This window comes from Pseudoalteromonas rubra, from assembly GCF_004212645.1.
Lineage (GTDB): Bacteria > Pseudomonadota > Gammaproteobacteria > Enterobacterales > Alteromonadaceae > Pseudoalteromonas > Pseudoalteromonas rubra_G.
This window is the reverse complement of record NZ_PPUZ01000003.1, coordinates 1-97,547: the sequence shown is the minus strand read 5'-3', so window position 1 is coordinate 97,547 and position 97,547 is coordinate 1. Positions and strand designations below refer to the sequence as shown.

The 97,547-nt window shown below is 50.2% G+C and carries 92 protein-coding genes and 1 other RNA gene; 57 read left to right on the top strand and 36 right to left on the bottom strand.

Annotation, left to right across the window (positions count from 1 at the left end):
• The first annotated feature begins 246 nt into the window (after positions 1-246).
• Positions 247-861 carry a trimeric intracellular cation channel family protein gene (locus C3B51_RS01790; protein ID WP_125778567.1) on the top strand — a complete coding sequence of 205 codons (615 nt, stop codon included), beginning with the start codon at positions 247-249 and terminating at the stop codon, positions 859-861.
• 14 nt (positions 862-875) lie between these two features.
• Positions 876-2,393: a YifB family Mg chelatase-like AAA ATPase gene (locus tag C3B51_RS01785; protein ID WP_130243956.1), complete on the top strand. Its 1,518-nt coding sequence runs from the start codon at positions 876-878 to the stop codon at positions 2,391-2,393.
• A gap of 57 nt (positions 2,394-2,450) precedes the next feature.
• Here C3B51_RS01785 and C3B51_RS01780 read toward each other — a convergent pair whose 3' ends face one another.
• The 3 genes from C3B51_RS01780 to C3B51_RS01770 all read right to left on the bottom strand — a co-directional run bounded on the left by C3B51_RS01780 (position 2,451) and on the right by C3B51_RS01770 (position 7,117).
• Entirely contained in the window at positions 2,451-3,155 is a 705-nt protein-coding gene (locus tag C3B51_RS01780) for a response regulator transcription factor (protein ID WP_125716882.1), read from the bottom strand.
• A gap of 210 nt (positions 3,156-3,365) precedes the next feature.
• The gene (locus C3B51_RS01775; protein ID WP_130243955.1) at positions 3,366-5,819 is read right to left on the bottom strand and encodes an alpha/beta hydrolase family protein; all 2,454 of its coding nucleotides are present in this window, start codon (positions 5,817-5,819) and stop codon (positions 3,366-3,368) included.
• A gap of 89 nt (positions 5,820-5,908) precedes the next feature.
• Positions 5,909-7,117: an EAL domain-containing response regulator gene (locus C3B51_RS01770; RefSeq protein WP_130243954.1), complete on the bottom strand. Its 1,209-nt coding sequence runs from the start codon at positions 7,115-7,117 to the stop codon at positions 5,909-5,911.
• Between the two features lie 173 nt (positions 7,118-7,290).
• On the opposite strand from C3B51_RS01770, the gene C3B51_RS01765 reads away from it, so the two are divergent.
• The gene (locus C3B51_RS01765; RefSeq protein ID WP_130243953.1) at positions 7,291-8,304 is read left to right on the top strand and encodes a site-2 protease family protein; all 1,014 of its coding nucleotides are present in this window, start codon (positions 7,291-7,293) and stop codon (positions 8,302-8,304) included.
• A 39-nt stretch (positions 8,305-8,343) separates the two neighbouring features.
• On the opposite strand, the gene C3B51_RS01760 is transcribed toward C3B51_RS01765, so the two are convergent.
• Positions 8,344-9,657, bottom strand: a complete 1,314-nt coding sequence (locus C3B51_RS01760) for a short-chain fatty acid transporter (protein ID WP_130243952.1) — start codon at positions 9,655-9,657, stop codon at positions 8,344-8,346.
• 237 nt (positions 9,658-9,894) lie between these two features.
• Between C3B51_RS01760 and C3B51_RS01755 the strand changes: the two genes are divergently transcribed.
• Positions 9,895-10,119, top strand: coding sequence for a hypothetical protein (locus tag C3B51_RS01755; protein WP_125716877.1), 225 nt, complete (start codon positions 9,895-9,897; stop codon positions 10,117-10,119).
• On the opposite strand, the gene C3B51_RS01750 is transcribed toward C3B51_RS01755, so the two are convergent.
• Complete coding sequence (locus tag C3B51_RS01750) at positions 10,111-11,016, bottom strand: AEC family transporter (protein WP_130243951.1); 906 nt, start codon at positions 11,014-11,016, stop codon at positions 10,111-10,113. The two genes, C3B51_RS01755 and C3B51_RS01750, sit on opposite strands and share 9 nt — an antisense overlap.
• Before the next feature lie 134 nt (positions 11,017-11,150).
• On the opposite strand from C3B51_RS01750, the gene C3B51_RS01745 reads away from it, so the two are divergent.
• Complete coding sequence (locus C3B51_RS01745) at positions 11,151-11,525, top strand: YacL family protein (RefSeq protein WP_130243950.1); 375 nt, start codon at positions 11,151-11,153, stop codon at positions 11,523-11,525.
• Here the strand turns inward: C3B51_RS01745 and C3B51_RS01740 are convergent.
• Positions 11,522-12,238, bottom strand: a complete 717-nt coding sequence (locus tag C3B51_RS01740) for a 2OG-Fe(II) oxygenase (RefSeq protein WP_125716874.1) — start codon at positions 12,236-12,238, stop codon at positions 11,522-11,524. The genes C3B51_RS01745 and C3B51_RS01740 overlap by 4 nt on opposite strands.
• Positions 12,239-12,267: 29 nt before the next feature.
• Here C3B51_RS01740 and C3B51_RS01735 point away from each other — a divergent pair, with 29 nt between their 5' ends.
• Positions 12,268-12,657: an acyl-CoA thioesterase gene (locus tag C3B51_RS01735; protein ID WP_046005297.1), complete on the top strand. Its 390-nt coding sequence runs from the start codon at positions 12,268-12,270 to the stop codon at positions 12,655-12,657.
• Between the two features lie 10 nt (positions 12,658-12,667).
• Here the strand turns inward: C3B51_RS01735 and C3B51_RS01730 are convergent, their stop codons facing one another.
• The gene (locus tag C3B51_RS01730; RefSeq protein ID WP_130243949.1) at positions 12,668-13,738 is read right to left on the bottom strand and encodes a hypothetical protein; all 1,071 of its coding nucleotides are present in this window, start codon (positions 13,736-13,738) and stop codon (positions 12,668-12,670) included.
• 67 nt (positions 13,739-13,805) lie between these two features.
• Complete coding sequence (gene uvrA / locus C3B51_RS01725; RefSeq protein WP_130243948.1) at positions 13,806-16,625, bottom strand: excinuclease ABC subunit UvrA; 2,820 nt, start codon at positions 16,623-16,625, stop codon at positions 13,806-13,808.
• A 124-nt stretch (positions 16,626-16,749) separates the two neighbouring features.
• On the opposite strand from uvrA, the gene C3B51_RS01720 reads away from it, so the two are divergent.
• The 3 genes from C3B51_RS01720 to ssb all read left to right on the top strand — a co-directional run bounded on the left by C3B51_RS01720 (position 16,750) and on the right by ssb (position 19,687).
• Positions 16,750-17,502: a substrate-binding periplasmic protein gene (locus tag C3B51_RS01720; protein ID WP_130243947.1), complete on the top strand. Its 753-nt coding sequence runs from the start codon at positions 16,750-16,752 to the stop codon at positions 17,500-17,502.
• 97 nt (positions 17,503-17,599) lie between these two features.
• On the top strand, positions 17,600-18,967 hold the full coding sequence (locus C3B51_RS01715) for an MFS transporter (protein ID WP_125716870.1): 1,368 nt from the start codon (positions 17,600-17,602) through the stop codon (positions 18,965-18,967).
• Positions 18,968-18,994: 27 nt separating this feature from the next.
• Positions 18,995-19,687, top strand: a complete 693-nt coding sequence (ssb, locus tag C3B51_RS01710) for a single-stranded DNA-binding protein (protein WP_125716869.1) — start codon at positions 18,995-18,997, stop codon at positions 19,685-19,687.
• Positions 19,688-20,363: 676 nt separating this feature from the next.
• Here ssb and C3B51_RS01705 read toward each other — a convergent pair.
• Positions 20,364-22,532, bottom strand: a complete 2,169-nt coding sequence (locus C3B51_RS01705; protein ID WP_130243946.1) for a winged helix family transcriptional regulator — start codon at positions 22,530-22,532, stop codon at positions 20,364-20,366.
• A 258-nt stretch (positions 22,533-22,790) separates the two neighbouring features.
• Here C3B51_RS01705 and C3B51_RS01700 point away from each other — a divergent pair, with 258 nt between their 5' ends.
• The 14 genes from C3B51_RS01700 (at position 22,791) to C3B51_RS01635 (ending at position 39,664) form a co-directional block, all read left to right on the top strand.
• Complete coding sequence (locus C3B51_RS01700; RefSeq protein WP_130243945.1) at positions 22,791-23,861, top strand: DUF1611 domain-containing protein; 1,071 nt, start codon at positions 22,791-22,793, stop codon at positions 23,859-23,861.
• A 53-nt stretch (positions 23,862-23,914) separates the two neighbouring features.
• Positions 23,915-25,264, top strand: a complete 1,350-nt coding sequence (aroA, locus tag C3B51_RS01695; protein WP_130243944.1) for a 3-phosphoshikimate 1-carboxyvinyltransferase — start codon at positions 23,915-23,917, stop codon at positions 25,262-25,264.
• 11 nt (positions 25,265-25,275) lie between these two features.
• Positions 25,276-26,064 carry an SDR family oxidoreductase gene (locus C3B51_RS01690; protein WP_130243943.1) on the top strand — a complete coding sequence of 263 codons (789 nt, stop codon included), beginning with the start codon at positions 25,276-25,278 and terminating at the stop codon, positions 26,062-26,064.
• 18 nt (positions 26,065-26,082) lie between these two features.
• Positions 26,083-26,943 carry a phytanoyl-CoA dioxygenase family protein gene (locus C3B51_RS01685; protein WP_130243942.1) on the top strand — a complete coding sequence of 287 codons (861 nt, stop codon included), beginning with the start codon at positions 26,083-26,085 and terminating at the stop codon, positions 26,941-26,943.
• Between the two features lie 14 nt (positions 26,944-26,957).
• Positions 26,958-28,070, top strand: a complete 1,113-nt coding sequence (gene hisC / locus C3B51_RS01680; RefSeq protein ID WP_130243941.1) for a histidinol-phosphate transaminase — start codon at positions 26,958-26,960, stop codon at positions 28,068-28,070.
• On the top strand, positions 28,067-29,317 hold the full coding sequence (locus C3B51_RS01675; protein WP_130243940.1) for an ATP-grasp domain-containing protein: 1,251 nt from the start codon (positions 28,067-28,069) through the stop codon (positions 29,315-29,317). Before hisC ends, C3B51_RS01675 begins: the two co-directional genes overlap by 4 nt.
• 3 nt (positions 29,318-29,320) lie before the next feature.
• The gene (locus C3B51_RS01670; protein WP_206076586.1) at positions 29,321-30,631 is read left to right on the top strand and encodes an ATP-grasp domain-containing protein; all 1,311 of its coding nucleotides are present in this window, start codon (positions 29,321-29,323) and stop codon (positions 30,629-30,631) included.
• Positions 30,632-30,687: 56 nt separating this feature from the next.
• Complete coding sequence (locus C3B51_RS01665; protein ID WP_125716861.1) at positions 30,688-31,431, top strand: iron-containing redox enzyme family protein; 744 nt, start codon at positions 30,688-30,690, stop codon at positions 31,429-31,431.
• A gap of 52 nt (positions 31,432-31,483) precedes the next feature.
• Positions 31,484-31,765, top strand: a complete 282-nt coding sequence (locus C3B51_RS01660; RefSeq protein WP_125716860.1) for a 2Fe-2S iron-sulfur cluster-binding protein — start codon at positions 31,484-31,486, stop codon at positions 31,763-31,765.
• A 10-nt stretch (positions 31,766-31,775) separates the two neighbouring features.
• Positions 31,776-34,853: an efflux RND transporter permease subunit gene (locus C3B51_RS01655; protein ID WP_130243939.1), complete on the top strand. Its 3,078-nt coding sequence runs from the start codon at positions 31,776-31,778 to the stop codon at positions 34,851-34,853.
• Positions 34,846-35,889: an efflux RND transporter periplasmic adaptor subunit gene (locus tag C3B51_RS01650; RefSeq protein ID WP_130243938.1), complete on the top strand. Its 1,044-nt coding sequence runs from the start codon at positions 34,846-34,848 to the stop codon at positions 35,887-35,889. Before C3B51_RS01655 ends, C3B51_RS01650 begins: the two co-directional genes overlap by 8 nt.
• A gap of 37 nt (positions 35,890-35,926) precedes the next feature.
• Positions 35,927-36,643 carry an alpha/beta fold hydrolase gene (locus tag C3B51_RS01645; RefSeq protein WP_130243937.1) on the top strand — a complete coding sequence of 239 codons (717 nt, stop codon included), beginning with the start codon at positions 35,927-35,929 and terminating at the stop codon, positions 36,641-36,643.
• Between the two features lie 11 nt (positions 36,644-36,654).
• Positions 36,655-37,872 (top strand): MFS transporter, encoded by a 1,218-nt coding sequence (locus C3B51_RS01640; protein ID WP_165389097.1) that lies wholly within the window; start codon positions 36,655-36,657, stop codon positions 37,870-37,872.
• A gap of 148 nt (positions 37,873-38,020) precedes the next feature.
• Entirely contained in the window at positions 38,021-39,664 is a 1,644-nt protein-coding gene (locus tag C3B51_RS01635) for an EAL domain-containing protein (protein WP_130243935.1), read from the top strand.
• Between the two features lie 22 nt (positions 39,665-39,686).
• On the opposite strand, the gene C3B51_RS01630 is transcribed toward C3B51_RS01635, so the two are convergent.
• Positions 39,687-40,589, bottom strand: coding sequence for a 1-aminocyclopropane-1-carboxylate deaminase/D-cysteine desulfhydrase (locus C3B51_RS01630; RefSeq protein WP_125716850.1), 903 nt, complete (start codon positions 40,587-40,589; stop codon positions 39,687-39,689).
• 211 nt (positions 40,590-40,800) lie between these two features.
• On the opposite strand from C3B51_RS01630, the gene C3B51_RS01625 reads away from it, so the two are divergent.
• From C3B51_RS01625 to tldD, 9 genes are all read left to right on the top strand, one after another.
• Positions 40,801-42,825 (top strand): SUMF1/EgtB/PvdO family nonheme iron enzyme, encoded by a 2,025-nt coding sequence (locus C3B51_RS01625; protein ID WP_125778595.1) that lies wholly within the window; start codon positions 40,801-40,803, stop codon positions 42,823-42,825.
• A 139-nt stretch (positions 42,826-42,964) separates the two neighbouring features.
• Positions 42,965-44,008, top strand: coding sequence for a rod shape-determining protein (locus C3B51_RS01620; protein WP_046005304.1), 1,044 nt, complete (start codon positions 42,965-42,967; stop codon positions 44,006-44,008).
• A complete protein-coding gene (gene mreC, locus C3B51_RS01615; RefSeq protein ID WP_046005305.1) occupies positions 44,008-44,847 on the top strand; it encodes a rod shape-determining protein MreC in 840 nt (279 codons plus the stop codon). Before C3B51_RS01620 ends, mreC begins: the two co-directional genes overlap by 1 nt.
• Entirely contained in the window at positions 44,844-45,320 is a 477-nt protein-coding gene (gene mreD / locus C3B51_RS01610) for a rod shape-determining protein MreD (protein ID WP_125716848.1), read from the top strand. The genes mreC and mreD overlap by 4 nt, the downstream gene beginning before the upstream one ends.
• Complete coding sequence (locus tag C3B51_RS01605) at positions 45,320-45,898, top strand: Maf family protein (RefSeq protein WP_125716847.1); 579 nt, start codon at positions 45,320-45,322, stop codon at positions 45,896-45,898. The genes mreD and C3B51_RS01605 overlap by 1 nt, the downstream gene beginning before the upstream one ends.
• Positions 45,891-47,363: a ribonuclease G gene (gene rng / locus C3B51_RS01600; RefSeq protein WP_046005308.1), complete on the top strand. Its 1,473-nt coding sequence runs from the start codon at positions 45,891-45,893 to the stop codon at positions 47,361-47,363. Before C3B51_RS01605 ends, rng begins: the two co-directional genes overlap by 8 nt.
• A 46-nt stretch (positions 47,364-47,409) precedes the next feature.
• Entirely contained in the window at positions 47,410-51,384 is a 3,975-nt protein-coding gene (locus C3B51_RS01595) for a YhdP family protein (RefSeq protein ID WP_165389096.1), read from the top strand.
• Entirely contained in the window at positions 51,381-52,205 is an 825-nt protein-coding gene (locus tag C3B51_RS01590) for a carbon-nitrogen hydrolase family protein (RefSeq protein WP_130243933.1), read from the top strand. Before C3B51_RS01595 ends, C3B51_RS01590 begins: the two co-directional genes overlap by 4 nt.
• The gene (gene tldD / locus C3B51_RS01585; RefSeq protein WP_130243932.1) at positions 52,198-53,652 is read left to right on the top strand and encodes a metalloprotease TldD; all 1,455 of its coding nucleotides are present in this window, start codon (positions 52,198-52,200) and stop codon (positions 53,650-53,652) included. The genes C3B51_RS01590 and tldD overlap by 8 nt, the downstream gene beginning before the upstream one ends.
• A gap of 76 nt (positions 53,653-53,728) precedes the next feature.
• Here tldD and yjgA read toward each other — a convergent pair whose 3' ends face one another.
• Positions 53,729-54,250 carry a ribosome biogenesis factor YjgA gene (gene yjgA, locus C3B51_RS01580; RefSeq protein WP_125716843.1) on the bottom strand — a complete coding sequence of 174 codons (522 nt, stop codon included), beginning with the start codon at positions 54,248-54,250 and terminating at the stop codon, positions 53,729-53,731.
• Between the two features lie 183 nt (positions 54,251-54,433).
• Between yjgA and pmbA the strand changes: the two genes are divergently transcribed.
• A complete protein-coding gene (gene pmbA / locus C3B51_RS01575; protein ID WP_130243931.1) occupies positions 54,434-55,780 on the top strand; it encodes a metalloprotease PmbA in 1,347 nt (448 codons plus the stop codon).
• Positions 55,781-55,805: 25 nt separating this feature from the next.
• On the opposite strand, the gene mgtE is transcribed toward pmbA, so the two are convergent.
• The 12 genes from mgtE to C3B51_RS01515 all read right to left on the bottom strand — a co-directional run bounded on the left by mgtE (position 55,806) and on the right by C3B51_RS01515 (position 65,093).
• Positions 55,806-57,164, bottom strand: coding sequence for a magnesium transporter (gene mgtE / locus C3B51_RS01570; RefSeq protein ID WP_046005313.1), 1,359 nt, complete (start codon positions 57,162-57,164; stop codon positions 55,806-55,808).
• 177 nt (positions 57,165-57,341) lie between these two features.
• The gene (locus C3B51_RS01565) at positions 57,342-57,620 is read right to left on the bottom strand and encodes an HPr family phosphocarrier protein (protein ID WP_125716841.1); all 279 of its coding nucleotides are present in this window, start codon (positions 57,618-57,620) and stop codon (positions 57,342-57,344) included.
• Entirely contained in the window at positions 57,617-58,462 is an 846-nt protein-coding gene (gene rapZ, locus C3B51_RS01560) for an RNase adapter RapZ (RefSeq protein ID WP_125716840.1), read from the bottom strand. The genes C3B51_RS01565 and rapZ overlap by 4 nt, the downstream gene beginning before the upstream one ends.
• Before the next feature lie 12 nt (positions 58,463-58,474).
• A complete protein-coding gene (locus C3B51_RS01555; RefSeq protein WP_125716839.1) occupies positions 58,475-58,930 on the bottom strand; it encodes a PTS sugar transporter subunit IIA in 456 nt (151 codons plus the stop codon).
• A gap of 2 nt (positions 58,931-58,932) precedes the next feature.
• Positions 58,933-59,220, bottom strand: coding sequence for a ribosome hibernation promoting factor (gene hpf / locus C3B51_RS01550; RefSeq protein ID WP_010386630.1), 288 nt, complete (start codon positions 59,218-59,220; stop codon positions 58,933-58,935).
• A 25-nt stretch (positions 59,221-59,245) separates the two neighbouring features.
• On the bottom strand, positions 59,246-60,754 hold the full coding sequence (locus tag C3B51_RS01545) for an RNA polymerase factor sigma-54 (protein WP_130243930.1): 1,509 nt from the start codon (positions 60,752-60,754) through the stop codon (positions 59,246-59,248).
• Between the two features lie 44 nt (positions 60,755-60,798).
• Entirely contained in the window at positions 60,799-61,524 is a 726-nt protein-coding gene (lptB, locus tag C3B51_RS01540) for an LPS export ABC transporter ATP-binding protein (protein ID WP_046005318.1), read from the bottom strand.
• Positions 61,521-62,060 carry a lipopolysaccharide transport periplasmic protein LptA gene (lptA, locus tag C3B51_RS01535; protein ID WP_130243929.1) on the bottom strand — a complete coding sequence of 180 codons (540 nt, stop codon included), beginning with the start codon at positions 62,058-62,060 and terminating at the stop codon, positions 61,521-61,523. Before lptA ends, lptB begins: the two co-directional genes overlap by 4 nt.
• Complete coding sequence (gene lptC / locus C3B51_RS01530; protein ID WP_125778603.1) at positions 62,050-62,604, bottom strand: LPS export ABC transporter periplasmic protein LptC; 555 nt, start codon at positions 62,602-62,604, stop codon at positions 62,050-62,052. The genes lptA and lptC overlap by 11 nt, the downstream gene beginning before the upstream one ends.
• The gene (gene kdsC / locus C3B51_RS01525) at positions 62,601-63,152 is read right to left on the bottom strand and encodes a 3-deoxy-manno-octulosonate-8-phosphatase KdsC (RefSeq protein ID WP_125716835.1); all 552 of its coding nucleotides are present in this window, start codon (positions 63,150-63,152) and stop codon (positions 62,601-62,603) included. The genes lptC and kdsC overlap by 4 nt, the downstream gene beginning before the upstream one ends.
• A complete protein-coding gene (locus C3B51_RS01520) occupies positions 63,153-64,124 on the bottom strand; it encodes a KpsF/GutQ family sugar-phosphate isomerase (RefSeq protein ID WP_130243928.1) in 972 nt (323 codons plus the stop codon). It lies immediately after the preceding gene.
• A gap of 9 nt (positions 64,125-64,133) precedes the next feature.
• Positions 64,134-65,093 (bottom strand): calcium/sodium antiporter, encoded by a 960-nt coding sequence (locus C3B51_RS01515; RefSeq protein ID WP_125716833.1) that lies wholly within the window; start codon positions 65,091-65,093, stop codon positions 64,134-64,136.
• A gap of 229 nt (positions 65,094-65,322) precedes the next feature.
• On the opposite strand from C3B51_RS01515, the gene C3B51_RS01510 reads away from it, so the two are divergent.
• From C3B51_RS01510 to murA, 7 genes are read left to right on the top strand one after another with little or no spacing between them, the layout of a single operon-like run.
• Positions 65,323-66,129: an ATP-binding cassette domain-containing protein gene (locus tag C3B51_RS01510; protein WP_125716832.1), complete on the top strand. Its 807-nt coding sequence runs from the start codon at positions 65,323-65,325 to the stop codon at positions 66,127-66,129.
• On the top strand, positions 66,126-66,905 hold the full coding sequence (gene mlaE / locus C3B51_RS01505; protein WP_046005325.1) for a lipid asymmetry maintenance ABC transporter permease subunit MlaE: 780 nt from the start codon (positions 66,126-66,128) through the stop codon (positions 66,903-66,905). The genes C3B51_RS01510 and mlaE overlap by 4 nt, the downstream gene beginning before the upstream one ends.
• Before the next feature lie 14 nt (positions 66,906-66,919).
• Positions 66,920-67,465 carry an outer membrane lipid asymmetry maintenance protein MlaD gene (gene mlaD / locus C3B51_RS01500; RefSeq protein ID WP_125716831.1) on the top strand — a complete coding sequence of 182 codons (546 nt, stop codon included), beginning with the start codon at positions 66,920-66,922 and terminating at the stop codon, positions 67,463-67,465.
• Between the two features lie 5 nt (positions 67,466-67,470).
• Positions 67,471-68,154: an MlaC/ttg2D family ABC transporter substrate-binding protein gene (locus C3B51_RS01495; protein ID WP_206074687.1), complete on the top strand. Its 684-nt coding sequence runs from the start codon at positions 67,471-67,473 to the stop codon at positions 68,152-68,154.
• Entirely contained in the window at positions 68,147-68,440 is a 294-nt protein-coding gene (locus tag C3B51_RS01490) for an STAS domain-containing protein (protein ID WP_125716830.1), read from the top strand. Before C3B51_RS01495 ends, C3B51_RS01490 begins: the two co-directional genes overlap by 8 nt.
• 5 nt (positions 68,441-68,445) lie before the next feature.
• Positions 68,446-68,703: a BolA family protein gene (locus C3B51_RS01485; protein WP_046005329.1), complete on the top strand. Its 258-nt coding sequence runs from the start codon at positions 68,446-68,448 to the stop codon at positions 68,701-68,703.
• A gap of 12 nt (positions 68,704-68,715) precedes the next feature.
• Positions 68,716-69,981 carry a UDP-N-acetylglucosamine 1-carboxyvinyltransferase gene (gene murA, locus C3B51_RS01480; protein ID WP_125716829.1) on the top strand — a complete coding sequence of 422 codons (1,266 nt, stop codon included), beginning with the start codon at positions 68,716-68,718 and terminating at the stop codon, positions 69,979-69,981.
• A gap of 66 nt (positions 69,982-70,047) precedes the next feature.
• Here murA and C3B51_RS01475 read toward each other — a convergent pair whose 3' ends face one another.
• The 3 genes from C3B51_RS01475 to C3B51_RS01465 all read right to left on the bottom strand — a co-directional run bounded on the left by C3B51_RS01475 (position 70,048) and on the right by C3B51_RS01465 (position 73,207).
• Positions 70,048-71,130 carry a trypsin-like peptidase domain-containing protein gene (locus tag C3B51_RS01475; RefSeq protein ID WP_125716828.1) on the bottom strand — a complete coding sequence of 361 codons (1,083 nt, stop codon included), beginning with the start codon at positions 71,128-71,130 and terminating at the stop codon, positions 70,048-70,050.
• Between the two features lie 160 nt (positions 71,131-71,290).
• Positions 71,291-72,643, bottom strand: a complete 1,353-nt coding sequence (locus tag C3B51_RS01470) for a DegQ family serine endoprotease (protein WP_125716827.1) — start codon at positions 72,641-72,643, stop codon at positions 71,291-71,293.
• A gap of 111 nt (positions 72,644-72,754) precedes the next feature.
• Positions 72,755-73,207 (bottom strand): YhcB family protein, encoded by a 453-nt coding sequence (locus C3B51_RS01465; RefSeq protein ID WP_125716826.1) that lies wholly within the window; start codon positions 73,205-73,207, stop codon positions 72,755-72,757.
• A gap of 144 nt (positions 73,208-73,351) precedes the next feature.
• Between C3B51_RS01465 and zapE the strand changes: the two genes are divergently transcribed.
• The 8 genes from zapE (at position 73,352) to C3B51_RS01425 (ending at position 79,887) form a co-directional block, all read left to right on the top strand.
• The gene (gene zapE, locus C3B51_RS01460; RefSeq protein ID WP_125716906.1) at positions 73,352-74,446 is read left to right on the top strand and encodes a cell division protein ZapE; all 1,095 of its coding nucleotides are present in this window, start codon (positions 73,352-73,354) and stop codon (positions 74,444-74,446) included.
• A gap of 292 nt (positions 74,447-74,738) precedes the next feature.
• A complete protein-coding gene (gene rplM, locus C3B51_RS01455; protein ID WP_010386604.1) occupies positions 74,739-75,167 on the top strand; it encodes a 50S ribosomal protein L13 in 429 nt (142 codons plus the stop codon).
• Between the two features lie 12 nt (positions 75,168-75,179).
• Positions 75,180-75,569 carry a 30S ribosomal protein S9 gene (rpsI, locus tag C3B51_RS01450; protein WP_046005335.1) on the top strand — a complete coding sequence of 130 codons (390 nt, stop codon included), beginning with the start codon at positions 75,180-75,182 and terminating at the stop codon, positions 75,567-75,569.
• 504 nt (positions 75,570-76,073) lie between these two features.
• Positions 76,074-76,664, top strand: a complete 591-nt coding sequence (petA, locus tag C3B51_RS01445; protein WP_125716825.1) for a ubiquinol-cytochrome c reductase iron-sulfur subunit — start codon at positions 76,074-76,076, stop codon at positions 76,662-76,664.
• Entirely contained in the window at positions 76,664-77,956 is a 1,293-nt protein-coding gene (locus C3B51_RS01440) for a cytochrome b (RefSeq protein ID WP_046005337.1), read from the top strand. The genes petA and C3B51_RS01440 overlap by 1 nt, the downstream gene beginning before the upstream one ends.
• Positions 77,953-78,690 (top strand): cytochrome c1, encoded by a 738-nt coding sequence (locus C3B51_RS01435; protein WP_130243927.1) that lies wholly within the window; start codon positions 77,953-77,955, stop codon positions 78,688-78,690. The genes C3B51_RS01440 and C3B51_RS01435 overlap by 4 nt, the downstream gene beginning before the upstream one ends.
• Before the next feature lie 127 nt (positions 78,691-78,817).
• The gene (gene sspA, locus C3B51_RS01430; RefSeq protein ID WP_046005339.1) at positions 78,818-79,444 is read left to right on the top strand and encodes a stringent starvation protein SspA; all 627 of its coding nucleotides are present in this window, start codon (positions 78,818-78,820) and stop codon (positions 79,442-79,444) included.
• On the top strand, positions 79,444-79,887 hold the full coding sequence (locus tag C3B51_RS01425) for a ClpXP protease specificity-enhancing factor (RefSeq protein WP_130243926.1): 444 nt from the start codon (positions 79,444-79,446) through the stop codon (positions 79,885-79,887). Before sspA ends, C3B51_RS01425 begins: the two co-directional genes overlap by 1 nt.
• 63 nt (positions 79,888-79,950) lie before the next feature.
• On the opposite strand, the gene dolP is transcribed toward C3B51_RS01425, so the two are convergent.
• The 4 genes from dolP to C3B51_RS01405 are packed head-to-tail and all read right to left on the bottom strand — an operon-like array spanning position 79,951 to position 83,368.
• The gene (dolP, locus tag C3B51_RS01420; protein ID WP_046005341.1) at positions 79,951-80,517 is read right to left on the bottom strand and encodes a division/outer membrane stress-associated lipid-binding lipoprotein; all 567 of its coding nucleotides are present in this window, start codon (positions 80,515-80,517) and stop codon (positions 79,951-79,953) included.
• 3 nt (positions 80,518-80,520) lie between these two features.
• Positions 80,521-81,105, bottom strand: coding sequence for an SIS domain-containing protein (locus C3B51_RS01415; protein ID WP_046005342.1), 585 nt, complete (start codon positions 81,103-81,105; stop codon positions 80,521-80,523).
• A 1-nt stretch (position 81,106) separates the two neighbouring features.
• Positions 81,107-81,472, bottom strand: a complete 366-nt coding sequence (locus C3B51_RS01410) for a YraN family protein (RefSeq protein ID WP_130243925.1) — start codon at positions 81,470-81,472, stop codon at positions 81,107-81,109.
• Positions 81,473-81,475: 3 nt separating this feature from the next.
• A complete protein-coding gene (locus C3B51_RS01405; protein ID WP_130243924.1) occupies positions 81,476-83,368 on the bottom strand; it encodes a penicillin-binding protein activator in 1,893 nt (630 codons plus the stop codon).
• A gap of 63 nt (positions 83,369-83,431) precedes the next feature.
• Between C3B51_RS01405 and rsmI the strand changes: the two genes are divergently transcribed.
• Together rsmI and rnpB are read left to right on the top strand one after the other, a co-directional pair.
• Complete coding sequence (rsmI, locus tag C3B51_RS01400; protein WP_130243923.1) at positions 83,432-84,295, top strand: 16S rRNA (cytidine(1402)-2'-O)-methyltransferase; 864 nt, start codon at positions 83,432-83,434, stop codon at positions 84,293-84,295.
• A gap of 59 nt (positions 84,296-84,354) precedes the next feature.
• An RNA gene (gene rnpB / locus C3B51_RS01395) (RNase P RNA component class A) lies at positions 84,355-84,725 on the top strand.
• Positions 84,726-84,820: 95 nt separating this feature from the next.
• Here the strand turns inward: rnpB and C3B51_RS01390 are convergent.
• A complete protein-coding gene (locus C3B51_RS01390) occupies positions 84,821-86,935 on the bottom strand; it encodes a winged helix-turn-helix domain-containing protein (RefSeq protein ID WP_130243922.1) in 2,115 nt (704 codons plus the stop codon).
• Between the two features lie 192 nt (positions 86,936-87,127).
• Positions 87,128-88,150: a dTDP-glucose 4,6-dehydratase gene (locus tag C3B51_RS01385; RefSeq protein WP_130243921.1), complete on the bottom strand. Its 1,023-nt coding sequence runs from the start codon at positions 88,148-88,150 to the stop codon at positions 87,128-87,130.
• 184 nt (positions 88,151-88,334) lie between these two features.
• Between C3B51_RS01385 and C3B51_RS23490 the strand changes: the two genes are divergently transcribed.
• The gene (locus C3B51_RS23490; RefSeq protein WP_164519187.1) at positions 88,335-88,778 is read left to right on the top strand and encodes a hypothetical protein; all 444 of its coding nucleotides are present in this window, start codon (positions 88,335-88,337) and stop codon (positions 88,776-88,778) included.
• Between the two features lie 43 nt (positions 88,779-88,821).
• On the opposite strand, the gene C3B51_RS01380 is transcribed toward C3B51_RS23490, so the two are convergent.
• Positions 88,822-91,626: a PqqD family peptide modification chaperone gene (locus tag C3B51_RS01380; protein WP_130243920.1), complete on the bottom strand. Its 2,805-nt coding sequence runs from the start codon at positions 91,624-91,626 to the stop codon at positions 88,822-88,824.
• Positions 91,627-91,635: 9 nt separating this feature from the next.
• Complete coding sequence (locus C3B51_RS01375; RefSeq protein WP_130243919.1) at positions 91,636-92,574, bottom strand: GlcNAc-transferase family protein; 939 nt, start codon at positions 92,572-92,574, stop codon at positions 91,636-91,638.
• Positions 92,575-92,870: 296 nt separating this feature from the next.
• On the opposite strand from C3B51_RS01375, the gene C3B51_RS01370 reads away from it, so the two are divergent.
• From C3B51_RS01370 to C3B51_RS01350, 5 genes are all read left to right on the top strand, one after another.
• A complete protein-coding gene (locus tag C3B51_RS01370; protein ID WP_130243918.1) occupies positions 92,871-93,761 on the top strand; it encodes a PD40 domain-containing protein in 891 nt (296 codons plus the stop codon).
• A gap of 154 nt (positions 93,762-93,915) precedes the next feature.
• A complete protein-coding gene (locus tag C3B51_RS01365) occupies positions 93,916-94,425 on the top strand; it encodes a hypothetical protein (protein ID WP_130243917.1) in 510 nt (169 codons plus the stop codon).
• Positions 94,418-94,642 carry a helix-turn-helix transcriptional regulator gene (locus C3B51_RS01360; protein ID WP_125716813.1) on the top strand — a complete coding sequence of 75 codons (225 nt, stop codon included), beginning with the start codon at positions 94,418-94,420 and terminating at the stop codon, positions 94,640-94,642. Before C3B51_RS01365 ends, C3B51_RS01360 begins: the two co-directional genes overlap by 8 nt.
• A 115-nt stretch (positions 94,643-94,757) precedes the next feature.
• Positions 94,758-95,210, top strand: coding sequence for a hypothetical protein (locus tag C3B51_RS01355; RefSeq protein WP_130243916.1), 453 nt, complete (start codon positions 94,758-94,760; stop codon positions 95,208-95,210).
• Positions 95,211-95,344: 134 nt separating this feature from the next.
• On the top strand, positions 95,345-96,211 hold the full coding sequence (locus C3B51_RS01350) for a PD40 domain-containing protein (RefSeq protein WP_130243915.1): 867 nt from the start codon (positions 95,345-95,347) through the stop codon (positions 96,209-96,211).
• A gap of 41 nt (positions 96,212-96,252) precedes the next feature.
• On the opposite strand, the gene C3B51_RS01345 is transcribed toward C3B51_RS01350, so the two are convergent.
• Positions 96,253-96,585 carry a putative quinol monooxygenase gene (locus C3B51_RS01345; RefSeq protein WP_130243914.1) on the bottom strand — a complete coding sequence of 111 codons (333 nt, stop codon included), beginning with the start codon at positions 96,583-96,585 and terminating at the stop codon, positions 96,253-96,255.
• Positions 96,575-96,796, bottom strand: a complete 222-nt coding sequence (locus tag C3B51_RS01340; RefSeq protein ID WP_125716809.1) for a DUF2798 domain-containing protein — start codon at positions 96,794-96,796, stop codon at positions 96,575-96,577. The genes C3B51_RS01345 and C3B51_RS01340 overlap by 11 nt, the downstream gene beginning before the upstream one ends.
• An 86-nt stretch (positions 96,797-96,882) precedes the next feature.
• Between C3B51_RS01340 and C3B51_RS01335 the strand changes: the two genes are divergently transcribed.
• Positions 96,883-97,547, top strand: a 665-nt coding sequence (locus tag C3B51_RS01335) for a LysR family transcriptional regulator (RefSeq protein ID WP_130243913.1), incomplete at its 3' end; no start/stop codon positions are given.

Below are 97,547 nucleotides of genomic sequence, written 5' to 3'. Positions count from 1 at the left end.
TAAAGTACTTCCATGTAGTATCTCCCCTTCGCGCATCCATGCGCTCACTTCCTCGAACTGCGAAGCGTTGCTTCGGTTTCTCGTCACCCTGCGTTCATTGCGCTGCGAAGCGGTGCTTCGGTCGCAATTCACCCTTGGGCAAAGTAAATGTACTCGCGTTGCTCGCTGTCATTGTACTTTGCACTACTATTTTATTAGCCGAAACTGAGCTAGTATCCAAACATCTAATGAAATAACGCTAAAACAATGTCTGAACTTTATCACTGGTTTGATTTATTGGGTGTCATGGTATTTGCTATATCGGGCACTTTGATTGCGTATAGTAAGCATATGGATGGCTTTGGTGTCGTGGTGCTCGCAACAGTTACAGGTATCGGAGGAGGGACCATACGAGATGTGATCCTAGATGTGCCCGTTTTCTGGCTACATGATTCAAGTTACTTCATTGCCATTTTCTCTGCCGTTGCGGTCAGTATCTGGACACTCAACAGACAAAAGCAGATCCCTACTCAATACCTGCAAATAGCGGACGCATTCGGGCTGGCGTTCTTTGCCGTAATGGGGGTTCAGAAAGCCTTGAATATTGGTATGCCCGACACGACGGCTGTGATCATGGGCGTTTTGACGGGCTGTTTTGGTGGCGTGATCAGAGACGTACTGGCGAGAGAAATACCGCTCTTGCTCAAGGGAGAACTGTACGCCATTACCTGTATTTTGGGTGGGATCGTTTATACTCAGTTAATCGACTTTAATTTAGCAACGGAAGTCGTCATGTTGCTGGCAATGGCCACTACTTTGCTTGCCCGACTGGCGGCTATGCGCTGGCATATTGTATTGCATGTTTTTAATTATAAAGACTAACCAAAGGGCAAGGAATGTCATTAGCAAGAATACTCACACGTGCCCAGGTTGGCATTAAATCTCCCGTCGTAACGGTAGAAGTGCACCTGAGCAATGGGCTACCAAGCTTCAACATCGTGGGCTTGCCTGAAACATCAGTGAAAGAATCTAAGGAACGAGTGCGCTCCGCGCTGCACAATTCCCGTTTTGTATTTCCCGAGCAACGCATCACGGTGAACCTTGCCCCGGCAGATCTGCCAAAGCAGGGTGGGCGTTATGACCTGGCAATTGCCGTTGGTATTTTGGTGGCGTCGGGTCAGCTTAATGAGCAGGCAACACAAGGGTGTGAATTTTATGGCGAACTTGCGCTCAATGGCGAGATCAGGGGAGTGACTGCGATTATTCCGGTGGTCATGGCCGCTAAAAATGAGCAGCATAAATGCTATATTCCCGAACAAAACGCAGGTATGGCCCAGCTGGTTGAGTACCAGCAATGCATTGCAGCAAATACGCTGCATGCCTTGTGGTTAGACTTGAGTGGGCAGGCATCATTACCTTTGATTGATTGCGTTAGCGTTAAGCCGCCAGATATATCCAACACCCCGTTCATGGATATGAGTGATGTAAAAGGTCAGCCAATGGCTAAGCGGGCACTCGAAATTGCGGCGGCCGGTGGTCATAATATTTTGTTTCTGGGCCCTCCCGGTACAGGCAAGTCCATGCTGGCGCAGCGAATGCCGGGGATTATGCCTAAGATGAGCATGGAGCAGGCGCTGCAGACTGCTGCTGTGTACTCGTTGACGGGTAAGCAGCTGGGTCTCGATACCTGGCGTAGCAGGCCATTTAGGGCGCCTCATCATACCTGCTCAGCCGTTGCATTGGTGGGGGGCTCATCCAATCCTAGGCCTGGTGAGATTTCCCTTGCACATAACGGCGTGCTGTTTTTAGATGAATTACCCGAATACGAACGCAAGGTTTTAGACTCACTGAGAGAACCGATGGAGACGGGCCTGGTGACTATTTCTCGCGCCGCGCAGCAGGTTGATTTTCCTGCTTGCTTTCAGCTTATTGCTGCACTGAACCCGAGTCCCACTGGCTGTCATACAGATAAACGGGCCTCGCCCGATCAGGTACTGAGATATTTAAGTAAAATATCAGGGCCTTTTGTCGACAGGATTGATCTACAAATCGAATTACCGAGGTTAAGTACGCAAGAATTACAATCCTCCAGACAGCAAGTGACCAGTGAAGAGATCCGCAGCCGCGTTGAAGCTGCTTTTGAGGTTGCTTTAACACGTCAAGGTAAGGCGAATGCCAGGTTAACCACCCGAGAAATAGAGACCTATTGTGTGCTTACGCCACAAGTCGCGCAATTGCTTGCCAGAGCAACGGAGAAACTCAACCTGTCGCCGCGTTCTTATCATCGAATTATTAAAGTCGCCAGAACAATTGCTGATTTGGCTCATCGCCAGGATATCACGGTGCCAGATCTGAAAGAAGCGTTGAGCTATCGGGCATTTGAGCGCCTATTGGGTCAGCTGACTTATAGCTAATACCAATGTGCTTTTTCAAATTGGATAGATATTAAGTGAAATTGGTATAATGCCTGGTCAGGTCGATAGCATGTAGCCTTTGCCGCGGACAGTAACGATGCGTTTTTGCTCTTTTTCGTCCCCAAGCTTTTTACGCAGTCTGCCTATCAACACGTCAACGGTCCTGTCACTGGGACTCCAGTCTGGTTGGCCGATCTCTTCCGAAATTTTCGCCCGAGAGGTCGCTTTACCTGCGTTCGCAATCAGGCAGATAAGTACTTTGTGTTCGGCTTCTGTGAGCCTGGCTTCGTCGCCATGCGGGTTTATGAGTGTGCGGTTGTCCGGATGCAGTTTAAAGTCTGCATATTCGATAAACTCTTCGGATTCATCTTCGCCCTTAGTACCGGCTATGCGCTTATACAGGGCCCGCATACGTAATTCCAGTTCAAGCAAGTCTACGGGTTTACAGACATAGTCGTCGGCACCTTGCGCCAGGCCTGCAATCCGATCTGCTTGGGTATCTCGGCTGGAGAGCATGATCACACCAATATCGGTGAGTGTATTGAGTTCTTTGGCCAGATTGAGACCATCTGTTGCGGGTAACACAACATCCACGATAGCCATATCGAAGGGAGTACCCTCATTCATCTTATTATGAACGAGCTGCAATGCTTGTGCACCGGTGTTATCCAGCGTGAGCTGAAATTCAGTATCAGCAAAATGGTTTGCGATCCTTTTTGCCAGTAAGTCGTCATCTTCCACCAGAAGCACGTTAATGTTCATAGCACCGTAACTTTATCAATAAATCACTTATATATTAGCACTGAGAAAACTGGGCTGAGAAGGGTAAGTTGATTATTTTCAAATAAAAAACAATGCAAATAAAACTTTAGTATGAGACTGTTGAATGAATAAAAATCTGGTTATTTTGAAATATCATACAGTTGAATGGCCTTTTAAAAAAAAGGCAGCACCTAAGTGCTGCCTGCGATCTTATTTGCCGTACAGGTGTTGCCACCACTGTGGTTGATCTTTTAAGTGCTTATCAAAGTAAGCGAGCATAGTATCCCACCACTGGAAGCGTCGATCACGGGCAAATATTTGATGATCTGCACCCTTGATTTCAATCAGTTCAACGTCCTTACCCAGCAATTTCAGCGCCGTATACATGGTATGGCTTTCCCCAACCGGGACATTGACATCGGCATCGCCATGCAACAGTAGCAGTGGGGTGGTGACCTTATCGGCATGGAATACCGGGCTATGTTGCGAATAGAGCTTAGGATTATTCCAGGGGAAGCTGTGCTTTGAGGCTTCACCTGAATATAGGTAGCCCCACCACCCCTGTCCCCAGTATGAGGTGATATTAGAGATACCAGCGTGAGAAATAGACGCACTGAACAGGTCTGTTTTAGTCGTCAGTAGCATGGTCATAAAGCCCCCATAGGATGCCCCCAGGTTACCAAGGCGATCTTTGTCAACAAATGGGTATTCAGTCAGAAATGCTTTGGTCCCTTTGATGATGTCATCGGCTGTTTGCTCGCCCCAGGCATTCACATGCTGAGCTGAAAAATCTTGCCCAAATCCGGTTGCACCTGTGGGTTGCAACACATAAACAACATAGCCATTTGCGGCCCACAAGTTAAACGGATAACGTCCCGTGAATGCTCTTGAAACCGGTGAGGTGCCACCGTAATAGTAGATCAATGCCGGATACTGTTTAGATTTATCCAGGTTGTGAGGCAGATATACGCGGCCCTTAATTTCAGTGCCTTGATTATTGGTAAAGTTAAACTCCTCGAGCTTCGCAATCTCACTGTTGGCATAAGCAAGCGGCGCTGAATCCCACACGGTGCGAGCGCGGTTTTTACTGATATTGACCTGCTTGAGTTGCTGTGGTGCAGAGGCTTGGGTGCCTGCCACTAACAGTTTAGGTTTACGGTTATCGGCAATGCTGAAGTGCTCAACCACATCCAGACCCGCGCTCAAACGCGTGTAACGATCTTTACTCACATCATAGAGATACAGCGGCTGGCGGTCTTCCTCTTTCACTTTGGCAATCACATCTCCGTTACTGAGCACGTCGATACTGCCAATAGCAGGGTTAAATTGCTTGCTCAGTGCTTTAGCGTTTGCGCCTTGGCTATCTAACCAATATAACTGACCGTCATAGTTGTTTGATAACTGGTCTTTGTCAACGGCTCTGCCAAGGCCATTGTTAAACTCTGGCCCTGCCAGTACATATACGCCCTGAGCGCCATATTTTGCTTCGTTGAAGGTGCGATACTGGCCAATGACGGTGTGTGAGCCCTGTGTCAGGTTAAACTCAACCAGCTCTGTAAGCATGTGAGGCGGCGCGGCATAATCTTGCACAGAGCGGCTGGTCAGAATGCGGTTGCTTTTGGCATCATGGTCTTCGAGTGTGTGGCTTTGCTTACCTTCGGTAAGTGCCTGGATCAGGCCGGTTTTGATATCCAGCAGGTAGATTTGTGTGTTGGTCCGTGCGTATGACCAGCGATCTTCAAGGCCCTGGTAGTGTTTCACCAAAGACTTGTCTGCTGAGGGGGATTTAGACCAGCTGAATATCAGGCTGGTATCATTAAAGTAGGCAAAGTCGCTTGCACCTGCCAAATCTTCGGCGATAACCCGAGACTTAAGGTTATCAAGATCCAGTGTTTTGAGTTGGCCGTCTTGACTATAGACCAGCTGTGCCCCGTCCTCGCGCCAGGCCAACGAGCCGGCGTTAACACCATCAAGGGTGAAAATAACCTTGTCATCCTCATTGTAAAGCGTGGTGTTGGTCAGCGCCTGATTACCTCGGTTTGGCTGGTAGTGTTTTTGCGTGACGACATAGTGTTCAGCATCAGGAGAGTAAGAAACCGCACTGATCACCGGCGCATCAAATAACTGCTTGGCAGATAAAGCGCGGGTAGACTTGCCAGTAAATAGTAGGTGGTCATGAGCTGTTTTACCATTAAACGCCACTGAGACTTTTTTCCAGTCGGCTACTTGCTCAGCAACAATGATGATCTGGTGATCGCCCGTAGGTAAATTCAGTGTTGAGGTCATTTTGTCAGAATGGCGTTCACCATTGACGAAAATATGCGCCTTTTCTATGCCATCCAGTACCAGTTCACCCTGCACGAAACGGCTGACCGAGAACTCCATTTTCAGTGCCTGCAGTCCGCCCATGGTTAGTGCGTTTAGCTGCGACAGGGGTTGCCATTTGGCATCAACACCCAGCATAGACACGGTTTTTTCTGAACCGGATAAACTTGGGATCAGATTGGCAATAATGGTTTGTTGATGTGCCGTATTATTGGGTTTAATTGTACTGGCCTGGCCCAGTGGGCCAATAAACTGGATATCTTGCTTGTCTATTGGAGCGGCACTGAGTGAGGTGCTCAGGGCAGACAACAGCAGCAAAGCAGCCGATCTTAACTTCATAGTTTGCGCCTATTGTGGGTAAATTAGACGTATACTATAACATAGACTTTGTGCTTCTCACTTAAGCGTGAGACTAACGCCGGAGCCCCTTATGGGTTTGAATTGATCATTCTCTGCCATGAATGGATCCAGCGAATAAACTCGGGCAGGGCTTTGGGCCGGCTGATCAGGTAACCCTGCATCAGCAAGCTGTACTTGTATTTCTCCAGATATTGTAATTCTTCGATGCGCTCAATGCCTTCGGCGACAATATCCATTTGCTGGTTTTGCGCAATATCAATCAGGCTATCGACCAGCACCTGAGAAAAGCGATCAGACTCTATATAAGTGATCAGGGAGCGATCCAGTTTGATCTCGGTAAAGGGCAGGTTTTTCAGTTGCTGTAGGTTAGTAAAGCCGGTACCAAAGTCATCCAGCGATAAATCGAACCCCCGTAATCTTAGCCTGTTGATGGTTTCCAGTTGCAAGCTGCTGACAATCGGCTGGTTTTCGGTGATCTCTATGATCACTTCTTTGGGCTCCAGGCGGTTGAGTTCGAGGATCAGTGCAAGCTTGTCGGGACAGCCGCTGTCATTGAGTTGCACAGGCGACAGGTTAAACGCGAGTTTAAACGGGTAGTTAAGCTCAGCCCTGAGTTTTTGAAACTCTTTTGTGGCTTTCTCAAACAGCTGGAAGGTCACCAGGTTGATCAAGTCCAGATCCTGGGCCACCCCGATAAATCGATGTGGTAACAGGGTTTCGCCATGCTGATGAGAAACGATTCGGGCAAGCACCTCAACACTTTTGATCTTTTTACTGCCGCGATGCACCTTGGGCTGATAGAAAGGGGTGATCTCACTGTTACTGATGGCATACAGCAATTGATCTTCCGTGACACAGGGCTCTTCTGTGTCGTCGTTACCAATAAAGCTGTCAAGTTTTTTCAGCAGTCGGTCGACATCATTCAGTTGCACCGGCTTGGCGATGTTGCCGATTAAATGGGTGTTATGTTGCCTTGCAAGGTTAGCGGCCAGGTCCATGACTCTGGCTTCCATCTCGGAAATAATAATGATCCCGCCGGGGTAACGCAGCTCTCCCAGCTTGCGGATCAGCTCCATGCCATCCATGTCTGGCATATTGAGATCGGTAAAAACCGCATCATATTGCAAAGGGGTTTGCCTTACCAGCTCCAGTGCCTGAGGCGCACTGGCAACGGTGGTAACGTAGTCAACTTCCAGCTCTGCCAGTATGGCCTTCATCACCACCAGAATGGCTTGGGAGTCGTCAACCACGAGAATGTGTTTAGCCTGATGCTGCATAACGCTATCCTTAGTATGGAACCTATTTTCAAGTTTAGTACATGGAATGTAGAACGCACATGACAGTGAGGTGGCAGGGCAAAATAATCACCTTAGACACGAATTGCAGGCTAGGTACTTGCTGAGAAAAAGTGCGTATAATGGGCACACTGTATAGTTAACGACGAGTCAGTATGACCCGCATTGAATTTCCTTTAGCAGGCCATCAGGTGTCTGTGTTAGTGAACCGCCAGGAGATCCTTCAGGTTTATCAGGACCAGCAGCGGCTGGCACATGAGCCCATAGAGGCACAACAGGTTGCAGTGACGGTCGCCGGGCAACAGCTCCGGCTGGACCCCAGTCGGCTTCCCGAAGGGCTATTAGCCCTCGCCGTAAACGAAGAACCCTGGCAATGGCTCGAAGTGCCGGCTGCGCACAATGATAACAAGGGCAGCTGGTTTGGGCTTGCCGCTTTGGGCTTTAAGTTACTGAAAAGTGCCAATGTGGTTAAAGCGGCACTGGCTGGCGCGTCACTGGCCGGGTATGCCTGGCTGTTTTCCTGGCAGTTTGCCGTCATGCTGCTGGCATGTCTGGTGATCCATGAATATGGCCATATCCGGGCAATGCGCTACTTCGGATTAAAAACCAAAGGGATTTATCTTATTCCATTTGTTGGTGGCTTAGCAGTGAGTGAAGACAAACTCACAACGCGCTGGCAGAATGTCATTATTTCCCTGATGGGACCGGCTTTTGGCTTGCTGGCCTCTGTGGCGGCGGTGGTCTTGTATTATGCCACCGGACTGGAGATATTCGCAGGCGTGGCAGTGCTAAGCGCCTTGCTCAACCTGTTTAATATGCTGCCGATTTTACCTCTGGATGGGGGTCATGTACTTAAGAGCATCAGCTTTTCCATGCGCTCCTGGGTTGGCTTGCTGATTTGTCTGGCGGGGATCCTGCTGGGTGTGCTGATCAGTTATACCTTTGGTCTGATGTTACTGGTGTTTTTCCTGGTAATAGGCACGATAGATATTTTACTGGAGTGGCGTGGCCGTCATCAGGCGCACCTGATCCCGCTGGACCGCTATGGACAGATTGTCTCAACGGCACTTTATGTTGGTGTTTGCGCGGGTTTAATTGCCGTTATGTGGCATTTCGCAGACGCTGATAGCGTATTGCTGAGCTTACCCATCAAGGTGTTATCAAACTAGCCTTCGGCCGGTCAGCACACTGACCGGCACGTTTAAGGTCTAAGCCAGAGTCAGCAAAAGTGCAATCACAACGCCGCTGACGAGCAACTGAAGCAGGCAAAACCCCATGATGTCTTTCGCTTTTAAACCAGCAATCGCCAGCACTGGCAGTGCCCAGAAGGGTTGAATAAGATTGGTCCAGGCGTCTCCCCAGGCCACAGCCATCGCAACACGCGCAATGTCGGCGCCCAGCTCTTGGGCCGCCGGGATCACAATCGGTGCTTGCACAGCCCATTGCCCGCCGCCAGAGGGGACAAAAATATTGACCAGACCGGCGCTGAGAAAGCTCCATAATGGCAAGGTGGTGCTGCTACTTATCTCAACAAAGCCGCTGGAGATCTGCTGCGCCAGTCCGGTTTTGACCATCACGGCCATGATCCCAGCATAAAAGGGAAACTGGATAGCAATACCAGCCCCTCCTTTGATCGCCTCCTGGAGGCTATGCAAGACGTTGGCAGGCGTGCGGTGTAACAGAATAGCCAAAAACAGAAACAGCGCGATGACGCTATTGAGATTAAGTGTACCGTTGGCTGCCACAAAATAATAAAGCAGATAGCCACATCCGAGCAGGCCCACGGCGATACCAAGCAAAGCACTGTGCTCAAGTCGTTCTGCCGGGGTTAGTACCGCAGGACGACAGTGCGGCTCAGCGTGCGCCAGTTTGGCCGGATCAACCACGACCTGCGACTCGGTAGGTGGCAGCATAAAGCGGTTGAGCAGCGGCATGATCACCAGCAGCGCGCCCAAAATAAGCAGGTTAAAAGGGGCAAACAAGGTCTGACTGGTGCTCAGAACGCCTATCTGAGCTTCAGCAAAATGTCCCGCGGTGGCTATAGTCAGGGGGACTGACCCGGCCAAGCCACCATGCCAGACAATAAAACCCGAATACGCACTGGCAACCAGGAGGCGGTAATCCACCGCAATCTGGCGAGCGAGGGCTTTGGCAAATAAAGCGCCCACCACCAGGCCAAATCCCCAGTTCAACCAGCTGGCCAGCATTGCAACCAGGGTGACCAGTATGATCGCCTGAGCGGGAGTGCGCGCCAGGGTTGCCAGTTTATTCAGCGCCATAATACAGGGGCGTGTACTGGCTAACATATAGCCACAGACTAAGATTAATAGCATCTGCATGGCAAATTGCAGCAGGTTCCAGAACCCGTGTCCCCAAATGGTGATAGCCTCGAGTGGTGAGGTCGGTGTAAATACGCTGGCGAGCGCGAGTACCAGCAGGGTCAGCAGACAGACAAACACATAAGGGTCGGGTAAATAGCGCTCGACCAGTCGACTGAGTGGCTGTGTGATACGGTTTAGCATGACAAGTTCCCATTGAATGCGCGCGACAATCAGCTTCCTGCTTAGTGACTTAATTCACTAAAAGTTAGTCAATTAAGCTATGTTAACCGCTGAGAGAGCCGCGTGTTTTTTATATTTTATTGATTTTTAAGTGTTTATAATTTTGGCACAAAACATGTAACAGATAAATCATACGATTGAATTGACTGCGCGTCACTAGCTATATGCGCAGTAGCAAATTAACTAAGAGAGGTCTTTATGGCAGGACAGGGTTCAGGGGGCAATGTAATTGCCGCGATATGTAATGTCTTTTTTCCGGGCTTAGGCCAATTAGTGCAGGGACGTTTACTTGCCGCACTTATCTTTGCGGTCATCTGTGTTGGCGGATATGCACTTTGGTGGTTGGTAGTGCCTGGGGTGCTGGCGGCGCTCGTGCACTTGTGGTCTATCATTGATGCGGCCAAATATCGCTCATCAGATTGATAGAATAGCCAGCCACAGGCTCAGCGAGACGACACTCAGCAGTGTGGATAATACTACGCTGCCCGCGCTGATAGCCTGTTGCACGCCTAGCTGGCGTGCGACCAGATAAGCATTAACCCCCAATGGCGCTGCACTCATCAGGGTGACGACCTGGCGTTGCAGCGGCTCAAGCGCGAGCAGGGTTGCTGTCAGGTAAACACATAAAGGCAGGATCAGTAGTTTGACGATGCTGAGCATCAGTGCCGGATACCACACCGGCCGAAATCCGTACTGAACCAGACTGGCACCCAATACAAACAGCGCCCCCGCAATCGCGGGCTGGGCAAACCACTCCATACCCGATAACAATAGTGCCGGCAGGCTCAGAGACATCAGATTGGCAATGAGTCCGAGGCTGATGCTGAGTACAACCGGGTTCAGAAACAGTGGTTTGAGCCATTCAACTCCGCCATTTGCTCTTCGGGCTAGTATAAAGGTCAGTGAAAACAACACGGCACTGTGTAGCGGAATGATCATAAACACCATGGCCGCAGCTTGCTCGCCGAGCGCGGCCAGAATGACTGGCAGACCCACCACCACGGTATTTGAGTAAGTGCTATTCAGTGCGCTCAGCGCCGCATCGCTCATGGTGAGATTAAAGCGAGCCCGCAGTAAGACGAGTACCAGCAGGTACAGCACCACTACCGGCAGATAAAAGGCCAGCAGCAGAGAGGCTGATGCTACTTGCGACAGATCGGCACGAAACATACTTAAAAAAAGCAGTACGGGAATGGCGAGATTAAAAATGTAGATCCGGATCCCGTCCAGCTGTGCGCCAGAGATAAAACGGATCCGCGCAGCCACAAAGCCACAGGTGACGACGAAAATCAGTGGAAACAGAATATCAATGAAAGTCACGGCTTACTCGTTGGTTAAGACGGGGGCTCTGGCAATGCACTGGACTATTATACGGGTTTATCTCTACTTAACAATGCAGCGGCGTGTGGTTCAGGTATACTTACAGGGTTGTATTAAATGAGCTTGAAGTGACTATGGAGTATCAGTTTATTCGCGATCCTATCAGCGGATTTCGCGTCAAAATGTCAGCTGAACATGAGCTGGTGGGGCGTTGGTTGAACGATGAACTTGAGCATGCGGCATTGCCGGGATTACTGGCACGGCTGAAGGAGATCAAAGCAACCCGGGATGAGTTTTGTCTGGAAGGACGCGAGGTGCGCCTGATTGTGTCACACCAGGAAGCCCTGTTTGAAGCCCACGACTTATACCATGAGCAAGCGGATGCGCTGTCGGCTTACAGCGATGATGCGCTTGCCCTGGAAGAGCATGGCCTGAGCGCAGGTTGCGGCTTCGAGGATTTCGAAGCCCTGTTGCTCGACTGGCAAGATTTTATTCGCCGTCGTCGTTAGCTGGTGGCTTGCTGAGGCGGGGCACCATACAATTGCTCTGCCCGATTGAATAACACCCAGGATGTGAGGATATACTTGTCATTAGAGCGAGGCATGTTGCCCCGATGCGTGTGTGTAAAGTAGGCCGGTGCAATAACCATAGAGCCTTGTTTTGGCTTGATACGTTTATCCTGATAATGAAACTCAGTTTCCCCGCCTTCCTCGACATCGTTGAGATAAAACATAAACAACAGTACCCGGTGCAGTGCTTCGTTGTGCTGCAATTGCGGGTAAACTTCACTGTGCCAGTACGGGTATCCGCCTTCATTGGTTGGATAGCGCTGCGCCTGAATAGAGCCTAAACGGAACAATTGCTGAGTTAAAATCGGTAACTGAGGTTTACCCACTTCTTCAAAGTTATCAACGGTTAAGTTAACGGGCTTACCGGTTTTGGGGTGATAGACACTCAGTCCGAAGGCCCCAATCATCATAAAAAAGTGCTCTTCAATATAATCGAACAGGTATTTTGACGTGGTTTGTTGAATGTGTGTTAATTGCTGCGCATAATCCGGGTATTGATTTAAATACAAATCCTGACTGACTTTCTTACTGAGGTCGATACCACCTGAGGTGGTCCCCTGAGCCAGGTGAGGGCTGTTATCAAAGGTCTGAATAAACTGCTGGCAAAACTCAGGACTCAGTGCATTTTCATAAATGCGAATAAAATCAGTCATGTTGATATCCAAAATTGGTTAGAATTATTATGTTGTCAGAAACTCTTATGCCGCGTTTCAGTGAAACGGATGTCCTCGGACACATCAACAATACCGCACTCCCAGTGTGGTTTGAAGCGGCGCGCACGCCTATTTTCAAAATTTTTACACCGGATCTTAATCCACATCAATGGAAGCTGATTGTGGCCAAAGTGGAGGTGACCTTTAAAGGTGAGCTGTTTTATGGGCAAGCGGTTGAAGTGAAAACCGCCATTGAAAAAATTGGTAACAGCTCCTTTGTGATCTTACAGCAGGCCTGGCAGCACGGTGAATGCTGCGCTGAAGGCCGTACTGTGATGGTGCGATATGACTTTGCGGGTAAAGCCGCACAGCCACTGAGTGACGAGGAAAAAGCGGCACTCGCACAGTATGCATTATAACGTTGGCGCTTTACTTGGTACGAAACTGATGTCCAATAGCCGCCGAAATACAGGGTTTAACAACAAACTCGTAGCGGGTCGGCTCGCCATCAATCTTAGTGATCTCTAACAGTTCGTAGTCATTTAACTCGATGATCCGGGTACCCGGCGTTATTTCACAACGCGAGCGACTGTCCGATTCATACTCATAGATGAAATAAGTGAGTACGTTTTGCAGGTGTCGCTCGTAGTTGTCGGCATTTTTTTCAAATGTGGATAGCTGCACCTTAATTTCATCAAGCTCAGCTTGTTTTTCTGCCAGTTTTGCTTGTGTCACATCATCAAGCCCTGAACCTGCAATGGCGTCAACATTCGCGCGCGCGATGACATTCTGAGATTCTTCTGGTACCGCAACATTGACCTTAATTGACTGACCGGTGAAGCCTTCGAAGATATGCTGTAAAAAGCTATTCACGCCTCGTGACATACCGGTTGAGGATATAAACACCGCCATTTGATAGAGCAAAAACAAGCCGAAGAAAAAGCGCACCAAGCCCGTGGTGACAGGGTACTGGTAATCCGGGCTGTGCCACCATTTGTGCAAGCCAAAGGGCCTTAACAGCATCAGTACAAACAAATAAACAGGCTGGATGAGCTGCAGCACTATCAGTAACAAAATGCTGGTAGTGACAAACCAGGTCGGCACGGACAGCAACATGCTAAAGTTATGGGAATAGGGCAGGTGATCGGCATTAACCCCGGTGATGTCATTGACCATGCCAGCCGCCTGGGCCAGCGCATAGTTGGCAATAAATGCATAAAACAATAGGATCACGGCCTTGCCGGGTAGGCTTTCCCAGAGATGAATAAACCTGGGCCAGAATTCCCGGGTCATGGCTATCAGTGCCAGCAGCGATGCGCCCAGATAGAGCGGACTGTCTTCAGGTGCCTCATTAAAAATGCCAAGCACGCAGAGTATGGTCGCCGAGCAATAACAGCGCTGTGCGACATTGAGTACCTGCCAAAATGCCAGCCATTTTTTTTGCACCACGACGAGGGGAGCTAATGCGCTTTGCATCGCCCCGGGTATTGTCAGTTTCATTATTATTATTCCGTTCCCTGACTTTTTACAGAGTGGGGGGAGTGGCTCCCCCTTTTTGCTTGCTCCGTTATAGCATAGGCTTGAGGTATCGGCCAGTGTGAGACGCTGCACAGTCAGCAACCTCTTCCGGCGTGCCTGCTATCAGGATCTGGCCTCCGCCAGCGCCGCCTTCCGGACCCAGATCGACTATCCAGTCAGCGGTTTTGATGACATCCAGGTTATGCTCTATGACCACCACCGTATTGCCATGGTCACGCAAGCGGTGCAGCACTACAAGAAGCTGCTGAATATCATGGAAGTGCAGACCTGTGGTGGGCTCATCCAGAATGTACAGGGTTTTTCCTGTGTCTCGTTTGGATAGCTCGCGGGCAAGTTTGACCCGTTGCGCCTCACCCCCTGACAAGGTTGTCGCTGCCTGGCCCAGTCGAATGTACGACAGGCCCACGTCCATCAGGGTTTGGAGTTTGCGTTTAATGGCCGGGATCTTATCAAAGAACTCGCGGGCATCTTCTACGGTCATTTCCAATACTTCGTGGATGTTTTTGCCTTTGTACAGGACTTCTAAGGTTTCCCGGTTATAGCGCTTACCGGTACACACATCACAGGGCACATAGACATCAGGCAGGAAGTGCATTTCGACCTTGATCACTCCGTCGCCCTGACAGGCTTCACAGCGACCGCCTTTGACATTGAAACTAAAGCGACCAACTTTATAACCCCGCGAACGGGCTTCCTGAGTACCAGCGAACAATTCCCGGATCGCCGTAAAGATCCCGGTATAGGTAGCCGGATTTGAGCGCGGCGTGCGACCGATCGGGCTTTGATCTATGTCGATCACTTTGTCGAAGTGCTCCAGGCCTTCAATGGATTGATAAGGGGAAGGCTCAGCAACGGTTGCCCCGTTCAGCTCTCGGTGTGCCAGCTTGAACAGGGTGTCGTTGATCAGGGTTGACTTACCAGAGCCAGACACGCCGGTGACACAGGTCATCAGGCCAAACGGGATCTTCAGGTTGACATTTTTAAGGTTGTTTCCGCTTGCGCCATGTAAAGCCAGCCAGTGTTCACCCGGCTGATGGCGTTGTGCTGGGATGGCAATGGCTTGTTTGCCACTGAGGTACTGACCGGTCAGTGACTCCGAGTTAGCCATAATATCTTCGCGGCTGCCTTCAGCGACCACATAACCACCATGCACGCCGGCACCCGGGCCAATATCAATAATGTGGTCCGCGGCGCGGATGGCATCTTCATCATGTTCAACCACAATCACGGTATTACCGAGATCGCGCAGATGCGTTAAGGTGCTGAGCAGGCGATCATTGTCTCTTTGATGCAGACCAATGGAAGGCTCGTCCAGCACATACATCACCCCAACCAGGCCGGCACCAATCTGGCTGGCTAGTCGGATCCGTTGCGCTTCACCACCGGAAAGGGTATCGGCACTGCGTTCCAGCGACAGATAATTTAGGCCAACATTGATCAAAAAGGACAGACGATCGCGGATCTCTTTCAGTACTTTTTCTGCGATCTTGGCCTTTTGACCACTAAGCGTTAGCGCACCGAAAAAGTCACAGGCTTCGCCGATACTCATAGTAGTGACGGCAGGCAAATTAGTGGCACCAATGAATACATGGCGGGCTTCTTCTCTGAGCCTCGAACCTGCACATTTTGGACAGGCCTGGCTGGTCTGGTACTTAGCCAGCTCTTCGCGGACTGAGGCCGACTCGGTTTCACGATAGCGGCGGTTCATGTTGTTCAGTACGCCTTCGAATTCATGATTACGGGTGATCAGATCGCCGCGATCATTGCGATAATTGAAGGCTATTTTGGTGCGCCCCGAGCCTTCCAGGACCACCTTTTGCGCATCGCCTGGCAGGTCTTTAAACGGTACTTCTAAATCAAAGTCATAATGCTCGGCCACCGAGCTGAGCATCTGATAATAATAAAAACTCCGTTTGTCCCAGCCCTTAATAGCGCCACCGGACAGACTCAGCTCCGGATTTTGCACCACCCGGCTGGGGTCAAAGAACTGCCGTACGCCCAGACCGTCACAACTCTGACAGGCGCCGGCGGGGTTGTTGAAAGAGAACAGCCGAGGTTCCAGTTCAGTCATGGCATAGCCACAGGTTGGGCAGGCAAAGTTGGCAGAGAACACCAGTTCTTCGTCTAAACTGTCGTCCATGGCGGCCACCACAGCGATACCATCGGCCAGTTCCAGCGCGGTTTCAAAAGACTCGGCCAGTCTTTGCTCCAAACCTTCTTTCACTTTAAACCGATCAACGACCACTTCAATCGTGTGCTTTTTGTGTAATTCCAGCGTGGGCGGATCGGATAAATCGCATACCTCACCATCAATACGAGCGCGAATAAACCCCTGGCTGGCGAGCTGTTCCAGAAGCTTAACGTGCTCCCCTTTGCGGTTTTTCACCACCGGAGCCAGCAGCATCAGCTTACTGCCTTCGGGATGGGCCAGTACCGTATCCACCATCTGACTGATGGTTTGTGCTTTGAGAGGCAGATCATGCGTAGGGCAGCGCGGCTCACCAACACGGGCAAACAGTAAGCGCAGATAATCATAAATCTCGGTAATGGTCCCGACCGTTGAGCGCGGATTGTGAGAAGTCGACTTTTGCTCAATAGAAATCGCCGGCGAGAGCCCTTCAATGTGATCAACGTCAGGCTTTTCCATCAGTGACAGGAATTGTCTGGCATACGCCGAGAGCGATTCGACATAGCGGCGCTGTCCTTCGGCATATAAGGTATCGAATGCCAGCGATGATTTCCCCGACCCCGACAGACCGGTGATCACAATGAGCTTGTCGCGCGGTATTGTCAGAGAGATGTCTTTGAGGTTGTGCGTGCGTGCACCTCTAACTTCTATTTTATCCATGGTGGCCTTATTTGCTGTACAAACTTACAGTGTTTTTCTCAGACTCCAAGAGTACCCTATCCTGTCTGTAAAATTAAGCTATCTTAGCTAAACTTACGATAAACCTTGAAACCGGGGATCACATTTGCACTGGTTTGCTTTGATATGTGCGCTGATCACGCCACTGGTAGTGGGGTGTGAACTGGTTGTGCGGTTTGAAAACTACGCGGCGCAATCCCGTTTAGACAGCACCTTAAAATGGCATGGTCTGGATGTCGACTTCGCCAGAGCCCTGCTCGATGAAGCCGGTTGCGACTACCAGTTTATTAATGTGCCCTGGGCACGCGCTCTGAAAATGCTGGCTGACGGTGAGCTAGATATGGTGCTCAGCGTCACCCGTACACCCGAGCGGGAGCAGTTTGCCTACTTTATTGGTCCGCAAAGGATGGAAACCATTGTATTTGCGATGAATCAGCTGCGTCCTTATTCGCTGCACACTTTGGCAGATCTGTTTACGCTTCCGGTGCCCGTTGCCATACAGAAAGGGGCGTTTTACGGTCATGTCTTTAATGAAATGCTGCTACGAGAACAGAGCAAAGCCGAGTCGCAGCGCTTTATTTATGTGGCGGATAATCAGCGCAAACTGAGTCTACTGAAACACGGGCGGATCGCCGGTTTTTTAGAGGAAAAGTTTAATGTGTTGTATCAGTCGCAGCACAATCCCGACTTTGCCCAGATCACGATAAGCTCACTGGTGGTCAATCGGGAGCCTGTCTATTATGCCCTTAGCAAACAGTCGGTGTCGGCAAAGGATAGGCGCCAGCTGGCGGCGGCGTTTGAGCGGCTGCAACATTCAGGGCGGCTAAAGCAGATCCTCGCCAAGTATGGATTAGATTAAACCCCGGTTTTTCTCACTAAAATCCGATCTGGTCGTCAACACCGGGTTACTTTTTTGCTAGACTAGCGCCTGTTTTTGTCTTAGCCAAATAAGTGTCATGTCGAAACAATCACTTAACTCTTTAGAAAAACGTGCAGCCATTTCACTGGCAAGTGTCTTTGCCTTTCGAATGCTCGGGCTGTTTATGTTGATGCCGGTGCTGGCAATTTACGGCCAGTCACTCACTGATGTGTCGCCATTGTGGATTGGTTTGGCGATCGGTGCTTACGGGCTGACACAGGCACTGCTGCAAATTCCCATGGGCTGGTTGTCTGATAAATTTGGTCGCAAACCCATTATTGTTGCCGGTTTAATTATGTTTGCTGTTGGCTCTGTGATTGCGGCGCTGGCTGAGTCGATTTACTGGGTCACCGCCGGGCGCGCCCTGCAGGGCATGGGGGCGATCGCCAGTGCTTTGTTGGCACTGGCTTCAGACCTGAGTCGGGATGAGCAAAGACCCAAAGTGATGGCGGTCATTGGCATGTGTATTGGTCTGAGCTTTGCGGTGGCCATGCTGCTGGGCCCAATGGTTGCTGCGGCGTTTGGCATTGCAGGTATCTTCTGGTTAACGGCAGCGCTGGCGATACTCGGGATCGGAATTGTGATGTTTATCGTGCCGAGTGCCGTAAACCGCGCACCAAAAGGGGATACGGTTGCCAGCATGGCCGACATTCGTAAGCTGGTGCGCCATCCACAGCTGGTAAGACTGGATCTTGGCGTGTTGCTGCTACACTTAACGTTGACGACGTTATTTGTCGCGCTACCGGGACAGTTGATTGCAGATGGTCTGGCAGCACAGGACCACTGGCAGTTGTATATTCCCGTCTTATTGCTCGCGTTTGTACTGATGGCACCACTGATGATAGTGGCCATTCGCAAACAAAAAGAGAAGCAGGTATTTCTGGCGTCGATTGCCCTGTTGGTGCTGAGCACCCTGGCTTTGATCCCGGCGGCAAATTCGCTGGTCGGCATCGCGGTGGCGATGACCGTCTATTTCATTGCGTTTAATTTTTTGGAAGCCACGATGCCCGCTTTGGTATCGCGCATCGCACCCGCTACCCAAAAGGGCTCGGCGATGGGGGTGTTTTCCTCTTCACAGTTTTTTGGCGCATTTGCCGGCGGTGTTATGGGCGGCTACCTGGCCCAGCATTTTAATCCTCAAACTGTGTTTGCTGCGGCTGCGGCAATTGGGGTAATATGGCTATTTATTGCGTGGCGTATGCAAATCCCGGTGCGAAGCAAAACCCTCAGTTTTGTGACTGAGGTTGATGAGCCAGAAAAAGCCGATGAATTGGCCGATCAACTGGTCGCATTACCCGGGGTGATCGAAGCGACCGTTGTCAGTGAAGAAAATCGTACCTACTTGAAAGTAAACGATAAAGAATTTGATTTAAACCAAGCAAAGCAAGCCCTGGGCTTGCGCTAGCTTGCAATAGTGTGAGGAGAGGGTGCCATGGCACGCGGTGTAAACAAAGTTATTTTGGTTGGTAATTTAGGCCAAGATCCTGAAGTACGTTATATGCCTAACGGAAACGGCGTAGCGAACATCAGTATTGCAACGACCGACAGTTGGAAAGATAAAAACACAGGTCAGTTGCAGGAGCGCACTGAATGGCATCGTGTTGTGCTATTCGGTAAGCTGGCAGAAGTCGCAGGCGAGTACCTGCGTAAAGGATCACAAGTCTATATCGAGGGTCGCTTGCAGACACGTAAGTGGACAGATCAAGGTGGACAGGAACGCTATACCACAGAGATCGTTGTAGACATGGGTGGCCAGATGCAAATGCTGGGCGGTCGTGGTGAACAAGGTGGCGGCCAGTATCAGGGTGGTCAGCAGGGTGGTCAAAACTATGGCCAGTCCAACCAGTCTAACTACGGCAATCAGGGTGGCCAGTCTCAGTACGGGCAACAGCAGCAGGGCGGCTTTGCGCCTCAGCAAGCACAACAGCCTCAGCAAAACCAGCAACAAGGCGGTGGTTTTGGTGGTCAGTCAATGGGCCAGCAACCACAGCATAGCGCGCCTGCACAAGGCGGCTTCGCGCCTCAGCAAGGCGGTGCAGGTGGTAACACCGGTGGCAATGCAAGCGGCAGCGCCAGCAACCCGATGGAGCCGCCCATCGACTTTGATGATGATATTCCGTTCTAAACGATTGAATGCGCAGGGGAACCTGCCGTAGAGAAGTGCGTTATTAAGCCCTGCTGAAGCAGGGCTTTTTTATCTTTAAATTTGCGCAGCGTAACGGTCTTTGCAATATGGGTAGGGGGTACAAAAGACCACGTTTCCATCGGCAGTTTGATTGAAATGCGCGTCAGTATCAGGTTGCGTATGCCACTCAGAGGTGGTCAGGAACATCACAGCTGTAACGGTTAATAGACGTAGTGTGTTTTTCATAAAATTAAGCCCCAAATTTTCTAATGATATATGGTACTGATTGTTTTTATTAAAGCATGCCAAGCCAACTGCCGAATGATGCTAAACCTGCCGTAGTCGTATCGTTTGTATATCACCTCAATCACGACGCTGAGGCAATTTCAACCAAGATGCTGTTTTCATTATCAAGCTGATAAGTCTGGTAACACCCAGGCTCGTTTCTCGGTCACTATCATTCAGTTTATTTAGGCAAATATCATTGTAAAAATGTTGAACTTACGTTGTTGTATTTAGCGTGCTTTTATATCTATATAATTCATTAGCTTGCATAGCTTGTGATCCAAAAGGAATAGCTTCTGGCAATGTTGAGTGATGATGCAAAGCGCGCAGGAAGCAACAAGGGCGCTCTTTTAAGCCAATTGGGAGATACGGTCAACTTGATAAAAGGTATCTACAGCTGGATGTGGGCGATGTAACTGCCAGACACGCTGGTATGGTTTAGCAAAATCGTGTCGCCAAGCTTGGAAAATTGTTTTATTCCCTGTAAATGCGATGACAACGCTTTGGCTTCGCCGGGGTTGCTCAGTTTGGTGTGTAGTAATTGTTCTTGTGAAATGAAAAACACGGCTCCGTCTTCCAGATGCCATTCATCTGCATCGAGAAAGTGGGTGTGTGGCAGAAGCGGGCCAGACATGACCTTGCTAAAGTCATTCGCCAACTTAAATATCCCATCTTCATGCACCTTACTAATGTAGTAGTGCCCTGTCATGCAATCGCCTTTAACGCTGTCAACTTCGGGGAGTAATGTTTCAACAGCTGTCAGTTTTGCATCTATCTTATGTAGCATCCAGCTGTTATTGACTAACCTGGTCGTTAGCAAATATCGGCTGCTGCCGCACATCCAGATTGGGTTACGGAAATTATCCCCAAGCTTACCAAAGTGATTAATCTCCTTCGCTGCTAGAGACAAAATGGCCAGTTGATTATTGTCTAAAAAGCTAATCAGCTGTCCGTCGTGGGAAAACTGGAGATTGTTCAGAGTATGACCAGCGGCGAAATGGGTGAGCTGTTCATAGGCCTGCCCATCATACAGCCAGAGTTGATTGTTGCCTGAACGATTGGAAATAAATGCAATCTTAGTTGTGTCAGTGTCTTTAAACATGACTGCACCGCGATCGTTGAAGCTTGACTGGATCAGCGGTGTCGGAGGTTCATCCGGCTGAGTTAAAGACCAGGCCTGAACATTGTTGGTTTTAAACTCCCCGACACTTGCCAGCAAAGTGGATGTATCAACTGAAATCGGTGTCTGAATGTGGTGCTCTGAGCTAAACAGTACGCGCGTTTCCCTGGTCCTGACATCAATGGCTGCGAGGTTGTCGTTGCTGTCGACAAAAACGATTTCATTATCATTCGGGCTCCAGGACGTGGTGTATATCACATGTCGATACTGTGCAATGCGTGACGTGATATTTTGTTCAATATCCAAAACATAAAGTTCTTTTAGTGAATCAGCAATAGAGCGAATAAATGCTAACTTGTTGTTATCTCTGCTTAAGCTGATGCTGTAGTCACCGTAAGATTTTTGTGATGGGAAAGTTAGCTGTTGCTCTTCAAGGGTGATCAAGTTTTTCCGTTTGACAATAAAAGGCATGCTTTTGCTGGCCTTATACGAGAAATACAACCAGGTATTATCTGAAGAAATGGCGATCGGTGAAATACTCAGTTGCCCACCACACACTGTCACAGTGCTGATTGTCGACTGCGCCGGGATTTGTGCGGGGGTGATTTTTTTTATCTCACAGCGGTTATTGTCAAACGTCTGATAATAAAGTGTTTGATTATCTGCTGCCCAAAATGGTGAGCTCATATGAGGCGCGTCCTGAATCACGGTCGTTTCATATGTTTTGGCATTTTGGATGAGCAGCTCAAAGGGACTGTGCTGATCCGCTTTATGGGTATAAGCAAGCCAGTTCTTATCGGCTGAAAGGCTGGGGAAAAACTCGATACCCTGAGTATGAGTCAATGGTGTCAGGGTTGGATTAGAAGGGGGCCGTGTGGTGTTGTCGAGAATAGACGCTTGTAAGAAATAAATAATCAATAATATCAATGAACTAACCAGTGTCAAAACACTCAGATTGAAGAGCTTCGACGGCGATTTAGAGGTAGGGGGTTCTGTCACTGGACTGTCAGGGTCGAGTGACAAGGCCGTTTCGGTAATACGTTCGCTGAATATATTATGTTCTAATGGCTCTACAGAGCCAATCAAGCAATAACCTATCTTATGATGCGTTTTTATCACATCTCCCTTACAGCCCAACACATTTCTGAGCCGTGATAGTGTTGAGTTTACCGTTGCATCTTCAACAATTTTGTTCTTCCACACTTCCTGAATGATTTCGTCACGGCTGAGTAATTTTCCCCGGTGTTTTATGAACAGCTTCAGCAATGCAGCCTGAATGGGCTTGAGCTGAACTTGCTTGTTGTCCCTGGTAGTGAGTTGATTTGTCGAGGAGTTATAAATCCGGCCGTTAATGCTGATGAGCTCATCTGTGTCTTCTATCGCCAGTTTGTGTAAGTGCACCATGATCCCATCTTTAAACAACGGTTTTTCAATATTCACGTCAACATTAACATGTTAAACAATAAAAAAACAATAATTAAACAACCCAAAAGTGGTACCTGTCGCCTTATAGTTTCGCTCAGAGATTGAACGGGTCTGTACGACTGAGATGGCAACTAATCTTCACCTTCAGTTGTTTTGACTCTCATACAGTTCAACAAAGTGACAGCGTTAATGACATCAAATAGGCCCTGAGCAAGGAGGCCTTTTTGCTGCATCTCGCTGAGTTAATGTTTTAACGACTAGGGGTAGAGGAAAGTGAAACTAAAAGGTAGGCGAGTCGTCGTATTTTGCGAAGGGAAGTTTGGTCCCACGTCAAGCAAAGTCGCAACATCATATTTGCGTTATTGCAGTGACGACTGTATTGCTGTGATAGACAGTACTCAGGCAGGGTCCGATGTCCATGAAATCCTTGGATATGGTGCGGGTATTCCAATTGTGGCGAGCCTGGATGAAGCCCGGCAATATCGTCCGGAAGTGTTTATGGTGGGCGTTGGCCTATTCAACAACGCATTGCCGGCACAGTGGCGCGCCACCATAAAGCAGGCGCTCGAGTTGGGCATGGACATTGTCGCAGGTCTGCATTTCCGGTTGTCACATGATCCGGAGTTTGCACAGCTAGCTGAACGTCATGGTTGCCAGATTTGGGATACCAAAGAGCCTCCGACTGATTTGCGCACCAGTCATAATCGGGTCCTGGCCCAGCCGAACTTTATTATTCATACGGTGGGCAGTGACTGCCGGGTTGGTAAAAAAACAACCAGCATCGAAGTTGTGGCTGAATGCGAGCGACGCGGTCAGTCTGCAACCATGGCGGCCACGGGCCAAAGCGGTATTTACATCAGTGGCCAGGGCATTGCTGTTGATGCGGTACCTGCAGACTTTATTGCCGGCGCTGCTGAACAATTGGTGCTGGAAGCGTGTGAAGTCGCGCCATGGGTTGTGGTTGAAGGACAGGGCGCTATTTCTCACCCGGCTTATAGTGGAGTCACCCTGGGCTTGCTGCATGGCGCGATGCCAGAAGCCCTGATTTTGTGTCATCAGGCGCAGCTTGAGCACCATAAAGACTGGGCAGACAACCAAGTTCGATCACTCAAAGAACTCATTACCATTTACGAGCAGCTGGCTTCTTACCTGCGTAAAGCAACCGTTGTTGCAATCAGCGTGAACTGTGACGGCATGAGCGAAAGCGACGCTGCGCATTATCTGGCACACATTGAACAAGCCACAGGGCTGCCCACCACCGACGTCATTTTGTTTGGTGCCGGCAAGCTCGTGGATGCACTCGAACAACATCAGCAGGCCGCGACCTGCAGTGCAGTTGCTTAGCCGAGTCTCTTTTCATAACCATTTAATTAATAAAACTATATTTGGAAAAAATTATGTTACTTCAAGTTAAACCGACGGCTACCTTGGGCGATGTAGCCACCATCCCTTCCTCAAAACCAGAAACTCAGCGTGCCATTTTGGCCGCCACGTTAGCTGAGGGTAAGTCTGTTGTGCGCAACGACTTACGCTGCTTAGAAACAACGACCATGAAAGAAGCCTGCCGAACCATTGGCGCCATTATTGAAGAGAAAGATGGCTACCTTGAGATTCAGGGGGTTGGCAGCAACTTTGCCGGTAACAAACGGGTGATCGATGCACTGGGCTCGGGATTGGTATTTCGCGTGTTTACCGCCATTACGTCATTCGGCGATACGCCGGAAGTTCTGACCGGCGATGCGATTTTACGTGGTCGGGTGATGGCACCGCTGTTTGACGCACTGGCGCAGCTGGGCGCCAATATCAGCTGTGTGGCTGATGAAGGCAAAGCGCCGGTTGTAAACTGGGGTGGCGGTTTTAAAGGCGGTCGCTGTGTCATACCTGGCAATGTCAGCTCGCAGTTTATTACAGCGGTGATGTTTGCAGCACCCATGGCACCAGAGCCAACTGAAATTGTAATAGAAGGAGAGATCCTGTCTATTTCTTATATCCGTCAAACTATTGAAGCGATGGAAAAGGCGGGCATCCGTATTGATGTTGCCGATGACTTTACTTCTATTGTGGTCCATCCGGGTCAGTACCAGAGTGCCGACTATCAGATCAGCGGCGACTACACGTCTTCTTCTTACATCATAGGCGCGGCGGCTCTGTTCCAGGGTAAGCGTGTTCTGAAGAACATGAATAGCCAGAGCTTGCAGGGTGAAAAAGCCATTATCGACGTGGTGAAAGCACTGGGTGTCGAAGTGCAGTTTGACGATGCCAATGATGAACTGACCTTGATCAATAATCAGACACACCTGGCGGGCGAGTTTGAGTTTGATGCCAGTGATTACCCCAATATTGTACCGACCCTGGCCGCCATTGGTGCGTTTGTTGAGGGGACCTTCCGCGTCGTGGGCGGCTCAATTACACGCTTACACAAATCACCGCGTATCAAGGCGATGGTTAGCGAGCTGCAAAAGCTGGGAGTCGATATCACACCTCTGTTCAAAGACGGCGTATACGACGGTTTCGAAATTCACGGTAAGGCAAGCTACCAGGGGGGCTTAGAGCTATCCAGCTGGGGTGACCACCGTATCTTTATGTCTCTGTTCATCGCCTCTTTGCGTTGTGAGCGCGCCTGTTTACTCGAAGGTTATGCGGATGTCATTTGCTCATTCCCGGATTTCTTCAAAGAGTTTTCAGCAATGGGTGTTCAGTTTACAGAAACTGAAGACGGTAACAGCGACTTACTTAAGCAAGCATAACGGGAAGTCACATGGATCTGGGGATCGCAGGTAAGTCGGCGTTGGTTTTTGGCGCCAGCAGAGGAATTGGACAAGGCATCGCACAGGCGTTAGCGGCCGAAGGGGTCAACGTGTTTCTGGTGGCCCGCAATGCAGAGGCGCTGGCCAGCAACGCGGCGCAACTGAGCCGTGAATTTGGTGTGCAGGTTGAGTGGCTGGCTATGGATGTGTATGCCCAGCCGGTTGCTCACTTATTGGCTCAGCTGACGCAGCAAAACTGGGATATTGACATATTGGTCAACATTTCGGGAGGTCCTCAGATTGGCAGTGCATCAGACTCTGATGCTGAGCAGTATCAGTCGCAGTTTCAGGGCATGGTGGGGTTTTTTATCGAGATTAGCCGCCAACTTGCACAGCCGATGGCGGCCCGCAAATGGGGCAGGATCCTGACCGTGGGATCATCCGGTGTGTGTCAGCCGATCAAAGATCTGGCGATATCGAATACGCTGAGATCGGCACTGATCGCCTGGAATAAAACCTTTTCTGATGAGGTCGCAGCCTCAGGGATCACCGTCAATACCCTGCTGCCTGGGCGTATTCAGACCGAGCGAGTGAATGAAATTGATCAGGCCCGGGCCGCCCGAACCGGTGTGTCACAGGCACAGATCGTCGCACAAAGTACGGCCACGATCCCTGCTCGCCGCTATGGCAGCGTCACAGAGTTCAGTGCAACGGCTGCGTTTTTGTGTAGTCAGGGGGCAGCCTACATTACAGGCAGTTGCATCAGAGTGGATGGTGGCTTGATCCGCTCAACCTATTAACTAAGAGTGAAAAGCAAAATGTTAACAGCAGAACAAGTAAAATTTTATCACGACAATGGCTATCTGGTGGTGGAGAACATTCTTGATCAAACAGAAATTGCCAATGCATTAAAAGCAATTGAAGAGCTGACGCAAGGTGAAGGGGCACAGCAAAATTTTGAGCTGGAGCCGACCGATGGCAACACCATTCGACGTATCTGGTCACCCACTAAAAAGCACGACACCTTTTGGCAAATTGCCAGCAACGAAGACTTGGTGGATAAGATTGCCTGTCTGATTGGTCAGCGCGTGCAGTTCCACTACAGCAAAATGAATATGAAGGGGCCAAAAGTCGGGAGCGTTGTTGAATGGCACCAGGACTTTGCTTACTACCCGCATACGAACTCAGACTTGTTGACGGTATTGATAGCACTGGATGGTATGCAACAGGAAAATGGCTGCCTGAAAGTGATCCCGGGTTCTCACAAACATGGTTTGGATAGCCACTACATTGGCGATTACTTCCGGGGCAAATTACAAGATATTGATGAAGCACAGGCGGTGAGCCTGGAAGTGCCAGCCGGCGGTGCGATTTTCCTGCATTGTCTGACCAAGCATGCGTCTGCTCAGAACACTTCGGATAAACCACGACGCACTTTCCTGCCTGCTTATCGTGCTGGCGATGCGTTCCCCATTTACTTTGGTCCTCATGCGGCACACAACGAAGCGGGTGCCATTATGCTGCGCGGAGAAAAATCGCGAGTAGCGCGTGTTGATGAAGGTCGCCACTGGCTGCCAATTGCCGAGCGTGAGTTTGGTTCCATCTATGAAGTGCAAGAAGGTGCGCACCTGAAAAAAACCGTGTCGGACATGAAAACGACCGGATATGCCGTGGACTAAGTGAGGGTCAGAGTATGAATTGGAAACATTGTGTCGCACCGTCACTGTTAACACTGTCTCCGTATCAGGCTGGGCTGACCAAAGCGCAGTTAAAAAGGAAGCTGGGTGTCGAGCAGGTATACAAGTTTGCCAGTAACGAAAGCCCGCTGGCTATTTCTGAGCAGATCAAAGACGCCCTGCTCAGCGCACAGGAAGAGGCACATATCTATCCTGATTATCAGGATTTGATAGCGGCGCTGGCACAACATCATGGCGTGTCAGTGGAGCAAGTGATCCTGGGTAATGGCTCAATCGACGTGATTGAACTGGCATTTCGTCTGGTCGGGCAACCCGGTAAATCATTATTGTGTTCTGAGTTTGGCTACTCGGCTTACCCCTTATTAGCTAAGGCATCCGGCCTGAGCGTGACAAAGGTATCCAGTTCGTCTTCGTTTGGTCATCAGGTTGAGGAGCTGCTGGCGGCAGTGGATGACACGACCGCCATTGTGGCGCTCGACAGCCCGACCAATATGTCTGGTGACTCCTTGTCTGTCAGTCAATTGGAAGCACTGATCTCTCGTTTACCCGAGCAGGTGCTGGTGGTGCTGGATCAGGCTTATATTGAGTTTGTAGACGGGGATCTGGGCCGGCAGACGATTGAGCTATTGCACAGGCACCCGAATGTCCTGATCACACGCACTTTCTCTAAAGCTTACGGGCTGGCGGGGTTGCGGGTTGGTTATGGTCTGGCGGATCCGCAATTGATCGCCTGGCTACAGCGTCTGCAGCGGCCATTCCCTGTTGCTGGCATGGCTGTGGCGGCGGCGCTGGCCGCATTGCAAGACACCGAACATCATCGTCGCATCCTCGATGTGGTTGCAAGAGAAAAATTGCTGATGTGTCAGCGCCTCAAGCAATGTGGTTTTGAGGTGCAAGTCGGTGAGGGAAATTTCCTGCTCGTGGATGCACAGGAGCAAGGAGAGGCGCTGTATCAAAGCCTGTTGCAGGCCGGTTTTATCGTAAGAGCATTATCGGGTTATCAACGGCCAGAGCTATTACGCATTTCTATCTCTGGGTCTGAGGAAAACTTGCGGCTCATCCAGCAAATCGAGCAGGTGTTCCTCACAGATACTGAGGTGGCACTATGAATATCCTGATCTTAAATAACTTCTGGCGCTATCCGGGCACCGAGCGCTGGGACTTTGAACTGGTGTGTTATGAAGAGTTGATCTGTCATGACACGCATCAGGTGACCTATATCGTTAATCGTCGTGGACGCACTGCCATCACTGCTCATCCGGACAGTTGCAAAATATATGAAGTCGAAGACTTCAACGACAGCACCCGGCTGGCTGAGATCACTGCACAAGTGGTTGCTGAGCAGGGGCCAATGGATCGGGTGATTGCCTTTTCTGAAAATCTGTTACTCCCCGCGGCACGTCTGCGTGAAGCCTTTGCTATTCCTGGCCCGGATATGGCCGAAACGTTGCTGGCACGGGACAAAATGCAGATGAAGCAATATATGCACGCCGCGGGTGTGAAGGCCCCACGCTTTTTGGCGGTGTTACCGGGCTCAATTACGCCACAGGTTGCCAGCTTTGTCCGCGAGGTGGGTCTGCCCGTGATACTTAAACCGGCGGATGGGGCCTCCAGTATTGGTGTCAGCCGGGTGACTTCGCTGGCACAACTGGAAACCCTGCTCGGTGCGCTTCCTGAGGGAGACTGGCAGCTGGAAGAGTTTATTGCAGGCGACATATATCACATAGATGGCCTGGTGGATGCTCAGGGCGAGCTGCTATTCAGCACATCTTGCCGCTACATCAATACGTGTCTGGACTTCAGTTTTGATAGTCCGTTAGGTGGTGTCATGGTGATGCCGGGGTGTGCGCTTGAGGATAAGCTCGTGGCCTTTGCCAGACGCTGCCTGAGCGCCCTGGGTTTTAACCGGTGTGCGTTTCATCTGGAAGTTTTTTTAGATAAAGACGAGGAGCCTGTCTTTTTGGAGGTGGGGGCCCGAGTTGCAGGCGCAGATGTGCCTTACATGATTGAACACAATACCGGCGTTAACTTGTTTAAGCACTGGGTTGATCTCATCCTGCATGATCGCACCGAGCTGACACCAGAGCATCGCGGCGTTGGTGCCTGGTTGATGTTTGGGTTGCCAGAGCAGTTGCCTCAGCAGGTGAATGGGGTGACTGAGTTTGTCGGGAAAATTCCCTCGGTATATCGCCAGCACTTACCTCAGGTTGGTAGTGAGCTGATCAAAGAGGGCGGTTACTGCGCTTTGCAGTCGGGGCGGTTCTTGTTTTCCAGTCCATGTGCAACACAGCTGGCGAAGGATGTTGAGCAGGTGCTGCAAGAGTTTCATATCGATCTGCAAACACTGGAGGGGTAAAAAATGAAAGAAAAAGCATTACTGGTGATGGCGCATCAGGGCCGCTCCTATATCAAGCTGATCCGGGCCTATCTGGATGCATTAAATGTGACCTGCCTGGTCGTGAGCTCTCAACCCAGAGACGAGCAGGATCTGGCGTTATTACGTGAGCACAGTGCGCAGGTCTGGGTCTTGCCTGAGCCCTATATCAGTGCGCAGGGCGTTGCGGACGTGTTGCAGGAGGCCAGTCAGAACTACGAGGTATTAAATACCCTGGCCACATTTGAAGCCTATCGCCTGATCATGGCACAGGCAAATCAGCAGCTCAGTGGTTTGGATGCCGACCCTCAGGCACTGGCATTGTGTATGGACAAGTTTGCATGTCGTCAGGCGCTGCACGCGCAGTCTTTATCTGAGGTGGAAAGCTTCATTTTAGATGACGCGGTCCTGACGCAGCTGCAACAGGGTTCACAGCCATACTTTATTAAGCCGCGCCGTGGCGCCGGTTCTTTCGCTTGTTTTCGCCTGTCTCCACAGTTGCAGATGGCGGATGTACTGAGACTGCAAGCCCAGATGCAGGATGATAAACAGTTTGCTGCCATTTTTAACGGACAGTTTGACTTCATGGCGGAAAGTTTTATTGCCGGTGAAGAGTTTAGCTTCGAAACCCTGGTGCTGGATGGCGAGTGTTACGTGATTGGTGCGCATGCCAAATACCTTCAGGAAAGCATGGGGACCACCCTTGAGGTCAGTAATTCACTGCCTGCAAGTAACTTATCCGATGCCGATCAACGCAGTGGCGAGGCGTTTGTGGCGGCCTGTCTGAAGGGGCTGGGACTGAGCCAGGGGGCTTACCATATTGAAACGCGCTTTGACCGACAACGCAATCACTGGGAGATCATTGAAATTAATACCCGTATGGGTGGTGCCTTGATCAATCAGTCGGTAGAGGTGTTCACCAATGGCGAATCCTTCCTCAAGTTGTGGATAGAGCTGCTGTGTCTGCACTGCGAGCGGACACAACTCAAGGAAAAGCTGGCCGGATTGCGGGAGAGTCAGCGTCGCGCCAGTCGGGACATTGACTTTGCCAGTGTGTTTATCAGCCGCTATGGCGAACCGGGCAAAACGCTGACCCATTTGAACATCGACCGGGTATCCAGGCAGCCGGATATCATCGAGATTCCTGTGCGAGTCGGCACTCAGCTGGCCGCGTCTGAACGCGGGATCTTTTTGTGCAACGCCTTGTGGCGAGTCACATTGAACGAATTACCTAAGTCTCTGGAAACCTTACCGGCGATGTTTGATGCCGGGATGGAAGTGGGCTACGCCGACTGACCCAGAACTTAACATTTAAATCATCAACTAAATCATATTAAAAATAGGACAAGAAAATGAACAGAGTGACACATTGTGGGATCGACAGACCAAAGCCTTTTTACTCACTGAGCGAAGGTGAGCAAGTACGCGCTAAACTCGACAGCTATCTGGACCAGAAAATGGCGCAGTGGAAAGAAACCGTGCCTTATGCCTCACACCTGGAGAGCAAAGACATCAATAGTGCCTGGTATCGTCGTCACACCATTGAACATGTCTGGCGGATCCGCCTGAGCCGTTCGGCGCACTGTAAAGCGCTGCACGCCATCACTAAAGTATCTCCTGAAGCGGCGCAACTTTATGCTGAGTATCAGGCAGAAGAAATGAACCACGACACCTTGTTTATGCAGGACTGTGAAGCCATTGGTGTGACGCAGGAGGAGCTGCTCAATACCGAACCTTTCCTGGCGACACGCCTATTACAAGGCTTCTTCTATTTTGTGAGTGAGCATGAAGACCCTATCGGTGTGGTGGCGTCCAGTTACCTGGTTGAGTACACCACAGCGAAGCTGACACCAAAGCAAATGGAGTCGATGAAAGCATCCTTGGGCGAAGAAAATGTACAAGGTCAGCTGGCTCATATTAATACCGATCTGGGTGAAGACCATGCCGGTGAAATGTGGCGCATTCTGCGTTACCTGATCCGCTCTGAAGCCGACGTAGAAAAGGTACTGCGATATTTCGATGATATTCAGACCATTCTGGCCATGTACTTCCGCGAGCTATACGACGCAACGATCGCTGACAGCCAGGCAGCTTAACTTAATCCGGCCGGTCAGAGGGTTGACCGGCCATTTTGTTTATAGGTGGTATATGCATAAAGTAATTATTCCCTCAACCGGCGAGGAGTTCAGCCTGCCAGATAGATCCTATCTGACCGATGCCGAGGAGCTCGAGGTGAATGGACTCAAATTCGGGTGTCGTAAAGGTGCGTGCGGGGTTTGCGCCATTCAAATTGTTGACGGCTATGACAACCTCTCCAGCCCGGATAAAAAAGAGCTGGCCTTTTTAGGGCGCTTAGGACATTGCCAGGAGACCATCCGCCTGGCCTGTAAGTGTCAACTGAGTGGCTCAATCACGATCCAGCCGGTGTAGGAGGCGCGCTATGTCGGTCCTTGAAAAAAACATTCGTTACCCCGGTGTCAGTGTCGTTATTTGTATCATTGCCCTGTTGCTGGGCGTTGTTGCGATGCAGCAATTGCCAGTCAAGCTGTTGCCTGATACCAGCTCGGCATCATTGAAAATCGAGACGCTGTGGCGCTCGGCCTCTCCATACGAAATAGAAGCAAATATATTGGAGAAACAGGAAGACGTATTACGGGATATCCCCGGTATTGAGGAAATGATCAGTACGGCTTACCAGGGGCGAGGGGTCATCCAGTTGACCTTTGCTGATGCGCTGGATAAAACCGAATTGCTGGTTAAGGTATTGAGCAAACTGAACAATGTAAAAGAATTCCCGCTCGATGCAACCCCCCCACAGGTTAAGTCTTTCTCTTCTGCCGAGTCCCTGGTGTTCTTGTTTATCCGTAAACTTGAGGGTAACACAAAACCCATTGATGACTATCAGACCCTAGTTGACCTGAATATCCGCAGCCGTTTATCCGGGATCCCGGGCGTTGCCGGGGTGCAGACTTTTATCGGTGCTCAGCAAGAGTTTCAGATTGTCATTGATCCGCTCAGGGCGGCATATTTAGGAATTTCTTTACCCGACGTCGCGCGGGCATTGCGTTCGCATCATGATATTACCAGCGGCACGATGGATGTCGGGCGCAAAAGCTACCTGTTGCGCTTACAGGCGTCCGACTCACCCGAACAGATAGCACAAACGGTGCTGGAATGGCGCAATGGTAATCCGGTGCGTCTTAATGACATTGGTGAGGTGCGCATTGCCCGAGGCAAACGCGGCAGCTTTGCAATCTACAATGGCGAGCCGGCCATTGGCATGCGCCTGACCCGCGAAGCTGGTGCAAATGTGCTGTCGACACTGGCACAGGTATACAACGAAATAGATCAACTCAACAATGGGGTGCTGGCACAACAACAACTCAAAATAGAAAAGTCTTTTGATCCATCGATCTTTATCAACCGGGCGCTGACGATGGTCACCTCTAACATCGTGATTGGGATCATCATGGCGATGCTGGTGCTGTTTGCTTTTTTCCGCCGCTGGCAGCCGACGCTGGTTGTGACGATCAGCGTCCCGATTTCAATAATTGTTAGCTTTATTGTTCTGGCGGTTTTTGAGCGTACTATCAATGTCATTACGCTCGCAGGCGTCGCGTTTGCCAGTGGTATGGTCATGGATGCGGCCATTGTGGTACTGGAAAGCATAACGCGTGAACGAGAGCGGGGCGCGGCGATCAGTGAGGCCTGCATTGCCGGTACGCGCAAGGTCTGGCGTGCATTGCTGGCATCCACACTCACTACAGTGGCGATCTTCTTACCTATTGCCTTTACCAGTGATAGTGATGCCCAGTTGTTTGCTGATCTGGCGCTCACGATTGCGATTTCAGTGGCCGTGTCTTTGCTGGTCGCTGCCTTCATCATTCCCGTGATCTGCAACCGCTTATATCGTTTTGATAGCCAGGATAAAATCGCAGCGGAACCGACGTCTGAGGATGTAGCGCTGCGAGCGTTAAAGACAATGACTGCAACCCGCCGTCGGTGTCTGGCCTGGTGCTTTACCTTGATTGCCTGTCCGGTGATCTTCAGTGCGTCGCTGTTACCGGATCTTGACTATTTACCACCGTTAAGAAAGGACTCTGTCGATACCATTATGCGCTTCCCCTCCAGTGCGCACCTTGATCTGATTGAGCAAGAAATTGTTCAGGAGATGGCGACACGTTTGCAACCTTATCTGAATGGTGAGCAGCAACCGCAGCTGAAAAATTACTTTATCGCGGTCTCGCCAGGTGTGATGTCTATGGGTACCCGGGTTGAAGATCAATCCCAGGTCGGGCAGTTAAAAGCTTTGATTAAAGACGAGATCACGGCTGGCTTTCCCGACACTCGGGCATACAGTTCGCAGGGCTCAATCACTGGTCGTTTTGGTGGTAACCGCAGCTTTACCATCCATGTTCAGGCTGATTCCCTGGAGCAGCTTAATCAGGGGGTGAAAGAGATCATTCCGATGCTGAAGTCGGCCATTCCTGGCGCGGTCGTCAGAGCTAAGCCTGCGCTCGATGCCAACCAGCCAGAATTGAGAATGCATGTTAACGCGGATCGGCTAAGCGAAATAGGCTGGCGTTATTCCGATCTGCAGGATGTCGTGAAAATGCTCGGCGATGGTTTGTACATTGGTGAGTATTTTAACTCTCAGGAGCGTATCGATAAGATCATTAAAACGGCTAAGCCCGCGTCTCCTCAGGCATTAATGCAAACGCCATTGAGTAATACCGCCGGGCAGCCGGTGTATTTAGGGAACCTGGCCCAGGTTGAAGAGACCCAGGCCCCGATCCGTTTACGCCGGGTCAATCGACGTCGTGCTATTTCACTGACCATAGTACCGCCGGCACAAATGGCGCTGGGCGTTGCGGTTGATCAGGTGACCGCTCTGGTGCCACAAATGCGTGAGCACCTGCCAATGGATGCAGAAATCCTGATGGGTCAGACTGCCGACAAGCTCAATCGCTCGGTAGAAAACCTCGTGTTTCTGATGTGCTCGGCCATCTTACTGCTATTCCTGATCATGGCGGTGATGTTCTCGTCGGTTCGCGACAGTCTGATGGTGACCCTCACGTTACCGCTGTCGACCATAGGTGGGGTGCTGATGCTGAATGTCCTGAACCTGTTTACCGTGCAAACGCTGGATCTGCTGACGCTCATCGGTTTTGTCATTCTGACCGGTCTGGTGGTGAACAATGCCATCTTGCTGGTGGCTGCCAGTCGGGATTTCGAACAGCGTGGCATTGCCCTGAAAGAAGCGGTACATCTGGCGATTGCACAGCGGATCCGACCGATCCTGATCAGTACTATGACGAGCATTTTTGGCATGCTGCCGCTGCTCATTAACCCGGGGACGGGCGCGGAGATCTATCGCGGTCTGGCTGCCGTGGTGGTCGGTGGTATGTCACTGAGCTTGTTGTTTACGTTGATTTTAATCCCTTGTCTGCTGTTGTTGCGCAGCCCCTCACAGAGCCATACGTCAGGAACCGAAATGGAGGTAAAACCCTATGCTTAAGTTGTTGCTCACATTTATTGCGGTGGCCATCGTGCTGCCAACTCATGCCGCCGTGCCAGTGAAAACGGCCCTCATCCAGCAAACCGCAGAAGCTTCGCAGTATCGAGCATCTGCTGAGGTTGTGTCACTGCGCGATGTGGAGATTGCTGCTGAGGTTGAGGGGCGTGTCGACTGGGTGGCTGAAGTTGGCAGTGTACTCGAAAAAGGCGCTGTGCTGGCGACGATAGACCCAGAACAGTATCAATATGCGCTGACCAGTCATCTGGCTTATATGGAACAGCTGAAATCAGATATCCACTTCGCACAAAGAGCGCTGCAACGCGGCGAGCGCTTGTTGCGCGACAAAGTATTGGCAGAGCAGGAACTGGACGATATCGCACAAAAGCTGGCCAATGCACGCTTTGCACTGCAACAAGCTGAGGTCGACAAGCGACTACTCGAGCTGAAGCTAGCGCGCTGTAAAATCCTGGCGCCTTTTAGCGGCCAGGTAGTGGTGCGGCACACAGTACGGGGTGGTTATGTCGAGCCGGGCACCACCATGGTGGCGTTTGTTGATACTGATAACAAAGAAGTCAGCGCCAAGCTGCCGGTTATGTCGGGCGCCGGGCTAGACCTGCAGCGCACTCAGGCTACCTTGCACGTCAACGGTCAGGTGCTGCCCGCTAAGCTCAAGGCCATTGTTCAGGCCGGCGATGAACACTCCCGTTTGGTGGAGGTGCGGTTAACGTCGGAGCAGGCACTTCCGCCCATTTCAATGCCAGTAGAGGTGCACTTTTCGACGCCGGGTAATGCACAGGCCTGGATTGTGCCACGCGATGCCGTCTTGCTGGCGGGTGAGCAGCACTATGTTTATCAGGTCTCAGCGCAGCACCAGGCACATAAGGTGGAAATTGAAGTGATAGGAGAGCACTCGCTTAACAATGTGTTGGTTAAAGGCGCGTTGACAAAAGACAGGGCGGTGGTCGTGCGAGGCGCCGAGCAGTTAGGTGATAAGCAAGAGGTCGCCATTGTGGCATCCAATACAAGTGTTTTTTGAGCGCCTGAGTTAACGCACTATTATCCAAGGGGTATTTGTGATTGTGGCAATAAGAGAAAGGGTCTGTTTGATACCAGGCACTATGTGCGACGACCGTTTGTGGACACCTGTACAGCGACATTTATCGTCCGACTATCAGGTTGAGCATATCGCCATTGAGTCGCAGCCAGATCGTGATGCAATGCATCAGCTGATCGCGTCGCATACCGCTGTGCAGCCTTGTCATTTGGTGGGCTTCTCAATGGGGGGATATCTGGCTTTAGAGCATGCATTATCTCGCCAGCCCCGGCTACGTTCACTGGTTTTAATCGCTACTTCAGCACAAGGGCTTACGGCACAAGAGCAGCAAAGCCGGGCGGCTATGCTGGACTGGCTTAGCCAGCATCCATACCGAGGAATGTCAGACAAGCGTTTGGCTGAGTTTGTTCATGCAGGACAGCTCAGTAACCCGGAAGTGGTGTCTGTGGTGCGAGCCATGGACAGGCAACTTGGTCAGCAAACTTTACTAGCACAGCTACGTGCAACCACGGCCAGGACATGCCTGTTGGACACGATGTCTCGCTTAACGTGTCCTGTATTAATAATAGGGGCGCAGGATGACCTTAAGGTGCCACAGCAGGATCTTTGGCAAATGCACCAAGTGTGTCCGGGTAGCCAGCTACAGATCTTGCCTGAATGCGGGCATATGGTGCCTCTGGAGCGACCCGCACAGTTAGCCAAATTAATGGAAGAGTTTTTTAAATCATGCGAATAAAAGAAAGTGGTATGAGTTTAAGCGCACTGTATGGCGCAACCTTGTTGTCGGGATTGGGCACCGGTGTTTTGTTAGTGATGGCAAATTGGTTGCTGCTCAAACTGTATGAGAGTTCAACTATTATTGGTATTTTAACTGCTGCATCTTACTTTGCCTGTTTTTTGGCATTGCCTGTATTGTCCGGTTGGTTAGACAGATATCATCGTCGGCAACTGTTGCAGCGGATTTATGTGGTCACCGGGGGCATACAACTGGTGTTAGCCGGATTTGCCCTGGCTGGCGGTACAGAGCTTATTTTGCTGGCTGTTTCGGTCATCCTGTCTGTGCTGGTGCGAATGCTGGACCAAATGGCTAGACTGGCCATTGCTCAGCAGCTGGTGCCGAAGGCGCGTTATCGGGAAGTCAGTCGTCATCTTGAGATATTACGCCAGGGGATCACTTTGGTGTCTGGTGTGATTGTGGCGATGTTGATCGATAAAATAGCATTACATCACCTTTTGATCCTCGATGCGGCGACATACTTATGTGGCGGTATGCTGTTATGTCTGGTGCAATGTCAGCATCAGGGAGGGGCTGCCACCAAATCGCAAAGTAAGTTGACCGAATTGCGCGAGGGACTGAGTTTCCTGAAACAAAATCACTATTTTTTTAGTTTGATGGTGGTCACGCTGGTGCCCTATGTACTGGTCTTGTCGCAAAATGCCATTCATCCGGCCCACGTTGAAGAGGTATTGCAGCTAGACGGAGATGCTTACGCACTGATCGGCGTTGTATTTGGTGTTGGTGCCGTTGCTGCACCTGTGTTACTGACCTGGATACACAGGCTGGGGTTGCTGCGGGAAAAGGTTATCTTTGCCGGGTTTGTGGGATATCTGAGCGCCAGTTGTATTATTCTGTTGTGGCCTGGTTTTTATGCCACTTGCATTGCGATGCTGCTTTTTTCAGCCAGTCATTCCGTGGTTCGAATTGAGCGACTGGCCTTTATGATGGAATATGCGCCCGTGAGTCTGGTTGGACGGATCAGTGGGGTGTTTGAATTTATCGGGCTGATCTCGGTTGTGCTGGTGACATCTATGATAGGGGTGATTGCCGATCAGTTTTCTGTAAACAGCGCTTGGGCTGCTATGCTGGTGATCATCCTGGTCGGGGCGGTGCTCTTTAGCCTGAGCTGTTACCGTGCGCAGCGCAGCTTGATTACATCGGCGGCAGGTGAAGATACTGAGTGTTAGCAACGCTGAAATATCCGTGGTAACACAATCGGTGGTAAAGGAAACGTGTTACCTGTGCCGCCTTGCAAGGATTCTTGCGTTTCTGAACTTGAGTTTTAGCTGGACTTGAACAAAACTTGAAACAGGATTCCAAGGCTTGTGTAGTAGCATGCGTCGATTTGTAAGGTCAGGTAATGAAAGTTTTTCCGGGTGGGGGTTACGCGCGGTAGGCTTGATTGTCTGGCTATTAATCAACGGTGCATTGTGGCAATTTATCCAGGCGCAGATAGTGCAGCAAGCGGGTGAGTTGCAAAGTCATTTTACTCAGCTGGATGCGTCGGTCAGCGTTGCGCGCTCAGGTGAGTTTGCGACCCTGATACATCACTATGGTTTTGCTGACCAAGCGCAGACAGCCAGTGTCTGGCAGTGGATGACAGACAGTGTTCCTTTTCAGTTTTCCGGCTCCGAGCTGTTGCTCTCACCCGCCCCCATTGTGCAAGACTGTTTACCGATAGTGGTGTTTATTAATCTGCTGATGCTGGTGGCTGGGTATCTGCTGTTCAGATGGATGAGAAACCAATCTCGGATAGGTGGCGCAGCTGTTCAACCCCAGGCTATAACCTCTGATTTAGCACCGGATACACAAACCAAAGCGCTGGCCGCAGAAGCCAGCCGCAAAGTGTCCGTGTTTGCGATGTTAAAGTGGCGCCAGACGCTGCCCGATGAGTTGGATCCGCAAAGCCATTTTAGCGTGACATTGGCACGATGCTTTGCAAAATATGAACGCTGTTCATGCAAGTATCTGTCGTCTGGCGCGCTGGTGATGACACTGTCACCCGTTGATAAAGTGGATGTTGATGCGTTGGCACGGCGGATCCATGAAGTGGTTTACCAGGCCTTGTTGTCTTTTCGCCCGGATCTGTCACGCAGCGCGGTGAAGTGTGGCGTGTGCTTTTATACCAAAGGGGCCGATCAGGCCATGGTATACCAAGTGGTGCGTTCGGCACTGAGCATAGCGCAGAGTAATGTCTGGCAGCATGTCCATATTATGCCGCTGAATCATACCCTGAGCACCAGCTTGCGCCGGGCTGAAAGTGAGATCATTGATGACATTAAAGCCGGTCGGTTTATGTTGTTCTTTCAGCCGCTTTTTGGCTTTGCGCAGCAGGATGTGATCCAAAGTGAGGCGCTGTTGCGGGTTCGTCACCGGTCTTTGGGATTGATGTCTGCCGGGCAATTTATTCACAAAATTCATCAGACTGAACACCTGATGCTGTTGGACAAGACCATGGTTCGTCATGCGCTCAATGCCCTGAGCAAAGAACCAGCTGGTTTTTCAGTGAGTGTTAACTTACATGTGCTCAACTGGAGTAATGTGGAATTCATCGACTGGTTACGTGAGCAGGTGAAAGCGTCGGGCCGGGCAAGCGATATTGCGTTTGAATTGACGTTGCAGGACTTTTATCAGCATGAAGAGTATGCAAGGCAGGTTCTCACGACTTTGTCTGATTTAGGTTGTCGGTTTGTGCTGGATCATGTCAACGCGTCAGTCAAACTTGAGACGCTGCGTGGATTTGGCCAGGTAACGGCACTTAAACTGGCGTTTGAGCTTATCCACGAAGTGCATCATTCAGCCAAGCGACGCAGCGTGGTGCGTCAGGTTGTGGCGCAGGCCAAAGAACTGGGTGTACCGGTGTACGCCGTAGGTGTAGAAACCAAAGAGGAATTTGAATGTATCACCAAGCTGGGCGTGGATGGTGCGCAGGGATACTATTTCAGCGCACCGTTGCTTCAGCTGGAGCAGAGTCTGTAGCGCCTTGAGTACACTTGATGCGTTAGATGAGCTGCCGGTAGCGCAGTCCATCTAAACCTTGTAATCCACCGCTGTGGATCGCAATGATCTGGCTTCCGCGTGGAAAGTACCCTTGCGTAATTAATTGCCAGATGGCAAACATCAGCTTACCGGTATAAATAGGCTCTAAGGGCAAGGCATGCTCCTGGCGCATACGTTGGCAAAATTGCCACAGGGGCGCGGAGAATTTGCCATATCCGCCATCGTGATAGTCATGTAAGAGCTGCCAGTTAGAGCGCGTTGCTGCGCGTGGGTTTAACCTTAACACCTCATCGTGCAGATATTGCGCGCCTTTTAGTACCGTAACCCCCAGTAACTGGCACTCGTCGTCCAAGCCGTCAATCATACCGGCCAGTGTACCACCGCTGCCCACAGCGCAGCAGACATAATCACTTGGGGGCAGGCTCTGCGCCAATTCTTTGCATCCGCCAAGGGCATGCTGGTTGCTGCCGCCCTCGGGAATAATAAAAGCGTCAGGAAAGCGCGATTGTAACTGTTGCAGGTAATTCGTTTCATTGCGCTGCCGATATTCCAGGCGAGAGACTGGGTGCAAAGTCATACCACAGGCCTTAGCGAAGCGGATCGTCGGATTGTTTAAATCCAGCTGCGGACCACGGATAATGGCGCTTCCCTGAATGTCGAACTGTTTACAGGCCATGGCAGTGGCATAGAGGTGATTGGAAAAGGGCCCGGCAAATGTCAGTAAAGCCGATTTATGTTCCTGCTTCATTGCTCTGAGGTTATATTTGAGCTTGCGCCACTTGTTTCCCTGGATTGTTGGATGGAGCAGATCGTCGCGTTTAATGCGCAGTGAAACACCGGCAGCGTCGAGTTCCGGCGCGTGGATCGAGTGTAACGGAGACTCAGGAAAATCAAGCTTGTCCATCTTAGGTTCAGTCTGTGTCGTTTAGTGTCTAATACCCGCTATTATTTCATGAAAATCTTGGTAGAACACTGGTAAGGAAGTGGCTAATAGTTGTAAACTCAGATATTAATTGTGCTAGGCTTGTGTTTTGCTTCTTAAGTACATAGCATTAAGCGCTAAATTATAAAAAATAACAAAGACCAAACAACTGCCGCTGTTGGGAATGGAATTTATGCAAATTGCTCCTTTATCTCTTTTTGTCTCTGCGACCCTTTTATCTTTAAGTGTGTCGGCGCAAGATACTGCAACTGTGACTGCCATTGAATCTGAGCGCACTGAAAAGCAAGCTGAATTAGATAACTATACTCAGGTACTCGATAAACATCTGAGTGAAGAAACGCGCTTACAGGCGCAGCTAGATCTGCTGAGACAGCGTTCTGCGGAGCTGGATAAAGAAAAAAACCAGGCGCTTGATGCAATGAACGATATCTATCGGCGCTTGATTGATGATCCCTCTTTGGATATCTCAGCGGCACAAAGCAGATATCAGCAGGCGGTTGCAGAGCACAAACAGAACAAAGAAGACATAGTGATGCAGTTGGCGGCGATTGCATCACACCGCAAAGACATTGAGCAGATCCGCGTCACCAAGCATACCTTAGTCAACACCATCGCCAGTTTGAATGATCAACTTAGCACCGCTCGGATTGAGCGTTTACGCAACGAGTTTAGCCGTGAAGGCACGCTGGAGGTGGATCACACCATTAACTGTAAGCGCACCGAAACCCTGGCAGCGTGCGAGCAGCGTGGTCAGCAATTGGGTTTGCAAAAGGCCACCAAACACTTTATCGACCAAATTTTTGCTAACCTGACAGAGCAACGTGTGGTAGAGCCAAAGCGCCATCTTGCCGGAGCTCAGGTGCAGGTTGTTAGCAGCCATGTTGTGGGTAGCGCATTTAGCGGGCAAGGTAACTATAGCGTCAACCTGAGCGTGACGATGCGTGGCGATGTTAATAACAGCCGCCTGTGTAGCTTACTTAACCTGGATAATCGTTACTGCAGTGAGTACGGCTCACCACTGGCGGTGGGTTATCAGGCCAGCTACCCAACCACATTCAGTGATGAGCAGCTGACATTTTCAAATGAATTGTCAAAAAGTGCCCCTGTGGTCAGCGTGGCAAGAATGCCTGCGGCCCCGGATATCAAGACAGAGGTAGCGCCTCAGCCGCCAAAAAATCGCGAAGTCGAACTGACTCTGCGCTCTAACGTGTATGATGACGAAGTATTTATTAACGGTGTCAGTTATGGTTCGACCAAGTTGGTGGTAAACCTGCCAACGGGTATGCACGACATCGAAGTACGTAAACTGGGATATGAGCCGTACAAGGCCAGTCTTAATTTGCGACGAGCCCGGACTTTAAATGCCCGGCTGGTAAAAAAGCCTGAGTCGATTGCTGCACCGACACCAAAAAGTGAGCAAACTCAGCCAACTCAGCAAGCTAACGTAGCACAGCCTGTTAAAGTGGTCACTCCTGATCGAGTGATCAATGAAACGGTGATCATTCCTGCTGGCAGCTTTAAGATGGGCGATCTGACGGGCAATGGCCTGGCCAACGAGCGGCCTGTGGTAGAGAAAGTACTCAGCCACTCTTATGTGATGCAAAGCAAAGAAGTAACGGTTGCAGAGTTCCGTCGTTTTATCGATAGTTCTCAATATGTTACTGAAGCCGAGAAAGGCAAGGGCTGTGCCCATTATAAAAATGGCGAGCCGGTCTGGGAGATAGATTATAACTGGCGTTCACCGGGTTATGAGCAGGCTGATGACTTTCCGGTAGTGTGTGTCTCATATGAAGATGCCAAAGCCTATGCGAACTGGCTGTCTGGCGATCAGGGGATGCAATATCGTTTGCCCAATGAAGTTGAGTGGGAGTATGCCGCCCGCGGTGATACTACCTCGGAATATCCCTGGGGCAACGAGATCGGCCGTAACCAGGCGAACTGTGGTTGGTGTGGCAGTGAATGGTCAAATAAGAGCCCTGCGCCGGTGGGTCAGTTTGCGGCCAACGCTTACGGATTATACGACACCGTTGGCAATGTCTGGGAGTGGACACAAAAACGCGCCTCACAGGATGATGTGACTGTGCGTGGTGGCGCCTGGAACTTTGCACCTAGTCTTGCGCGGGTATCAACGCGTTTGGCCCTGGCGCCGGATTTTCGAGCCAATTACATCGGATTTAGATTAGTAAGAGAACGTTAAGGCTGTTTAAGCACGCCAATGAGGCGACGTTATTCATGCCTGAGTCACTGTGTCACAGACACAGAGTGAAAAATTTCAACGCAGTGGCCTGAGCCGCTGCATGGTTTGCAAAAAGAATTCTTAAAGGTTACCCAGCCTCATGTTTAAAAAACTACGTGGACTATTTTCAAACGACCTGTCGATCGACTTAGGTACGGCCAATACGCTGATTTACGTGAAAGAAGAAGGGATCGTGTTGAACGAGCCTTCTGTTGTGGCGATCCGTCAGGAGCGCGCGGGTGGACCAAAGAGCGTTGCTTCTGTGGGTACGGCTGCGAAGCAAATGCTGGGCCGGACACCTGGTAATATTAAGGCCATCAGGCCGATGAAAGACGGCGTAATCGCTGACTTCTATGTGACCGAAAAAATGTTGCAGCACTTTATCAAACAAGTGCACAACAACAACTTTATGCGTCCGAGCCCCCGCGTTCTGATCTGCGTGCCGTGCGGTGCAACCCAGGTTGAAAAACGTGCCATCCGTGAGTCTGCGATGGGGGCGGGTGCCAGAGAAGTGTATTTGATTGAAGAGCCGATGGCGGCCGCGATTGGCGCTGGTCTACCTGTGTCTGAAGCAACTGGCTCTATGGTGGTGGACATCGGTGGCGGTACCACAGAAGTGGCTATCATCTCACTAAACGGTGTGGTGTATTCGTCTTCTGTGCGGATCGGTGGTGATAAATTTGACGAAGCCATCATCAACTATGTACGCCGTAATTTCGGTAGTCTGATTGGTGAAGCGACGGCTGAGCACATCAAACACGAAATTGGCTCTGCGTTTAAGAGCGAAACACCTATCGAGATTGAGGTCCGTGGTCGTAACCTGGCTGAAGGGGTACCACGTTCCTTTACGCTAAACTCCCATGAAATCCTTGAAGCCTTGCAAGAACCATTGATGGGTATTGTGAGTGCGGTAATGGTGGCACTGGAACAGTCTCCGCCTGAGCTGGCATCGGATATCTCAGCGCATGGCATGGTACTGACGGGTGGTGGCGCACTGCTTAAAGACCTTGACCGCCTGCTAATGGAAGAAACCGGGATCCCTGTGGTGGTGGCGGAAGATCCATTGACCTGTGTGGCCCGTGGCGGTGGTAAAGCGCTGGAAATGATAGATATGCACGGTGGTGACGTATTTAGCTACGACTGATGAACCTGCTATTCGGACGTACTATTTCCCTGCAACTGCGACTTACGGTCGCAGTTGTGCTTAGCGTACTGCTGATCCTGGGCGATCGCTACACCTCTGGCGGTACCCTGGTACGAACCAGTCTCAATACTCTGGTGAGCCCACTGTTGTATGTGGCCAATGTGCCCTATGAGGTGTTTTCACTGGGGGCAAAAAGTCTCGATACGCGTGACAGGCTGTTTCAGGAAAATGAAGCATTACGTAAAAAACAACTGCTGCAAAGTGAACAGCTTCAGCAGTACCAATTCCTGCTGCGTGAAAACCAGCAACTGCGCGCTTTACTTGGCGCTTCTTCCAGGCAACAACGTGCACGTTTGATCGCTGAAGTCTTGTCGGTGCGCTCCAGTCGCTATAGTCATCAGGTGGTGGTGAACCGTGGTGCCATCGATGGGGTGCTGGAAGGGCAACCGGTGATTGATGAAATGGGCATTGTCGGGCAGCTGACTCAGGTCGGCAGTACCACGTCTCGGGTACTCTTGATGACCGACACCACACATGCCACACCAGTACGCATTCTGCGCAATGATGTACGTACAGTGGTCGAAGGCACAGGTAAAATTAATCTGGTTCAGCTACAGCATGTACCCCACAGCCTGGATATTCGCCTCGGTGATATCCTGGTGACTTCTGGTCTGGGCGGCACCTTTCCCGAGGGCTACCCGGTTGCTGTGGTGACAGAAATAGATCGTGATGAAGGGCTGCCTTTCTCTAAAGTATATGCCGAGCCTGTGGCCCAGTTGGATCGAATTCGTTTGCTGGTGATCTTGGGGAAAATGGCCAAAGAGGAGCCTGAGGCATGAACCGAAGTTACGCGCTGGTCGCCCTGAGCTTGTTTATTGCACTAATTATGGCACTGATGCCGTTGCCTTTTTCGATTGAACCATTTCGCCCTGACTGGGTCCTACTGGTATTGATGTACTGGTCTATCGCCTTGCCACATCGTGTCAATATTGGCTGGGCATGGTGTACCGGGCTGATCATGGATCTGGCGACGGGCTCTCCGCTGGGCGTGAATTCACTGACCTATTCCATCTGTCTGTACATTACAACGAGTAATTTTCAGAAGATCAGAAACTTTTCAATCTGGCAGCAGGCGGTTTTGATTGGCTTGTTTTTAGCTTTATATCACCTGCTACAGTTTTGGCTGAATCACTTCCTGCTAGACATTTATTTTAACCCCAGGTATTTATGGCCAGCCCTGATCGGTATGTTGTGCTGGCCCTGGGTTTTCTTGCTTTTACGTAAGTATCGCAGGCACTTTAGGATCCGTTAATGACAGCAACACTTTATCTGGCATCGGCATCACCACGCAGACGTGAGCTGTTGACTCAGCTTGGTTATGCGTTTGCGCAATTTTCAGTGGATGCCGACGAAAGCCAACTCCCTGACGAAGCGCCACTGGCTTATGTGGAGCGCCTGGCGCGGTTAAAAGCCACCAGTGGGGTGGCGATGGGCTATCAGGACGCCCCGGTATTGGGCAGCGATACCATAGTGGTGCTTGGCCAGCAAGCACTGGGTAAGCCCAAGGACAAAAATGACTTTATTGCTATGATGCAAGCTTTGTCAGGCACAACCCATCAGGTGATGACAGCGATTGCCGTTGCTGATAGCCAGCGGGTACTGAGCCAGACTGTGATAACTGATGTTACATTTAAACCCTTGAGTGATCTCGAGATTGAGCAATACTGGCACAGTGGCGAGCCGCAGGATAAGGCGGGCGGGTATGGCATTCAGGGGCTGGGAGGACGGTTTGTTACTCAGTTATCTGGTAGCTATTTTGCCGTAGTCGGCTTACCTTTATACGAGACGGATGAACTGATTAAAGCATTTATGGCGGGTGTAGATGAGTAGTGAGTTATTGATCAATGTGACCCCCAGCGAGAGCCGGGTTGCACTCATTGAAAACGGTGTTCTGCAAGAAGTACAGGTAGAGCGGGTAGGCAATTTGGGGATTGTTGGCAATATCTATCTGGGTAAAATCAGCCGGGTGCTGCCGGGCATGCAGGCTGCCTTTGTTGATATCGGCCTGGAAAAAGCCGCATTTTTGCATGCCTCAGACATAGTCAACAGCGCCTCTATTGAAGAAGGTGTTGATGATCAGCCTGTCAAGAAGGTGCAGGATATTCGGGAGCTGGTAAAGCAGGGCCAGTTTATTATGGTGCAGGTGGTTAAAGATCCGATCGGCACCAAAGGGGCCCGCCTAACCACAGACATCACCATTCCATCACGTTATCTGGTGTTTATGCCAGATGCCACCCATGTGGGTGTCAGCCAGCGCATCGAAACCGAAGAAGAGCGCAGCCGCTTGAAGAAAATCGTTGCTCAGTACAACGATGAAAATGGCGGTTTTATTGTCCGTACTGCGGCAGAAGGGGCGGCAGAAGCAGAGCTGCAGCACGATGCTGAGTTTTTGAAAAAACTGTGGCAAAAAATCATTAAGCGCCGCCAGAAAACCAGCAAAGCCAGTATCCTGCATGAGGATTTAACCCTGGCATTTCGCACCCTCAGAGACTACGTCGGTGAGGATATGGAGCGGATCCGGGTTGACTCCAAGCTGACTCATCAGCAACTGAAAGATTTTACCGAGGAGTTTGTGCCCCAGTTGTCGCAAACGCTGGAGTACTATCCAGGCGAGCGGCCTATCTTCGACCTGTTTGACGTCGAGATTGAAATTCAAAAAGCGCTGCATCGTAAGGTGGAGCTGAAATCTGGTGGTTATCTGATCTTTGATCAGACTGAAGCTATGACCACAGTGGATGTTAACACCGGCGCTTTTGTTGGCCACCGCAACCTGGAAGAAACGATTTTCAATACCAATGTGGAGGCCACATCGGCCATTGCCAGGCAGCTCAGGCTACGTAATCTCGGCGGGATCATCATCATCGACTTTATCGATATGATCTCGGATGAGCACAAACGACGGGTGTTACATTCACTCGAAACGGCATTGGCGAAAGACCGCGCCAAGGCTAATATCAATGGTTTGTCGGCGCTTGGCCTGGTTGAAATGACCCGCAAGCGGACCCGTGAGAGCCTCGAGCATATTTTGTGTGATGTTTGCCCAGCCTGCTCTGGCCGTGGCTCACTCAAAACGGTTGAAACCGTGTGCTACGAAATTTTACGCGAGATTGTGCGTGTTAATCGTGCCTATGACGCGGATAAATTCATGGTTTACGCGTCACCGGCGGTCAGCGAAGCATTGGTGAACGACGAGTACCATAATCTGGCAGAGTTAGAGCTGTTTATTGGTAAACAGGTCAGTATTCAGACTGAGAGCCTGTACAGCCAGGAGCAGTTTGATGTTGTCATGATGTAGTGACGTCATGCAGGTTAAGGCGGTTTGTTTTTTTTGTGTACGGAAAATGTGGCAGGTCTTTGCTGTCACATTGGTGCTGCTTGCAGTACTGGTATCGCTGGTCAAATATAGCCTGCCCTACGCCAATGAGTATAAACAAGACATAGAAGCGCTGGTTTTTCAGCAGCTCGGGGTTGAGTTAAATATTGGCAGTATCAGCGCCAGCTGGCAGGGTAATGGCCCCGCACTGGTGTTACGTGACGTCAGTTTTGAGGACAACATACGTTCACCGATTTCTTTGCATATTGCACAAACCAGCCTGCAACTAAACCTGGTCGAATCAGTCCGACAATGGCGGCTGGTATCTAACTACTTTGTTTTGGATGGGTTCAATGCCACTGTAGATATCCAGGCCATGGCGCAAAGCATGGAAGGGGGCAGCGGCGAATTTGAGCAGCAAGCGCTCATCGAAGAGTTGTTTCTGGGTGATACCGGGCATTTTGCGGTGCAAAACAGCCAGATCACTCTACAGATGTCAGATGATAAAGCGCACACCTTGCTGGTGCCAGATCTGATCTGGCAAAACAGTGAGGATGTACACCATGGAGAGGGCCAGATCTCTTTCCCGGGGCTGGCGAAAGGCCAATTGAAGGCACGTTTTCGTTTTCATGGTCAGCAGCTCAGTACCATGGCTGGCGATATCTTCATAGATGCACAGCAGGTTGAGGTGATGAGCTGGCTACAGGCGTATCTTGACCCCCAATACCAGGATGTCAGTGCCAGTGTGAATGCGCAACTTTGGGCCCGACTGGAGCAAGGCACACTGCACGACGTGCTGCTCGACTGGCGACCCAGCAGTATTCACTGGCTGCAGGGACAAACCAGCAAACAGCTGGCTGTGCAAAGTGGCACTTTACATTTGCAGAGCGCACACAGTGGCTGGTCACTGAGTAGCTCTGAGTGGCAGTTAGCACACAATGGACAACCGCTTGCGCCACTGAGTATTGAGGGGCAATTTACTGATACTGAGCGCACTGTGTGGATGCAAGGCCTGGATCTTGCCTATGTGGCTCAAGTTCTCTCGCTCAGCCATTTCGACTGGGCAAAACAAGTGAAGGCTTTATCTCCTGGTGGTCAGGTCACGGCGGCCAGACTGTCTATGGACAGCGATATGCCGATGTCTCTTTGGCTCGCCTTACGAGATGTAGGTTGGCGCCAGCTTGATGGTATTCCGGGGTTTTCCGGGCTGAATGCTGAGCTCACGTTAACACCAGAGCGGGGAGTACTGAGTCTCAGTGCGCAAGAGCAGGCATTTGAAGTCGAAGAGCAATTTATTGCCCCCATCAGCGTCAACGAACTCAATGGCGACATTCATTTTTATCAGGATGAAGCACAGCAGTGGCACGTGCTCTCAGACAATCTGTGGCTCAGCAATGCAGATTTAAGCGTTGCGTTGGAAATGCACTTACGCTTGTTCGAAGAGCCGGAACTGGATTTATATGCCGATGTATTTGGTGGCAATGCCAGTGTCGCAGGGCGTTACTTCCCGCTGCAACTGATGAATGAAAACCTGGTAAATTACCTCAATAACGGGATCCAGGGCGGACGACTGCGCCATACTCAGGTGCTGTTGTCCGGACCGCTGTCACAATTCCCTTACCGGGCACAGTCGGGTCGCTTTGAAGTGCTGGCCCGGATAGATCAGGCTCAGTTTGCTTTTGCGCCGGACTGGGCTGCTTTACAAAATGGCGATGTGACATTGCACTTTGCTGATGAGCGCATGGATATCACAGCCAATGGTGGCGAGCTCCTTAATCAGACCTTAAACCACGGTGTTGTTGTCAGTCTTGCGGATCTTGAACAAAGCGACCTCTTGACCGTCAACATAGCGCATACCACCGAAGCCAGTACTTTGGCGCCTTTCTTTAGTGCCACCCCGATTGCCGATCCCTTGGCGGACATTCTGCAGGTGGCACAAGTACAGGGGGATGTCACAGGCAATGTGGACTTGCTAATCGACTTAACTTCGCTGGATGTCAACGTGATGGGCACGGTTGAATTCAATAACAATGCACTGTATCTGGCGCAGCCGGGGATGGCACTCGATAAACTCAGTGGCACGCTAAAATTTATCGATGACAACATTGAACTGGATAATACCCGGGCGTTGTGGCGCGGCATGCCCTTACTGTTTAGTTTGTCTGGACAGGGAGACAGTGAGCGTTATCTGCTTGAGATTGATACACGCCTCAGTGCAGCCAGTGACAAACTCATGCCACTGACCCAGGGCCTGATGGATGGCTTCATCGAGGGTAAAGCCCTGCTGGCCGGACGTTTAACGCTCGACTTTACGGCGCAAGGGTTCAGTTATGATGCGAACTTTACATCTGACTTGCTTGGCGTCCGCGTTGACCTGCCTGCGCCAATTGGCAAGCTGGCAGATGAGCGTTTGCCATTAACGGCCCAGGTACGTGGTGATGATATTTCCAACTTGATCAGTGTCACGCTCGGTGAGCAGCTCTATTTTGACGGTATTCTCGATAACAACAGCGGGCTGATTGACCGTGCTCAGCTTATTTTTGCTGAGCAAAACCGGGCATTAAGCCAGCCAGGATTTAACGTAGCCATCCTTCAGCCGCAACTCTCCCTTGAGCCCTGGCTGGCGTTTATTGACCGCATTATCGAACAGCTTGAGCAACCGTCAGAGCAGCCCGGTATCTTACCGGCTTTTGGTGAATTGAGTGCTCAGGTCGCCCAATTCAATGCGCTTGATATAGGCTTCAATGATTTTGAACTGAGCCTGCGCCCAGATGCTGACGGGCTGTTAGCGCGCTTGAATGGCAAAGAGTTAAGAGCCCAGGTACAGTTTCCGGATAGCAAAGCGGGGCAACCTATCCAGATCCAGGCTGATTACCTGAGGCTTAATGTGATTGAGCCGGCTGGCGGAGATGCCATGGCCGAAGACATGGCAACTGATACAAAGGCAGCCGAGCCAGAAGCCTCTGAGCAATGGCTAACAGCTGTTCCGGCCATTGAATTTAATTGTGATGATTGCCGGATTGCCCAGTACCAGCTTGACCGGGTTAACCTGGCTTTACAGGGCACTGGTGAAGCCCTGCAAGTATCTCGGCTGCGAGTGGATAAAGGCGATCATGTGCTGCAGGGGAATGGGGGCTGGCAAAATGGTCGCTCGCAGTTTAACGGCACGCTTGAGAGTAGCGACTTTGGCCAGCTGATGGAAGAATTTGATATTACCTCCAGCGTTCAGGATTCCAATGCGGATATTGAGTTTGCGCTGAGCTGGGCCAAGGCGCCTTACGACTTTGATGTTGCCAGCCTGGATGGCTCGGTGAAATGGCAGCTGGGTGAAGGACACCTGGCGGAGATCAGCGATCAGGGGGCCCGGGTCTTTTCCCTGCTGAGTCTCGATTCCCTGGTACGTAAACTCAAGCTGGATTTTCGTGATGTGTTTGCCAAAGGCTTTTTCTATAACCAAATCGATGGCACCTTTGAGCTCAACAAAGGGGTTGTGTATACCCAGGACACGCAGTTGGATGGCGTTCCCGCCGACTTATCGATTACAGGGTATGCTGACCTTAATAATAAGGCCATTGATTACGAACTGTCGGTGGCGCCACAGGTCACGTCGAGTTTGCCCGTGATAGTCGGCTGGATGGTGAACCCGGTGACCGGGTTGGCCGCTTTGGCGCTGGATAAAGTGATCCACTCCGCGCGCGTTATTTCAGAAATTAAATTCAAAGTGACCGGCACCATGGATGAGCCGGTAGTGACCGAGTTGGATCGTAAGAGCCGTGAAGTGGAGTTGCCTAAACCACCGCAAGCACAGCCGACTGAGCCTGGGCTGCCAGCAGAGTCACAGGGCAATGAACAAGCGCAACCGCAATCGGGCGCAGCATTGCCAGGTTCAGAGAATCAAGGGCAAGATACAGCGGCGCCTCAAGCCGACAAGCAGCCTGAGTCTGAACAAGCTGAGGGGCCACTTGACTCGGCTTCCGAGTCAAAATTAGAGGAAAAGCCATGAAAAACGGCCATATCTATGCTGTACAGATGTGCTCAGGGATACAGCCTGAGGAAAACTTTGCACAGTTAAGCGCGTTACTCCGTGCACAGACGCTGGCGCGGCCTGCTCTGGTCTGTCTGCCCGAGTCATGGCTGGCCTTTTGTGAGACCCCGCAGCAGACGCTGGCATATGCTGAACACAGCCAGCACTGGGTTACACAACTTCAACAGCTTTGCCGGGAGCTTGATATTTGGCTGGCAGCGGGCACCATCGCCATTAAAGAGGGTGAACGCCGCTATTATGCTGCGAGTTTGTTGTTTAACAATGAAGGGGTTGAAGTTGCACGCTATAATAAGATCCATCTGTTTGATGCGGATGTGGCAGATAATGCCGGGCAATACCGCGAATCGACCCTGACCTGCGCTGGCGAGAATGTCGTTACTGTGGCCAGCCCTTTTGGTCGTATTGGCATGAGTGTGTGTTATGACATTCGGTTTCCCGGGCTTTATCAGGCGATGCGTGAGCAGGGCGCTGAGATATTGCTGGTACCAAGTGCCTTTACTACGGTGACCGGTGAAGCACACTGGCAGCCCTTGTTGCAGGCACGGGCGATAGAAACACAGTGTTACGTGGTGGCAGCCGCGCAGCAGGGGCACCACGAGAATGGTCGGCAAACGTATGGTCACAGTCTGATTGTGTCTCCGTGGGGCGCTTGTCTGGCAGAAGCGTCAGAGGGGGTTGGCATAATCCATGTGCAGCCAGAGCTGGCTGAACTGCACGCCATCCGACAGAAAATGCCTGTAGCGGCACATAACCGATTTAAGAGCGATTTTTATGAGTAATTTTGGTAGCGAGCACGTTGAACAACATTTACTGACCGACAGTGAGTTAACCCGAGAGCAGTTACAGCAAACGCTGGCGTATATCCATCAGCACAAAGTAGATTATGCCGATCTGTATTTTCAGTCCAGCTATCATGAAACCTGGGTGCTTGAAGATGGCTCTGTAAAAGAAGGCAGTTACAACATTGAACGCGGTGTTGGGGTGCGTGCTGTCAGTGGCGAGAAAACCGGTTTTAGTTACTCAGATGCCATAAATATAGAGGCGCTGAACCAGGCTGCGATGGCGGCCAGAAGCATTGCACAGCAAGGCGAAGACAAGCAAGTGCAGGTATTCGCTGACGTTAAAGCCGCCACTCAATTTGAGGCAAACCAGCCCTTGTTGAGTATGAGCGACACTGAAAAAGTAGCATTGCTGCGGGAAGTTGAGGCGGCTATTCGAGAGCTGGCGCCGGAAGCGGAGCAGGTTGTCAGTTCGATGTCTGCGGTATACGAGGAAGTACTGGTTGCCGCCAGCGATGGCACCTTTGCAACCGATATCCGCCCCTTAGTGCGCTTAAACTGCTCCGTGTTACTGGCGAAAAACGGTCGCCGCGAGCGCGGCAGTGCCGGTGGTGGCGCGCGACTGGATTACCACTATTTCCGTGAGCTGGTCGATGGCAAGCCGCGCTGGCAGCATTATGTTAGCAAAGCCGTTCATCAGGCCAGAGTGAACCTCGAAGCCGTGGACGCCCCGGCGGGTGCTATGCCTGTTGTGCTAGGTGCAGGGTGGCCGGGCGTGTTACTTCACGAAGCCGTAGGTCACGGTCTGGAAGGCGATTTTAATCGCAAAGGCGCGTCGGCATTTAGCGGGCGGGTTGGTGAGCAAGTTGCCTCCAGTCTGTGTACTGTGGTGGACGATGGTACTATGAATAACCGCCGAGGCTCGCTGAATATTGACGATGAAGGGACACCAGCAGGCTATAATGTGCTGATCGAAAACGGCGTGTTAAAGGGCTATATGCAGGACAAGCTCAATGCTCGATTGATGGGCGTTGCGCCGACCGGTAATGCCAGACGCGAGTCTTACGCACATCTGCCGATGCCGAGAATGACCAACACCTACATGTTGCCGGGTGAGCATAGTCAAAGTGAGATCATTGCTTCTGTCAAAAAAGGGATCTTTGCGCCTAACTTTGGTGGTGGCCAGGTGGATATTACGTCGGGTAAATTCGTATTCTCTGCCTCTGAGGCCTATCTCATTGAGGATGGGAAAGTGACGCAACCCATCAAAGGCGCCACACTGATTGGCAATGGCCCTGATGTGATGCAGAAAATCTCTATGGTTGGTAAAGATCTGGAGCTGGATACCGGCGTTGGAGTATGTGGCAAAAATGGCCAGAGCGTGCCCGTTGGGGTCGGTCAGCCAAGCCTGAAAATAGATGAACTCACTGTGGGTGGGACCGCCTAGACGGGGCAGCTTAACTAAGTAATCCGCAGTATTGCACGACCAGCGTGCCATACTGCGGTATTGCTTACCATACTGGCTATGGCAGGATCAGCTCCTTCAGTAACTGAAACAGCTCTTTGTAGCCTTTTCCTGGCTTCTCTGCCTGATGCTCTTTCTTAGCCTGGCGCACCAGTTGTCTGAGCTTCTGACGCTCCAGTGTCGGGTGTGCCTCAAGTAAGTCATTGATCTTCTCATCACCCTTAGCGATGAGTTCATCCCTTAGTTTTTCAACCTGATTGAGCAGCACTTCCGCCTGGTTATTTCTGTTCAGTATCAGATCTAGGCCTTGTTGCAACTCTTCCACATTACTTGTGGTACGCAATTGTTTGGCGACAAAGTTCAGGTGACGGCGATACGCATCATGCTTACCGCGTAGCTTGTCTGCCAGATCCATGGCGGCAACCAGCTCAGGGCTGAGAGGCAGCTTTTCTCTTTGTTTTTTGCCCAATTGCGCGATATCAACGCCCAGTTGGTGATATTGCTGTGCATCGCGTTTTAATTCGCTTTTGGAGACGTAGATGATCTCTTCTTCTGGCTCTTGAGTCGGTTTTTTAGCCATGCTTAGTGCACTTACTTCAGTTATTCGTGTACAGATTATACCAGAAGTCAGAAAAAGCAGTCACGTATACATTAAGACATTAGGTTGGCAGCCGTTGCCCGGCAGAATCTTTGCCTCAGTCACAGCGCATTGGCGCAGGCTGTGTTAGGATTATAGCAGTACTATGATTTGTGGAATAAAAACATGAGCCAGCAACAAGATCCCATTTGGACGCAGATTGATGAAGTAAAACAGGCAGTGTCTGACGTTCTGGACTATGCAAAGCAACTGGGGGCAACGTCAGCGGAAGCGTCGATGAGTCGTACCTCAGGTTTGTCTGTCAGCACCCGTATGGGGGAAGTTGAAACGATTGAATTTAATCAGGATGGTGGACTGGGCCTGAGCGTGTATGTAGGTCAACACAAGGGCTCCGCGTCGACGGCGGACCTGGGCCCACAGGCCTTACGCTCTGTGGTGGAAAAGGCGGTTGAGATTGCTAAGTTTACATCGGATGACCCCTGTAATGGGGTGGCTGACGCAGACTTAATGCCAACTGACGTGCCAGATTTAGATCTCTTTCACCCCTGGACACTGTCGCCGGAAGAGGGCATAAAGCGTTGTCTTGAAGCGGAGCAGGCAGCGTTAAATTTTGACCCTCGCATCGTTAACTCGGATGGCGCCAGTGTAGCCAGTCATCAGGGCCTGCGTGTTTATGGTAACAGCCATGGGTTTCTGGCCGGATTCCCGCGCACCCGACACACTTTGAGTACCATGGTCATAGGCGAAGAGAATGGCGTGATGCAACGCGACAATGCCTACTCAATTACGCGTGTACATACGCAGCTGAGAGATGCCGCCTCAGTGGGAATAGAGGCGGCTCAGTCGACGCTCGCTAAGCTCAACAGCCGTAAACTGGATACCATGCGGGTGCCAGTGGTATTCCGGGCCGATATTGCCAATAGTCTGTTCGGTCATCTGGTGTCTGCGATTGGTGGTGGTGCCTTGTATCGCAAGTCGAGCTTTTTACTCGATAGCCTGGGCACTAAGGTATTCGACACTTGTGTGTCTATTAAAGAGCAACCGCATCTGCGCCAAGCACTGGCATCAAGCCCGTTTGATGCGGAAGGTGTGCGCACGCTTGAGCGCGATATCATCAAAGGCGGTACGCTGGAAACCTATCTGTTACCGAGTTATGCAGCGAGACGTCTTGGTATGCGCAGTACGGGACATGCCGGTGGGATCCATAACTGGTTAGTACAGGCTACAGAGCCGGATCTGGCGGCGCTACTACGCACTATGGACCGGGGCTTACTGGTTACAGAATTGATGGGGCAGGGTGTGAATACGGTCACTGGTGACTACTCTCGTGGTGCTGCTGGCTTTTGGGTTGAAAACGGCGAGATCCAATATCCGGTTAGTGAGATCACTATTGCCGGTAATCTCAAAGATATGTTCAAGTCAATCAAGGCTATCGGCGGAGATATCGAAACCCGTGGTGCCGTGCAAACTGGTTCGGTACTGATTGAAAGTATGCAAATTGCCGGTCAGTGATGGATTGCACTAAGTGTCTGGCTGCTTAAACAAGCAGCCAGGTTGCGGTGCCCAGGAAGGCAAAAATACCGACAATGTCGGTGACTGTGGTCAGAACAACACTGCCTGCCAGTGCCGGATCTATGTTCATTTTTTTCAGCATCAGCGGAATACTGGCTCCGGCAATACCCGCAGCGACCAGGTTCATAAACATTGCGAAGGCAATCACGCCACCCAGTACAAAATCCCACTGCCATAAAGCAATCACACCGGCGATCAGCAAGGACCATAACAGGCCGTTCAGCGCGCCTATGGCGAGCTCTTTGCCCAGCAAGAAGCGCTGGTTGGTGGCGTTAACATGGCCCAGGGCAATACCACGGATCACCAGTGTCAGTGTCTGACTGCCCGCCACGCCGCCCATGCTGGGCACTATGCCATTTAATACTGCCAGAATAGGTAGAATATCTAAAGTACCTTCGAAAAAGCTGGCAACAAACGCGGCCATCAGGGCTGTAAGCAGGTTGATCCCCAGCCAGATTGAGCGACGGCGGCTACTTTTCCACACCGGTGCGAAGGTATCCTCTTCATCATCAAGACCGGCCATACTCATCAGGCTGTGCTCGGCATCTTCACGAATAACATCAACGATGTCATCGATGGTGATACGGCCCAATAAGTGTGCGTTATCGTCGACTACCGGGGCTGAGATCCAGTTGTGGCGCTCAAACAGCTGAGCAACGTCGCTTTCATCCATTGAAATGGGAATGGTTTCACGCTCTTCATTCATCAGCTCCTTGACCAGCTTGTCTGGCTGACTGGTCAGCAGCACGCTGATGGGCAGTGCACCTAAAAAACAATTGTCTTTATCCACCACATAGAGATCATCGGTGCCATCCGGCAGCTCACCTTTAAGGCGTAAGTAGCGCAATACCACATCCAGTGACACATCCGGGCGAATGGTCACTGTGTCTGTGTTCATCAGGGCGCCGGCGGAGTGCTCGACATAAGACAGCGCTTGTGTGGCCCGGGCTCGGTCCTGAGAGTCCATAGCACCAATAACGTCCTGATAGACGGGGTCTGGCAGGCTCCTGAGGACCTCACCGAGGTCATCGTCGTCCATGTCCTCGGTTGCTGCCGCAATGAGCTCAGGCTCCATTTTGGCAATGATACTGAGTCTGACGTCTTCTGACAGCTCTTCGAGTACGTCACCCTGAATATCCGGATCAACCAGTTGCCACAACTGGGTTCTGACTTTATGTGGGGAGGACTCAAGCAGTAATGCCGTATCGCACGGCGGGATTTCGGCTAATGTGCGCCTGACTTGAACAAACTGACCACTGTTGAGGGCATTCGTAACTTGCTGTAAAAGCTCCAGTGTGTAGTCTTGTTCAAAAACTTCAGGCATAGGCGTCCCAGATTGGATAGTTGGCAGTTAAGCGTGTCATGAGTGTATTGCGCACTGATTATAGGCGTATGATAATTATAGCTGTTTTAATATCAATTGGTATAACTAAAAAAGGGGAGAAAGCAGCGAGAATGCGGCAGTTTGACGCTGCCGGAATACGGATAAGTAGCGTGGTTGCTATTCGGATTCGTTGAATTTATCGGCTATCAGGTTGCCGATGGCATGCAAAGCACGTTTGGCATCAGGTCCCTCGCAAACTACTTTCACTTCTTTACCCTGGCTGCTTTCAAGCAGCAATAACGCCAGCACGCTGTCTCCCTCGGCCTCTTTACTGCCCTGAAATAAAGTGATATTGGCGTCAAACTGGGCTGACAGCTCGGCCAGCACGCTGGCAGCACGGGCATGCAGCCCCAGTTTATTTTGGATCAGAAAAGTATCTTCAAAGCGTTGTGTCATTTTTCTTGTTCGCGGTGATGGATTTTCACATTGCTATGAGTACGGGCAAAGCGTTCACCCAAAGTCTGGGCAAGATAGACGGAGCGGTGTTGCCCGCCGGTACAGCCTATCGAAATCGTCAGATAGCTGCGGTTATTGCGTTCCAGGTGTGGTAACCAGGTTTGTACAAAGGTTTGGATCTGCCAGGTAAATTTTTGCACCAGACTGTGACTGGCCAAGTAATCAATGACGGGCTTATCCAAGCCTGTCAAAGGTTTAAGCTCTGGTTCCCAGTGTGGGTTGGGTAAAAAACGGGCGTCGAAGACGTAGTCTGCTTCTTTCGGAATACCATGTTTGAAACCAAAGGATTCGAACGTAATAATTAACTGTTTGTCTTTTTTACCGAGAATTTTTTCCCTGATCCGCTCTGCCAGCTGATGGATGCTCATATCTGTGGTGTCTATGGTGATATTGGCGCGGCGAATAAGCGGATCAAGCAGCTCTTTTTCTTTCTTGATGGCTTTATCCAGCGAAAAGTCGGCCAGCGATAGCGGATGCAGACGGCGCGTTTCGGAAAAGCGACGGATCAGGATTTGATCTTCACTATCAAGGTAGAAAATATTGGGTTCGGCAAATCCAGGCAAGTATTCCAGAATATCGTCGAGCTCTTGTTGATCTTTTGGCAGGTTACGTACGTCGACGCTTACAGCAATTTTATCATAACTGTCTGATACGCTGCGCACCAATGCTGGCAGCAGGTTAACTGGGATGTTATCTGCGCAGTAGTACCCCAGGTCTTCCAGTACGCGAAGGGCGACTGATTTTCCTGAGCCGGACCGACCACTGACAATAATTAGCTGCACTGAAACTCTCCGTTAGTTGTCAAACTCTTCAATTATCGCAAATAATTCCTGATCATTGTGAGCTTGTCTGATACGTTTACAAAACACCTTGTTTTTAAGTTTATCAGCGATTGTTGCCAAGGTCTGCAAATGTTGTTGATTTTCTCCCTCGGGTACGATGAGTGCCACAAAAATGTCGACGGGTTGATTATCTATGGCGTCAAAGGCAATGCCTTGCTGGTTAACCAGGAGCATGGCAACCACTTTATCTATGCCTGGCAGGCGGCCATGTGGCAGTGCGATCCCTTTACCAATACCGGTACTACCGAGTTTTTCGCGGCTGAGCAAAGCATCCAGGATGTCGTGGGTATTACTGTCAGGAAGCTGGCTCTGAGCCAGTTCACTGATGTATTCTAGAATGCGCTTTTTGCTATTAAAAAGGACCGCAGCTTTGCTGCAGTCCTGTGAAATCAATGAGCTTAGTTTCATGATTAGTGTCGAGTTAGCTTCTCTTTGTGCTTGATCACCTGACGATCAAGCTTGTCGATAAGTCCGTCTATTGCGGCATACATATCCCGGTGTTCGGTTGAGGCAAAGATCTCTCCCCCGTTCACATGTAATGTGGCTTCTGCTTTTTGGATCAGCTTTTCGACATCTAGGATAACATGCACATTATTGATGTGATCAAAGTGCCTTTCTAGCTTCGCAAACTTGTTTGTTACATAGTCTCTTAACGAATCGGTGATTTCTACATGTCGACCAGTTAAATTTAGTTGCATAAGCATTTTCCTTCTGTAGTTACGTCTAAATCAGGCTTTTACGCTGATTCGACGGTGGGATAGCCAAAGACTCTCGGTATTTGGCAATTGTACGTCTAGCCACTTTGATCCCTTGATCTGCCAATACATCCGCTATTTTGCTGTCGCTCAATGGTTTAGCTGTGTTTTCTGCGGCAATTAGCTTTTTGATCAATGCTCTGATTGCAGTCGAAGAGCATTCTCCTCCGTTTTCAGTGCTGACATGGCTTGAGAAGAAATACTTCAACTCATAGATACCGCGCGGCGTGTGCATATACTTTTGCGTAGTAACACGTGAAATCGTGGACTCATGCATGTCGACCATTTCGGCCACATCATTGAGTACCATCGGCTTCATCGCCTCGGGGCCATGCTCAAAGAATGCCTGTTGTTGCTGCACAATGCAATTAGTAACTTTTAATAAAGTTTCGTTTCGACTTTCCAGGCTCTTGATGAACCATTTTGCCTCTTGCAGGTGCGAGCGAATAAACTGACTATCGGTGCTCGACTTGACGGAACGAGACATAGCGGCGTAGTGATCGTTCACTCTGATCTTTGGCATGGAGTCCGGGTTGAGCTCAACAACCCAGCGGCCTTTTACCTTTTTGACCGACACGTCCGGGATCACATAGTCCGCTTCTTCTTGCACTATGCTGGCGGCAGGTTTCGGATTCAGACTGTGGATCAGGGTCATTACTTCTTTCAGATCCGCTTCTTTGAGTTTGGTCTTTTTCATCAAAGTGCGATAATCCCGGCTGGCCAGCAAATCAATGTGCTCGGTCAGGATCTCTTTGGTTTGAGTGAGCCAGGGGGTATTGCGATCAAACTGGTTGAGCTGGATACACAAACACTCCTGCAAGCTGCGCGCTGCAATACCAACGGGATCGAATAATTGCACCCGTTTCAGTACGGCTTCAACTTCGTCCAGCTCTATGTGTTCGTCATCATTGTTCTGGTTCATGCTCTCGACAATGTCTTCACAGCTGATTGTCAGCAAACCTGCATCATCAACGGCTTCCACTATTGCCAAAGCGATGGCTCTGTCGGTTGGACTAAAAGGAGTGAGCTCCAACTGCCACATCAGGTATTCTTGCAGCGTCTCAGTGGTTTTGCCCTGATAGATGGTTTCATCCTCTGGCATCGGGCCAGAGTTGCTTGCCGGGGCGGCACTGATGTACTCATCCCAGGTGACATCCATTGCCAGATCGTCACTGACTGTGTCTTTGTTTAATGCAGCATCGCTGTCTTGTTCGTAGTCACTGACAGCCGAGTCCTCAAAGCTGTCATTATCATTGGTCGTGTGTTGTTCTAACTCCGTATCCGATTTGGATTGAGTTTCATTGTCATGTGATTCAGACTCACCTTCTTCCACTTCCAACAAAGGGTTGCTATCAAGCGCTTCTTGGATTTCTTGTTGGAGATCTAGCGTACTCAACTGTAACAGGCGAATGGCCTGTTGCAGCTGTGGTGTCATTGTCAGTTGCTGCCCCATGCGCAGCTGTAGCGATTGCCTCATGTATCTCTAACAATCCTTTTTGTTATTTACTTCTAATCTTATAATTATAGCCTGAATTGCTCACCTAGGTAGACATCCCGCACGGTTTGATCGGCAAGAACATGCTCCGGGGTGCCTGCTGCTATGAGTTCACCATGTGACACTATATAAGCTTTCTCACAGACGTCCAGCGTTTCACGTACATTGTGGTCAGTGATCAGCACGCCTATGCCGCGGTTTTTTAAGTGTTCGATAATTTTCTTTATATCTAACACCGAAATGGGATCAACGCCAGCGAAAGGCTCATCCAATAAGATAAATTTTGGATCTGCCGCAAGGGCACGTGCAATTTCTACCCGGCGACGTTCACCACCCGACAAAGCCATGCCCTGGCTATCCCGAATATGTTGGATATTAAATTCATCTAACAACTCGTTGAGGATGACTTCTCGTTGCTCTTTATTGAGCTCTTTACGGGTTTCCAAAATGGCCATCAGATTCTGATAGACGGTTAGTTTGCGAAAAATAGAGGATTCTTGAGGCAGGTAACCAATGCCTAACCTTGCCCGACTGTGCATAGGCAGCAAGGTAATGTCTTGATCATCAATGTGAATGCTACCCTTATCACTGGGCACCAGGCCGACAATCATGTAAAAAGTGGTGGTTTTACCCGCGCCATTAGGGCCGAGCAGACCAACAATACTGCCAGCCTCAACGCTCAATTCAACGTTCTTAACAACTTGCCTGCCCTTGTAGCTTTTGGCCAGTGCCGTGGCGGTTAACTTACTCACGGATTACCCTTCTTTTGTGGTTGCTTGGTATTGTCTTTTTCGGGCAACAGAATGGTTCTAACACGGTTTTGTTCCTGTTCTCCACGTTGTGCGCTGATCAGCTTTTTTTCCATGTCGTACACAATGGTTTGGGCACTGATTTTTTGTCCCGCCTGGCTGATTTCGGCACCGCCTTTAATCGTCAACATGCGGTTTGCAACGTCATAACGCACTTCTTTGGCAGTGGCTTTCAGTAGCGTGCCATCGGCCTGACGCTCCTGAAACACGGCTGGGCTGCCTGTGGCGACCAACAGCTGTTTATTCTTTCCAAGCTCTTCGCGGCGATGCACTTCGAGGCGGTCGGCCAGTATTTTACGCTCGCCATGAATGATTTCGACGTTCTCTTCGAACACGCCAATATTGGTTTGCAACTGGGCCAGCTGGGTGCCCGAACTGATAATGACCTGATCAGCGGGTGAGTTTTCTGCATAGGCCGCAGGATGAAACGCACTTAAGGTGCATAGTAAGATCAGGGAACAGGTTAATTTATTGCTCATAATAAATTGTTTCAGTGTGGTTGATGAGTTCAATGATTTCAGTGTTGAGATCGGCTATCAGGCCTTTCCCTGAAATCGTTAAGTTGGGTCCGGTAATTTCCACCGGATGTTCAGAGCGCATATGCTTTTCATTTATGTCGACCTGCACGTGGTCGGCATTGATGTGCTTAATCATGGCATCGGCAGTTAGGTTGGTGGCCTGCACCTGACCTTCCAGGATCAACGTATTATTGCCATACAGAGTGGCCTCATTGGCTTTAAGCTGCCAGTTTTGCTGATCGTTATGCAGCGTAAAGATGGGCGCGGTAAAATGGCTGAAACCAAGCTCCTGGTAAAGCTCCATTCTGTCAGCTGTGATTTGGTAGCTGAGCTGACCATTTTCTGCGTAATTGGTTTGTTTCAGGTCGATGGCAACGTAATCGGGTTTAGCCAGCACCTCTTCGGAGCGTGGGGTAACCTGACCTGATTGCGATAAATAAGGGTACCACAGCCACAGCATAGTGAGGCTGAATACTATCAGTAATAAGACGCGAAGCACGGTCATACGCTGCTGCCTTCATAACCCAGCGACTTGCCCTGACACAGTAGCAGTAAATCAGTGAGTTCACGTACCGCACCATAGCCACCCGGCAACAGGGTTCTGTAATCGGCGGCACGGATCACCATCGGGTGTGCGTCTTGCACAGCAACAGACAGGCCCACTTTGAGCATGACTGGCAGGTCAGGTGCATCGTCACCGATATAGGCAATTTCGTGATCTTCGAGTTGCAATGTGTCTTTCAACTCAGCGTAACCTTGCAACTTATCTTCCATCCCCTGATAGATATGTTTGACGTTGAGGCTAGTCATACGCTGCTGAACAATCTGTGAATGACGGCCTGTGATCACGGCAACTTCAACGCCGCCATTGATCAGCGCTTTGATGCCAAAACCGTCTTTGGTATTAAATGCCTTTAGCTCTTCCCCTTGATTACCCAAATAGATGCGGCCATCGGAAAACACCCCATCGATGTCGCAGATCAGCAGTTTGATCGCTTGTGCTTTACGGACAATGGCGTCGTCTATGGGCTGGTAAAGATCGGAAAACAGCATTTATAAAACTCCTGCTCGCAGTAAATCCTGCATATTTAACGCGCCGATTGGGCAACTTTGTGCATCAACCACAATCAGGCCATTGATGCGTTTTTTCTCCATGATATGCAATGCTTCAGCGGCCAACATATCTTGTGCCACTGTGGTGCAGCGCTTTGTCATTACAGATTCAATCGGGGTACTGTGTAAGTCAAGTCGTTGTTCAATAATACGGCGTAAATCCCCATCTGTGAACAAACCCTTGAGTTTCCCCTGGGCATCGACAATCGTGGTCATACCCAAGCCTTTGCCTGACATCTCAACCAGTGCGTCGGTAATGGTGCAGCCTTGTGTTACAACAGGAACGGCTTCTCCTGAATGCATCACGTCCGCCAGGGTTAGCAGCAGGCGTTTACCTAAGCTGCCACCTGGGTGTGACAGGGCAAAATCGTCCGCCGTAAAACCTCGGGCTTCGAGTAAAGCGACGGCCAGCGCGTCACCCATGACCAGCGTCGCTGTGGTGCTCGCTGTGGGCGCAAGGCCTAAAGGACAGGCTTCTTTGGACACTTTGATACACAGGTGGATATCTGCCAGCTTTGCCATATTCGACTCGGGATTACCCGTCATACTGATGATTTGTGCGCCAATGCGTTTAATCACCGGTACGATAGCCAATACTTCGTGGGTTTCACCTGAGTTGGAGATGAGCAGTACCACGTCATCGGCGGTGATCATGCCCAAATCGCCATGGCTTGCTTCACCAGGGTGAACAAAAAACGCCGGTGTGCCGGTACTGGCCAGTGTGGCTGCTATTTTGTTGCCAATGTGGCCGGACTTGCCCATCCCGATAACTATGATACGACCACGGCACTGCAACATGAGTTCACAGGCCGCGGCAAATTTTGCATCCACATACTGAGTAATGTCGGCAATGGCTTGTTGTTCGATTTCTAATACCTGCCTGGCAGAGCCGATAAAGTTGTGCGTGCTCATGCTGAATCCTTAAATAATGAAGTACATATAACCACAGAATGCGCCAAGGAGCAGTCCGCCTTCAACACGGTTGATTTGGCGACGGCCTTTCAGGCTGACACTCATCAGTACCAGCGCTGCGGTTGCGCCCAGCATGACATAGATGTCGCGGCTGGCGATGTTGCTGTCCAGCGTGGCAGGATTGAGGATCCCGGCAATAGACAACACCGCCAGAATATTAAAGATGTTCGAACCAATAATATTGCCCAGCACCAGATCGTCTTCATTTTTAAGTACACCTGCCACACACGCAGCAAGCTCAGGCAAGCTGGTGCCGATAGCGATGATGGTCAGGCCGATGAGCAGGTCGCTCATGCCAAAATACTTTGCAATGTCCACTGCGGAATCGACCAGATAGTCAGCACTGACTGGCAGCAGAACCATACCGACGACCAGCCAGAATAGGGCCTTGCTCATCGGAACATCACTCGGTACTTCGTCGCAGGCTTCTGAAATCAGTGGATCGTCCTGGTCGGTTTTACCGGTTTTAGAAATGTAGATAAGGCCGCCGATAAACACCATAAAGCCAATCAGCAATAGCCAGCCTTCAAGTGCGCTAAAATGGTTGTCGCTGATGATCAACCAGGCCGCCAGCGACACAACAACCAGCAGTGGCATTTCGCGCTTCAAAATGCCCGAGCCGACGCCAAGTGGCCGCAATAGCGCGGTGATGCCAAGTACCATCAAAATGTTAGCAATGTTTGAGCCTACGGCATTGCCAACGGCAGTGTCTGTTTTGTCAACCAGCGCGGCTTGTGCGGCGACCATCATTTCAGGTGCTGAGGAGCCCATTGCAACAATAGTCAAACCCACAATTAACGTTGGTACCCCAAGGTTTTTAGCCAGTGCCGCCGCACCATACACGAAGCGATCGGCACTCCAAACCAGGGCAATGAATCCAAGAATGAGTATGACAAACGATAAAACCATGAAGTCTAAGCCAAGTTACTAAATTCAATGGCGCAGATAGTATCAAATAGCGCATCAAATGTATAAATAAAGTCATCGTTTTTGGAGGGGGTATTGAGGATAAGCAGGCGTGCATTTCGCACAACAAATATGGCGAATGAATTACAAAATTTTACCATTAAGGGTTTTCCATATCACGGCAAAACAACGTATTATTCCACAATTGCAAAAGTATGATGTGGAGAGCGACTTGACGCAGTCAATAGTTGAAGTCAGGGATTTGACCTTTTCTCGTGGTGAAAGGACAATCTACAAAAATATGAGTTTCTCCGTTCCCAAAGGGAAAATTACAGCCATCATGGGGCCCAGTGGTATTGGTAAAACCACCATGCTTCGACTGATCGGTGGTCAGCTCAAGCCGGATAGCGGTGAGATTCTCTTCTCTGGTGACAGCATTCCAGCTATGTCACGCCAGGCCTTATATCAGGCACGCAAGCGAATGAGCATGCTATTCCAAAGTGGGGCTTTATTTACGGATATGTCGGTATTCGACAACATTGCGTTCCCGCTACGCGAGCACACTAAGCTGAGTGAAGAATTAATCCGCCTGGTGGTGCTGATGAAGCTGCAAGCCGTTGGTCTGCGTGGCGCGCGGGATCTCATGCCGTCTGAGTTGTCGGGCGGGATGGCACGTCGTGCCGCATTGGCCAGAGCCATAGCACTTGACCCGGAACTGATCATGTACGACGAGCCGTTTGCTGGGCAAGATCCCATTTCAATGGGGGTTTTAGTGCGTCTGATTAAGTCACTCAATGAAGTGCTGGGATTGTCCTCCTTAATCGTGACGCACGATGTCACCGAAGTGCTCAGTATCGCCGATCATGTGGTGATCATCGCCGAACAAGGCGTTATCGGTAGCGGTACACCCGAGCAGATGCTCGCTCATGAATCCCCCCTGGTGCAGCAGTTTTTACAAGGCCACTCAGATGGGCCGGTGCCGTTCCATTTTGATGCCGCACCTTATGAGGATGAGTTATTGGCAGGAGGAAGCCTGTGATGGATTTTTTACAGCAGTTAGGCCATAAGACGCTGAGCCGTTTTGCGTCGCTGGGCCGGGCAACCAGGATGTTACTGGGAGCGCTGTGCAGTATGCCCAATTTCAGAAAAGGCGGTCCTTTGTTGGTTCGTCAACTGTATATGGTGGGTCATCAGTCTTTGCTCATTATTATGGTATCTGGCTTGTTTATTGGCATGGTACTGGCGCTGCAGGGCTATACGGTGCTGGTCGATTATGGCGCAGAGGACAGTCTCGGGCCGCTGGTCGCACTGAGCTTGTTACGTGAGCTTGGGCCTGTGGTAACTGCCTTGCTGTTTGCCGGTCGGGCGGGCAGTGCGCTGACCGCGGAAATTGGTTTGATGAAGGCGACAGAGCAGCTGTCAAGCCTTGAAATGATGGCGATTGACCCATTAAAACGCGTTATTTCACCGCGCTTTTGGGCTGGTTTTATCAGTATGCCGTTGCTGGCGCTGATTTTCTCCGCCATTGCTATTCTCGGTGCACACCTGGTCGGTGTTGACTGGCTGGGTGTCGATTCAGGCAGTTTCTGGTCCATTATGCAATCTCAGGTGTCGTTTGAGCAGGATATTGTCAATGGCCTGATTAAAAGTTTTGTATTTGCGCTGATCGTGACCTGGATTGCGCTATATAAAGGGTATGACTGTATCCCAACGTCCGAGGGGATCAGTAAAGCCACCACAGAAACGGTGGTTCATTCTTCTCTTGCTGTTCTGGGCTTCGACTTTGTTCTGACAGCAGTGATGTTTTCAAGTTAAGGGTTTGTAGAAACATGAATACACGGAAAATAGAAATACTTGTCGGCCTGTTCGTTGCTTTAGGCGTGGCCGCCTTTGTAATGCTGGCACTGAAAGTGGCCAATGCAGGGATAAGCGGAAATGGCGAAACCTACACCCTGGAGGCTAAGTTCGACAATATCGGTTCACTTAAGACCCGAGCGCCCATCAAAGTCGGTGGTGTTGTGATCGGTCGCGTAGAAGGGATCCGTATTCACCCTCAAGAGTTCGTGCCGGTTGTCAGCATGAGCATTGACAGACACTACGAGTGTCAGTTCTCAGATACCACCTCGGTCTCTATCCTGACGTCAGGTATTCTGGGTGAGCAATATCTGGGTATTTCTCCGGTGATTGCGTCCAAATCCGCCAAGCAGAGCTGTCTGGGGCAAGAAGTGGTCAGTAATGATGAGCTGGATCTGGGTGAGTTATTTGGCGTTGAAAGCGCGGCACTCAAAGATGGCGACATGATCACAGATACTAAGTCGGCTCTGGTTCTGGAAGAACTGATTGGCCAATTCCTGTTTAATCAAAGTAGTGAGTAATAACCATGATGGCGAAAGTTTTGGGTTTCTTCGCAAGTGTTTTTCTGATTGTACTTGCCAGCACTGCGTCTGCCAGTGAAGTGGACATGACCAACCCTTACACTATGGTGCAACAAGTTGCCGATAACACCTTTAAACGTGTGACCAAAGATCAGAAAATGATCGCACAGGACAAAGAGCATCTGCGAGTGATCGTTGAAGAAGAGCTGCTGCCGTATATTGATTATAAATATGCCGCCTATCGTGTGCTGGGCAGTCACATTCAGAAAGTTCGTAATATTGAAGACAAAGAAGAAAAGCGTCAGGCCATTGAGCATATTCGCACATTCATTGATGTCTTTAAGTCTTACCTGGTTGCGACCTATGCAGGTGTGTTCACCCAGTACACCGATCAGACCGTTGAGTTTGAACCGGCGCGCGACGCTGATGATGATAAAATCGCGATAGTCAAAACCAAGATCGTCGAAGCGGGTAAGCCGGATATTAAGATCGATTTTAAAGTACGTCGTGACAGTAATGGCGAGTGGCGGGCCTTTGACATGATGGCAGAAGGGATCAGCCTGCTCGATGCCAAACAATCTGAGCTGCACGGTATTTTACGTCAGCAGGGGATTGAGCGTGTGATTGAGTTACTGGACAAGAAAAGCAAACTGCCAGTGCAGTTTCGAGGTGACGACGGCAATGCCTAATTTGCAACTTACCAAGCCTTCGGCCGACACAGTCGCGGTCGTCGGCGAGCTCACACGAGATAGCCTGACAAATGAATCGCTTCTTAACCAGTTGCTAGAAAATGCGCAGTCAGTCCTGTATTTTGACCTTTCTGAGGTATCCAGGGTTGACACCGCGGGCTTAGCTTGGTTAATTCACTCTTTAGGCAAATTAAAGCAGCAAGACGTGCGTCTTGAGTTAAAAAATGTGCCTGACCAGCTACAAAATCTAATGGCACTGGGTCAGGTCAGCAACCTATTTGAGTGAGTCCAATGGAAACAAACCAAGTCGAAGCTTTACTACAAGAAGCGCTGAAACTTGACGAAGTCAAAGTTAAATCAGAAGGCAGTCATTACGAAGTCATCGCAGTGGGCGGCTGCTTTGAAGATTTGCGCCGGGTTAAGCGTGAGCAAATGGTCTATGCTCCGCTGATGGAAGTCATTAAAGATGGCACTATCCACGCCGTCAGCATTAAAGCCTTTACGCCAACTGAGTGGCAACGCGAGCGCAAATTTATCTTACCTCAATAATCTGGAGCCACAATGGATCAGTTTGTTATCCAAGGTGGCACCACTTTAAACGGTGAAGTCACTATTTCCGGGGCTAAAAATGCAGCCCTGCCAATTCTGTTTGCGGCGATTCTAGCCGATGGAAAAAGCACATTCAGTAATGTACCCAGACTCAGGGATATAGGGACTACAGAAGCCTTATTACGCACTTTAGGTGCAGAGGTGAACTGGCGCGGTCAGTTGTTAGAGATCGATGGGGCCAAGGTCGATAAAGTACTGGCGCCTTATGAGCTGGTTAAGCAGATGCGTGCATCAGTGCTGGCGTTAGGGCCGCTGGTTGCGCGATTTGGTAAAGCGCAGGTGTCGTTGCCGGGTGGCTGTGCCATTGGTGCGCGACCGGTTGACTTGCATATTGCCGGACTTGAGAAAATGGGTGCAACCATCCGCGTTGAAAACGGCTACATTAACGCCCATGTTGAGCAGGGTAAGCGTTTGCATGGCGCCGAAATCTTCATGGAAACCGTATCCGTTGGCGCAACCGAAAACCTCTTGATGGCGGCCACTTTGGCAGAAGGTAAAACTGTGCTGGAAAACGCAGCGCGCGAGCCTGAAATCGTCAATCTGGCAGAGTGTCTGGTTGCCATGGGGGCAAAGATCTCTGGTGCCGGGTCAAGTCGCATAGAGATCGAAGGGGTTGAAGTTCTGCGCGGGTGTGAGCACAAGATCCTCCCGGACAGAATAGAAACCGGTACCTTTTTAGTCGCAGCCGCCATGAGCCAGGGTGAAGTCTTGTGTAAAAATACAGACTATCACAGCCTTGAACCGGTATTAGACAAGCTACGCGATGCTAATGCCTTGGTTGAGGTCGCGCAGGACAGCATTTTTGTCAGTATGCGTGGCCGCGAACTGCGGGGCGTGAACATTAAAACCATGCCGCATCCTGGTTTTCCGACCGATATGCAGGCGCAGTTTACGGCACTGAATGTGGTGGCCAATGGTAGCGCGACCATTACCGAAACGATTTTTGAAAATCGCTTTATGCACGTGCCTGAGTTGCAGCGTATGGGGGCCAATATTCGTCTTGAGGGCAACACGGCCTACTGTGGCGAAACTGAGTTTCTGTCTGGAGCCCAGGTGATGGCAACCGACTTACGGGCATCAGCCAGTCTGATCTTAACCGGTATTGTTGCCAGTGGTGAGACGGTGGTTGATCGCATTTACCATGTTGACCGGGGTTATCAGCGTATTGAGGATAAGCTCAGTAAGCTGGGCGCGAAGATTAAGCGCCGCCACAATTAAAATATGATAACGAACAAAAAAGCGAGCAATGCTCGCTTTTTTGTTGTCTTGAATTCGCCTAAGGCGTTAATAAATCGGCGTTTCCAGTTCAGCCACTTCCACCATAAAGGTCAGGTGGCGATCGCCCCGGTAGACTTCAAATTCCAGTTGGGTGCCCGGTGCTGTGTTGCCTATCTTACGCAGGGTCTGCTGGGGGTTTTTCACGGGTTCACCGGCGACTTTGGTGACGATGTCATTTTCCTTCATGCCAGCTTGCCAGGCCGGACCCAGTGGGTCGAGGTCGCTGATCCGCAAGCCGACTATGGTGGTGTAAACATTGGTGACTTCCTGCCCTGTATTGTCGACCGGTGTGCCTCTGAAACCCAGATAGCCGCGGATCACCCGGCCATCTTTGATCAGTTTAGCCATTACGTCTTTGGCCAGGGAGTAGGGCACAGCAAACGAAATACCCTGGATATCAATGTTGTATCGGGCTCTGAATTGGGCCGATGTAATTCCCACCAGATCGCCATTGGAGTTCACCAATGCGCCGCCTGAGTTACCCATGTTTACGGCAGCATCCATTTGCAGCAGGCTATTATACTGGCTGTCTGTCAGGGTTTGCTTACCGGTGGCACTGATGATCCCCTGCGTGATGGTTTGTCCCAGGTTTAGCGGGTTGCCGATGGCCAACACCACATCGCCCACCTGCGGGTTAAAGGCATCGTCAACCGGGATCACGGGGAGGTGCTCTGCCTTGATTTTTAACAGCGCGAGATCGGTGATGGTGTCGTATCCCACCAACTGCACTTCGTTAAATAAACGGCCATCCGGCAGCAGCACAATGATCTGATCGGCATTATTGACGACATGATAGTTCGTCAGGATATAGCCTTCACGGCTCATGATCACACCGGAGCCCAGCTCCTGAACCGTATTTTGTCGTTTGAATCTTGGCTGATTGCTAAAGCTTTCTGAAAAAATCGACACCACAGCCGGGGCTGCGCGGTTAACACCAGAAGCAAAGCTCATATGCTGAGCGGTGTAATGGCTTTTCAATTCGAGGCGCAGGGCATTCTGCCGCAACTCGGGTGTGAACCAGATAATAATCAATGCCAGACCTAAGCCAATAAAGACTGGCGGGATAATGAGCTTGAGTAATTTAAACACGGTTATTTTTGTCTAGTTATCAGTGTAGAGCGTAATGATGGCATAATTGATACCAATCTGCATTAATGTGTTACTCAATGGTGTGTTTAGATATAAAAACACAGCGACCATGGCCGCTGTGTTTTGGATTGCTCAAATTAAATCAGATGCGTGTTGTGGGTTACTGGATGAGGTAGAACACCGAATCACGTCCGCGTTTGATACCCAGTACAATGTTGCCCTGAATGTCGTCAATCAGGCGCTTCATATCCCGCACCGAGGCAACTCGCTGACGGTTGACCTGCATAATGACATCCCCTTCTTGCAAACCGACTCGGGCAGCGGGCGAGCGCTCTTCAACAGAGACAACCACAATGCCCTGATTACCATTACGTTCGCCACTCTCAAGTACCGCGCCTTGCAGACTGGGGTGAATGCGATCGGCTTCGGCGCGCTGCTCACTCTGGCCTTTTAATTCGACATTTAGCGTACGCGTGTCTCCGTCGCGATAAATCTCGATTTTGACTTTTTTGCCTTCGCCCAGCGTTGCTATCTTGCCGCGTAATTCCTCAAAGCTCTCTATCTTATCGCCATTGAGCGCGATGATCACATCATTCGCTTTAATGCCGGCTTCATCTGCTGCTGAGTCTTTAACCACTTCCTGCACAAAGGCACCTTGCTTAACATCAAAACCCTGTGCTTTGGCCAGGCCGGCATCCAGTGTACGACCCCGGATCCCCAGTGAGCCACGACGTACCTGGCCATATTCAATGATTTGGTCGACCAGGTTTTTCATCATGTTTGAAGGAATGGCAAATCCGATCCCAACGTTGCCGCCCGAGGCGCCGAGGATAGCGGTATTGATCCCGATAAGTTCACCACGCAGGTTTACCAGTGCACCACCTGAGTTACCCTGGTTAATGGCGGCGTCGGTCTGGATAAAGTCTTCATATCCTTCGATGTTGAGGCCACTACGGCCCAGTGCACTAACAATCCCTGAGGTCACGGTGTGGCTCAGACCAAACGGGTTACCGATGGCAACCGAGAAGTCACCCACTCTGAGCTGATCAGAGTCTGCCAATTTCACGGCAGTGAGATCTTCGCCTTCGATTTGCAGCAGTGCGATGTCGGATTCTTTGTCTGCGCCAACCAGCTCTGCTTTAAACTCCCGGCCATCTTTGAGTGTGACCACGATATTGTCTGCTTCGTCGATAACGTGGTTGTTAGTCACCACGTACCCTTCGTCTGCATCAATGATGACACCAGAGCCTAGGCCACTGAAAGGGCGCTTCTGAGAGCGTGGGGCAGGGTTACCAAAAAAGAAATCAAATGGATCAACGCGTCGGCGCACTTCTTTTGCCCCCGAAACCTGAATACTGACCACCCCGGGGGTGACCTTTTCCAGCATCGGAGCCAGGGTGGGCAGCTGCTGGCCATCCACGGCGACAGGCAAGCGTGCATGACTGGTTTCGGGTAATAAGAATAAGCTTGAAGAAAGTAGCGCTGCGGTAAGTAATGATAATTTCAGTTTCATAGTCGTGGAATTCTCCTGGAAACAGCGTTAGTCCGTGGGGCGACGCGCATTCGCGCATCACCCATTATTCAATTGCTATTTCTACAGACTATGGGGTCAAAAAAAAGTTCATCAAGAGGCTTTTAATTGCTCACTTTGTGACCCTTCTCCTTTGAACAAGCCGCTTTCTCCCTCAACGTAATCACTCGGTGGCGCGTCGTGGGTATGTTCACTGGCACGGCGTTTTTCATCACGCATGTGCAGTGACGCATGCAGCTGCTCGGTGGTTTCTTTAGAGAAGAAAGGTTCACTTGGCAGCGATTTTTCCTGGCTGAGGAGCTGTTTGCCTTCTTCAAAGTGGCGGTTCAGCAGAGTGTAGTTTTCCTCCAGCTTGGCCATCAGTTTTTTGCTGTCTGCCAGATGATCACTGACATCCTGGCGATATTGTTCTAATGCATGCTGCGCTTCTTGCGCTTGTTGTTCCAGTTCATCATGCTTGAAGCGTTTTTTAGTCAGCAATGTGCCCGCAAAGAAAGCAGCGATTGCGACTATTACAAGGATCCCGAACCAGGCGATTGTTGTCATAAAGTACTCCTGTTGATGGTGTCACCTGATGGCACACCGAATGCAAAAAAAATAATCGACTTCGATAGCTTAAATATACGCTGAGTTTCGATGCGTGTTAATATAGCGGGTAAATAAAACTGCTCTTCGACAATAAAAAAGATGATGACGCCCTGGGAAAAGTACCAACAAGACTTACAGCGTGATGATTTTCACTATGACAGCGCACAGGAAAATGCCGTCAGGCACCTGCAAAGATTGTATGACGACCTGGTCAACCAAGTGCCGGTCAAAAAAAGCCTGCTGGGTAGCCTGTTTGGCCTGAAGAAAACACCTCAGCCCAAAGTCAAAGGGCTCTATTTCTGGGGCGGGGTCGGGCGTGGTAAAACCTATCTGGTTGATACGTTTTACGAGGCTTTGCCCACGGAGCGTAAAATGCGAGTGCATTTCCACCGCTTTATGCACCGTGTGCACGATGAGCTAAAAAAACTCAAAGAAGTGAAAAACCCGCTGGAAGTTGTTGCGGATATTTTTAAGGCTGAGACGGATATCATCTGTTTCGATGAGTTTTTTGTCCAGGACATTACCGACGCCATGTTGCTGGGCGGTTTGATGGAAGCCCTGTTTGAACGAGGCATTGTGCTGGTCGCCACGTCCAATATCATTCCCGACGAGCTCTATCGCAATGGTTTGCAGCGCGCGCGCTTTTTACCGGCCATTGCACTGGTGAATGAAAATACCGAGGTGGTCAATGTGGATTCGGGGATCGACTATCGTCTGCGTACCTTAGAGCAGGCCGAAATATTCCACAGCCCGCTGGGCAAAGAAGCCGATGACAATCTGTTTGAGTACTTCGATAAGCTCTCGCCTGAACCCGGTAAACTGGACGAGCCAATTGAGATTGAAGGGCGCCTGATCCAGACCCGTAAAGTATCTGACTGCATCGTGATGTTTGACTTTAGTGCCTTGTGCGAAACCGCACGCTCTCAGGTCGATTACATGGAGATCAGCCGGTTGTATAACACGGTGATCTTGTCGGATGTAAAACAGATGGGGCAGAACAACGATGACGCCGCAAGGCGCTTTATTGCGCTGGTCGATGAATTCTATGAGCGTAACGTGACTTTGATCATTTCCGCCGAGGCACCGATCACAGAGCTGTATACCGACGGTACACTGAACTTTGAGTTTAAGCGTTGCATCAGTCGCTTACAGGAAATGCAGTCGCTTGAGTATCTCGCCCGTGAGCACCTTGCATAATGCGTACATAATGTATGCATGACGCATGCATGACGCCTTAAAACTGGCAATTCACACCTATTTCAGAGAATGGCATGTTTTTTGTGGAAAAAACAGCCATCCCCTAGCATCGTGGCAAAACCCTTGCTATAATCCGCGGCCTGCCACGTTGCGTTACTATTGCCCTCGTCGGCTTAGCCACTGACTTGAGCGGCAAAAAAGTCTTAAACTCGAAGGGGTTAAAGCACCAAAAAGTAGAGCGGTAGTCATTCGGACTACCTGTGGTTTTAACTGAAAACTTTGGATTTTTATAATGAAAACGTTTGTTGCTAAACCAGAAACTGTAAAACGTGACTGGTACGTAGTTGACGCTGAAGGTAAAACTTTAGGTCGCATTGCTACTGAAATCGCTTCTCGCCTACGCGGTAAGCATAAAGCTGAGTACACTCCACATGTTGACACTGGTGATTACATCATCGTTATCAACGCTGAGAAAGTTACTGTAACTGGTAACAAAGCTCAGGACAAAATGTACTATGCACACTCTGGTTACCCAGGTGGCCTTAAATCTGTAAACTTCGAAAAACTTCAAGCTAAAAAGCCTGAAATGATCATCGAAAAAGCAGTTAAAGGCATGTTACCTCGCGGTCCTCTGGGTCGTGAAATGTTCCGTAAACTGAAAGTTTACGCTGGTAACGAGCATAACCACGCGGCTCAACAGCCTCAGGTTCTAGACATTTAAGGAGCACTACTCATGGCAAATCAATACTACGGTACAGGTCGTCGTAAAAGTTCAAGTGCTCGCGTATTCCTACGCCCAGGCACTGGCAACATCGTAATTAATCAGCGTTCTATCGAAGAGTACTTCGGTCGTGAAACTTCTCGCATGGTTGTTCGTCAGCCGCTTGAGCTAGTTGAAATGACAGAAAAGTTTGACCTATACATCACTGTTGCAGGTGGTGGTTCAACTGGTCAAGCTGGTGCTATCCGTCACGGTATCACTCGTGCACTAATGGAGTTTGACGAGTCACTACGTCCAACTCTGCGTAAAGCTGGCTTTGTTACTCGCGATGCTCGTCAAGTTGAGCGTAAGAAAGTTGGTCTTAAGAAAGCACGTAAGAAGACTCAGTTCTCAAAACGTTAATTTATTACGTTTCAGAATTGCAAAACCCAGCCTCGTGCTGGGTTTTTTGTGTCTGGCAATATGCAAATTAGCACAGTTTTCACTGCCTACTTTCTCCCTCGCTCTTTGATCCAAGCCCTCGACCAGGTTTATGGTCAAAAAAGTTCAATAATTATAATAATTAGTCGAGTTCGGACGATATCTCAGCGCATTTTTTTGCTACAATTGCGGGGCAAGTAATGAGTCGCGAAAACACTGGTTAAATTTTGATAGCTCGCCTGCAGGGCTTGATCTTAGTCAGTGAAAGGTCGCGTATGACGTTTTATCATAGTAAATCGGCTTCATGCTCGAAGTAACCAATCCCCTAATATTCGTGGGTTTATTCGGGCATGGTGCTGGAATAACCTTGTTTTAATCAAGGGATTTATTTATGATCGCGTCTATTTTGTAGTTTCTTAAAATTAACCTGCTGTAACTGATGTTCTCAATATAGCAAGTGTTGAGAATCATAGTGGAGATAAGTGGATGAGCAATGCGCCTGTAGACAACAGCCGACGTCGCTTCTTAACTATCGCTACCTCTGTCGTAGGTGGCGTTGGTGCGGTTGGAGCTGCTGTTCCTTTTATTGCGTCTTGGAATCCGAGTGAGCGAGCTAAATCTGCAGGTGCGCCTGTAGAAGTAGATATCAGCAAGCTTGAGCCTGGACAATTGATTCGTGTTGAGTGGCGAGGCAAACCTGTATGGGTTGTGTATCGTACGCCTGCGATGTTGGATGAAATGAAAAAACACGAAGCTAACCTTCGTGATCCTAACTCAGAAGAGCCACAACAGCTCGACTCTGCCAAAAACCCTCACCGTTCTAAGCGTCCTGAGATTTTTGTCGCAGTCGGTATTTGTACTCACTTAGGTTGTTCTCCGTCATTCCTCAATGGTGGTTTTGGTGAAAAGGTTGAAGGTACTGAACATGGTTTCTTCTGTCCTTGTCACGGTTCTAAGTTCGATATGGCCGGCCGGGTATTCCAGGCTGTACCAGCTCCGTTGAACCTGGAGATCCCGCCGTATACCTTTATTGACGACACTACCATTTTGGTAGGTGAAGAAGAAGGGGTTGCATAATGACTGCGAAGGTTGATAAGCCAGGCGCAATCGGCGCTGTGATAAACTGGATTGACGATCGTATTCCTATGACGCGAGTCTGGAATATGCATATCGCGCAATACCCAGCACCTAAAAACTTTAACTTCTGGTACCTGTTTGGCTCGCTGGCCATTTTGGTACTGGTTAACCAGATCCTGACCGGTATCTGGCTGACAATGAACTATGTTCCTTCAGGCGAAGGCGCATTTGCTTCAATTGAATACATCATGCGTGATGTTGAGTACGGTTGGTTACTTCGTTATTTGCATTCGACCGGAGCGTCGGCATTCTTCATCGTGGTTTATTTGCACATGTTCCGTGGCATGATCTACGGCTCTTATCAGAAGCCGCGTGAATTGCTGTGGGTATTCGGTATGCTGATCTTCCTGGCACTGATGGCTGAAGCTTTCATGGGTTACTTACTGCCTTGGGGTCAGATGTCATTCTGGGGTGCACAGGTAATCATTTCACTGTTTGGTGCAATTCCGGTAATTGGTGATGACCTGACACTGTGGATCCGTGGTGACTACGTAATCTCTGGTGCAACCCTGAACCGTTTCTTTGCATTGCACGTAATCGCATTGCCACTGGTACTGGTTATTCTGGTATTCCTGCACATTGTTGCGCTACACGAAGTGGGTTCTAACAACCCAGACGGTATCGACATCAAGCGTAAAAAAGGCACTGTTGCTGAAGAAGACAAGCCTAAATTCAAATTCCATGAGTACTACACGAGTAAGAAAGACATCGTTGATGCGATCCCTTTCCATCCGTATTACACCGTTAAAGATATTCTGGGTGTTGCTGGCTTCTTAATCCTGTTCTGCTGGGTGGTATTCTTTATGCCTGAAATGAACGGTTTCTTCTTAGAAGCGCCTAACTTTGAAGCGGCTAACCCGCTGAAAACACCAGAGCATATCTTCCCAGTTTGGTACTTCACGCCTTTCTACGCCATTCTGCGTGCGATTCCTGACAAGCTGTTAGGGGTTATCGCCATGGGTGTGTCTATCGTGATGCTGGCATTACTGCCTTGGTTAGACCGTGGTAAGGTTCGTTCAATCCGCTACCGTAGTGGTATCCACAAGCTGAACATTGCTCAGTTCGTTGTTACCTTCTTCATCCTGGGTTGGGCTGGTGCAACACCACAAACTGTGACCTCAACAATCCTGTCACAGATTTGTACGGTAACTTACTTCATGTTCTTCGTACTGCTGTTTGTGTACTCGAAGAATGAAACTACTAAGCCATTGCCAACGAGGTTGACGAAATGATGAAAAAGCTACTAATTGGTTTATTCGCATTGCTGCCTACCTTTGCAATGGCAGCGGGTCCGTCGGTTCCACTACTGGAAGCCAACAACGACCTGACTGACAATGCGTCATTGCAGCGCGGTGCTAAGTTGTTCATGAACTACTGCCTGGGTTGTCACCAGATGCAGTATCAACGTTATGAGCGTACTTTCCGTGATATCGGTATTCCGGTTGAGATTGGTAAAGAAACCCTGATTTTTGATGATTCAAAAGTCGGTGGTCACATTCTTAACGCCATGGATACCGATGATGCTGCAAAATGGTTTGGTGCTGCGCCACCAGATCTGACTTTGGTTTCGCGTGTACGTGGTGCTGACTGGGTATATACTTACCTGAAGTCGTTCTACGTAGACGAAAGCCGTCCGTTTGGTGTAAACAACTCAGTGTTCCCACTGGTTGGTATGCCACACGTACTGCAGGAGCTACAAGGTGTGCCCACTGCTGAATTTGAAGAAGTGGAAGAGCACGGCGTAAAAGTTCAGAAAGTGAAAAGCATTACAACAGACGGCTCGGGTGAGCTAAGTGCGGATGAATATGATCAGGCAGTTCGTGACCTGACTAACTTCCTGGATTATGTTGGTGAACCTTCACGCCTGCAATCAGAAGCTCTGGGTATTAAGGTACTTGGCTTCCTGGTTATCTTCTTCATTCTGGCATTCCTGCTGAAGAAAGAATACTGGAGAGATGTCCATTAATCTGGACACTTACCAGCAATTGATGCAATAGGGGCTTTAGCCCCTATTGCTGTTTTTATCGATTTTATTACATAAAATTGGTATTAAAGTGATGTTATTACTTTGTCATTAATTTATGGAGGTAGGCATGGCCGTTGCTGCCAATAAGCGCCCTGTTATGACTCTTTTCTCCGGTGCAAACTGTATGTACAGCCATCAGGTTCGTATCGTATTGGCCGAGAAAGGGGTAAGTGTCGATATTCATCTGGCTGAAAAGGACAACTTGCCAGAGGCACTGCATGAGATTAACCCTTATGGTACAGTTCCCACTCTGATCGACAGAGAGCTTGGTCTGTATCAGGCAAATATCATAATGGAATACCTAGATGAGCGTTTTCCTCATCCTCCATTAATGCCTGTCTACCCTGTTATGCGTGGTCGCAGCCGTTTGATGATGCACCGTATCGAAACGGACTGGTACAGCCTGGCAGAAAAAATCACTCAAGGCGGTGGTGATGCCGAGCAGGCACGCAAAGAGCTGACAGAAGCGCTGCTTGCGATTGCACCTATTTTCAGTGAAGCACCTTACTTCATGAGTGAAGAGTTCAGCCTGGTTGATTGCTACCTGGCTCCACTATTGTGGCGTTTGCCGCAACTTGGCATTGATTTGTCAGGTGCCGGTGCAAAAGAGCTCAAAGAATACATGCTGCGTTTGTTTGAGCGCGATTCATTCCAGGCTTCACTGACAGAAGCTGAGCGTGAGATCCGCAGCTAATGACTTCGAATCGCCCCTACCTATTACGTGCTTTCTACGACTGGATTGTCGATAACCAGTGCACACCACATATTGTGGTCGATGCTGAGTATCCGGCAGTTGAAGTACCACGTCAGTTTGTTCAGCAGGGGCAGATTGTGCTGAATGTAAGCCCTTCAGCAGCTGCTAACTTTTTAATGGACAATGACGCACTGAGCTTCAATGCGCGTTTTTCTGGTCAGCCCATGCAGGTTTATGTCCCCATTGGTGCTGTACTGGCGATTTATGCGCGTGAAAATGGTGAAGGTACAATCTTCTCTGAGTCGGAGCATCCACAGGATGATGAACACTTAGAAGAACCAGCTCAGACTGAGGTGACAGAGGAGCCTGCTGAAGCCCCTTCAGCAGACAAAGAAACGCCTGAAAAAGCGAAGAAAGCCTCTCACCTGAGAGTGATAAAGTAGCACGTCAGACAACAAAAAAACCTGCCTTCTGGCAGGTTTTTTTATATACATAGATATTAACTATTACAAGATTTCGAAGGCTTTAACGACTTTCAGTACGCCGTGTACATTGCGGGCAATATCAACCGCTCGTTCTGCTTCATCTTGATTGACCAGGCCCATCAGAAAGACCTCGCTGTTCTCTGTCACCACCTTAATATTGCCACCATCAATGTGGTCATCGGCAATCAACTTGGTTTTGACTTTAGTGGTCAGCCAGCTGTCGTTGGTTTGTGTGGTAATACCGATGTTGCTGCCGATCCGCAGCTGGTTATAAATACGTTTAATGCCCTGTACGCCCTTGAGGGTGTTGTGAGCTTGCTGTTTCATTTCGACAGTACTGACCTGGCCAACCATCAGTACGTGGCCATTGACACTGACCAGGCTGATATTAGCGTGATTGGCCAGTGCAGGAATACGCTTGAGTGCCAGTGTGCCTTTGATTTCGATATTGTTATCGTCAATTTGCGAGCCCAAAGTCCGCCTGTCATTGGCCGAGGTAACGGCACCAGCGGTCCCGGCAACCACAGCTGCGGCACAGCCCTGGATCAGTAATACGGAGCAAAGTATCAGTGCAGGTCGTTTTAACATCTTTTATGCGTCCTGTGGAAAGAGAATATTGTCGATGAGCTGGCTCAGGCAGTGTACGGTAAACAGGTGGGTTTCCAGAATGCGGCTGGCCCGTTTGCTGGGCACGCGTATCTCTACGTCATTCGGGCCCAGCAAGCCTGTCAGTTCGCCACCATCATCACCAATCAATGCAATAACATTGAGATCACTGGTCAGCGCGGCTTCAACCGCACTGATCACACTCTTTTCGTGTCCGTCGATGGCCACAACAAAGAGCAAGTCATTTTGGTTGGAGATGGCGCGTACCTGACGGGCGAAGTAATCAGCGCCCTGGCTCTCGTCGCCATTGCTAAGGTTGATCTGTGTTTGACTCAGGGTCAGTGCAGGCAGGCAAGGACGCTCTGTTTCAAAGTAGTTCACCAGCAGGTTACTGAAGTGCTCTGCAATCATGTGGCAGCTGGGCACACCGCAGCAGATCAGTTTATTGCCATTGATCAGACATTGCGCAATGGCATAAGCCGTTGACTCTAAAACCTCAGGCAGTGCTTCACCTGCGGCAATTTGTGCTTGAATACTTTCGGTAAAGATCTCTTTTATTGATTCTTGCATACTAAGTAATATTTTTAATCCATTGGATATCTGGGTTTTTATCGCCTTGAATTGCCACAAAGTCGATCCGTACAGGGACATTGTGCAACGCAGATTGTTGCAGATAATTATATATACTGCGACGCAATTTTTGTAACTTACTTTGACTCAGTGCCTGGATTGCGCCACCAAAGCCGCCACTACGACGAAATTTTACCTCGACAAACACCCAGGTTTCACCTTCTTTCATGATCAGGTCTATTTCACCATAGCGACACAGGTAGTTGCGCGCCATGGCTTTAAGACCCTGTTTCTTGAGATAAGTTTCAGCAACCTCTTCATAGTGCTGACCTTTCTCCCGGCTATGACTGAATAGCTTGCCGAACATCGTCTACTGCTGTGCCTGATAATCTTCATACAGCTGTTTCATAAACAGCGGCGTCGGCGGGCGCTGATCCAAACTGACCAGGCGGATCTGGTTTTTATGATACTGTGCCCAGCTGAGCTGACGATTAATGCGGTTGGCTTCTTTAATGGTGAGCGCGCCGGTCAGGCCATCAAATTCTTTGCCAGGTATTTTGCTTAACTGTTTTATTTCCGGGATCAGATTCAGCGCGTCATAGGCCATGGCAAACAGGCGCTGTTCAATATCCGATTGTTCAGGCCAAAGTTGACTGTGTTGCTCGCGTAAGCTTTGCGATTTAACCGCGCCGGGCAGCATCCAGGGCACTTCGGTGAAAAACAGGCCTTCCAGATCGCCTTTGTCGGTTTTATCTATCTGCTTGCTGTAACTGCGTGAGCTGGCATAGAGCGGGATACGATCGGCAAAGGTACTGACATTGACATCCAAATACGGTTTAAGCAGGCGGGTTTCGATGGCATCTCCAAGGATATAAATGGCGTCTATATCACGGCGAGAGCGGGTTTCGCTTTCCAGCTCTTTATGAAACATGCGCTTGATCGTATTGATCCGTTGTTTGGAGCTGTCGACCTCGAGTAGCTGGCCAACCACTTCGGCCATGTTTTCACTGTCAGAGTAAAAGCCCACTTCAGGACGGGTTTCACTGTAACGTTGCCACTGAGCTTCAAAGTGGCCGATAAGGCGTTTACCGGAAGCCGTATCCGGGGCCAGCAGCATAGGTTTTTGATAGCCCTTCGCGAGGAAATGCACCATTGCCTGCTCCACTTCATGCTCAGGGTCTAACGCAAAGTAATAATGGTTGGGGTTGCCAAGCGCGGCGGGCGTATCCAGCGTATTTAAAAACAGCGCCGGTGTAGTTGCTAAATAGGCACTTTCGGTGAGCTTTTCGACATTGCTTTTAAGTAGTGGGCCAATCACAAACTCGGCCTGACTTTGCCCAAGCTCCCTGTCTATCTGTGCCACATCCAGGGTTTCGTCAATAAAGAAAATTTCCTCAACCCGATTGCTATCCATCGCCGCGAGAAAACCGTTTTTAAGGGCTCTGCCCAGGCGTTCACTGCTGCCCGAAGTGGGCAACAGCACAGCAATGCGGGTGACATCATACGGCGCGAGATCCAGAGTGGTTTTCACTTCCGTCGGGATGATTTCACTGCCCGGATGACTGGTATAGCGGCGTTGCCAGTTATTCAGCGCCTGGTGAAGTTGCACCGTCGAGCCCAGATAAATCTGATGATATTTGGCCAGCTTAACCCAGCCCTGCTGGATCACCGTGCCGCGATCAAAACGCTCCAGCGCATAAGACGACAACTGTTGCAGTGCCTGCCAGATATCCTGGTTCAGACCTGCAATATTTAATTGATGTTTATTGGCCAGATCCGCACTGTTGAAATAGTGTACCAGGGCTTTTTTGGGAAGCTGTTGAGCGGCATATACGCTGCCCATCAGGTATTGATGCCAGGCCTGATGGTCAGGGAGCTTTAATTTGCTTTCTAAGGTTTGCAGTAACGCCAGCGCACTGCTGTATTTTTGCTGTTGCTGGCGGGCCAGTGCGGTATACAGCTTGTTTTGTACATGGTCGACACTGGCCTTGCTTTCGAGCTCACTACAAGCCTGTTCCAGAATGGGCCAGTTTTGCTCTTCAATGGCAGCCTGTCTAGCCAGATACAGCAGCTGAATTTTACTTGCGCCTTGTTTACGACTGGCTTTATCAAACAAACCCTGCGCATCCAGTTGTTCGGCTGGTGCGGTGGTGGTTGTCGCTAATGTCTGTTTGTCTTGTGTTGATGCCGTTTTAGGGGTTGTGCCACAGGCCGATAACCCCGACAATACCGCAATCACTAGACTTATATTTTTCAGTCGCACTCGCAAACCTTTACTCATACCTTTTGTTTGTGGATATCTTACTGACTGACCCTGGAGAGCTCAATGACAAATGCCGAAAACTCAGACAAAATTGGCACCCTGTATATCGTTGCCACACCCATAGGCAATTTAGAAGACATCAGTGAACGTGCGCTGAAAGTGCTGGCAGATGTCGACTTGGTGGCTGCCGAGGACACTCGTCACACAGGTAAATTATTGAGCCACTTCAGCATAAAAGCAAAAACCTTTGCGCTGCACGACCACAATGAAAAACAAAAGGCGCAGCAGATCCTAACCTGGCTGGAGCAGGGCATGGACATCGCGCTGGTATCCGACGCCGGCACACCGCTTATTAGCGACCCTGGCTACGCGGTGGTGAACTTATGTCGTGAAGCTGGCGCTCAGGTTACCCCTGTGCCGGGCGCCTGTGCTGCAATTGCCGCGGTAAGCTGCTCAGGGTTACCAACCGATCGCTTTCAGTTTATCGGCTTTACACCGGCTAAAAGTCAGGCCCGTCAGAGCTTTTTTAAAGAGGCGCACGAATCTGGCATTACCAGTATTATGTACGAAAGCACCCACCGTATTATGGCCAGCCTGGCTGACTTACAAACGGCACTGGGTGAGCAACAGCAGGTGGTGTTCGCCAAAGAGCTGACTAAAACCTATGAAACCTTTTTCAGTGGGCCTGTGTGTGAGCTGATCGCCTTTCTTGAAAACGAACCCGAGCGCCAGCGGGGTGAGCTGGTGCTGATGCTGCCAGGAAAAAACCAGGTGAGCAGCGAAATGACGCCTGAAGCCAAGCAGCTGATCGGCTTGCTGGAAGGGGAAATGCCGCTGAAAAAAGCCTGTGGCATTGCCGCCGAGTACTTCGGATTGAAGAAAAACGCCCTGTATAAAGCCATCATCGCCGAGCGCGAAGGGGAATAATGGTAAGTAACGCAAATTAATGCTGCGTTTTATGGCAAAGGTGCGTATAATCGCCCGCCTGAGTCAGCCGGATAATCGCTGCCTGTGACGAAAATGATCAGGGGGAGGAAAGTCCGGGCTCCATTGGGCAGGGTGCCAGCTAACGGCTGGGGGGCGTGAGCCTACGACAAGTGCAGCAGAGAGAAGACCGCCTAAGTTCTTCGGAACCGGTAAGGGTGAAAGGGTGCGGTAAGAGCGCACCGGGCCACTGGTAACAGTTGGTTGCAAGGTAAACTCCACCCGGAGCAAGACCAAATAGGGTTCCTTATGGTGTGGCCCGCATCGGAACCGGGTAGGTTGCTCGAGCTTGGGAGCGATCCCAAGCCTAGACGAATGATTATCGATCTCCCTCGGGAGAGAACAGAACCCGGCTTACAGGCTGACTCACCCCATTCTACAAACCGCTTGATTTACTTATGTAGATCAAGCGGTCTTCTAAAATCACCCATCACCAAATCATATTTCCATGTACACCTTTAGTTGTTATTACTCCGCCAGCAGCAACTCTACTACCTCTTTTCGGGATGTAAGCTGCTTGATCAACAAGATCTGCTCATCGTTGACCGCTGAAATACGGACAATCTCATTTGCCAATGTGGTTAAGATCTCAAAATCACCGCTGTGTAGATCGTAAGACCATAATTGTGCATTTTCATTAATCCCATAAAGAGTATTGCTAAATGCCGTAAAGCGCCGCTCGCTGCCCTGATCCAGAAGTGGCTCAATCAACTCGTCTTCAACCGGACCGGATCGCCAGAAGCGATCCATATGATCGGTGTAAACCAGGCTGCCGTCAGCGGTTTTGAGCGCCCAGGTGACCTCGCGATCGTTCAGAATACGTATGGCTGAGTTTGTCAGGTTCAGCTCGGCAAATGTGAGCACCCCATTTATTTTGAGCTGGGCAAGTGCCGTCTGAGCGCGGCTGTCCCAGTAAAACAATTGCTCTACCGGGTGCGTCAGGGCAATGGCGTGCGCAGTGCCGTCCAGCGAGAATTTAACCAGCGCTTTGTCGGCATTGGTTAAAAGCTCAGTGCCCTCGGCTGACCAGTGAGTTTCGTATAAAAAAGTATCCATCGGGAAGTTGCTGAGCTGACGGGGTACTTGCCCGTCGCTGAGCCAGATCTGCATTTGTCCGGAGCGCGCTGAGTTAAAGGCGAGCAGGTCACCGCCCGGCTGAAATATCGCATTACTTTCTTCTTTGGTGGAGCGCTCGAGGATTGTCGCTTGTGACGTTTGCAGCGAGGCATCATTGCCAAACGGCATAGTCAAAATATCACTGTCATACTGCCCCTTGATCACCAGCATACGGCTACCATCGGGATGAAACACGGGGGAGCCCATAGGTTCATCAACCGGCAGGGTCACCGGGCTGACTTGTCCCTGATAGGTCAGGGTATATAACTGGCGGCCGGTGCTGAAGGCCAGCTGGTTTTCATAGGGCGAAAAATTGGGATAGATGGGCCTGAACCGGGCAATGGTATTTGGATAGTGAATGCGGTGACTGGATACCAGCTCGCCATCGGGCCTCAGCATATCGAGATAATAATGTTCACTCTCGCCCAGGCGCACGACTGCCAGCAGGCCGTCTTTACGGGAATAATCGTAGCTGATGATGTCGCCATCACTGACCTCATACAGGGGCGCGCTGCTGTTATCTGTCATTGAGTAGCGGATCAGCTTCCAGCGCTCGTCCGTTTTTTGTAGCAGGGCGATATGCTCGCTGTCTAGCCATTGCGGCTCTCTGATCTGTGAGTTTTTGCATTCCAGCACACGAGTTGGGGTTTGCGGTGTTTGCAACGCTTTATCGAAATCCAGCGTCATCAGGTGATAACAGAGCTTCTGGGTGACGGGTTGCACACAGGTTGAGGTTTGCACGAATGCCAGGGTTTTACCATCGGGTGAAAACTGATGCTGCCCGTTGATATCCAGATTGTTCGTCAGGCGAAACTCCTGCTGGGTGTCGATGCGCTTTGCCCAGATGCTGTTACGGCAAAGTTCAGTCGAAAAACGATGGAATACGATATATTCGCCGTCGGGCGAGTACACCCCGGCCACTTCGCGGTTATCGGTGGCCGTCAGAGGGCGAAATTCGCTGATCGTCAGCTGTTCACTTGAACTTGGCTCAAACAATACCGAAGCTGCGAGACCGACAATAAAGAATGCTGCGGCAAACAGGGCAAATCCGAATTGCGAGCGGGAGCGTATTTGCGCGGGCGCGGGTGTGTGGCTTGGTTCGGGTTGCGTGTCTTCTGTGTGCTGTTCAGGCGCTGCGCTTGGCGGCTGGGCCTGCCAGCGTACATCACATTCCAGGCTATAGCCCTGCTTGGCATGGGTTTTGATAAAATGCTGTTCCTTGCCATCATCACCCAGTGCTTTTCTTAACTGAGCAATGCAGCGTTGCAAAGTATTAGGCGAGACTATGGTATCCTGCCAGACGGCATCCAGTATTGCGTCCTGACTGATCACCTGGCCCTGATGTTGAGCCAGCACGGTCAGTACCGACAGTGCTTTGGGTGCTAAGGTTTTGACCTCTTGGTTTACGGTGATTTGGTTACGTGATAAGTCAATAAAAAACTCACCAACCCAGTATTGCTGTGTCATAACATCCCTAGTGCGCTTGGCGCTTTCACTGCCACTCGGCCAGTGTGGCGCTACTTTTGTTATTATTGTTGTTAGTCCGGCCCGTTTAATCACTTAAACCCGCACAAGTGCCCGGGTGGTGGATAAACTAATATCAGCAGAATATAACATCGGCTTTGAATTACCAATGTTATGGTTTCTTATCTGGAGGGATTAGCACCATCTGGGATTAAGCAAGGTCCAATGCACCACTTGCTCCAGGCGATCAAGCAGATCCACCTTAGGTGACCAGCCCAGCCGTTTCATTTTTTCGCCGCAAAGAGCATACCTCAGATCATGCCCCGGCCGAGAGGAGTGAAAGTCTACCAGTTCATAATGCAAGGGTTTGTTTTGCACTTGTGCAATGATCTGGGCCAGCTCTAAGTTATTTAGTTCCCTGGCGCCAACGATATTGAATTTTGGGCAAAGGGTTTGTTCATGGTCGACGTTTTCTGACCAGTTGGTATCAACCAAAAACAGCAGGGCATCGGCAACATCCTGTGCATGAATATAAAAGCGCGATCCTGGGATGGTACAGGTCTTGTCGCTATGGATCGTGACGGTTTCTCCTTGCTGTATTTTTCTGATGCTTTGTGGAATAAATTTCTCCGGGTGCTGTCGCTGTCCAAACACATTCATGGTATGGGTGATCACCACGGGTACTTTATACGTGTTGTGGTAGGCGACGGCGAGTTCTTCGCCCCCGGCTTTGCTTGCTGAGTATGGATTGGTGCTGTTGTAGCGGTCATTTTCTTTGTAGCGTACATCGGCGGGCGCCGGACCAAACACTTCGTCCGTACTAAAGTAAAAAAACCGTTTTAGACTATCCTGAGTACGGGCAAAGTCCAGAATATTGCAGGTGCCCACGACGTTATCCAGCACAAAGCTCATTGGATAGGCAATGCTTCTGTCGACATGAGACCCTGCAGCCAGATGAAAGACATAATCTACCCGGCCAATTTCCTGAGTAATTTGTGGGTTTAATGCTGCTTTTAAGTCGTGAAACACAATTTTTACCCGCCGTGTCACAGGCGGTGGAAGCTCGCTCAACGCATCCTGCAGCCGGTTGAGATTGCCGCTGTAGTCGAGCCTGTCCAGTGTAGTAATGTGCCAGTCTGTTCGCCGCAGGATCTCCAGCACCAGGTGGTGGGCAATAAATCCGGCGCCTCCTGTAATTAAGACACGTGTTTCAGCCATAAATATCGCTCGGTGAATGGGTGATACATTTAACTATAGCTGCTCATAGCGGGTGTACAGAGCAAACCGTTACCGGGAGGCGACTAAGTAAATCGACTATGAAGAAGATTGTTCAGCTTTTTGCATTGAACTTGTCGGATTATTGACCATACTGTATGAGTGCCCAATTACCTTGGAGGTACTCATGAATTCCAACCTAACACGTGTTGCTGTGGCTGTACTTATGGCAACATCGATGCAAGTCGCTGCTAAAAGCGAAAAAATCGATGTGTGTCACCACAGTCGCTACGATGTACACGTGATCTCGGTATCAATGAAAGCGGTAAACAAGCATATTCAAAACCATGGGGATTTTTTACCCTACACGCTGTATCAGGATAGTGATTATGATGGTTTTGGTAATGCTGATGTCAGTATTCAGAGCTGCGTAGATTACGTGGACGGGTATGTTGATAACGATACCGACCTGGATGATACGGATCCAAATGTGACGGATCAGCCTGTGGTGACGCCACCGCCGCCACCTGCACCCACAGGTATGCCGCCACCACCGCCAACCACCTTTAGCAATATACCGCCACCGCCGCCGCCCACAACCTTTGGCGGGGCACCACCTCCACCGTCATAACATGACATAGCAAAGCACTGTTCACTGTAATGGTGCTTTCTTATTATTGCGCTTTAGTAAATGGCTTTTCTCTAAACCAGGCGCTGATAATGTATTTGAATCCCGACTCAACCGGCTGGCCGCAGTGGTAGGTGTATTCGTTGGGTTTACCCAGTGGCGATAAGTTGTTCCAGCATAAGGCCATGCCGGTGCGGGGCGTGACCGTCATATCCAGCTGGGTAAAGTGCGTGTCCCCGCCGCCAAAGTCATCGTTTAAATAGATAACGCATGTCCAGGTGCGCTGGCCGACACTGTCGAGGCATTTTTGGTAACTGGGGGACGACTCGTGAAAGAAATCACAATGCACTTTGTACTCTTGTCCGGCGCCATAGCGCTGGATCTGTAAAGATTCCAGATACGCGCTATCAATGCCCATCAGGGCACTGATCTTATTTTTTATTCTGATGTTTTCCTGGGGGCTGATCTGTTCCAGGCAGGCGGTATAGGAGGTACGGTAACCTTGATTGCTGTCGCCCTGCTGGTCAACGACGGTTGAGGGCTGAAAGTGGCCCTCAAGGCGGGCTATCAAAGACTGACATTCCTGCTCAGAGAAAGCCCCTTCAAAGCGGTAGATTTGTGCGCGTACATCTGCAATACGAATGCTGTTGGGGTTCTGTGTGATGGCGATGTTGGCAAAGGCAAAATAAAGGCTCGGTTTGGTGTGTGTGCTTTCACGCAGGCTGGCATCTTCTATTTGCTCGGTCTTTATTTTAGGTTTGAATCCATACATGGCTTTTTCGGCCATTTCCATGGCGTAGCCAGATTCAATCAGATCTCTGTATACCTGCGCCTTGCTTTCTCCGGCCTCAAGCTTTTGGCTAACCCATTCAATTAAATCAATAGAGGGATTAATGTTAACTTGGGCATATCGCTGTCTGTTTTCTGCTCTTTGGTGATTTGTTGGCAAAACGCCGGGCAAAGTCAGTTGAGTGCGTTGTTTATCAAAGCGCTTAAACTGGGGGATCTGCAAAGGAGACAGCGCAGAGATATCGCTTTGGGCTTTATCCGGGCACAGCGGCAGCGTACTGAACGTCAGAGCATCGGGCGTAATCGCGACGGGATTAGCAGAGGCTAACCAGCTGATCAGGTGCGTTGTCTGAGCCTGACTCAAATAAGGGGTTCGGATCAGCCCTTCGTTCAAAATTACTGATAACGTCTGTGCGGCAGAGCGCTGGCCCGAAGGCAGCTGTTCAGTTGCAATAATCAATTGATCAACCTGATAGCGCACCCGCTCGTCGCAAGGCAAGGGTTCACAGATATGCTGCAACTGGCCATTAAAATAGGCGCTGGTAACGGGCTGAGTGTGCAATGCTTTACGCTGTTGCGCCGGGATTATGTGTGGGGCGCGAACCGCCTGAACATCGCCCTTACTGGTTAACAGAAAGCGGCCATAGCTGAGGACCTCGACTTGCTGTGCGCCTAGGCTCTCAAGGCTGACAGAGTTGTGGCTGAGATCTGAGCTGCAAACCGCAATCACCTGATTGTGTACCCTAACTAGCATGCCGCTGAGATAAGTGGTGTGCTGTGTGGTTGAAGCCTGCAGCGTTTGCAGCAATTCAATTAAGCGGTACAAAGCCTGATCAGCGTAAAGTAACTCCGCATCCTGTTGAGCATCCAGATACACACTATAAAATTCCCGCTCCTCGCGCAGCTCTAGAAGGTGATCCCAGTTGACGGGCCAGTCACATCGGAGCTGGGTAAAGAGACGCTTAAAGTCATTGCGCAGTCTGTCCTGCTCTATGACCACGACAACGGCTTGTCCCGCCACATCGAGCCAGAGTGGTTCGCACCAGTCGCGCAGTAAGCCTTCCTGGCTAAAGTTTGCCATGATAGCTTGGATATCGGTTTTGGCATGGGCGATATCGGTCCCATACTGACGGTGCAACGTGAGTGCGATGTCGGATACCGACTGGCTCGCTTGCAGCCCCTGCCAGATGGTGCTTGCTAATGGGTCGAGTAAAAACCAGGTGTCGTGAAGTGGGCTGTTAATAAGCACCTGTTCGTCAACCTGAAAACCTCGGGTGACGGGGCGCGTATTTGGCTGCGTCTCGGGCACATACTGCGGCGATGGTGAGCGAGTTGGAATACTGGCACATCGGCTGAGTGCCACATAGTCTCTTTGCCAGCGTGGCTTAAGCTGCACGTCTCCCAGTGGTAGTTTTCCCGAGATGGCCAGCTGATTAACAATATAGCCGGCATGATCGCTAATGCTAGCGCAATTTCCGCCTACTTCAGAAGCATGAAACGCACCGGATGACTGCCAGCGATAGACATAAAAAATATCCTCTTGCGGCAATATTTGCGTGTGTTTATCGCCTCCCAGCGCACGAAACAGCGCTAAATCAATCGCACTGACATCATGCTCTAAATAACCGCCAGTTTGCTGCCATACCGTGCGTTCAATCGCCAGGTTACACTGATAGAGGTTTTCGGAATATTCAAGTTCATGGTCGCTGTTTTCCAGCCAGGCCTGGCGGGTATGGAAAACGCCATCTCGGATCTGCGCGGCGCTGACGCTGAGCCGCCAGGGCAGATAAATATCATCGTCCTCCCAGGGCATTAAGATGTCACCTGTGCAGTAACTGGCAGCCAGATTGAACTTTTTACCCAAAGGAACAACGCGGGTCGGCAGGTTGATAACGGTCACTTGCGGGTGTTCGAACAGTAAACGATGCCCGCTGAAGTCATTGAGCACAATCAGCTCTTTCTCACCGGCATAATCCTGGCGCAGAAAGGATTCAATGGCCTCTTCCAGCAAGTGTGGGCGGCCAAAGGTGCAGCAAAAGCAGGAAATCTTAGGTAGTGACATAGTGCTCCTCTAACGCGTCGCCTGCGTATCTTTAGCCAGGGGTAAAAGCTCGCCATCCCGGTATTCGAGTGCCAGCAATGACAAGTATTGCGAGGTTGTTCGGGCCTTTCCCAGCGGGAAGTGTTCGACAGGAAAACTGTCATGGGCTGGGTCAAAGGTGTTTTCAATCAATGCACGCAGGCGGATCTGCGCGCGGGTATTCAGCGCCACCCATTTAGCGTCGTCATTCCAGTGTACATGCTGCTCGAATACGGGTTTCTCTTTGCCGTACTGGTGTAATACCAGGTGCTGAGACGGAATAAAGCAATCGTACCCTAAGGTCCAGAGTTTCAGCGAGTGGGTAAACTCTTCCTGATTAAAGTACATGACAGGGTCTATCGGTAAATCGTGATTGAGCTGGCCCTGTGCGAAGTAAAAACCACAGGCACACAAGTGACTGGCAATGGGGCCTGTGCGCTGTGTCGTATCAGCGTCAAAAAAAGGCTCGAAACGGACACTGCCATCCATGACGGGCCCCACTTTTAATCGGGCAATGGGCGTATCTGCGAGGGATGTTTGCGCCCGAAAAGGGGCTGGATAGGTAGTGAGCACAGGTTTGTCACTCGGGCAGCGTGTTAACTCTTCTATCATGTGCCTGTCCCAGTCGGCGACGAATCGGGTATGGCTGTCTATGGAAAGTACATAATCTTCGTCACGATATAGGTTTTGCGCTACATGGCGTGCCCAGCATACACCTTGCGCTTGCTCAACGGGCACCGCAACCAGTCTGATATCGGCATCAAGTTCAGAGGGAAACAACAAGTATTCATCCAGCCCGGGGATATACTGCCAGCACACACCAAAAACAAGCCGCTGCGGGTCGCTCGCATTATCGACAGCACTCCTTATGGTGGCCAGTAACTCAGGATCCCGGTAGGCCGCAATTTGGACGAAAATAGACGCATTCATAACAGAGTTACCCAATCTACTGTCTGTAAAGCGTAGATTAAAAAACCGCTGATATCACGGTGCTTACTTGCCTTCTGCTGTGGTTTATCTGTCACACAGAAGCCGCTAATCACACCTGAGCTACTCTACTTATGACTCAAGAAATCTCACCCGAAACCTTTTTAACGCTTTGATAAATATATTTTTAATTTATTAGAAGAATAAAGTCAGTGAGAAATCACCCCCCAATCCAGTGTTTGACTCTGGTATTGGTAATGTCAGGGCTGATATCAACTCATTTATCTGGAGAATAAAGAATGACGCCTCAACAATTAAAGTTGCTTGTGCCCGTTATGGGCTTGTTGCTGTGCAGCAACAGCCATGCTCAAGGTGTGTTGCCCGGATTAAACGGCCCTTATCTGGGCCAAAAACCACCTGGACTGACGCCCGAAGTGTTTGCTCCGGGATTAGTATCTACATCTGAGTGGGGAGATGCGGTACATTTTGCGCCGGACAAAGAAGTGCTTTATGTGTCTCGGTGGCGGATGAACAAAGGGCAGCGTGAAACGGCTCATGTGGTATTCAAAAGAGCTGCCGAAGGCTGGCAAAAAGTCGTGACTAAGCAAACCGGTCGTGCGCCATATTACAGCCCGGATGGTCAAAGGGTGTTTTACGGCAAGCAATATAAAACGCGCACCTCAGACGGGTGGTCTGAAATGAAAAAGCTCGGCCCCGCATTTGATGAAATCCCTATAATGGGCCTTAAAATGTCGCGCAAGGGCACCCTGGTGTTCGACGAGTTTACCCGCGACGGCAATGGCATATTAAGGTATGCAAACTGGGATAAGGGTGAATGGCAGACGCCAAAAGCATTCAGTAAGGCAATCAATACCGGCAAGTGGAATGCCCACCCGTTTATCGCGCCCGACGAGTCTTATGTTATGTGGGATGGTGAGCGGGAGCAGGGGTTTGGTAGCTCCGACCTTTATATCAGTTTCCGCCAGCCTGATGGCGCCTGGGGTGAGGCGATTAACCTGGGTGAGCGGGTTAATACGGCCGCCGAAGAAGGGGGACCTCAGGTGACGCCAGATGGTAAATACTTATTTTTCAACAGAATGGTTAAGCCTAAAGGAGAAGCAGGCGAAGCCCAGTCCGACTTGTTCTGGGTCGATGCAAAAATCATCGACGACCTCAGGCCCGTTTATTGAGGCTTTGAGCATCCAACTCTGCATAAGCGATGATGCCAATCTGGGGTTGTGATGTCATGCATTTATAACCAGAAGTAAAAGATATTTGACATTGGTTGGGATTTTGACCAGTATAAAGTCAAATATTTTTTACTTTGAGTTAAGGATGGTAGTCATGACAAGCAATGAAAAATTGAAAGTGCTCAAGGCGCTGCTCGACTCGCTGAGCTTTCGGGATCTGACTTTGAGCTTAGACCTTTTGGTAACCGGTGCTGTGGTCTATTTCTACGCCTCCAGTCTGATGATGGCAACAGCAGAACAGCTCGCCAGTGGGGTTTGGATATCCCAACTGCTCGTTAAGGTTGTGGGTGTTTCGGTTGCTTTGTCTATTGTCAGTCAGCTACTGCTGGAGCTGGTCAGTGATGGCGAAGTCGATCAACCTATGGATGAACGAGAAAAACAGGTGTCGCTGGTGGGCAATAAATATGCGTTATGGACGCTTCAGGCCGGGGTCTGTTTTGCGATTGGACAATATGCTTTTGAGCAAAACTGCATGGGCTTTGCTGAGCATGCGCCGTTGCCGTTTTTCACGTTACACATTATGGTTGGCGCCTTTTTGCTGGCGGAACTAGTCAATTATGCAACTCAGCTGATCAGAAACCGCATGGTGACACCTTATGGCTGAATGCACGATTAAAAATCAAATCAGAACACTGAGATTTATGGCCGGTGAGATGACCCAAAAGGAACTGGCAGAGCGCGTTGGCGTTACCCGGCAAACCATTATGGCAATTGAGGCGGCAAAATACTCTCCGTCACTGGAAGTGGCATTTAAGATTGCCAAGGTATTTGGCGAACCCCTGGAAGCGGTCTTTCAGTATACGGGAAATGAGCTCGGCTAGTGAGGCTGGCACTTTAATTGCCTTTAATTGTGAAATAGAAAGACCAAAAGCGGGCCTGCTGGGTTTGTCGCAGAGCTAACCCGCGCTGATCTCAGTGAAATGGAAGGACATCTAAATGAACGCAATTAATGCAAATACAGGCGCCAGTGCCGCCAGTCAGGTCTACACAACACGTACGGGTTACGCGACCAACGCGCAAACAGCTGCTGATACAGCAAAAAGCGATACCGTCACGCTCAGTGATAAAGCCAGGCAAGCGGAAAATAAGTGGCAAGCACTTGCAGCCAAGTACGATGTGCACAATATATCGGCAGGTGACATGCGCAGTTTATCAAGAGAACTATTCGATGGCGGTTTTATCGGCACAGGTGAAATGATGGCGATAGGCGCTCCAACCTCGATGAATGAAGATCCGTTCAAGAAACACGAACTCCTGAATGATATGCGCCATACCTACCAGCTGTCCTCAGCCATGGGAGGGCATAGTAAAGAATCCAGTGAGTTGTATCTCAAAGCAATCGATGTCCTTGAGCAGCTGAGTAAGACACGCAGTGCGCAAATGGTTTAACTCTTGTTTTTTCCTTTGATTTAATTGCTTTTTAATTGTTTCAGCGAAACATCAGGCAAACTTCATGTTTTACCCGGTGAACTCCTTAAACTGAGTGACCTCAGTGATCGCGGCTTAGCCAAAGGAGTTTTACTATGAAGCCAATCATGTTACTGATGGTGCTGGTGTCAGCATCATTAATGAGTACAGAGAACCAGGCCAAATCGACTTTAGACGCACCTACCGGACCCTATCTGGGGCAAAAAAAACCGGGGAGTGTACCGCAAGTGTTTGCCCCGGGATTGGTCTCTACCATACACCGGGATTATAATGCCTTCTTCTCGCCCGATATGACGGAGTTCTACTTCACGCGCAGGAATAACGATACCGGTAAATGGACCTTAATGTCTTACATTCAGCGCAACAATCAATGGCATGAGCAGGTGATTGGCCCGCGAGTGGGACGGCCTTTTCTGGCACCGGACGGGAAAACCATGCATTTAGGAAAATACTATATGGAACGTACTGCCTGTGGCTGGGGGTCGTTGCAGGTGTTAGGTCCGATGTTTGACCGGGATGACTGGGGGATCATGCGCCTGACTTCGTCCGGCAAAGGCACTTATATTCTGGACGATTATAAAAATGGGGATGTCATTCGTATTTCTGAGGTGCTCAACGGCCAGCGGCAGGCGCCTGTGGCGCTTGGCCCTGAGGTTAATACCGGCAAGTACAATGCGCATCCGTTTATTGCGCCTGATGACTCTTATATTATCTGGGATGGTCAGCGGGAAGAGGGGTATGGCGACAGTGATCTGTATATCAGCTTTCGGCAAACAGACGGCAGCTGGGGAGAGGCCATCAACTTAGGTCCTCAAGTGAATACGTCTGGCCGGGAAGCTTCAGCCACTGTAACGCCCGATGGTAAATATCTCTTCTTTAACCGTGATGCCGGCTTGGCAGAAGGGGATATTTATTGGGTGGATGCTCAGGTGATCGAGTCGCTTCGCCCTGAAAAAAGATGACCGCGCCAGAGCGCCCGCAGTGTGCGGGCACTTTATGCCCCCTATATGCTGATGCTGCTCATAAAATGCAATTCAGCGGGCTTTTCCAGTGCCTTTTCATAAAGTTGATAGACCGCCTGGGTGTATGGCTGGCGATGATGAAAATCAAACGCACTTTGCTCGGCAAACCGTTCTATTAAAGTCAGCTGAGACTGCGCGGCGTTTTCATAGAGTTCAAAGCGCAGGCACCCAGGCTCCTGTCGTGTTATCTCAATGATATCCTCAATCGCAGACTTACAGCTTTGGTAGTAAGCGGCTTTTGGATTAATATAGGCGACCAGGTTGATTGCACCATCTCTTGGGGTGTGTTCAGTATGTAATGTGTCATTTGACATGGTTTCGCTCCAGAATAAAGTGAGTAAGAGAGTGGATTGGCCCGCTGAGCAGGTAAGCCGTGATTAAAGCAACGGGCCAGGCATGGATAAACGCTTTGAACCAGTGCTGCAAAAATCCAGGCGCCACACCCAAATTGACATAGGTGACCCAGCCTGACACCAGTGTCGACAGGCAAAATGAAAATAAAGTCGTGAATATCAGTTTTCGCATTGCGCTTCTCCGTTTTATACCCATCATAGCGAGCGCGAGCAGAAGCGGAATATCAGAATAGGCAAGCTAAGATTAAGGAAAACCACATGCTCGATGATCTGCTGCTTTTTGTGGAGGTGGCTCGCCGGGGCAGCTTTGCGAAAGCGGCTGATGCGCTAGGCCTCAGTGCGCCCACCATTTCTAAACGAATTGCCACGCTGGAAGCACGGCTTGGTTATAGTCTGTTGAATCGCTCAGCACGCGGTGTGTTAGCCACATCTCACGGCCAGGCCGTCTATGAAAAAATGGCCCCGTCGCTGCTGGCCCTGCAAGCTGACTGCACCGCGTTGTTAAGCCCGCAAGTCAGTGCATTTCACTTATTGTGTCCGCAGAATTTGATCAATGGTCCTTTATATCCCGTGGTTGAGTCTTTTCAGCGTGCCCATCCGGACCTGGTACTACACATTGAACCGGATAATACCAATGTGTTGCTGAGCCAGAAGCGTTTCGATGTGATTATTCGGGTGGGCACATTGCAAGATTCCAACTGCTATCACACGCGTATCGGCGAGATTGCACTAAAGTGTGTGGTGCCTGAGCAGGCAAAAGAAACGAACACCTTGTTCATGCCATTTAAAAAGGAACAAATTCCGGATTCTGCACTGTGGCGCGATCTAGTGTCCCGTTTTGACCATCACTCTTACGTGGGAGATATCACGTTAGCCAGGCAAATGGTTGCATCCGGCCTGGGGCTATCTCTTAGTCACATTTT

What these genes read in the sequence shown, in the direction of transcription:
- C3B51_RS01790 (WP_125778567.1), top strand. Translation starts at nt 247, where the DNA reads ATGTCTGAACTTTATCACTGGTTTGATTTATTGGGTGTCATGGTATTT.
- C3B51_RS01785 (WP_130243956.1), top strand. Translation starts at nt 876, where the DNA reads ATGTCATTAGCAAGAATACTCACACGTGCCCAGGTTGGCATTAAATCT.
- C3B51_RS01780 (WP_125716882.1), bottom strand. Translation starts at nt 3,155, where the DNA reads ATGAACATTAACGTGCTTCTGGTGGAAGATGACGACTTACTGGCAAAA.
- C3B51_RS01775 (WP_130243955.1), bottom strand. Translation starts at nt 5,819, where the DNA reads ATGAAGTTAAGATCGGCTGCTTTGCTGCTGTTGTCTGCCCTGAGCACC.
- C3B51_RS01770 (WP_130243954.1), bottom strand. Translation starts at nt 7,117, where the DNA reads ATGCAGCATCAGGCTAAACACATTCTCGTGGTTGACGACTCCCAAGCC.
- C3B51_RS01765 (WP_130243953.1), top strand. Translation starts at nt 7,291, where the DNA reads ATGACCCGCATTGAATTTCCTTTAGCAGGCCATCAGGTGTCTGTGTTA.
- C3B51_RS01760 (WP_130243952.1), bottom strand. Translation starts at nt 9,657, where the DNA reads ATGCTAAACCGTATCACACAGCCACTCAGTCGACTGGTCGAGCGCTAT.
- C3B51_RS01755 (WP_125716877.1), top strand. Translation starts at nt 9,895, where the DNA reads ATGGCAGGACAGGGTTCAGGGGGCAATGTAATTGCCGCGATATGTAAT.
- C3B51_RS01745 (WP_130243950.1), top strand. Translation starts at nt 11,151, where the DNA reads ATGGAGTATCAGTTTATTCGCGATCCTATCAGCGGATTTCGCGTCAAA.
- C3B51_RS01740 (WP_125716874.1), bottom strand. Translation starts at nt 12,238, where the DNA reads ATGACTGATTTTATTCGCATTTATGAAAATGCACTGAGTCCTGAGTTT.
- C3B51_RS01735 (WP_046005297.1), top strand. Translation starts at nt 12,268, where the DNA reads ATGTTGTCAGAAACTCTTATGCCGCGTTTCAGTGAAACGGATGTCCTC.
- C3B51_RS01730 (WP_130243949.1), bottom strand. Translation starts at nt 13,738, where the DNA reads ATGAAACTGACAATACCCGGGGCGATGCAAAGCGCATTAGCTCCCCTC.
- uvrA (WP_130243948.1), bottom strand. Translation starts at nt 16,625, where the DNA reads ATGGATAAAATAGAAGTTAGAGGTGCACGCACGCACAACCTCAAAGAC.
- C3B51_RS01715 (WP_125716870.1), top strand. Translation starts at nt 17,600, where the DNA reads ATGTCGAAACAATCACTTAACTCTTTAGAAAAACGTGCAGCCATTTCA.
- ssb (WP_125716869.1), top strand. Translation starts at nt 18,995, where the DNA reads ATGGCACGCGGTGTAAACAAAGTTATTTTGGTTGGTAATTTAGGCCAA.
- aroA (WP_130243944.1), top strand. Translation starts at nt 23,915, where the DNA reads ATGTTACTTCAAGTTAAACCGACGGCTACCTTGGGCGATGTAGCCACC.
- C3B51_RS01690 (WP_130243943.1), top strand. Translation starts at nt 25,276, where the DNA reads ATGGATCTGGGGATCGCAGGTAAGTCGGCGTTGGTTTTTGGCGCCAGC.
- C3B51_RS01685 (WP_130243942.1), top strand. Translation starts at nt 26,083, where the DNA reads ATGTTAACAGCAGAACAAGTAAAATTTTATCACGACAATGGCTATCTG.
- hisC (WP_130243941.1), top strand. Translation starts at nt 26,958, where the DNA reads ATGAATTGGAAACATTGTGTCGCACCGTCACTGTTAACACTGTCTCCG.
- C3B51_RS01675 (WP_130243940.1), top strand. Translation starts at nt 28,067, where the DNA reads ATGAATATCCTGATCTTAAATAACTTCTGGCGCTATCCGGGCACCGAG.
- C3B51_RS01670 (WP_206076586.1), top strand. Translation starts at nt 29,321, where the DNA reads ATGAAAGAAAAAGCATTACTGGTGATGGCGCATCAGGGCCGCTCCTAT.
- C3B51_RS01665 (WP_125716861.1), top strand. Translation starts at nt 30,688, where the DNA reads ATGAACAGAGTGACACATTGTGGGATCGACAGACCAAAGCCTTTTTAC.
- C3B51_RS01660 (WP_125716860.1), top strand. Translation starts at nt 31,484, where the DNA reads ATGCATAAAGTAATTATTCCCTCAACCGGCGAGGAGTTCAGCCTGCCA.
- C3B51_RS01655 (WP_130243939.1), top strand. Translation starts at nt 31,776, where the DNA reads ATGTCGGTCCTTGAAAAAAACATTCGTTACCCCGGTGTCAGTGTCGTT.
- C3B51_RS01650 (WP_130243938.1), top strand. Translation starts at nt 34,846, where the DNA reads ATGCTTAAGTTGTTGCTCACATTTATTGCGGTGGCCATCGTGCTGCCA.
- C3B51_RS01640 (WP_165389097.1), top strand. Translation starts at nt 36,655, where the DNA reads ATGAGTTTAAGCGCACTGTATGGCGCAACCTTGTTGTCGGGATTGGGC.
- C3B51_RS01635 (WP_130243935.1), top strand. Translation starts at nt 38,021, where the DNA reads ATGCGTCGATTTGTAAGGTCAGGTAATGAAAGTTTTTCCGGGTGGGGG.
- C3B51_RS01630 (WP_125716850.1), bottom strand. Translation starts at nt 40,589, where the DNA reads ATGGACAAGCTTGATTTTCCTGAGTCTCCGTTACACTCGATCCACGCG.
- C3B51_RS01625 (WP_125778595.1), top strand. Translation starts at nt 40,801, where the DNA reads ATGCAAATTGCTCCTTTATCTCTTTTTGTCTCTGCGACCCTTTTATCT.
- C3B51_RS01620 (WP_046005304.1), top strand. Translation starts at nt 42,965, where the DNA reads ATGTTTAAAAAACTACGTGGACTATTTTCAAACGACCTGTCGATCGAC.
- mreC (WP_046005305.1), top strand. Translation starts at nt 44,008, where the DNA reads ATGAACCTGCTATTCGGACGTACTATTTCCCTGCAACTGCGACTTACG.
- mreD (WP_125716848.1), top strand. Translation starts at nt 44,844, where the DNA reads ATGAACCGAAGTTACGCGCTGGTCGCCCTGAGCTTGTTTATTGCACTA.
- C3B51_RS01605 (WP_125716847.1), top strand. Translation starts at nt 45,320, where the DNA reads ATGACAGCAACACTTTATCTGGCATCGGCATCACCACGCAGACGTGAG.
- rng (WP_046005308.1), top strand. Translation starts at nt 45,891, where the DNA reads ATGAGTAGTGAGTTATTGATCAATGTGACCCCCAGCGAGAGCCGGGTT.
- C3B51_RS01595 (WP_165389096.1), top strand. Translation starts at nt 47,410, where the DNA reads ATGTGGCAGGTCTTTGCTGTCACATTGGTGCTGCTTGCAGTACTGGTA.
- C3B51_RS01590 (WP_130243933.1), top strand. Translation starts at nt 51,381, where the DNA reads ATGAAAAACGGCCATATCTATGCTGTACAGATGTGCTCAGGGATACAG.
- tldD (WP_130243932.1), top strand. Translation starts at nt 52,198, where the DNA reads ATGAGTAATTTTGGTAGCGAGCACGTTGAACAACATTTACTGACCGAC.
- yjgA (WP_125716843.1), bottom strand. Translation starts at nt 54,250, where the DNA reads ATGGCTAAAAAACCGACTCAAGAGCCAGAAGAAGAGATCATCTACGTC.
- pmbA (WP_130243931.1), top strand. Translation starts at nt 54,434, where the DNA reads ATGAGCCAGCAACAAGATCCCATTTGGACGCAGATTGATGAAGTAAAA.
- mgtE (WP_046005313.1), bottom strand. Translation starts at nt 57,164, where the DNA reads ATGCCTGAAGTTTTTGAACAAGACTACACACTGGAGCTTTTACAGCAA.
- C3B51_RS01565 (WP_125716841.1), bottom strand. Translation starts at nt 57,620, where the DNA reads ATGACACAACGCTTTGAAGATACTTTTCTGATCCAAAATAAACTGGGG.
- C3B51_RS01555 (WP_125716839.1), bottom strand. Translation starts at nt 58,930, where the DNA reads ATGAAACTAAGCTCATTGATTTCACAGGACTGCAGCAAAGCTGCGGTC.
- hpf (WP_010386630.1), bottom strand. Translation starts at nt 59,220, where the DNA reads ATGCAACTAAATTTAACTGGTCGACATGTAGAAATCACCGATTCGTTA.
- C3B51_RS01545 (WP_130243930.1), bottom strand. Translation starts at nt 60,754, where the DNA reads ATGAGGCAATCGCTACAGCTGCGCATGGGGCAGCAACTGACAATGACA.
- lptA (WP_130243929.1), bottom strand. Translation starts at nt 62,060, where the DNA reads ATGAGCAATAAATTAACCTGTTCCCTGATCTTACTATGCACCTTAAGT.
- lptC (WP_125778603.1), bottom strand. Translation starts at nt 62,604, where the DNA reads ATGACCGTGCTTCGCGTCTTATTACTGATAGTATTCAGCCTCACTATG.
- kdsC (WP_125716835.1), bottom strand. Translation starts at nt 63,152, where the DNA reads ATGCTGTTTTCCGATCTTTACCAGCCCATAGACGACGCCATTGTCCGT.
- C3B51_RS01520 (WP_130243928.1), bottom strand. Translation starts at nt 64,124, where the DNA reads ATGAGCACGCACAACTTTATCGGCTCTGCCAGGCAGGTATTAGAAATC.
- C3B51_RS01515 (WP_125716833.1), bottom strand. Translation starts at nt 65,093, where the DNA reads ATGGTTTTATCGTTTGTCATACTCATTCTTGGATTCATTGCCCTGGTT.
- mlaD (WP_125716831.1), top strand. Translation starts at nt 66,920, where the DNA reads ATGAATACACGGAAAATAGAAATACTTGTCGGCCTGTTCGTTGCTTTA.
- C3B51_RS01495 (WP_206074687.1), top strand. Translation starts at nt 67,471, where the DNA reads ATGATGGCGAAAGTTTTGGGTTTCTTCGCAAGTGTTTTTCTGATTGTA.
- C3B51_RS01490 (WP_125716830.1), top strand. Translation starts at nt 68,147, where the DNA reads ATGCCTAATTTGCAACTTACCAAGCCTTCGGCCGACACAGTCGCGGTC.
- C3B51_RS01485 (WP_046005329.1), top strand. Translation starts at nt 68,446, where the DNA reads ATGGAAACAAACCAAGTCGAAGCTTTACTACAAGAAGCGCTGAAACTT.
- murA (WP_125716829.1), top strand. Translation starts at nt 68,716, where the DNA reads ATGGATCAGTTTGTTATCCAAGGTGGCACCACTTTAAACGGTGAAGTC.
- C3B51_RS01470 (WP_125716827.1), bottom strand. Translation starts at nt 72,643, where the DNA reads ATGAAACTGAAATTATCATTACTTACCGCAGCGCTACTTTCTTCAAGC.
- C3B51_RS01465 (WP_125716826.1), bottom strand. Translation starts at nt 73,207, where the DNA reads ATGACAACAATCGCCTGGTTCGGGATCCTTGTAATAGTCGCAATCGCT.
- zapE (WP_125716906.1), top strand. Translation starts at nt 73,352, where the DNA reads ATGACGCCCTGGGAAAAGTACCAACAAGACTTACAGCGTGATGATTTT.
- rplM (WP_010386604.1), top strand. Translation starts at nt 74,739, where the DNA reads ATGAAAACGTTTGTTGCTAAACCAGAAACTGTAAAACGTGACTGGTAC.
- rpsI (WP_046005335.1), top strand. Translation starts at nt 75,180, where the DNA reads ATGGCAAATCAATACTACGGTACAGGTCGTCGTAAAAGTTCAAGTGCT.
- petA (WP_125716825.1), top strand. Translation starts at nt 76,074, where the DNA reads ATGAGCAATGCGCCTGTAGACAACAGCCGACGTCGCTTCTTAACTATC.
- C3B51_RS01440 (WP_046005337.1), top strand. Translation starts at nt 76,664, where the DNA reads ATGACTGCGAAGGTTGATAAGCCAGGCGCAATCGGCGCTGTGATAAAC.
- C3B51_RS01435 (WP_130243927.1), top strand. Translation starts at nt 77,953, where the DNA reads ATGATGAAAAAGCTACTAATTGGTTTATTCGCATTGCTGCCTACCTTT.
- sspA (WP_046005339.1), top strand. Translation starts at nt 78,818, where the DNA reads ATGGCCGTTGCTGCCAATAAGCGCCCTGTTATGACTCTTTTCTCCGGT.
- C3B51_RS01425 (WP_130243926.1), top strand. Translation starts at nt 79,444, where the DNA reads ATGACTTCGAATCGCCCCTACCTATTACGTGCTTTCTACGACTGGATT.
- dolP (WP_046005341.1), bottom strand. Translation starts at nt 80,517, where the DNA reads ATGTTAAAACGACCTGCACTGATACTTTGCTCCGTATTACTGATCCAG.
- C3B51_RS01415 (WP_046005342.1), bottom strand. Translation starts at nt 81,105, where the DNA reads ATGCAAGAATCAATAAAAGAGATCTTTACCGAAAGTATTCAAGCACAA.
- C3B51_RS01410 (WP_130243925.1), bottom strand. Translation starts at nt 81,472, where the DNA reads ATGTTCGGCAAGCTATTCAGTCATAGCCGGGAGAAAGGTCAGCACTAT.
- rsmI (WP_130243923.1), top strand. Translation starts at nt 83,432, where the DNA reads ATGACAAATGCCGAAAACTCAGACAAAATTGGCACCCTGTATATCGTT.
- C3B51_RS01390 (WP_130243922.1), bottom strand. Translation starts at nt 86,935, where the DNA reads ATGACACAGCAATACTGGGTTGGTGAGTTTTTTATTGACTTATCACGT.
- C3B51_RS01385 (WP_130243921.1), bottom strand. Translation starts at nt 88,150, where the DNA reads ATGGCTGAAACACGTGTCTTAATTACAGGAGGCGCCGGATTTATTGCC.
- C3B51_RS23490 (WP_164519187.1), top strand. Translation starts at nt 88,335, where the DNA reads ATGAATTCCAACCTAACACGTGTTGCTGTGGCTGTACTTATGGCAACA.
- C3B51_RS01380 (WP_130243920.1), bottom strand. Translation starts at nt 91,626, where the DNA reads ATGTCACTACCTAAGATTTCCTGCTTTTGCTGCACCTTTGGCCGCCCA.
- C3B51_RS01375 (WP_130243919.1), bottom strand. Translation starts at nt 92,574, where the DNA reads ATGAATGCGTCTATTTTCGTCCAAATTGCGGCCTACCGGGATCCTGAG.
- C3B51_RS01370 (WP_130243918.1), top strand. Translation starts at nt 92,871, where the DNA reads ATGACGCCTCAACAATTAAAGTTGCTTGTGCCCGTTATGGGCTTGTTG.
- C3B51_RS01365 (WP_130243917.1), top strand. Translation starts at nt 93,916, where the DNA reads ATGACAAGCAATGAAAAATTGAAAGTGCTCAAGGCGCTGCTCGACTCG.
- C3B51_RS01360 (WP_125716813.1), top strand. Translation starts at nt 94,418, where the DNA reads ATGGCTGAATGCACGATTAAAAATCAAATCAGAACACTGAGATTTATG.
- C3B51_RS01355 (WP_130243916.1), top strand. Translation starts at nt 94,758, where the DNA reads ATGAACGCAATTAATGCAAATACAGGCGCCAGTGCCGCCAGTCAGGTC.
- C3B51_RS01350 (WP_130243915.1), top strand. Translation starts at nt 95,345, where the DNA reads ATGAAGCCAATCATGTTACTGATGGTGCTGGTGTCAGCATCATTAATG.
- C3B51_RS01345 (WP_130243914.1), bottom strand. Translation starts at nt 96,585, where the DNA reads ATGTCAAATGACACATTACATACTGAACACACCCCAAGAGATGGTGCA.
- C3B51_RS01340 (WP_125716809.1), bottom strand. Translation starts at nt 96,796, where the DNA reads ATGCGAAAACTGATATTCACGACTTTATTTTCATTTTGCCTGTCGACA.